Consider the following 87244-nt stretch of genomic DNA (forward strand, 5'->3'; position numbering starts at 1 on the left):
CGGCAAACTCCGCGTCATGGCCGCCTCCGACGAACAGGTGCGTCTGCTGGAGCTCTTCCAGCTCCAAAACGACGAAGGCCCCTGCCTCGAATGCTTCCGCACCGGCGCACCGGTGATCATCCACGACCTGGCCCGGGAGGTCGATCGCTGGCCCCGCTTCGTCACGGTGGCCCAACGCAGCGGATTCGGGGCCGTCCAGGCCCTGCCCATGCGCCTGAGGGAGGAGACCGTTGGCGCCCTGAACCTTTTCCGCGCCGCGCCCGGCCCCTTCGATCCGGCCGCCACACTCATCGCCCGGGCGCTGGCAGACGTCGCCACCATCAGCCTGCTGCAACAACGCACCGCCCACCGCAGCACGGTGCTCAACGAGCAGCTGCAGACGGCGCTGAACAGCCGGGTGCTGATCGAACAGGCCAAGGGGAAGCTCGCCGAACGCCAGGGCATCGACATGGAACGGGCCTTCACCGCGCTGCGCGGATACGCCCGCGCCCACAACCGGCGCCTGGCCGACGTGGCCCGCGCCTTCATCGACGACTCCGAACCCCTCGCCGGTCTGGGGTCCTGGCCCACGCCCTGGCAGGGGTCCGCTACTGGACTGCGCCGTCCTCGATCAGACGGCGGTGCAGCTCCGTGGTCATGACGTGGATCGCCCCGCGTCAGCTCGGTGTTGGTCTTGAGCTCCAACTCCTGCTCGATGAAACCGTGGTCGGCCTTGATCTGCTGGAAGGCCGCCTGCCGGTTCTGGCCGATCATGACGGACTTGAGAGGGAGATCGCCTCCAGCGATGCGATACCACGAGGGTCAATGTGGGCCACGGGCTGGCCTCGGTGAACAGCATCCGGAGCGCGCAGGAGGTGCGTCCGACGGCCGTCCTGGACGAGGCACCGGAGAGCTGAGCTCACAGCTCCCGGTGTCGTCCGCCTGCCGTGTGCGCCGTGCTCCGGTCCGCCAGATCGAGGCGCCTCAGTGCTCGGCGCAGCTCCCGCTGTATCGGTTCCGGGAGCGTCCGGTCCTTCGTCGTCGCGACCAGGGCCGTAGCCACGTCCCGGAGCTTGATGTTGCAGTGCTGCGACACGTCCACCAGCAGGTCCCAGGCCCTCTCGCTGGGACACGGCGCCAGGGCCATCAGCATGCCGCGTGCCTGGTCGATCACCACGCGGCTCGCAAGCGCCCGCCCCAACTGCTCGTTCCTGGCACGTAGTTCCACGACCTCGGCCAGCAAAGCCGCGTCTCCCGCTGAAGGCTCGGTTCTCAACAGCCGCTGTTCTTCGCGGTGCGGGGTCACCTGGTGCATGGTGCGTACCTCACAAGGCAGTCATCCTGTCCGTAGGTGGTCAGCGGCGCGCCAGTTGCCGTTCGCCGGCCGCACCGGGCTTGTAGGCCAGCCCGTAGTGCTTGAAGACCGCTTCCTCCTGCTCGGCGGGCAGCACGTCGTCGGTGCCGATCGAAGGGGCCTGCTTCACCAGCGTTTTGACATAACCGACCCTGAGATACTCCGGCCCGGCGATCGCATCATCGAGGGGGACGAAGACCAGGCGGTGCCGGGTGGGCAGTCCGATCCGTACCGTTGCCATGGCCGGCTCGTCGGTGGTGGTGTCCACATAGACCGCCTCCAGGACACCGATCTTGTGCGACTCGGTGTCGACGACATCGCGGTTGCGCCATTCTCGGACGTCAGCTGCGTGAATCATGACCTCTCCCTACCTGGACGACCCGCCTGAGTGTCGTGAGTCGCACCCCTGGTTTTCCGCGTGGAATCGCCGCAGCGCACGACTCAGCGCCCGCTGCATCTGCCCCGGGAGCGGCTTGCCCTCCCAGGCGGCGACCAGGGCCGCGGCCACCTCTGGAAGTCCGACGTCGCATTGCCGTGAGACATTCACCAGCAGGTCCCATGGCCGCCCCGCGGCGGCAGGGGGTCAGGACCATCACCATGCCGCGTGCCTGGTCGATGACCGCACGACCGGCCAGCGCCCGCCGCAGCTGATCGTTCTCGGCGTGCAGCGCCACGACATCCTGCCCCGCCGACGCGTTCCCCCACATGGCCTCGGCCCGCAGCTCCCACCACTCCTCTTGGATCACGCGGGCGTCCTGCATGGCTTGTACCTCTCAATGATCTCGACGCGTCCAGCCTGGCCGAAGCAGTCCCGGAACCCCCGGCTACCGGGCCACTTCGCGGTTCACCTGCGGTGTTCGCGGTCCTGCCGGTCCTCGCGCCTCCAGCGCGCCCGGTTCTGACGGCTGTAGCGGCGGTCCCAGCGTTCCTGACGATCCCGGCGCTCCCGGTAGTCCTGGTACTCCCCGAAATCGGAACCGCCGCCACGGCCTCCGCCACGATCGCGGCCGTTGCGGGTGGCGGCGAAGACCAACAACGCCGCGGCCACCCACCAGATGGGGTGGAGGAAGCCGAAGCCGAACAGGACCGCGATCAGGACGAGGAGCAGGACAAACACGGTGGGCCTCCCCGGGAGCGGGACACAGCATCGATACCGGGGACTGGGGCCTCACCCCACAGCGTAGTCCTGCCCAGAGGTTGCGGATACAGCGCGACGCAAGCGATGTCGTGTCCGGCACGGATGGCTGCTTGACACCTGTCGGGGAACTGCGGCGAGGGCTAGTGTGCGACATGCCGCCGCCCCTGCCCCCGGCAGCGTCCCACCGCCAGCGCGCTCCCCAGAGGGCGCACCCTGCGCATCGCTGCCGGAATCCGCCACGTCACGCGCGAGGCCGCTTTCGCACGCGCCCATGGTCCCGATCCCGGCGCACCCGATGTGCCCCGGGCGAGCGCCGATCTGCCGCCCGCCGCGTCGCACGCATTCCACACCAGGCGGTACACATGTACGCGCTGATCGTTCCCGCTTCCACCCCCTTCGTCCTGCTCGCCACCGTGCTGGCCCTGTCCTGGTGGGAGGACCACATCCTGCCGACGATGCCGGTCGAGCCGGCCGAAGCCTCCGCCGAGGCTCCGTTCACCCCGGCGGCCCCTGCCCAGCTCCCAGAACTGCTCGGTGTCGACGCTGCGTTGACAAGGGACGGTGCCGGGCGTTGACTGGCAGCACGGTGTAGGGCTGTGCCACTCCGGATTGTTCGGCCGCAGCATTCCACCTTCCCGCTTCGCCCGGACCCCGCGGAACCAGGAAATCCCCGCGATCCGGAGGCCCGGCAACGTTCTGGATTCTTCCCCTTCCCCTTCTGCTGATCCTGGTGGCCTTCGGGTTCGGCTTCACCCTGCAGTTCCTGTGGTGGATCGCGGCCGTCCTGCCGGCCCTCTGGATCGTCGGCTTCGCCATGCGCAGCGGGAAAGGCGCCGGCACAGCCGTGGCCGCAGGTAATCCACTCCATGCCAGATCTCACCCAGCGGGATCGGCGGTCCGTGCGGCGATCACGCGCGGGAGCCCATCCAGCGGACATGCACAGGACAGTCATGAGCGTAGGACAGACGATCAAGCACAAGGCGCAGGAACTCAAAGGCCGGATCACCGAACGCATCGGCCGGACCACCCGCAATCGGCGACTGCGGCGCGCGCATGTAACCACCCGTTGCTTCACCGCTCACCGCTCGCAGCAGCCGGCGCATGCTGTCGCCGCGCAGACCACAGGGCCCCTCATTGGCTGGCCGGCGCGGGCTGCAGCGGCACGAGTGCCGGTTCTCCGCGGGGTGGCGCCCCCGTCTTCCGGCGTCGGTCCGCCGGCTCGTGCGCCGCCACGACTGCCCCGGAGAGCGGTGGAAGCATTCCGGCGGTGCGTGCCCAGCAGCATGGCCAGGACCGGGTATTTGAGCCGTCCGAACAGGACGAACGGGAAAGCGACGTGCAACAGCACGGTCAGGGGGCAGCCGATGGATCTCAGCACCTCGTGCAGGCCCACGGACCCGTGGAGGAAGCAGATGGGCCGCGACGGCGAACACGCCGCGGTTTGTGCAGTACGGCCGCCAAGGCCGGGCGGGAATGGCGGAGCCCGGCCGTTCCCTGACCCACGGGCGGGCACGCCGTTGTGCGCGCGGAGGCCCGGAGACGGGTTCGGCGTGCGTCCAGTCCGGGAGTGTGACGGCCGACGATTCCTGCGAGTGGTTTCGCCGGATCGATGAGTGGACCGCAAAACGCAGAGGAACACGTGACGGGCCGGGTGTTTCTGAAATCGAAATTCTCACCAGGGGCGACGACCCGGCACAGTCGGCCGAACGGAAGGCCGCCGCGAGAAGATCATGCACGCTCCACACGGAAGGCAGCCGCCCCCACGGGTATAGCCCGGGTGGGGTTCACTTCATGATCTTGGGATTCCCGTCGGGGAGCCGGCCACCGCCTGCACTCATCTGAGCTCAAGATTCGGCGCCTGGCAGGCCGAAGGGGCGAGCGCGGTCGCTGCTCCGCTCGGGACATGTCCGAGCGGGTCTATCGGCAGTAACATTGACCGTGGGTTGGTTCACTCTCACGTGCAACCGCCCGGAAGGGCGACTCCGGCGTGTTTGCGCCGGAGTCGTTGTCCGTCGTTGGCGCTACAGCCCAGAGGACGTCGGCGTTCGGCCGTGGAACAGTCCCGCAGATGGGAAAGTCGCTCTGAGGCGAGAAGGGCGTGGGGCCGCCGTATCAAGGCCGGCCGTGGCATTCCGTGGAACGGCGTGCACGGCAGGCGCACCGCTCGAAGGGAGAGACCGTGATTCATGCAGCCGGTATCCGCGAGTGGCGCAACCGCGGCGTCGTCGACCCGAAGGGTCACAAGATCGGCGTCCTCGAAGCGATCTACGTGGACACCACCACCGATGACCGTCCCGGGGCCCGGTCCGCATCGGACTCCCCACCCGCCGCCACCTGGCCTTCGTGCCCCTTGACGAGGAGATCCTCCGGCCTGGTTACGTCAAGGTGCCGTACGTCAGGGCGCTGGTGAAGAAGGCGCCCTCGGCCGGGAGCCGGGCCGCGAGGTTGTCCAGCCACTCCTGCTCGGTCATACCGTGACCCCCTCTCGCCTGGGGTGCATATCCCACCACTCTATTAGGAGCATGAGCCGAACCGCACCCTGCGCGCGCGGTACGCCCTGGCCCGCGCCGCCCAGGCGATCGGCGAGCCGGAGGAGTTCGCGCGCTGCTCGCAGTTCCTGAAGGACTCCTCGGAGACGGCCGCCCAGACGCTGGACTGAGCCGCGCACCGAGCGGAGCAGCACGTGACGGGCCCGCCCGGGCGACCGGGCGGGCCTTGCGATCTGCCCCCCTGATGCGCAGGATGCCGGTGGGGACCGGGGCCCCCGTGCCGGCATCGGCAGGGGCGGACCGCTACCCGGAGTACAGCAGGAGACAGCGATGTCCCAACAGGCTCACCCGACCCCTCAGCCGGCTGAGGCCTCTGAGCCCGAGACCCCGCATCTCGACTTCGAAGGCACGACGCCCTACGAGGACTACGTCAAGGCGGACGTGCTCACCCACCTCCAGCACACCCTCTCCGACGATCCCGGCGAGATGGTCTTCCTGGTCACGACCCAGGTGATGGAGCTGTGGTTCACCGTGATCGTCCACGAGTGGGAGACCGCGGCCCGCGCCCTGCGCTCGGACGACGTACCGGCCGCGGTCGCCGCGCTGAAGCGGTCCGTACGGGAGCTGGAGGCGCTGAACGCCTCCTGGAAGCCGCTCGGCCAGCTCACCCCCGCCCAGTTCAACAGCTACCGCGGCGCCCTCGGCGAGGGCTCCGGCTTCCAGTCCGCGATGTACCGCCGTATGGAGTTCCTGCTCGGCGAGAAGTCCGCCTCGATGCTCGTCCCGCACCGCGGCGCGCCCCGCGTCCACGCCGAACTGGAGAAGGCGCTGCACGAGCCGAGCCTCTACGACGAGGTGCTGCGGCTGCTCGCCCGGCGCGGCCACGCCGTCCCGGACGCCGTGCTGCGCCGTGACGTCTCACTGCGCTACGAACCCTCGGAAGAGGTGGAGGCCGTCTGGACGGCCCTCTACTCCGGTGACCCGGACGACGAACTCGCCCGCCTGGGCGAAGCGTTGACGGACGTGGCCGAGCTGGTGTGGCGCTGGCGCAACGACCATCTGGTCGCCACCCGCCGCGCGATGGGCGCCAAGCCGGGCACGGGCGGCTCCGCCGGGGTGGCCTGGCTTGAGAAGCGGGCGCAGAAGAACGTCTTCCCCGAGCTGTGGACGGCGAGGTCCCATGTCTGAAATGACTCTCCGGGCAGGCAAGTTGGACGCGGCGGACGAGCTGGCCGGGCTCCGCGACCGGTTCGTCCTCGACGACACCGTGTACCTGGACGGCAACTCGCTGGGCGCGCTCCCGGCGAACGTCCCGGACCGGGTCGCGGACGTCGTCCGCCGTCAGTGGGGCCGGCTGCGCATCCGCTCCTGGGAGGAGAGCGGCTGGTGGACCGCGCCCGAGCGGATCGGCGACCGGATCGCCCCGCTGGTCGGGGCGGCGCCGGGCCAGATCGTGGTGGGCGACTCCACGAGCGTCAACGTCTTCAAGGCGTTGGTGGCGGCGGTTCGGATGGCGCGGGAGACGGATCGCGCCGCAGGCGGCACAGCCGATGGCGGGGGCACGGCTGGCGGCGGGGGCACGGCCGGTGGTGGGGGCACGGCCGGTGGTGGGGGCGCCCGGGACGAGATCCTGGTCGACGCGACCACCTTCCCCACGGACGGGTACATCGCCCAGTCGGCGGCCCGGATGACGGGCTGCGCGCTGCGCCCGGTGGTGCCGGCCGAGGTGCCCGCCGCCTTGTCCGCCCGTACCGCCGCGGTCCTGCTGAACCACGTCGACTACCGCACCGGCCGCCTGCACGACCTGCCGTCCCTCACGGCCGCGGTGCACGCGGCGGGCGCGTACGCCGTCTGGGACCTTTGCCACAGCGCGGGCGCCCTGCCGGTGGGGCTGGACGAGCACGGGGTCGGCCTGGCGGTCGGCTGCACGTACAAGTACCTGAACGGCGGCCCTGGTTCACCGGCGTACCTCTATGTGCGCCGCGACCTCCAGGACCGCTTCGACTCCCCGCTGCCCGGCTGGAACTCGCACGCCGAGCCCTTCGGGATGCGTCCCGAGTACGAGTCTGCGGCGGGTGCGCTGCGCGGGCGGGTGGGCACGCCCGACATCCTGTCCATGCTCGCCCTGGACGCCGCGCTGGACGTCTGGGACGGCGTGCCGATCGAGGCCGTACGGGCCAAGTCGCTGGCGCTGGCCGACTTCTTCCTGGAGTGCGTGGCGCAGTACGTGCCACCGGGGCGCGTGGAGTCCCTGACCCCGGTCGCCCACGAGGAGCGCGGCAGCCAGGTGGCGCTGCGGTGCGCGGACGCCGGGAAGGTGATGAAGCGGCTGATCGAGCGGGGCGTGGTCGGCGACTTCCGGCACCCGGACGTGCTGCGCTTCGGCTTCACTCCGCTGTACGTCGGGTTCGCGGACGTGGAACGGGCGGCGCGGGTGCTGGGGGAGGTGACGGGCGAGGTGCTCGCGTAGTTCGCGTGCGGACGGTGCGGGCTCCCGCCGGGAGCGGCGGGGCCCGCACCGGGCTCACCGAGCGTGACATCCGCGTGCCGGCGCATGTCACCGGCCTGATACCGTCCCGGCCAACGGCCGAGCCCACTCCTGGTCCGCCAATTCCGTTTTGCCGCTGAGAGGTTGGAGAATGCCGGACGCCCCCGCACCCTGCGATACGGATGCCGCAGAACCGGGCCGCACCGCCGGCCGTGACGCGGCCGTGCGTGCCGCCGCGGAGGAGAAGTCGGCCTTCTCGCACGCGCCCGTCGACCCCGACGGCACCGCCGCCTACGGCGACCACCCCGACCAGGTGATCGACTTCTACGCCCCGCGCGGCACCGGCTCCCCGGCACCCGCAGGCTCCGTCCCGCTCGTGGTGGTGCTGCACGGCGGTGCCTGGCGGGCCCCCTACGACCGCCGTCACATCACCCCGTTCGCGGACTTCCTCGCCCGCCGCGGCTTCGCCGTGGCCAACGTCGAGTACCGGCGGGGCGGGGGCGGAGGAGAGGGCGGCGGAGACGGCCGAGGAGAGGGCGATGTCGGGAGCGCTCCGGTCGCGGGCCGCTGGCCGGACACGTTCGACGACGTGGCGGCCGCGCTCGACGCCCTGCCCGCGCTCGCCCGGGAGGCCCTCCCGCAGGCAGACGCGCGGCGCACGGTGATCACCGGCCACTCGGCCGGCGGCCACCTGGCCCTGTGGGCGGCCGCCCGGCACGTCCTCCCCGCGGACGCGCCCTGGCGCACCGACCGCCCCGCCCCGCTGCGGGGCGTGGTCGCCCTCGCCCCGATCGCCGACTTCTCGGTCGCCGAGAAACTGGACGTGTGCGGCGGAGCCGCGCGCCAGCTCCTGGGCGGCGGCGAGGGTTTCGCCGAGCGCCGGCCGTACGCCGACCCGGCCCTGCTGCTGCCGACCGGCATCGCCACGACCCTGGTCCAGGGGCGCACGGACGAGGTCGTGCCGCAGGCCGTCGCCGAGTCTTACGCGGACGCGGCGGCGAAGGCCGGCGAGGTGGTGGGCCTCACCCTCCTGGAGGAGGTCGGCCACTTCCCGCTCATCGACCCGGCAGCGGACGCCTGCGCGGTGGCGGTCGAGGAGATCGCCCAGCTGGCCTGGTGAGCGCGGGCCGGCGCGGAGTGCCTGGCTTTCCGGTTTCCCGGTTTCCCGGTTTCCCGGATCCCGGTTTCTGGGTTTCCCGGTTTCCCGTGCCGTGACGTCCGGTCCGGTGTCTCCGATCTGGGACCCGGTCATACCCGTAGTACCTGAGAGCTACGGCCCAGAACAGCTCCTCGGCGGGACGCGAGCGACGGCGCCCGATCCGTAATTTCCCTTCCGGACCAGCCCGATGGCCGGGCGGAGCGGAGGGGGGCGAGCCATGGGGCTCGAACGGACGGCTGTGGGCGCGGACGTGAGCTCAGGCGGCGTGGACGCCGTGCCGGGGGAGCGCGCGCATACGGGCCCAGGGCATACGGGCCCAGGTGTGGACGCGGCGCCGGCGGAGATCGGGACCCGGCTCCGCACACCGCCCCAACGAGGCGCCCACAGATGGCGCCGAGCGCTGCTGGCCGTCCTCGTCGCCGCCGCCGTGGTGGTGCCCCTGTCGGCCGCGGCCCGGCCCCGGATTCCCGCCCCGGCCCCGGCGACGCTCGCCCCTCTCACCCGGAGCACCCTGGACACGGCCTACGCGGCGAACCGGGCCAACGCGGCGCAGGCGGCCCGTATGGCCGCGGGGCACGGCGATGCGCACCGCGCCGCCGTGGACGGTTCGCTCGCGGCGCCCGGACGCCACCTGCTCGCCTTCGACGGCCGCGGCTCCGGTCGCGCCACGGAGGTCATCGGCGATCTGGCGCGCGCCGGCCGCGTAGCGGTCCTGGTCCCGGGCAGCGACACCTCGCTGGACACCTACGGCCGCTTCCGGCAGGGCGCGCTGTCCCTGTCCCGGGAACTCACCCGCGAGGCCCCCGCCGGGACGCCCACCGCGGTCGTCGCCTGGCTCGGCTACGAGACGCCGGGCACGGTCAGCAGCACGGTCCTCACCTCGGGCCGCGCCGAGCAGGCGGCCCCCCGTCTCAGGCAGTTGATACGCGACCTGCGCGACGTGGCGGGCCGGGCACCGCACATCACGCTGGTGTGCCACTCCTACGGCTCGGTGGTGTGCGGGCGTGCCGCCGCCGGCCTGGACGTGAACGACATCGCCCTCATCGGCAGTCCCGGCACGGGGGCGGACTCCGTGGCGGCGCTGCACACACCGGCCCGTGTGTGGGCGGCCCGGGGCGCCGGCGACTGGGTGGCGAACGTGCCGCACGTGCACGCCGACCTCTTCGGCACGACCGTCGGCTTCGGCACCGATCCGATGGACCCCGCGTTCGGCGCCCGCGTCTTCCAGGCCGGAAGAGGCGGTCACAGCGCCTACTTCACCCCCGGCTCCCCGTCCCTCGCCAATCTGACCCGCATCGTCCTCGGCACCACGACGGAAGGTGCGAGGTGACCGACGCTTCCGCCCCCGCCCCCGCCCCCGCCCCCGCACGCAAGCGCATACGCACCGCCGTCCTTCACCTCCACACCGCCACCCCGCCCGACCGGGACCGAGCGGCGGACGCCCTCCGGGCGTTCGCGATCCTCGGCGTGGTCCTGGGCCACTGGCTGGTGACCGCCCTGGTCGCGGACACGCGCACCCACGCCCACCCCACCCTCCACACCGCGAGCCCCCTGCACTACATGCCCTGCCTGGCCCCGGTCTCCTGGGCCTTCCAGACCCTCGCCGTCTTCTTCCTCGTCGGCGGTCACGTGGCAACGCGCAGTCACGACACGGCCCGCGCGCGCGGCACCACGTATCCCCAATGGCTCCGCGCCCGACTGTCCCGCCTGTTCGGGCCGGTGGCCGCCGTACTGACGCTGTGGACGGCCACTTCGGCCGCCCTCCTCCTCACCGGCGCGGACCCCGGCACGGTCCGCGCCCTCGTCAAACTTGCCCTGTCCCCCTTGTGGTTCCTGCTGGTCTTCGCCGCCCTGACGGCCGCGACCCCGCTCCTGACCCGGCTCAACCCGCTCTGGCCACTGGCCGTCGTTCTCCACGTGGACCTTCTGCGCTTCGGTCTCGGCGCCCCTTCTTGGCTCGGCTGGCTGAACCTCCCCGCGGGCTGGCTCGTGCCGTACACCCTCGGCGCGGCCTGGACCCGCGGTGAGCTGGAGCGCCGCCGTGCGGGCTGGATCCTGCTGACCGGCGGCGCGGCGGCGACGGCGGCCCTCGTGGCCTGGGCGGGTTACCCGGCGTCGATGGTCGGCGTCCCCGGCGCCGCGATCTCCAACCTCAACCCGCCGACCCTGGCCGCCGTCACCTTCGGCCTGGCCCAGTGCGGCCTGGCCCTGCTGCTGCGCGCACGGCTGCGCCGGGCGATGCGCCGCCGGCTCGCCTGGGCGGCCGTGGCGATGGTCAACCTCTCCGCCATGACGATCTTCCTCTGGCACCAGACCGCCATGATGGCCACCACCGCCACGGGCCTGTTCGCGGGCCGCCTTCCCGGCCTGCACACCGCCCCCGACGGTCCGGGCTGGGTGGTGGCCCGTCTGGCCTGGCTGCCGGTCTTCGCGCTCGCCCTGGCCGTCTGCTGGGCCGCCTTCCGCACCTGCGAACAGGGGCCCCGGCGTTCGAAGAACCGCCCGTCCCGGGTCATCCGTGTCCACCGGAGCGGACACCGCGGCGGACACCACCGGAGCGGACACCCGGACGGGCACCCGGGCGAACAGCAGGACGGACACCGAGGCGGCAGTCCCACGACACCGGGGACGCCTCACCGTGCCTAGGGTGGGCGGCGTGCTCCGTCGCCTCCGCTCGACACTCGGTGAAACGTCCTCGTCCCTGTCCCCGCCGCTGTCGAGGTACCGCTGGCTGCGTGCCCTGACCTATCTCGCCGTCGGCTGGATCGTCCTGTTCGTGACGGTTTTCGGCGCCGGTGAGTTGATCGACGACTACCACCTGCCTCCGATTCAAGGAGTGATGGCGGGCCTCGCCCAGGGCACCGCCGTCGTCCTGGCGCTGTGGCGTCCCACGCCCGCCTGGACCCTTTCCCTGAGCGCCACGGTGGTCACCGCCCTGACGGCCCGGGGGTCTCTCGTTCCGGACCCGTCACCGTCCCGGATCCCGTTCCCGCCCCCGGGGTCGGGGCCGGGCGCGGGAGCGGGGCCCGGGTGGCCCTGGTCCACACCGGAAATGCTGGCGCACACCGCGGTCCTCGTGCTGCTGGCCCTGCGTCTGCCCGCCCGCAGGGCGATCGCGGCACTGGTGGTCTCGGGACTGGCGACATCCGCCGTGCAGGGAATCATCGGCGCACGGGGCTACACGGCGACCGGCGTGGCCGCGGTGACCGTCTTCGCCGTGGCCGTGCTCGTCGGTGGCGCCCTGCGCGGCCGCCGGGAGGCGCGTACGCAGCTCGTCGAACAGACGACGATCACGGCCGAGGAGCGGGCCCGCCGCACGCTGCTGGAGGAACGCAGCCGCATCGCCCGCGAGCTGCACGACGTGGTGGCCCATCACATGTCGGTGATCTCCATCCAGGCGCAGGTGGCCCCGCACCTGGTGCAGAACCCCTCGGAGGAGCTGAAGGAGAACCTCGCCGGCATCCGGCACAACGCCCTGGAGGCGCTCGCCGAACTGCGCCGGGTGCTCGGCGTGCTGCGCTCGGAGAACCCGGACGACCCCTACGGTCTCGGCGAGCCCGGCACCCGGGCGGCCCCCGACGCCCCGCAGCCCACCCTGGACCGCCTGGACGCGCTCGCGGAGAACACCCGGGCCGCCGGGCTGACGGTCGCCATGCGCGTCGAGGACACGCGGGACGAGCCCCAGCCCTACCCGCCGGGCGTGGAGCTGTCGGCGTACCGCATCGTGCAGGAGGCCCTCAGCAACACCCTGCGGCACGCCCCGGGTTCGACGGTGCGCGTGGAAGTCACCCACCTGCCCAAGGGACTGCACCTGAGCGTGGTCAACTCCCGCCCGGAGCACCCCGTCCCGCCCTCTCCGGGCGCCGGGCACGGTCTGCTCGGCATGCGCGAGCGGGCGACGATGCTCGGCGGCCACGTCACCGCCACGAGAACACTGCACGGCGGCTTCGCGGTCTCGGCCTTCCTCCCCCGCGACGGCACCGCCCCCCTCACCGGCCCCGAACCCGAACCCGGCCCCGAAGCGGAATGGTCCCGCCTGCCCGTCGTCTACAGCGACCCGCCCGACACTCCCGTCGTCCACGTCGCACCACCCGGCGTGCCGGCGGCCGGCGACGGTGGCCCCGCCGCGCCCGTTGCCCGCAAGGACGTGCCCGCCCCCGGCTCCCCACCCCCGACAGGAGAAGAGTCCCCATGACGAGCGGCAGCATCCGCGTACTCATCGCCGACGACCAGCAGATGGTCCGTCAGGGCTTCACCGTGCTGCTCAACACCCAGCCGGACATCGAGGTGGTCGGACAGGCCGTGGACGGCCTGGACGCCGTCGCCAAGGTCGCCGAACTCGTCCCGGACGTCGTTCTCATGGACATCCGCATGCCCGAGCTCGGCGGCATCGAGGCCACCCGCCGCATCACCACCGACACCCCGGACATAAGGGTGCTGGTGCTCACCACCTTCGACCTCGACGAGTACGTGTACGAGGCGCTGCGCGCCGGCGCGTCCGGCTTCCTGCTGAAGGACGCGTCCGCGGACAAGCTGGCCGAGGCGGTCCGGGTGGTGGCGGCCGGTGACGCCCTGCTGGCACCGGGGATCACGCGCCGGCTGATCGCGGAGTTCTCCCGGATGAACGGCAGACCCCGCGCCCCGCTGAAGGCACGCGTCGGCGATCTGACCGAACGTGAGACGGAGGTCCTCACGCTGATCGCCCAGGGGCTGTCCAACGCGGAGATCGCCGAGCACCTCGTCGTCGCCGAGCAGACCGTGAAGACCCACGTCGGCCGCATCCTGGTGAAGCTGGGCCTGCGGGACCGCACCCAGGCGGCGGTGTTCGCCTACGAGTCGGGACTGATCCGGCCCACCGGCTACTGACCGCGCGGACGCCGGTCCGGCACCGGCCGCCCTGATGCCGGGCCGGTCCCGGCCGCCTCGGTACCCGGCGCGGGCGCTGCGGGAGATACCCGTAGTACCTGAGGGGGATGCCGAAGAACCCCTCTCCCTGGGGACGACCGCGACCCCCGCCTCCGCCTACCGTCTTCATCGTGACCGAGACGACCCAGACGCAGACGACGCCGGACGGCGGGTACGGCGCGTCCCAGCCGCGCAGCCCGGAGTACCGGCTGGCCGCGGACGCCATGCGGGGACTGCGGCAGGACCTGTTCCACGACGCCTTCGCCTACCGCCCGTTGCCCCGCAGGGGCGTGGACGGCCCCCTGACCAGGCGGCTGTCCGGCCGCACCCGGGGATACGCGGCCTGGATGCCGCATGCCCTGGTGGCATGGGCCGGAGCGATGGCGCTGTTCGCCGGCTGGGCGGCCGCCGGTGGCGGCCCGGCGGGCCTGGTGACCGGCCTGCTGGCCCTGGTCCCGGTGCTGCTGACGCTGGCCCGCCCGGTCGGAGCCTTCTGGCTGTCCCTGATGGCGACCGCGGCTTCGTCGGTGGTGGCCGGCGCCTTCGGCGACTGGCCGTGGCAGCCGGGCAGCTTCATCTCACACCTGACGGTGCTCACGGTGGTGGCCATACGCACCCGGCCGCGCACGGCGGCATGGATGTGGGTGCTCACCGCTGCCTACGCCTTCCTCGTCGAGGCCGTGCTCGGTGACCACTTCAGCAACAATTCGGCCCCCATGCTGGTCGTTTCCGCCCTCGCGCTGCTGGCCGTCACCGTCTGGCACATACGCCGGAGCGCCCAGCAGGAGGTGACCGCCCAGCAGACGGTGACCGCGCACGAGCGCTCCCGCCGCACCCTGCTGGAGGAGCGCACCACGATCGCCCGTGAGCTGCACGACGTCGTGGCCCACCACATGTCCGTCGTCGCGATCCAGGCCGAGGCCGCCCCCTACCGGGTCGAGAACCCGCCGCCGGAACTGGAGAAGGCCTTCGCCACCATCCGGGAGAACGCGGTTGCGGCCCTCACCGAACTGCGCCGCGTGCTCGGCGTGGTCCGCGCGGAGGACTACGAGGCCCCGGAGGCCCCGCAGCCCACCCTCGCCGACCTCGGCACGCTGCTGGCCAACGTGCGGGATGCGGGCCTGAAGGTGGAGAAGGTGGTGACCGGCGCGGTGCGCGAACTCCCGCAGGGCGTCGAGCTGTCGGCGTACCGAATCGTCCAGGAGGCCCTGAGCAACACCCTGCGGCACGCGCCCGGCGCGAGCGCCCGGGTCGAGATCGGCTACGTCCTCGGCGGGCTCGGTCTGCGCGTGGTCAACGGCCCGCCGCCCGAGCCGTCCCTCATAAAACCCTCTCCGGGAGCGGGACACGGCATCACCGGCATGCGGGAGCGGGTCTCGATGCTGGGCGGCGAGATGACGGCGGGCCCGGCCGATGACGGAGGCCATGAGGTGGCGGTGTTCCTGCCGGTCGCCACGGTGCGGGAGCGCCCGGACGACGACGGGGCCGGTGCATGACGACGGGCACGATCCGCGTACTGATCGCGGACGACCAGATGATGGTGCGTGAGGGCTTCTCGGTCCTGCTGAACGCGATGCCGGACATCGAGGTCGTCGGCGAGGCCGTCAACGGACGTCAGGCGGTGGAGCGGGTACGCGAACTGGCACCGGACGTGGTGCTGATGGACATCCGCATGCCCGAGCTGAACGGCATCGAGGCGACCCGGGAGATCGTCGCCGCGGACGGCACGGCGAAGGTGCTCGTGCTGACCACCTTCGACCTCGACGAGTACGTGTACCAGGCGCTGCGGGCGGGGGCCTCCGGGTTCCTGCTCAAGGACGCCTCGGCGCGGCAGCTCGCCGACGGGGTGCGGGTGGTGGCGGCCGGCGAGGCCCTCCTCGCACCCTCGGTCACCAGGCGGCTGATCACGGAGTTCTCCAAGATGAACGAGGCCCCGCGGCTGGCGGCCACCGCGCAGGCGGCGTACGGGGATCTGACCGACCGGGAGACGGAGGTGCTGGTCCTGATCGCGCAGGGCCTGTCCAACGCGGAGATCGCCGAGCGGCTGGTGGTCGCCGAGTCGACGATCAAGACCCATGTGAGCCGGATCCTGGTGAAGCTGGGCCTGAGGGACCGGACGCAGGCGGCGGTGTTCGCCTACGAGGCGAGACTGGTCACGCCGGGGTGAGACGCCCCCGGCCCCCCCGGTTCGGCCTGCCGGGGGGCCGGGTGACACCCCTGGTCGGAGAGGGGGAAGCCGGGCTAACGTCCGCCCATGGCAGCTCATCCTGACCTCGCGTTCGACCCCTGGGATCCGGCCTTCGTCGCAGACCCCTATCCCGCCTACGCCGAGCTGCGCGCCCGGGGCCGGGTGCTCTACTACGAGCCCAGCGACCAGTGGCTGGTCCCGCACCACGCCGACGTCTCGGCGCTGCTGCGCGACCGGCGGCTGGGCCGGAGCTACCAGCACCGTTTCAGCCACGAGGACTTCGGCCGTACGCCGCCCCCGCCGGAGCACGAGCCGTTCCACGTCCTCAACGACCACGGGATGCTCGATCTGGAGCCGCCGGACCACACCCGGATCCGGCGTCTGGTGTCGAAGGCGTTCACCCCGCGGACCGTGGAGCGGCTCGGGCCCTACGTCCACGGGCTGGCGAACGAGCTGGTGTCCGCCCTGGTGGAGGCGGGCGGTGGTGATCTGCTGGCGGAGGTCGCGGAACCGCTGCCGGTCGCCGTGATCGCCGAGATGCTGGGCATACCCGAGCCGGACCGGGCACAGCTGCGGCCGTGGTCGGCGGACATCTGCGGGATGTACGAGCTGAGCCCGTCCGAGGAGACGGCGGCGAAGGCGGTGCGGGCGTCGGTGGAGTTCTCGGAGTATCTGCGGGAGCTGATCGCGGCCCGTCGCAAGGAACCGGGCGAGGACCTGATCTCGGGTCTGATCGCGGCGCACGACGAGGGCGACCGGCTGACGGAACAGGAGATGATCTCCACGGCCGTGCTGCTCCTCAACGCGGGCCACGAGGCGACGGTGAACGCGACGGTCAACGGCTGGTGGGCGCTGTTCCGCAACCCCGGCCAGCTGGCGGCCCTGCGCGCGGACCACTCCCTGATCCCGTCCGCCGTGGAGGAGCTGATGCGCTACGACACCCCGCTCCAGCTCTTCGAGCGCTGGGTCCTGGACGAGATCGAGATCGACGGCACGACGATTCCGCGGGGCGCGGAGATCGCCATGCTCTTCGGCTCGGCCAACCACGACCCCGAGGTCTTCTCCGCTCCCGAGCGGCTGGATCTCACCCGCCGGGACAATCCCCACATCTCCTTCAGCGCGGGCATCCACTACTGCATCGGTGCCCCGCTGGCCCGGATCGAGCTGGCGGCCTCCATGGCGGCCCTGCTGGAGCGGGCCCCCGCCCTCGCCCTGGCCGGCGAGCCCGAGCGCAAGCCGGGCTTCGTGATCCGGGGCCTGCGGGGGCTGAGCGTGGAGATCCCCTGAGACGGAAGGGCCGGAGCGGGGCGGAACAGGGCGGGACCCGGCGGAACGGGGTGGAACGGGGCGGGGGCAGGGCGGGACGGGGCGCGGGGCAGGGCGCCGAGGAACAGCGCCCTGCCCCGCGCGTGCCGCGCCTGAGGCACCGGCCCCCCTACCGCGCCTGAGGCACCGACCGCCGCCGCCCCCCGGAGGGGTGGGCGGTTCAGGTGGTCAGGTCCCGCCTGCGCAGGCCCGCGAGGCCGCCGGCGACCAGCAGCGCGGCGAGGGTCAAGAGGACGCCCACCGGCTCCCACTCCATCCGCCCGCCCGGCAGTTTCGGCAGATGACCGAAGGGAGAGAGGTCCAGCACGAGCTGGGGGACGTTCAGGGCGGGGCCGATCCAGCCGATCAGCAGGACCGCGCCGGCCACGCCCCAGGCCGCCACGGCGCCCCGCGGCAGGACGCCGTAGAGGAGCACGGCGATGCCGCCGATCACCCACACCGCGGCCACCTGGAGCAGGCAGGCGCCCAGGATCGGGCCAACCTGCTTGCCGTAGCCGACGGCGAAGCCGAGGCCGGCCAGGAGCATGATCAGGACCGAGCCGCCGAAGGAGATCAGCAGATGGCCGCAGGCCCAGCGCAGCCGGCCCACCGCGCCCGCCAGCACCGGCTCGGCGCGGCCCGAGGTCTCCTCGCCGCTCAGCCGCAGCACGGACGAGACGACGTACAGGGCGGCGATCAGGCCGAGCATGCCGACCATCGCGGCGAGGAAGGCGTCCGTCAGGGCCGACTGTCCGCCCATGCGCTGGAAGATCTCCCGGGCCTTGTCGTTGTCGCCGACCAGTTCGGCCGCGCCGTCGGTCAACCGGCCGTAGACGACTCCCGCGAGGAAGAAGCCGGTGCTCCAGCCCAGCACACTGCCGCGTTGCAGCCGCCAGGCAAGGGCGCCCGCCGTGCCGAGTCCGCCCTCGGCCGGTCCCGGCCGGGTGGGCAGGAAGCTCATGCCGACGTCCCGGCGCCCGGCCAGCTCGTAGGCCACCGCGGCCTGGAGGGCCGTGGCGGCGGCGAGCAGGAGCAGCACCCACCACCGTTCGGCGGCGAAGGCCCGCAGGTCCTCCAGCCAGCCCAGGGGGGAGACCCAGGTGAGCACGGACGAACCGTCGGCCGTGGCCGAGTCGCCCGCCGCGCGCAGCACGAAGGCCGCGCCCAGCACCGCCGCAGTCAGGCCCCGGGCCAGCCGGGCGCTCTCCGTCAGCTGGGCGACGATCGCCGCCATCGTGGCGAACACCATGCCCACGCCCGCCACCCCGAGCCCGAAGGCCAGGGCGCCGGACACCCCCTGTCCGGCCAGACCGGCCGTGATCAGCAGGGCCAGGGCCGCGTTCGCGACCGTCGCCGCCAGCAGCGCCGCCGTCAGGGGCGCCCGGCGGCCCACCGTCCCGGAGGACACGAGCTCCTGCCGCCCGCTCTCCTCCTCGTCCCGGGTGTGCCGTACGACGACGAGCAGGCTCATGACGGCCGCGAGTTCCCCTGCGGTCAGCCCCACCCGCCAGGCCGTGAGCGCGCCGAGGGAGTCGTCGAAGACCGGGCCGACCAGGGCGCGCAGGGAGGTGTTGGCGGCCATCTGGCGCATGAGGTCGGCGCGTTCGGCGGGGCCGGCGTACAGGCTCTTCAGCGTGTTCGGCATGGAGAGGACCATCAGCGCGTTCACCGCGACCCAGACCGGGATCAGCACGCGGTCGCGGCGCAGGGCGAACCTCAGCAGAACGCCCGTGCCGGCCAGTCGGCGGGCGGCACCGGACCGGACCGCGAAGGCGGGGGAGGCCGTGGCGGTCATCGGGTCACCGTCCCCTCGGCGGAGTCCTCGCGCACCTCGTCCTGGTAGTGCCGCAGGAACAGTTCCTCCAGCGTCGGCGGTGTCGAGGTGAGGGACCGCACGCCGGACTCGCTCAGCGAGCGCAGCACGTCGTTCAGCTTGTCGGTGTCCACCTGGAGGCGGACGCGACGGCCCCGTATGTCGAGGTCGTGGACGCCGGGCAGGCGGGTCAGCCCGTTGGGTGGGCCGGCGAGTTCGGCGGTGACGCTGGTGCGGGTGAGATGGCGCAGTTCGGCCAGCGAACCGCTCTCCACGGTGCGGCCCTTGCGGATGATGCTCACCCGGTCGCACAGCTCCTCGACCTCGCTGAGCATGTGGGAGGAGAGCAGGATGGTGCGGCCCCGGTCCCGTTCTTCCTCCACGCAGCGCTGGAAGACCTCCTCCATCAGCGGGTCGAGGCCCGACGTCGGCTCGTCCAGGATCAGCAGGTCGACGTCCGAGGCGAAGGCGGCGACCAGGGCGACCTTCTGCCGGTTGCCCTTGGAGTAGGTCCGCCCCTTCTTCGTCGGGTCCAGTTCGAACCGCTCGATCAGCTCCGCCCGGCGCCGCGCGTGGAGTCCTCCGCGCAGCCGGCCGTACAGGTCGATGACCTCGCCCCCGGAGAGGTTGCGCCACAGGGTGACGTCGCCGGGGACGTAGGCGATCCGGCGGTGTGCCTCCACCGCGTCCGTCCACGGGTCGCGGCCCAGTACCTGCGCGGCGCCCGAGTCGGCGCGCAGCAGGCCGAGCAGCACCCGGATGGCGGTGGACTTGCCGGCGCCGTTGGGGCCGAGGAAGCCGTGGACCTCGCCGGTCTCTACGTCCAGGTCGAGGCCGTCGAGCGCGTGGGTGGCGCCGAACGACTTGTGCAGACCCGAGACGGTGATTGCCTTCGTCATGCTCCGCAACGTACGCTTGTTTCAGAAGTTTGTGAAGTTCCGGAAGGGTGCGAATCGCCGGGTAGGGTGAGGTACGGCGGCCGAGCGGGGGAGACCGAGCGGGGGAGATGCAGGGGAGATGAGCAAGCGGTGACGCAGGCGGCGGGACGTGACCCCGAGGCGGTCTCGAACTTCGTGGAGAGCTTCGCGGCGCAGCTGGTCGAGGCCGGGATGCAGCGGATGCCGGCCCGGGTCTTCGCGGCCCTGTTGTCCTCCGACACCGGCTCGCTGACCTCCGCCGAGCTCGGCGCACAGCTCCGGGTCAGCCCGGCCGCCGTCTCGGGCGCGGTGCGGTACCTGGCCCAGCAGCACATGGTCTCGCGCGAGCGTGAACCCGGCTCCCGGCGCGAGCGCTACCGCGTGCACAGCAACCAGTGGTACGAGGCCCTCACCAACCGGGACGCTGTGCTCAAGCGCTGGGAGCACGCCCTGCGCGAGGGTGTGGACAGTCTGGGGGCCGACACCCCGGCGGGCAGCCGGCTCGCCGAGACGCTCGCGTTCTTCGAGTTCGTCGACGGTGAGATCGCCGCGATGATGGACCGCTGGCGCGAACACCGGGAGAAGACCTTCGGCCGGGACTGACGGCACCCGGCCCGTCCGGCGGAGGGCCGTCCACTGGCCGCTCGCCCCGCCCGTCCGGCGGAGGGCCGTCCACTGGCCGCTCGCCCCGCCCGTCCGGCGGAGGGCCGTCCACCGGCCGCCCCCCACCGATCGTTCGCCGACCACTCACCGGCCGCTCACCCGCGCACCGGCAGCGTCAGCCCCCAGGCTCCCTCCCGCACCGTCCACGTCCGGCTCCGCACCGGTCCCGAGACCAGCGCGTCCGCCCGGTAGCGGAAGTCGGTGCCCGAGACGGTCACCGTGCGCCCCTCGGCCAGCAGCGGCGAGGCCTCCGCACCCACCGACAGCGGCCGCACCTCCACCTCGGCGATCCCCGGCTCCCCGGGGGCGACCGACACCGCCTCCACCGGCTGGTCCAGGTCCACCACCGTCACCCCGTCGACCTCCACCCGCAGCCGGGACGGCCCGGGCGGCCCGGCGACGGCCGTGGTCCTGGGCGGACGGGTCACCAGGGTCCGTACGAGCGACTGACAGGTCCGCAGCCAGGGACGGCCCGCCCCGTCGGCGAGCGCGGTGGCACCCGCCGGAGCCGTGCGCGCCGGACTCCCGCCCGGCCCGTCCCGCTCCTCCCGTGGGAACAGCGGTGGGATGCGCAGCGCCCCCAGCACCACCCCGTCGCTTTCGTCGACGAGCAGGTCCAGCCGCCGTTCGGCCCCGTCGAGCACCGCGCGCGCCGCCGCCACCGGCCCGGCCGGCACACCCAGGGAACGGGCCAGGGACATGACACCTCCGACCGGCACCACCGACAGCGCGCATTCGGCCAGCTCCCGCTGCCGGTGCAGCACGGACACCGCACGCAGCAGCGCGCGGTCGTCACCCACCACCACCGGCCGCCGCGAGCCGCGCCGGGCCAGTGCGCGGGCGAACTCCTCCGGCCCCTCCGGCAGACACACCTTCGTGGCCGCACCCGCGCTGAGCACGTCTTTCGCGATCCGAACGGACTCCCCGTCCGTGTGCCGGGCGACCGGGTCGATGACCACCAGCAGCTGATCGGATGTCGCGAAGGTCGCCACCTCGGTCCTGCCTCGCTTCCTCGGGTAGCATCTTTGTGCAAGAGCCCCTTGCGCTATTGCGCCAGGGGCTTCGTCTATTCCGGGGCATCCGGTCCGACGGTTGTGCGGCCAACGACGGTCGCGCGGTGCACGCGGCGGTGAACCCGCGTACGCCCCTGACCTTGGACATGCCCCGCCCGGAAGGGGTGTACGCGCGTGCCCGCACTTGTGCTGCTCGGTGCTCAGTGGGGTGACGAGGGCAAGGGAAAGGCCACCGACCTGCTCGGTGGCTCGGTTGACTATGTGGTGCGTTACCAGGGCGGCAACAATGCCGGCCACACGGTCGTCGTCGGCGACCAGAAGTATGCACTGCACCTCCTCCCTTCCGGAATCCTGTCTCCCGGTTGTACGCCCGTCATCGGCAACGGAGTCGTTGTCGACCCGTCGGTCCTGCTCTCCGAGCTGAGCGGTCTGAACGAGCGCGGCGTCGACACGTCGAAGCTGCTGATCAGCGGCAACGCGCACGTCATCACGCCGTACAACGTCACCGTCGACAAGGTCACCGAGCGCTTCCTCGGCAAGCGCAAGATCGGCACCACCGGCCGTGGCATCGGCCCGACCTACGCGGACAAGATCAACCGTGTGGGCATCCGGGTGCAGGACCTGTACGACGAGTCGATCCTCACCCAGAAGGTGGAGGCGGCCCTCGACGCCAAGAACCAGATCCTGACCAAGCTCTACAACCGGCGCGCGATCGCCGTGAGCCAGGTGGTCGAGGAGCTGCTGGGCTACGCCGAGCAGATCAAGCCGTACGTCGCCGACACGGTGCTGATCCTCAACCAGGCGCTGGACGAGAACAAGGTGGTCCTGTTCGAGGGCGGCCAGGGCACGCTGCTGGACATCGACCACGGCACGTATCCCTTCGTGACCTCCTCCAACCCGACCGCGGGCGGCGCCTGCACGGGCGCCGGCGTCGGCCCGACGAAGATCAGCCGCGTGATCGGCATCCTGAAGGCCTACACGACCCGTGTCGGTTCCGGTCCCTTCCCGACCGAGCTGTTCGACGAGGACGGCGAGGCGCTGCGCCGGATCGGCGGCGAGCGGGGCGTGACCACCGGCCGTGACCGCCGCTGCGGCTGGTTCGACGCGGTGATCGCCCGCTACGCGACCAGGGTCAACGGTCTGACCGACTTCTTCCTCACCAAGCTCGACGTGCTCACCGGCTGGGAGCAGATCCCGGTCTGCGTCGCCTACGAGATCGACGGCGAGCGGGTCGAGGAGCTGCCGTACTCCCAGACCGACTTCCACCACGCGAAGCCGGTCTACGAGTACCTGCCCGGCTGGCAGGAGGACATCACGAAGGCCAAGACCTTCGCCGACCTCCCGAAGAACGCCCAGGCCTACGTCAAGGCCCTGGAGGAGATGTCCGGCGCCCCGATCTCCGCGATCGGCGTGGGCCCGGGCCGCGACGAGACGATCGAGATCAACTCGTTCCTGTAGTCCACCTGATTCGGTAGTCCAGGTGATTCGATGGCCGGTGCGGTGAGCCGCACCGGCCATCGCCTGCAATCCCGGGGGAGGGGCACATGCCCGTCCGAAGGCCGTCAACAGAGCGGCAGCGCCGCCTGGGGGCCGATTTTGCGCAGGATGCGCGAGCAAGTCGGCATGACCGTCAACAGGCCGCCACGCTCCACCGCACCGACCGGACGACGATCAGCAACACGGAGGCCGCCCGTTCGGGCGTGAGCAGTGACCGAGTACCGGTGTGGGCGGCCAACTACAGCGGCGTGCTTCCCTCGGCCCCCGAGAATCGCGGATTCCGTTACACCTGCTCTGCCACGACCCTACGGTTCGACTACGTCGGCGGCGCCTTCGAGGAGTACACGTCAAGCCACTGACCGCATTTCCCAGTGGTGTTTGGTCAGGTTGGTCTTGGGGTGGGCATGCCGCGCGGCATGTGGGGCAGCCGGTCCTGGCCGCGAGCTTGTCTCAGGTCGGCCCCGAACCAGCGCTGCGGCTCACGGTGACCCCGCTGTCCGGAGACGAGTACGCCGTGAACAACAGCGTATTTCTCGGCGCGCTCCACCAGCTCGGTGTTCTGCTCGGCACACCATGCCCTTCCTTGACCCGGACATGACTTGTTCCTGGTTCCGTGCTGAAGTGGCCGAACGCAAGCATCTACGCGGGTAGTTGCCTGTGTTCCTCCGCCTTCCTCACGTCCCTGGAGACCCCGTATGCCCGTCAGTCCCATGAATCGCCGGGAGTTCATGCAGAAGTCGGCCGTCACCACGGCCGCCGTCGCCGCCACGGGAACCGTCGCGGCGGCCCCCGCCCAGGCCGCGGAGCACAAGCCGGAAAAGGCGCCCCGCACCTGGTCGTTCTCCATCCTGGGCACCACCGACCTGCACAGCCACGTCTTCGACTGGGACTACTACAAGGACGCCGCCTACAGCGACAAGGCGGGCAACTCCGTCGGTGTCGCGCGCGTCGCCACGCTCGTCAAGCAGCAGCGGGAGGCGAAGGGCGAGCACCGGGTGCTGCTGGTCGACGCCGGCGACATCATCCAGGGCACGTCACTGGCGTACTACTACGCGCGCGTGGACCCGATCACCGGCAAGGACGCCCCCGAGCACCCGATGGCCGTGGCCATGAACCACATGCGCTACGACGCCGCCGCGCTCGGCAACCACGAGTTCAACTACGGCATCGACGTGCTGCGCAAGTTCGAGAGCCAGTGCCACTTCCCGCTGCTCGGCGCCAACGCCCTGGACGCCAGGACCCTCAGGCCCGCGTTCCTTCCGTACACGGTGAAGCGCGTCTGCGTGCCGGGCGCGCCGGACATCAAGGTCGGCATCCTCGGGCTCACCAACCCCGGCATCGCGCTGTGGGACAAGGACAACGTCAGCGGGAAGATGGCGTTCACCGGGCTGGTCGAGCAGGCGAGGAAGTACGTGCCGAGGCTCCGGGCGCTGGGCTGCGACGTCGTCTTCCTCACCGACCACTCGGGCCTGGACGGCAGTTCGTCGTACGGCAACGAGCTGCCGTACGTGGAGAACGCGTCGAACCTGGTCGCCGAGCAGGTCCCCGGCATCGACGCCATCCTCGTCGGCCACACCCACGTCGAGGTCTCCTCCTACACCGTCACCAACAAGGAGACCGGCAAGGACGTCGTCCTCTCCGAGCCGTACTGCTGGGGCATGCGGCTCACCGTCTTCGACTTCGACCTCGAACTCCACCACGGCCGGTGGAAGGTCACGAGCGTCAAGGCGCAGACGCTCAACCCCAACGGCGTGGCCGAGGACCCCGAGATCACCGAACTCCTCCAGGCGGACCACGAGCTGGTGGTGAAGTACGTCAACACCCCCGTCGGCACCTGCACGCAGGACCTGTCGGCGGCGGAGTCGTGCTGGAAGGACGTCCCCATCATGGACTTCATCCACCAGGTGCAGATGGCGACCGTCGCCACCGGGCTCTCCACCGCCGACGCCGCCCTCCCGCTCATCTCCGTCGCCGCGCCCTTCAGCCGCACGGCCGACATCCCGGCGGGCGCCGTGACCATCCGCGACATCGCCGGGCTCTACATCTACGACAACACCCTCTACGGCAAGAAGCTCACCGGCGCCCAGCTGAAGGACTACCTGGAGTACGCGGCGAAGTACTACCACCAGGTCCCGGCCGGCACGAAGGTGGACACCGCGACCCTGACCAACGCCAACAACTTCTGGGACTACATGTACGACACGGCGGCCGGCGTCGACTACGAGATCGACATCGCGCAGCCGGAGGGCTCGCGGATCAAGAACCTCAGCTACAAGGGCGCGCCCGTCGCCGACGACCAGGTCTTCGTCGTGGCCGTGAACAACTACCGCGCCAACGGCGGCTCCGGCTACCCGCACATCGCGTCCGCCGACATCGCCTACAGCTCCACCAACGAGATCCGCCAGCTGATGATCGACTACGTGACGTCGAAGGGAACGCTCGACCCGACGTCCTTCGCGGCCGTCAACTGGCGCCTGACGCAGGCCGGCACACCGGTGTTCTAGCGATCCGGAACTCCCCGGACCGGACCGCCACGGGCCGCCCGGGACCGGACCGGACCGCCACTGACCGCCCGGGACCGGACCGCGCCGGACCGCCCGGGACCGGACCGCGCCGGACCGCGCCGGACCGCCCCGGAAGGGGCGCGGCCGCCGGCCCCTCCGCCGCCCTCAGCTGAAGACGATCATCGACCCCTGTGCCAGGCTCCGGGTCGCCGCCGCGTGCAGGCCCAGCCACACGTGGCGCTCGCGGGCGAAGGGGCTGGGGTCGTAGGGGCCGGGGGCGGCCGGCTGCTCCAGCTCCGTGGGGCCCAGCGGGGGCTCGGGGGGCGCCGGCGGGTTGGCCGGGTCGATGCCGATGGCCGGGGCGACGTACTCCAGCTCCCGCAGCAGGGCCTGGGAGGAGCCCAACGGGCCGCCGCTCGCCAGCAGTTCGTCGTTGGACAGAGGGTGCGGGAAGTCCAGCGGCACATAGGCGCCCGCGTGGTCGTAGTGCCAGACCAGGTGGGACTGCTGGGCGGTGGTCTCGAACATCTCCAGCAACTGCTCGTAGTCGCCGCCCAGTTCGTCCACCGGGGTCAGCGGCAGGCCACAGACCTGGAGGAGGTAGGCGCGGCGCAGGAAGTGCAGCGCGTCGTAGTCGAAGCCGGCCACCGGCGCGACCTCACCCGACAGACCCGGCATGTACTGGTACACCGGCACCGGTGGGAGCCCGTTCTCGGCGAGCACCTTGTTGTACTGCGCGAGTTCCTCGGCGAACGGGTTGTCGGGGGTGTGGCACAACACGTCGACGAGCGGTACCAGCCACAGGTCACAGGCCAAAGAGGGCTCCTCGCGTAGGTCGGGCGGAGTGCGTTCGGCGGTCGGCGGAGTGTAGAGAGTAGCCGGTGCGTCCTCGGCTCAGCTCCCCTCGTGCAGGTCCCATACCCACACCCCGCCGGTCCACTTCCCCGGACGGCCCACCAGCTTGGTGACCGCCTCGCGCAGGTGACCGTCGTTCTGCTGGGGGGCGAGCACCAGGACGCCCGCGTGCCAGTAGGCGAAGTCCCGCCGGGCCTGGGCCCGCCAGTTCCTGCCGATGACCGGCACGACGCCCGTGTAGCACACGTCCCGCAGCATGTTGGAGGTGAAGCGGGGGGAGGCGCCGTAGATGCCGATGTGGTCCGGGCCGTAGGGGCCGTTGTAGTAGCCGCCGGGGAGCCTGAAGCCGAGGTGGGCCGCCGTCTGCCAGTGCAGGGCCTCCGCCGCGCCGGGGTCGGGCAGCGGCACGGGAACGAGCGACTCGCCGTCGCGGACGTACGACTTCCACATGCCGTCCGAGATGAACGGCGGCACCGGAACCCGGTCCACCGCCTTCAGCGGCGCCGGGACGATGGGCAGCAGCGCGAGAGCGACGGCGAGCAGACCGCAGTAGAGGGTGCCGACACTGCGGGTTTCCGACAGCCTGGCGAGAGCGATCGCGAGCAGCATGCCCAGCGCCGGCGCGCAGATCATCGCCACCCGGCCCTCGATGACCGACTCGAAGAGCGGCCTGTGCGCGAGCAGGGCCCAGGGGCCGGGGTAGACCGTGTCGGTCAGCGGGATGCGGAACTTCGGGCCCAGCGAGAGCAGTGCCGCGCCGGCCGCCGTCACCGTCAGCGCCCTGACCGGGGCACGCTGCCACATCCGTACGGCGATCGCGAAGGAGAGCAGAACCAGCGGCCAGCCGTAGAAGGCGTTCTGCTCGGTGGGGTTCAGGGACAGGGCGTTCGCCCGCTGCGCGTCGCCCGCGAACAGGGAGCGATCCGCGAAGGCGAGCAGGGCGAGCGGGCTGTTGCCCGCGTTGTCGCCGTGCAGGACGCTCCGGTAGCTCTGCGGGCCCGCGAACTGCCAGTACAGGGGGTAGGCGATGATCGGCAGGCAGACCGCCCCGGCGATCAGCAGCCCCTTCAGCAGCGGACGCCAGGCCGCCTTCGCCACGTCCCTGCGCACCAGCGCGTAGGCGGTGGCGAACAGGGTCATGCCAATCGCAGCCAGCAGCAGCGGCTCCTCGCCGAGGAAGATCTGGTACGTCGCCATCAGCCCGAGCACGGTTCCGTCCCGGCGGACCCGAGCGCCCTCGCACAGGCGCAGCGCCCGGTCGACGATCAGCGGGATCATGAAGAGGATGACGAAGTTCGGGTGCGCGTTGGCGTGGCTGACCATCGGCGGGGCGAAGGCGGCCAGCGCGGCGCCGACGCAGGCGGCCCCCCGCTGCCGTGCGACCCGTTTGACGATCAGCCAGTACCAGGCGGCGGCGGTCGCGGCCAGGCCCAGCGTCATGCAGAGGCTGAGCGCGACCGCGGGGCCGAAGGCCAGCGTGACGGGGGCGAAGGGCACGGACAGGCCCAGCATGACCGTGTTGGCCATGAGGTTCACGCCGTCGGGGAAGCCCTGGAGGTCGGTGAACAAGGGATTGTGCAGGTGGGCGACGCTGTCGGCCGTGACGGCGAAGAACCACTCCCACTGGTTCTGGTCCTGGAGGCTGTCCGGGAGGTATCGGTGGCCGGGATCGAAGAAGCGGCCGGAGTAGAGAGCCACCGCCAGGAGGAGGAAGAGGGCGGTGGCGAGGAGGTCGGCCGGGCGGACGGAGCGGGCCTTGAGGCGGCCGAGTTCGACGAGGACCCGGGCGTAGTCGAGCGGGCCGACCTTGGAACCGGACTGGTGGGACCAGCGGACCGGGACCTCGGCGACGGGCCAGTCGGAACGGCGGAAGTGCTGGAGGACCTCCACGTCGATGCCCCAGCCGTTGAGCCGGGAGGCGGCGAAGGCCGCGCGGGCGCGGTCGCCCTCGAAGAGCTTGAAGCCGCACTGGGTGTCGCGGATGCCGGGCACCGCCGTGCGGCGTATGAGCAGGTTCCCTGCGCGGCCCAGCAGTTCGCGCACCCGGTGCTGGTGGCTCTCTATCGTGGCGCCGGGCACCGAACGCGAGCCGATGGCGGCCCTGTTGCCCTCGCTGAGGGCCTTGTCGAGCTGCTCCAGCTCCTCGATCGGGGCGGCGAGGTCGGCGTCGGTGACCAGCACGCGGCGGCCGCAGGTGGCGGCGACGCCCAGGCGCAGTGCGTGGCCCTTGCCGCGGTTGCGCTCGCCGGCGACGAGCCGGACGCGCGGGTCCCGGCGGTCCGTGACGAGGTCGCCGGTGGCGTCGGTGGAGCCGTCGTCGGCGACGACGACCTCCCACTCGCCGAATCGGCTCTCGTTGTCGCTCAGGTACTCGGTGACGGCGTCGAGGGTCGGCCCGAGCCGCTGTTCCTCGTTGTAGGCGGGTATGACCACGGACAGGTCGACGACCCGGGTGACGGTGCCGCTCATGCGGCGGCCAGCCGCTCGACGAGGGCGAGGGAGTGCGCGTTGTACGCGGCGACGATCGCGCGGGCGGCGGCGATGTCGCGCCTGGCCAGGGCGTCGACGAGTTCGGTGTGGCCGGACCAGAGCAGGCCGCGCAGATCGTCGAGCCGACGCAGGTGCTGCACCGCGCACACCCAGGACTGCACCCGCAGCCGGTGCAGGAAGTCGGAGAGGTAGGGGTTGCCGAACAGGGCGCCCAGCTCGCGCCAGAAGCGCAGGTCGTAGCCGATCAGCACGGTCAGGTCACCTGCGGTGGCGGCGCGCTGGGCCTCCTCGCCGCGCCGGCGCACCCCGGCGAGCGTCGCGGTCGTCCGCGGATCCAGCGGTTCGCGCAGCGCCCCGTGCCCGCCCGCGACGAGGACCTGGAACATGCCGTCGGTGACCAGGCTGCGGGCCTCGATCATCTCGCGCAGGTCGGCCGGCGAGTACTCGTGCACCCGGAAGCCGCGGTGCTGGTCGGCCTCCAGCAGGCCCTGCGCGGACAGGTCGACCAGCGCCTCCCGCACGGGGGTGGCGGACACCCCGTACTGCTCGGCGATCTCCTTGACCGTGAACTCCTGCCCCGGCTGCAGCCGCCCGGCCAGCACCTCGTCCCGAAGCGCGTCCGCGATCTGCTGCCGCAGGGTGCTGCGCGTCACGGCGCCGTTGCCACTGATGCCGGGCATGGTCGGGGCGTCTCCCTCACGCGTTCGGTGGCGTACTCGCCGATGTGCGTACTCGTCTATGTCTACGAGCACGCCACCTTACGCGTTCGGGTTCCGCGGGTTGCCCGGCGATCCCGGGGCGGCCGGGCTACTCGGTGTGCTCGTCGGCCACGGACAGTGCGGCGTCCAGGGCCGCCAGGCCCTCCTTCAGCTCGGCCTCGGTGGCGTTGCAGGGCGGGACGACATGGGTGCGGTTCATGTTGATGAAGGGCCACAGGCCGTGGGCCTTGGCTGCGGCGCCGAAGGCGGCCATCGGCGCGTTCGCCTCCCCGGCCGCGTTGTACGGCACCAGCGGCTCGCGGGTCTCGCGGTTCCTGACCAGCTCCAGCGCCCAGAACATGCCGACGCCGCGCACCTCGCCGACGCTCGGGTGCCGCTCGGCCAGCTCGCGCAGCCCCGGCTCCACGACCTCGGAGCCGAGCCGCCGGGCGTTCTCGACGACGCCCTCCTCGGCCATCACCTTGATCGTCGCGACGGCCGCCGCGCACGCCAGCGGGTGCCCGGAGTAGGTCAGACCGCCCGGGTAGGCCCGCTTGCCGAAGGTCTCCGCGATCGGTGCGGAGATCGCGACACCGCCCAGTGGCACGTACCCGGAGTTCACGCCCTTGGCGAAAGTCATCAGGTCCGGTACGACACCGGACAGGTCCGCCGCGAACCACTCACCGGTCCGCCCGAACCCGGCCATGACCTCGTCCAGCACGAAGACGATGCCGTACTTGTCGCACAGCTCGCGCACCCCGGCGAGGTAGCCGGGCGGCGGCACCATGATCCCCGCCGTTCCCGGAATGGTCTCCAGGACGATCGCGGCGATGGTCGCCGGTCCCTCGAAGGCGATGGTCGTCTCCAGGTGCTCGAGCGCCCGCGCGCACTCCTGCTCCTCGGTCTCGGCGTAGAAGCGGGAGCGGTAGAGGAAGGGCGCCCAGAAGTGCACGACACCGGCCGAGCCGTTGTCGGAGGCCCAGCGGCGCGGGTCGCCGGTGAGGTTGACGGCCTGCTGCGTGCCTCCGTGGTAGGAGCGGTACGCCGAGAGCACCTTCGGCCGGCCGGTGTGCAGCCGCGCCATCCTGATCGCGTGCTCCACGGCGTCCGCGCCGCCGTTGGTGAAGAAGATCTTGTCCAGGTTGCCCGGCGTCCGCTCGGCGATCAGGCGGGCCGCCTCCGACCGTGCCTCGACGGCGAACGCGGGCGCGAAGGTGGTCATGCTCGCCGCCTGCTCCTGGATCGCGGCGACGACCTTGGGGTGCTGGTAGCCGATGTTGGTGTAGACGAGCCCGCTGGTGAAGTCCAGGTAGCGCCTGCCGTCGTAGTCCCAGAAGTACGACCCTTCGGCGCCGGCCACGGCCAGTGGGTCGATGAGCTCCTGCGCGGACCAGGAGTGGAACACGTGCGCACGGTCGGCGGCCTTCACGGCCGCACCGGCCTCGGGATTCGGCTGAGGGGTCAGAGGCGTCATGCAAGCGAGCGTAGGTGTCCGGGATACGGACGCGGCATGGGCGTCCTGTCTGCGGTCGGCGGGATTCCGCGACAGGTTGTCGGGCCTGTCCGCGCCGGCGGAGTGGGGCGGGTGCTGTGCGGTCGGGGTGGGAGGTGTGGCGCCCGGCCCACGGGTGCTGTGCGTCGGGGCGGGGCGGGGCGGGGGGGGCGGACGGGGTGGGGTCGGGGTGGGGTGGGCGCCATATGGTCGGGGCCGGGCGGGGTGCCGTGTGGTCAGGTGGGGCGGTGCGGTCGGGTGGGGCGGCCGTACCGGAGGGGGCGGCGCGGGTCTGGCCTCGGCGCAGGCACGGGCTGTTACGGAACCGTAGACACCGGGCCGCTCGCCCGCCCCGGCCCCCGCACTATCCTCGGTCTGTTGCACAGGGGCGTATCGGGGGATATCGGGGGGAGGCGGTTTCGCCATGGAGAAGCTGGGACCCGGCGATCCGCAGCTGATCGGGGCCTACCGGCTGCTGGCGCGGCTCGGGGCCGGAGGCATGGGGCAGGTCTATCTGGCCCGGTCGGACCGGGGGCGGACCGTCGCCGTCAAGCTGGTGCGGCAGGAGCTGGCACGGCAGGAGGAGTTCCGGGCGCGGTTCCGGCAGGAGGTGCAGGCCGCGCGGCGGGTCGGCGGTCACTGGACGGCGCCCGTGCTGGACGCGGACACCGAGGCCGCCGTGCCCTGGGTCGCCACCGGCTATGTCGCCGGGCCCAGCCTGCAGCAGGTCGTCGGGCACGACCACGGCCCGCTGCCCGAGCGCTCGGTGCGCGTCCTCGCGGCCGGGCTGGCGGGTGCGCTCAAGGACATCCACGCCGCCGGTCTCATCCACCGCGACCTCAAGCCCTCCAACGTGCTGGTGACGATCGACGGGCCGCGTGTCATCGACTTCGGCATCGCACGGGCCCTGGAGACCGTCACGGACGGTGGGCTCACCCGGACCGGCGCGCTGGTCGGCTCGCCCGGGTTCATGGCGCCCGAGCAGGTGCGCGGCGACCGGGTCACGCCCGCGTGCGACGTCTTCTGCCTCGGCTCCGTGCTCGCCTACGCCGCCACCGGTGCGCTTCCCTTCGGCGGCGCCGACAGCGGGGTGCACGCGCTGATGTTCCGCATCGCCGAGGAGGAGCCCGACCTGGAGGCGCTGCCCGAGGGCATCGCCGACCTGGTCCGCGCCTGCCTGAAGAAGGACCCGGCGGCGCGGCCCACCCTGGACCGGATCCTCCAGCTCACCGGAGCCGAGGACACGGTGGCCGGCGGCCGCTTCCGCGACCCGTGGCTGCCGAGCGCCCTGGTGGCCCAACTCGGGCGGCACGCGGTGCAGTTGCTGGACGCTGAAAACCCGGAGGAGCCGCAGCCGCCGCAGCAGCAGCCGCAGGGCGAGCAGGCGCCGGGGGAGGCGGCCGCCGCCGGTGCCGTGGAGCTGACCAAGGGGGTGAAGGCGGTTTCCGGGGCGGACGGGGAGCCCCCCGCCGCCGGCGGGCCGGGGGCCCTGCCCGCCGCCGCGGCGCACCCTCCCGCGGCGGTCCCCGCAGCCCCCGCTGCCGCCGCGGCTGCCCGGCCCCAGCCCCAGCCCCAGCCCTCGCCCGAGCACGCCGCGGCCGCCGACGCCTTGGATGCCGGCGCCCCGGGCTCGTCCGGCGCCTCGTCCACCCCGACGCCCCCGGGGCAGCCGGGCGGTGGGGCGCAGAACCCGGTGAACCATCTGCCCACCATGGCGGCGGGGCAGACACCCGCGCCGGGGCCGGCGCCCGCGCACCCCGCCTACGGCTATCCCCAGCAGCACCCCCAGCCAGCCGTCCACGGTTACCCGCAGCAGCCCGCCGGCTGGTCCGGGCCGCCCGGTTCGCCGGCGCAGCACCCGTACGCCGGCCTGGGCACTACTGCGCCCCACGGCCCGCCGCTGTTCGGTTCGACCCCGCCGTACGGCCCGGGCGCCCTGCCCGGGCGGGAGCCGCGCCGAGGCCGCTCCACTGCGGCGCTGGTCGCGGTGGCGGTGGTCGTCGCGCTCGGCGCGGGCGGCTCGGTGTACGCCCTGATGAAGGGCGGCGGCGGTGACGACAAGGGCGGCGGGCCCGGCTCCTCGCCGACCGTGAGCGCCCCCGTCACGCCGACCACCCCCGACTCCGGCGGCTCCGGTCCGTCCCCCGCGACCTCGCAGCCGGACTCGCCCTCCCCGACCGGCGGGGTGGTCCCGGCCGCGTACCTCGGCAGCTGGACGGCGACGATCAACAACGCCTTCGGCCCGAACACCCGCCAACTCACCATCACCCAGGGCGAGGTGGGTGACACCGTGCTCACGCTCGCCGCCGCCGGCCCCACCGACGGCGGCGGCAGCTACCACTGCGTGTTCGAGGCCCGGCTCACCCAGCAGCCGGGCGCGAGCGGGCCGCTGGAGATCGGCCCCTCCACCGTCACCAGCGGGTCGGGTTCGGCCTGCAACCCGGGCGCGGCCACGGAGGTCACCCTGCTGCCGGACGGCACCCTGCAGCGGGTGAACACGGGCAACGGGGAGAAGCTGACCTACACCAGGCAGTGACGCACCAGGCAGGAACGGTGCCCGAAGCTCCGCGCGTGGGACCCCCGGGCCCCCGGGCTCCGGTCCTCGGCCGTTGCCGTGGTTCCGGTCCTCGGCCGTTGCCGTGGTTCCGGCTCTCGGCTGTCGCCGTGGCTCCGGCCCTCGGTGTCACCGGCGGCTCCGGAACTCGGTGTCACCGCGGCTCCGGCGGCCGCTGCCGGGGCATGTTCGGACGGGCGGTGCCCGGTGGCAGGGCCGGCCGGCCGTGGCCGCCGCCCACCTCCGGCCGCCCGCTGCCCGGTACCGCCGACTGGATCCCCATCGGCGCCGAGCCGATCCGGAACTCCACCATCCAGTCCGCCGTCTCGGTGCGCACCAGCTCGGTCACGTCCTCCGAGAACCGCCGCAGCACCGCCAGGCACCGCTCGGTGGCCTCACTGGCCGTCCCCTCCGCCGGTCCCAGGACCTCCCGCACGCACTCGGTCGCCCAGTCGAACTGCAGCGCCTGCAGCCGCCGCTGCACCGCCTGCGCGGTCGCCGTGTCCCTTATCCACCCCGAGGTCACCCCGAAGTACCGGTCGGTCCCGACGCACGCCACGGACAGCAGCAGCGCCAGATACCCCCACGGCGCCACCCCGCCGACCACGCCGGTCAGATCCAGCAGGGGCAGCGCCGCCCCGGCCACCGCCCCGGCCGCGGCCCCGCACCGCAGCACCCGCGCCCCCCGCCGCTTCCACACCCGCTCCGCGAGGTACCAGGCCGCCGTCTGCAGAGCCCCCCGCTCCACCCACCGGTACAGCTCGTCCAGCCGCTGGGCCGGCTCGCCCCAGTCGCCGAGCGGGAAGGGCCGCCCGGTCAGATCGCCCGGCCGCAGCCCGGCCGCCCCGTCGCCCCGCCCGTCCTGAGGCGGACGCTCGGGCTGCATCTCCGGCTGACCCACCCGGCACTCCCTACTGATCACGGTGCGTGACGCTGGCAGGCGCTGGTACGGCCCTGGGGCCCCGTCGCCAGGACCCTGGCCGCCGCGCCGGACCCCTTCCTACCCCCCAATGGGTGGCGAAGAGGCATCAAGCACCTCTTTTCCGCCCGGAAGAGGGCCTTGATCAGGTATAGGACTCACCCGAGACTCACTCGAAAGAGTGGCGGGGCGCTGTCTGCCTGGACCACGTAGGCTCGTGCCAACGGGGAACGATCGGTCGATCCCCGCCCGGACAGCCGTACGAAAGCAGGAGCTGATCGTGATTCCCGGTGGTGGCCAGCCCAACATGCAGCAGCTGCTCCAGCAGGCCCAGAAGATGCAGCAGGACCTGCAGCAGGCCCAGGAGGAACTGGCGCGGACCGAGGTCGAGGGGCAGGCGGGCGGCGGTCTGGTGCGGGCCACCGTCACCGGCGCCGGCGAGCTGCGCGCGCTGAAGATCGACCCGAAGGCGGTCGACCCGGAGGACACCGAGACCCTCGCCGACCTGGTCGTCGCGGCCGTCCAGGCCGCCAACGAGAACGCCCAGAGCCTCCAGCAGCAGAAGCTCGGCCCGCTCGCCCAGGGTCTGGGCGGCGGCAGCGGCATCCCGGGGCTGCCTTTCTAAGGCGGGTGCCGGGCAACTACCGTACGTACCGAAGAAAACCGTCAGGAAGGACGGCAGTCCGTTGTACGAAGGCGTGGTCCAGGACCTCATCGACGAGCTGGGACGGCTGCCCGGCGTCGGTCCCAAGAGCGCCCAGCGGATCGCCTTCCACATCCTCCAGGCGGAACCGGCGGACGTACGGCGGCTCGCCCAGGCCCTGCTCGAGGTGAAGGCGAAGGTCCGCTTCTGCGCGACCTGTGGCAACGTCGCACAGGAGGAGCTGTGCGGCATCTGCCGCGACACCCGCCGCGACCCGGCCGTCATCTGCGTGGTCGAGGAGCCGAAGGACGTCGTCGCCATCGAGCGCACCCGTGAGTTCCGCGGCCGCTACCACGTCCTGGGCGGTGCGATCAGCCCGATCGAGGGCGTGGGCCCCGACGACCTGCGGATCCGGGAGCTGCTCGCCCGCCTCGCGGACGGCACGGTCACCGAGCTGATCCTGGCCACGGACCCGAATCTCGAAGGCGAGGCGACGGCGACGTACCTCGCCCGCATGATCAAGCCCATGGGCCTGAAGGTCACCCGCCTGGCCAGCGGCCTCCCGGTGGGTGGCGACCTGGAATACGCGGACGAGGTCACCCTCGGCCGCGCCTTCGAGGGGAGACGACTCCTAGATGTCTGACGCCACGCTGCACGCGACCAGCCAGAACCCGGACGACTTCGCGGTCCAGATCGCCGATCAGGTCGAGAGCTTCCTCGTCGCGGTCGCCGAGATCGCCAGGGGCGACGAGCCGGAATCGGCCGTGCCCTACCTCCTCCTGGAGGTCTCCCAGCTGCTGCTGGCCGGCGGCCGGCTCGGCGCGCACGAGGACATCGTGCCCGACGAGCGCTACGAGCCCGACTCCGGCCCCGAGCCGGACGTGGACCTGCTCCGCGAGAACCTCGCCCGTCTGCTGGAGCCGATCGACGTCTACTCCGAGGTCTTCGACCCCTACGAGCCGCGCCGGGCCCCCGTCCCGGCCCGGATCTCCGACGACCTCGCGGACGTCGTGGCCGACCTGCGCCACGGCATGGCCCACTACCGCGCGGGCCGCACCACCGAGGCCCTGTGGTGGTGGCAGTTCTCCTACTTCTCCAACTGGGGCTCGACGGCGTCCGCGACGCTGCGGGCGTTGCAGTCGCTGGTCGCCCACGTCCGTCTGAACCAGCCCCTGGAGGAGCTGGACGGCCTGGACACCGACCAGGGCATGGGCGACGAGACCCTGGAGTTCGAGGCCGGCAAGGTGATGGCGCAGGAGATCGCCGCCCCCCTGGGCCTGCGCGGCGCCAAGTGAGGTGCCGCCCGCCGTTCGTGTGACCCCGCGCACTTTCCGAGTGCCGTCCCGTGGCGTGGGCATGAGCCGTCCTGAGAAACGGGCGCCGGACATCTCACGATGCGGCATCGCGGAGGGGAAATTCGGACGCTCGTTAGACTGAGCCGACCGCACTGCAACTGCGTATGTGCGGGAGAAACACGGACTGAGCGAGGAGCGCACGTGGGCCTTGTCGTGCAGAAGTACGGAGGCTCCTCCGTAGCCGATGCCGAGGGCATCAAGCGCGTCGCCAAGCGGATCGTGGAAGCGAAGAAGAACGGCAACGATGTTGTCGTGGTCGTTTCCGCGATGGGCGACACGACGGACGAGCTGATCGATCTCGCCGAGCAGGTTTCGCCGATGCCTGCCGGACGCGAGCTCGACATGCTGCTGACCGCCGGAGAACGGATCTCCATGGCACTGCTGGCCATGGCGATCAAGAACCTGGGTCACAAGGCCCAGTCGTTCACCGGCAGCCAGGCAGGTGTCATCACCGACTCGGTCCACAACAAAGCCCGGATCATCGATGTCACACCGGGCCGCATCCGGACCGCGCTGGACGAGGGCAACATCGCCATCGTCGCCGGCTTCCAGGGCGTCAGCCAGGACAAGAAGGACATCACCACGCTCGGCCGCGGTGGCTCCGACACCACCGCCGTGGCGCTCGCCGCCGCTCTCGACGCCGAGGTCTGCGAGATCTACACCGACGTCGACGGCGTGTTCACCGCCGACCCGCGCGTGGTGAAGAAGGCCCGGAAGATCGACTGGATCTCCTTCGAGGACATGCTGGAGCTGGCCGCGTCCGGCTCCAAGGTGCTGCTCCACCGTTGCGTGGAGTACGCCCGCCGGTACAACATCCCGATCCACGTCCGCTCCTCCTTCAGTGGGCTGCAGGGCACGTGGGTCAGCAGCGAGCCGATCGAGCAAGGGGACAAGCAGGTGGAGCAGGCCATCATCTCCGGTGTCGCGCACGACACCTCCGAGGCCAAGATCACGGTCGTCGGCGTGCCCGACAAGCCGGGCGAGGCCGCGTCCATCTTCCGTACGATCGCCGATGCCGAGATCAACATCGACATGGTCGTGCAGAACGTGTCCGCCGCCTCCACCGGCCTGACGGACATCTCCTTCACGCTGCCGATGACCGAGGGCCGCAAGGCCATCGACGCGCTGGAGAAGAACCGGGCCGGCATCGGCTTCGACTCCCTGCGCTACGACGACCAGATCGGCAAGATCTCGCTGGTCGGCGCGGGCATGAAGACCAACCCGGGCGTCACCGCGGACTTCTTCACCGCGCTGTCCGACGCGGGTGTGAACATCGAGCTGATCTCGACCTCCGAGATCCGTATCTCGGTCGTCACCCGCAAGGACGACGTGCCGGAGGCCGTGCGCGCCGTGCACACCGCCTTCGGACTCGACTCCGACAGCGACGAGGCCGTCGTCTACGGCGGCACCGGACGATGACCGTCCCCCGGCGGCGGGCGACCCCCGCCCCCTTGCACGGAGGCGTACGACGATGACCGTCCGACCGACGCTCGCGGTCGTGGGAGCGACCGGAGCCGTCGGCACGGTCCTGCTCCGGATCCTGTCCCAGCGCGCGGACGTCTGGGGCGAGATCCGCCTGGTCGCCTCACCGCGCTCGGCCGGCCGCAAGCTGGCCGTGCGCGGCGAGGAGGTCGAGGTGGTGGCGCTCGGCGAGGAGGCGTTCGACGGGGTGGACATCGCCCTGTTCGACGTCCCCGACGAGGTCGCCGCGCGATGGGCGCCGGTCGCGGCGGCCAAGGGCGCGGTGGTGGTCGACAACTCCGGCGCGTTCCGCCGGGATGCCGATGTGCCGCTGGTGGTGCCGGAGGTCAATCCGTACGCGGTGCGGCGACGCCCGCGCGGGATCATCTCCAGCCCCAACTGCACCACGCTGTCCATGATCGTGGCGGTGGGCGCGCTGCACGCCGAGTTCGGGCTGCGTGAGCTGGTCGTCTCCTCGTACCAGGCGGTGAGCGGGGCCGGGCGCGCGGGCGTTCAGGCGCTGCGCCGGCAGCTGTCCCTGGTCGCCGGTTCGGAGCTGGGCACCTGCCCCGGTGACGTACGGCGGGCCGTCGGGGAGGACACCGGGCCCTTCCCGGAGCCGGTCGCGCTGAACGTCGTGCCCTGGGCCGGGTCGCTGTGCGACGACGGCTGGTCGTCGGAGGAGATGAAGGTCCGGGCCGAGTCCCGCAAGATCCTCGGCCTGCCCCAGCTGCCGGTCGCCGTCACCTGTGTGCGTGTCCCCGTGATCACCGTGCACTCCCTGACCGTGCACGCCCGCTTCGAGGGCGAGGTCACCGTCGACAAGGCCCGGGAGATCCTCGCCACCGCCCCCGGTGTGGTGCTGTGCGACGACCCGGCCGCGGGAGAGTTCCCCACCCCCGCCGACGTGGTGGGCACGGACCCGACATGGGTCGGCAGGGTGCGCCGGGCGCTGGACGACCCCACGGCGCTCGAACTCTTCGTCTGCGGCGACAACCTGCGCAAGGGCGCCGCGCTGAACACGGCGCAGATCGCCGAGTTGGTGGCCGCCGAGTCACCGTGACTCCTGTCGCAGAACCGGGTTACCGCGGGAAATCCCGCGGCCGCGGCCGGATTCGTTTGTAGGATCCATGTAAGAAAGAGTGGTCGGGTCAATGGTCCGTACCACTTGATCCGTGCTGCCTCGGCGTCGGAAGATTCTCCTCCCCGCCCTTCGCAACCGCGTGAAGGGCGGGGAGCGTCTTTGCGGTCGCCTTTCGGGGGCGTGGGGACGCTGCGGGGCGTGGGGACGTCCTGCTTATTTCAGGACATAGGGGAAGAGCGGGACGCATGTGGGCATATGAGGCACCGTCCGTTGCGCCGCCTGCCGTGAGAACGTTGTCGGTCCCGGCACTCGGCGCAAAAGTGATGCCCGACGCGTACAACCCCGGCGGGGGCAGACGTGTCCAACTGGCGTGGCAGAGGTTCTCGACTTCTCCCCCAGGCTCTTCGAGCGGGGGGTATCCCCAGCGGCGACCCGCGGCACGGCCCTCGGCCGGCCCCGCGCGGCGCTCCGGCCGCGCGTGCCCGGCGGCATGCCGGTGATCGCGCCCATGCCCGCAGCGCGGCCCGCCCGCATCCCGAACCAGCGTGACGGCGCCGAGGAGGCCGCGGCGGCCGGCACCACCGTCGACCACCTCACCGAGACCTACCGCGCCCACTACCGCTCGCTGCTGGGCCTGGCCGCGCTCCTCCTCGACGACACCGCCTCCTGCGAGGACGTGGTCCAGGAGGCGTTCATCCGCGTCCACTCGGCCCGCAGGCGGGTCCGCGACCCGGAGAAGACACTCGCCTATCTGCGTCAGACGGTCGTCAACCTCTCGCGTTCGGCGCTGCGCCGCCGCATCCTCGGCCTGAAGCTGCTGTCCAAGCCGATGCCGGACATGGCGAGCGCCGAGGAGGGCGCCTACGACCAGCTGGAGCGCGACTCGCTGATCAAGGCGATGAAGGGCCTGCAGCGTCGCCAGCGCGAGGTGCTGGTGCTGCGCTACTTCGCGGACATGACCGAGGCCCAGGTCGCCGAAACCCTCGGGATATCGCTCGGCTCGGTCAAGGCCTACGGCTCCCGCGGCATCGCGGCGCTCCGGATCGCGATGGAGGCGCGGGCGTGAGGGAGAACGAAGAGGGCCGCGACTCGCACGAGCGGCACGAGCCCTACGCGTGGCACGAGCCGACGCGGCCACACGAGCAAGAGCACACGCAATCGCACGCTGGGAACGGAACCGTGAACCACAGCCCCGACGAACTGGGCCCCGAGGGGTTCGACTCGGACGAGCTGGCCCTGCGCAGGATGCTGCACCAGGCGGTCCAGGACGTCGAGCCGCGTGACGGCACGCTGGACCACCTGCGGCGCGCGGTCCCGGCCCGGCGGGCCCGCAAGCGGCAGGCCGCGGTCGGCATGGCCGCCGCCGCCCTGTTCATCGGCACCGCCGTCCCGGCCCTCGTGCACGTCTCCGACTCCACCGGCTCCGACGCCAACCCCGCCATCGCCGGCCAGGCCTCCCAGGCCCAGGGCGGCACGGGCCGGATCAAGGGCCCCGACGGCGGGACGAACAGCACCGGCGGCCCGTCCGACAAGGCCCCGGACAAGGGCACGGGCGGCAAGAAGGACGGCCGGAGGGGCGGCCCCGCCACCGGCTCCGGCGGCGGGTCGGCCGGGGGGCCGGACAACCCCTCGGCCACCACCGGTACCGGCACCCCGGTGTGCACGGCCGCCCAGCTCGGCTCCGCCACCGCGACGGTCGACGCCCCCGACTCCACCGGTGTCGTCTACGGCACCTTCCACATCGCGAACATCTCCACCACCAGCTGTACGGTCGGCGGCCCCGGCACGGTGACCCCGCTCGCGCAGGGCGCGGCCGACGCCACCAGGATCAGCGTGGTGCGGCACACCTCCGGCGACGCCGCGGCCGGACTGCCCGACCCCTCCACCGAGGTCTCCGGACTGGTCCTGCCGCCGGCTTCGGCCTACGAGGTGAAGTTCGCCTGGGTGCCCTCCGGGACCTGCCCCACCAGCAGCGGCAGCGGCGGCAGCAGCACCGGAGGCACCGAGACCGGCGGGCCCTCGCCCGGCCCGTCCCCCACCCAGGGCGCGAGCGCGACCGGCGGCGCGACGACGGGCACGGACGCCGGCACCTCCACCCAGCTGATGCGGGCGGACGGCGGCACGGCCGACGGCAGCGTGGTGGTCTCCCACACGGCGGAGGCGGGTTCTCCCACGGTCTCGGCCACGGTGACGAACGCCTGCGCGGGCACGATCTACCGCACAGGGGTGCTGGCTGCGTCGTAGCGGAACGTACGGCCTCGTAGGCGGGGCATACGGCCTCGTAGGCGCCGGCCGGACGCCGGCCGGGCAGCCGGTCGGACGTCGCTCAGACGTCGCTCAGACGCCGGACGGGGCGCCGGTGGCCGGCCTGGTCTCGGCGGTGCCCTCCGGCACCAGCCCCAGCTCCGCGTCCCGTACGGCCTCCACCTCGCGCCGTACCAGCCGGAACCACATGAAGACCACGAAGCCGGCGAAGACGAACCACTCGCCGGTGTAGCCGAGGTTCTGGAAGGCCTTCAGGTCCAGCCCGGTGTTGTCCGGCGCCTTCGGCGGCACCGCCCTCATCCCCGCGTCGGCCCTGTCGAGCGTGATCCACGCGTCGTAGACGTCATAGGGCACGAGGTTCACCAGTGACGCCGCGCTGATCGCCGCGGTCTGCCCGGACGGCAGTCCGCCCGCCGCGCTCACCCCGTTGTCGCCCGGCGTCTCGGACGCCTGCAGCGCCCCGGTGACCGTGATCTCGCCCGTGGGCGGCGCGGGGGCCTTCGCCGAGTCGGCGGAGCCCGGCAGCCAGCCCCGTACGACCGGCAGCGCCTTGCCGGAGCCGGTGCGCAGCAGCGTCAGCACGTAGTACCCGCGCCTGCCGTCCAGCTCGCGGCCCGGGACCAGCAACTGCTTGCCGTACCGGCCGCCGGCGGTGACCTGCATTCCCGAGGTCCGCTTGTCGACGGGCAGCAACCGCTCCAGGGGGCGCGCCGTCTCCTCGCGGTCCGAGGCGGCCTGCGCGGTCGCGGCCCGGTGGTCCTGCACCCGCGCCTCGAACCGGCTCAGCTGCCAGGAGCCCATGAAGACGCAGAAGGGGATGGCCAGCAGCACGAAGACGTTGATGCCCCACCACCGGGGCGTCAGCAGGAACCGGTACACGCCTTCAACGGTACGGTGCCGCCGGGCGCACCCGGTCGCGGGGTCGAAGTTGTCCACAGGCTGGGGAACGTGGCGCCACATTGTCGGCCCGGCCAGGCACTATGGGGCCATGACTGAGAGCAACGGGTCCGCCTCGCGGGACCAGCGGGGGCCGATCGAGCAGATGCCGGACTGGGAGAAGCGCTTCCGGGCGCCCCGGGTGTCCCTGCCCGACTGGGCGGAGGACGCGCCGGACCGCGCCCTGTTCGTGTCGAACGCGACGGGGACGTACGAGCTGTACGCCTGGGACCGGGGGACGGGCCGGCAGCGCCAGGCGACGGACCGGCCCAACGGCACGACGGACGGCGTGCTCTCCCCGGACGGCCGGTGGATCTGGTGGTTCGACGACAAGGACGGCGACGAGTTCGGCGTCTGGCGCCGCCAGCCGTTCGACGGCGGCCCCGACGAGCCGGGCGTGCCGGAGCTGGACCCCTCGTACCCGGCGGGCCTGGCACTCGGCCGGGACGGGCGTACGGCGGTGGTGGGCCGCTCCACCGACGAGGAGGGCACCACGATCCACCTCGCGCGCCTGGGCTCGGGCCGGGCCCCCGTGGAGATCTACCGCCACCGGGAGTCGGCGGGCGTCGGCGACCTCTCGCACGACGGCACGCTGATCGCCGTCGAGCACACCGAGCACGGCGACGCCATGCACTCGGCGCTGCGGGTCCTGCGCCCGGACGGCACGGCGGTCGCGGAACTGGACGACACCAAGGGCGGCACGGTCGAGCTGGGCCTGGAGGTGCTGGGCTTCGCGCCGGTCGTGGGCGACGCGCGGCTGCTTGTCGGCCACCAGCGGCGCGGCCGCTGGGAGCCGCTCGTGTGGGACGTGGCGACGGGGGAGGAGACCGATCTGGCCCTGGACCTGCCCGGCGACGTGAGCGCCGAGTGGTATCCGGACGGGACCGGCCTGCTCGTGGCGCACAGCTTCGAGGCCCGCAGCGAGCTGTTCCGCTACGACCTGGCGAGCCGCGAACTGGCGAAGATCCCGACCCTGCCCGGCACCGTCTCCGGTGCGACGGCCCGCCCGGACGGCAGCGTGGAGTACCTGTGGTCCTCGGCGGCCGAGCCGCCCGTGGTCCGCTCGACGATCGGCGGGGTGGTCCTGGACCCGCCCGGCATGCGCTCACCCGCGTCGGTCCCGATGGAGGACGTATGGGTGGACGGCCCCGGCGGCCGCATCCACGCCCTGATCCAGAAACCCCATGACGCGGTGGGGCCCCTCCCCACGGTCTTCGACCTCCACGGTGGCCCCACCTGGCACGACAGCGACTCCTTCGCCGCCGGCCCGGCCGCCTGGGTCGACCACGGCTACGCGGTGGTCCGCGTCAACTACCGCGGCTCCACGGGCTACGGCCGGGAGTGGACGGACGCGCTCAAGCACCGGGTGGGCCTGATCGAGCTGGAGGACGTCGCGGCGGTCCGCGAGTGGGCGGTCGCCTCCGGCCTCGCCGACCCCGACCGCCTGATCCTCACCGGCGGTTCCTGGGGCGGCTACCTCACCCTGCTCGGCCTCGGCGTCCAGCCGGACGCCTGGACCCTGGGCATCGCGGCGGTCCCTGTCGCCGACTACGTCACGGCGTACCACGACGAGATGGAAGCCCTGAAGGCCATGGACCGCACCCTGCTCGGCGGCACCCCGGAAGAGGTCCCCGAACGCTTCGAGGCATCCTCACCCCTGACCTATGTCGACCAGGTCAAGGCCCCCGTCTACATCTCCGCGGGCGTCAACGACCCCCGCTGCCCCATCCGCCAGATCGAGAACTACGTCAAACGCCTCGAAGCCCGCGGCGCCCTCCACGAGGTCTACCGCTACGACGCCGGCCACGGCTCCCTGGTCGTCGACGAACGCATCAAACAAGTCCGCCTCGAACTCGACTTCGCAAAGCGCCACTTGCCGAACTGAACGGACGGCTGCCCCCGGGTGGAGCGGGGCGGGGGCAAAGCCCCCGCCCGTGGTTCAGGCCGTGCACCTTTGGCCTTTTTGTGTTTCTTGGGCAGCGTCGTCCAGCACTTCCCGCACTTCCGGCACGTCCGAGAAATCTTCCAATCGGTGCAAGACCACTTTGACGCGTTCGGCCGTGCGCTCGCTTGCAATGTCCGCAGAAAGTGCGATGACGCGCTGGGCCGTTGCTGCCGCTTCCTCCGGCTCGTCGGCGTCCGCCAACGCAATGGCAAGCCAAGACAGGTACAATGCCAGTTCCCGCGTGTGCGTGGCGTCATATCGTGCGAGCACTTCCCGCAGCAACGGAACGGCGCGCAGAGGGCGTTTCAGCTCCGTATAGACGCGAGATTCCATCACCTGCAATTCGCCTGCCTCTACCCAATACAGGTATTGGGGCGACTCGCGTTCTACGCTGTTAGCCTCCCACGCTTCGGACGCCTCGCCCAGGGAACGCATTGCCGGTTGTGGCTCACCGGCTTTCGTGTGCGCCCAGGCCACGCGGTCGAGATACAGCGCCCGCGCTTTTGCAGGCGCATCCTCGCCTGTCTGGTCGAGCGCTGCCCGAGCAAGCGTCAACCCTTCCGTCTCTCGTCCCGTGTTGCTGTATTGGTACGCGAGCGATCCGGCGAGGTTGCCGACTAGCGTCCTGTCTTCCGCTTGCCAGGCAGCGCTCATGCCCAGTTTGTAAATGCGCTCCGCTTCCTCGTGGCGCCCAGCGTCAGAGGCGATCCAACCGGCAATCTGGGCCAACTCGCCAATCTGGGAGAGTAATGCACGCCCGACTTCCTCCGTGTGGCTTCCCTCGCGGTATAACTTCACCACGGAACGTAACTCCCTAAGCGCTGGTCCGATTAGGTCGCCACCCGCTAGAAAGTCATCCGCGAGGCGCAATCCATGCACGCGGCCGGCTAGGTCGGAAACGTCACCAGCACCAATTCGGCGCCCCTGTCTGACTTTCGGCGGCGTCAATTGGTCGGCATCCGGAAGGAAGTCGGCAACCGTTACAGGAGCGGCGCCCTCGGTACCACTCGCGACTGCCTGTCCAAGCTCACTGGCAGCCACGTCCAATGCGGTGGCAAGGAATGGCAGCCATTCACGCGGCGTGCGCTTTCCTTTCTCGTACCGGTAAATGTCCTGCCGTGTCAGTGAGTCGTGCGGTAACCCGGCTGCCCGGCATGCCTCTGCCGCTAGCCGTGCCTGACTCCAACCCATGGCCTGTCGCAGGCGCCGGATCACGTGGGCCGCTGTCTCACCGCGCATGCCTCAAGTCTGGCCTACCACGGGCCTACATGGGGCCGCTAGGCAGCGAATCGGCAGTGCGGAAGCGTGGTCAGGCGCAAGGACCCCCGCGACCGCTGGAACGGCCCGGGGGCGTGGCCACCGCTTCCAAGGAGCGATGACGTGACAGAACTTATCCGCACTGCTCTCGAATGGGTCGGAGTGGTCCTGCTCGGGCGACGTACCCCCGGCAGGCGTGCCCGCACCGATGCCGGCCCGCAGGTGTCACAGACGGCCCGTGTGGCGCCCTCCCCGCACGTATGGGGAGCAAGGCTGGTCGTGGCGCGCAGCCTGCGCCCCAGGCCCCCCGCCCAGCCGTCCGGCCCGTGCGGCGTGCATGACCCCGCGGAGCATCGGGGCGCCCTGGTCCGGCCCTACGTCGCCCAACTGGACGTCATGCTGCGAACTGCCCGCACAGGCGCCCACGTCGACCCGTGGGAGGCCGTCCAGTGACCATGACCATTGCCGTGTACCGGATCAACCCGGAAACCGGCGCGCGCACCGTGGTGCGCGAAAAGCGCACGGTAAAACCCCTTGAGGTGCCGGAGGTTAGTTCGGCACTTCCCCCCTGTTCCTGCCCTCACTGCGTCGGTAACGCCATCCGGCTGCATGCCAGGGTAAGGGAAACCAACCGGCGCAGTCGGGGGGAACTGTGACCGGCTCGACCACGGCGGACACGTCGACCATGTCCGCAGAATGCGGAGTCGCGCAGCGTCCCGAGTACAAGGGCATGCACCGGGACTGCCGCCGAACCGCCGACATCCCGCTCCCGGGCGCACCGGGCATCGTGCTTGTGCCTCGCTGCACCTGCCCGTGTCACCTGGGCAACAAGAGGGCGAACGCCTGAACCGAGCACCAAACCGGATGGGCCCCCTCTGCGACGCAGGGCAGAGGGGGCGCACTCATGCCCGCGCCCCGCACCCCGCGCCTACCCCCCGCCCCCGCGCCTACCCCCCCGCCCGCTCCCGCGCCCTCCGCCCCAGCAGCTCCGCCAGCCCCCGCCGCGTCGCCGCGAGCACCACCCGGTCCTCGCCCCGCAGGACATACGTCTCGGGCAGGTTCCACACCAGCTCCGACCCCGTTCGTCCCCCGCGCCCCGTCTCCTCGGAGGCGTCCCCCGCTGCCGGCTCCCGCCGCTCCTGCGAGCCCGCCACCCCCGTGTCCAGCGCCAGCACCCGCCAGTACCCCGCCCGGAACGCCTCCGCCACCGTCCGTCCCTCCAGCTGCGGATGCCCGCCCACGTCCATGGACGCGAACAGCAGCACCCGCCGCTCCACCGGAATCGCCCCCAGGATCTGCCGCCCGAACATCGCCCCGGCGAACGCGGGCGCCGCCAGGTGCGACACACTCCGGCTCCGCGTCAGCGCCTGCGGATGTGCCGCGCGCAGGGTGCGGTACACCGCGGTCGCGAAGTCGTCGTCGTACAGCCGCAGCACCACCCGCAGATCGGGCCGCACGGACCGCGCGTACAGCACGGCCTCCAGGTTCGTCGTGTCCGCGCTGGTCACCGAGAGCAGCGCATGCGCCCGGTGGATCTTCGCGGCCTCCAGCACCCCTTCCTGTGTGACGTCACCGAGCACCACCGGCACCCGCAGCCGCCGCGCCGTCGCGAGCCCGCGCGCCTCGGGGTCCGACTCGACGCACACCACCGGGATGTGCAGCTCCCGCAGCCGAGTCAGCACGCGTGTGCCGATCTTGCCCAGCCCCAGCAGCACCACATGCCCGCCCAGTCCCCGCGGCGGCTTGCGCAGCGCGGACGCCGTCCTGAACGTCCCCAGCGCCTCCAGCACCGCCGCCAGCAGCACCGGGAGCAACAGCAACCCCACCAGCCCGGACAGGAGTTGCAGCACCTGCCGTCCGAGCGACTTCCCGAGCGCGGGATCGTCGATGGCGAACAGGTCCAGCAGCGTCAGATACAGCGCGCCCAGCGGATGCACCCCGGTCACCAGCCACAACGCCACCGCGAGCGCGAACACGCACCCCACAAGGCCCGCCAGCGACCACCGCAGCCGCCGCGAGAACAACGACGCCAGTGGCGGTACGACCCCGACACTGCGCCCAGCCCCGCGCCGGGCCCCGCGCCCGGCCGGCAACGGAGGACCGGCGGCGTACGCCACCTGCTCCAGCACCACCGTGCCACGCCCGGTGGCCGTCCGTACCATCGCCTCGTCCGGCAGCAGCCGGGGCCGCTGTTCCCCGCTGTCCTCGGACCCGTCCGCGCCCGCCGGATCGCTGCTCGTCGCCGAAAGCAGCGCCAGTGTGCACAACCCGGAGTCGGCGACCTGCCCCGGCCCGGGCGGCGGCCGTTCCACCGCGCGTAGCAGCAGCCCGTCGGTCTGGACGACCTTGCTGGTGCCGGCGACGGCGCTGGCGGCCAGGGCGGGCGCGGCCGTGTCGGCGTCGGACAGCACGGTCGTGGAGGCGTCGCCGCCCTGCGCGGTGTCGCCGTCCCCCGTGGCCAACGCGGCCGCCTGGTCGAGCAGTTCCTCGATGTGCTGGCCCAGCCTCCGGTTGTACAGGCGCAGGACGAGCCGCAGCCGCGGGTTGAGCCGGCGGGCGGTGAGGGCGGCGCGGATGTTGGTCTCGTCGTCGTCGTACACCAGGGCCAGAGCCGTGGCCCGTTCCACCCCCGCGTCGGCGAGCACCGCCTCGGTCAGTTCGGGGGCCTCCAGCAGCCGGTCGGCACCGGCGGGTTGCCCACCGTTTCCGCCGGCCCGGCTCACCGCCGCGCTCACCACCCGGTCCACCCGGTCCAGCAGAGCGGACGCCGGCCTGGCGCGGCCGACCACCGGTGGGCGTACCGCGCGCTCGGACGGCGGTACGACCAGCGTGACATGCTCGCCGTACACACCGCGCAGTTCGGCGGCCAACCGGTGCGCGAGCCCGTCGTCGCCGCACACCATCATGTGCGCGCCCGCGTCACCCGGCGCACCACCCTGATACGGAACGCTCCCCACGAGGGAACAGACTGCCTCACCGGGACGGGTGGTTCCAGAAACCGCCCGCTGGTCGCCCGACGGACGCCAAGTCCCACGGCCCCCGCGCGCGGGCCCCACTGAACGGTCCCGCCCGCACTCCCGTACAGGAGGGGAGGGAGTCGAACTCGCCCAGCCCGCCGGAGGTACCGCACCCGTGGCCATCACCGAACCCGCCCCGCCCGGAGCGGATCCCCGCGACGACCGCAGGGAGCCCGGCGACCCCCTCGAAGGAACCACCCGGGACGGCTGGCACCTCACCTCGCCCGTCGCCCTGACCCTGCTGCTGCTCGTCGTGGTCGTGGCCCAGGGTCCTCTCCGCGAGGCGCTGTCCGCGCCGGTGATGCAGAGCTGGATGACGGTGTTCGTCGCCGTGGTGGTCCAGGCCCTGCCCTTCCTGGTGCTCGGCGTACTGCTGTCGGCGGCCATCGCGGTGTTCGTCCCGCCGTCGTTCTTCGCCCGCGCACTGCCCAAGCGCCCCGCTCTCGCCGTCCCGGTCGCCGGGATGGCGGGCGCGATACTCCCCGGCTGCGAGTGCGCGTCGGTGCCGGTGGCCGGCGCCCTGGTGCGACGGGGCGTCACCCCGGCGGCGGCGCTGGCGTTCCTGCTCTCGGCCCCCGCGATCAACCCGATCGTGCTGACGGCCACGGCCGTCGCCTTCCCGCGCGACCCGGAGATGGTGCTCGGCCGTTTCGCCGCCAGTCTGCTGGTGGCCTGTGCGATGGGCTGGCTGTGGCAGCGCCTCGGCCGCACCGACTGGCTGCGCCCGCCCGCCCGCGCCTCCTACGAGGGCCGGGGCCGGGGCGCCGCCTTCTGGGGCTCGGTACGGCACGACGTGATGCACGCCGGCGGCTTCCTGGTCGTGGGCGCGATGGCCGCCGCCACGCTGAAGGCGGTCGCCCCGGCGAGCTGGCTGCGCACGGCGGCCGGCAACCCGGTGGTCGCGGTGCTGGCGCTGGCGGTCCTGGCCGTACTGCTGTCGATCTGCTCGGAGGCGGACGCGTTCGTGGCGGCCTCGCTGACGCAGTTCTCGCTGACGGCCAAGCTGGCGTTCCTGGTCGTCGGCCCGATGATCGACCTGAAGCTGTTCGCCATGCAGGCGGGTACCTTCGGCCGCGGCTTCGCCCTGCGCTTCGCCCCCGCCACCTTCGCCCTGGCCGTGCTGGTGGCCGTACTGACCGGGGCGGTGCTGCTGTGAACCGTCAGGCACAGGCGGCCGTGATGTTCCTGGTCGGCGCGGCCCTGCTGCACGCGGGCCTCACCGGCCTCTACCTCCGCTACGTCAAGGCGGGCCTGCAACCGCTGCTGCTGGCGTCCGGGGCGGTGCTCGTCGTCACGGCGCTGATGACGCTGTGGTACGAGCGCAGGAACAGCCGTGTCCACGGCCACGGGGGCGGTCACGGTGCAGGCGGCGACCACGGCCACGGTCACGGTCACGGTCACGGGGACGGTCACGGTGACGGCGGCGACCACGGCCACGGTCACGGCCACCGCGAACCCCGTATCTCCTGGCTCCTCGTCCTCCCCCTCTTCGCGCTGATCCTCGTGGCCCCGCCCGCGCTCGGCTCCTACAGCGCGGTCCGCACCGGCACGGCCCTCCAGAAGCCGTACGGCTACGAGGCCCTCCCCAAGTCCGACCCGCTCCGGCTGAGCGTGGTCGACTACGCGGGCCGCGCGGTCTACGACCACGGCCGTTCGATCTCCGGCCGCCGTGTGCAGGTCACGGGCTTCGTGGCACTGGACCGCACCGGCGCGCCGTATCTCGTCCGCATGGCCCTCAACTGCTGTGCCGCCGACGCCCAGCCGGTGAAGATCGCCCTGACCGGCCACATCCCCCCGGTACTGCAACCGGACACCTGGCTGCAGGTCACCGGCGCCTACACCGCCCGGCAGACCAGGGACCCGGTCAACAACGGCCCGGTCCCCTTCCTGAACGTGACCGAGGCCCAACCGGTGCCGACACCGCACGACCCGTACGACGAGACCTGGAACCAGTGAGAAAACCAGTGGCCGCGGCCACCCGACCCGGCCTAGCCTGACGGTACTTCGAAGAGGCCTCCCCGGAAGTACGCCGCAGAGCGGGAGCGTCCCACCTCACGACAGGTGCCGGAGGGGCGGCAGTCCTTGTCGACCCCTTCTCCCCTGCGGAGGCTCTTCATGAACGTGGGAATCGGCCTGCCCATAGGCGACCCGGCCACCCTCCTCACCTGGGCCCGGCGCGCCGAAGCCGCCCCCTTCACCACCCTCGGCCTGCTCGACCGGCTCGTGTACGACAATCCCGAACCGCTGGTCGCCCTCGCCGTCCTGGCCGGCGCCACCTCCCGCATCCGCGTCCAGACCGAGGTGCTGCTCGCCCCGCTGCGCGACACCGCGCTGCTCGCCAAGCAGGCGGCCACCCTGGACCGGATGACCGGCGGCCGCCTGGTCCTCGGCATGGGCGTCGGCGGCCGGGAGGACGACCACTGGGCCGCCGGCGTCGACATCCGCACCCGGGGCCGCCGCATGGACGAGCAGATGGCGCTGCTGCGCCGCCTGTGGTCCGGCGACCCGTACGGCGACGGCGTGGGCCCGATCGGCCCGGCCGCCGCCCGTCCCGGCGGCCCCGAGGTCCTCTTCGGCGGCTTCAAGCCCGCCGCCCTGGAGCGGGTGGCCCGCTGGGGCGACGGTTTCCTGGCCGCCGCGCCCCCGTCCTGGGCGGGCGGTCTCTTCGACACGGTCCGCGCCCAGTGGGCGGAGTACGGCCGTACCGGCGCGCCCCGCATCGTCGCCCAGGTGAACGTCGCGCTCGGTCCGGAGCGGGTCGTCGAGGACGCCCGGGCGGCCATGCACGCGTACTACGCCTTCACCGGCATGCCCGACCGCATGGTCTCCGGCATGCTCACCACCCCGGCGGCGATCCGCGCGGCCGTCGCCGCCTACGGCGACCTGGGGGCCGACGAGGTCATGCTCTACTGCTACGGCCTCGACCCCGACCAGGTCGACCGCCTGGCCGAAGTGCTCTGACCGCTCGCCCGCCGGGCGCTTCGGCGGGAGAATCGGAATATGGGATTCCGTATAGGCCGGGCAATCCCGGGAAGCGGGCGAACCGTATATACAGACATGTCGAGGTTCCGGTTCCCCGTGGGCCGTCTCCCGGACGAGGCTCTGCTGTCCGGGCTGGCCACGGGTGACCCGGAGCTCGCCGTCAGTTTCGTCCGGAGGTTCCAGCACCGGGTCTTCGGTGTCGCCATCGCCGTCATCGGGGACCCGCAGCTCGCCGAGGACATCGCCCAGCAGACCTTCGAACGGGCGTGGCGCCATGCGCAGATCTACGACTCGCGCCGCGGGTCGGTCACGACCTGGCTGACCACCATCGCCCACAACCTCGCCATCGACGCGGTCCGTTCGCGGCGGCCGGAGCCGGTGGCGCCAGAGGACCTCGACGCGATCCTCGGCGTCGTCAGCGAGACCCCCGAGCAGCATGCGCTGGCCGACGAGGCGTCGTCCCGGCTGCGGGCCGCCGTGGCCGAACTGCCGCCCGAACAGGGCCGGGCCATGGTGATGGCGGGCATCTACGGCATGACCGCCCAGCAGATCGCCGACTGGGAGCGGATTCCGCTGGGCACCGCCAAGACGCGGATCAGGACGGCGATGGGAAAGCTGCGGACCGAGCTCGTGGCTCCGCCTCTCCAGCGAGACGACCAGGCCCAGCGAGGCGATCATGCCCAGTGACGTGACCTGCGGGAACCTGCGCGAGATCGGCGCCGAACTCGCTCTCGGCGTGCTGCCGGGCCGCGAGCGGGCCGGCGCGATCGGGCATCTCGACCGGTGTGCGGACTGCCGGGAGCACGTCCAGCAGCTGACCCAGATCGGCGACCGGCTTGTCGGGCTGCTGCCGGGCAGTGAGCCGCCGGTCGGCTTCGAGTCCCGGGTGGCGCAGGCGCTGACACAGGGGGCGGCGCACGAGGGACGGCCGCACGCCCGCGGCCCGGGCCTGCCGTATCCCGGTGGCCGCCCGCACCTGGGCCTGCTCGGCTGGGGGCGCACGCGGCTCGCCGCTGCCGGCGCCGCGCTCGTCGTGGCCATCGGGTTCGGCGGCTGGGCGGTCGGCACGGCCGTGCAGGACACCCTGGCCGGACCCACCCAGTCCGTCAGCGGCCAGTCCGGCATGCTGTGGGGAGGACTGACCTCCGCCCAGGCGGCGGTCGGTCGGCCGGCCGGTGAGATCTACGCCCACCCCGGGGCCCCGGGCTGGATCTACATGTCCGTCGACCTCGCCCAGGCCGGTGCGGAGTACAGCGGCAAGGTCTCCTGCCTGCTGGTGCGCAGGGACGGGAGCACGCACCGGGTCGGCAGCTTCACCCTGCACAGGGGCCAGGGCTCCTGGGGCGCCCCCGCCTCGGTCGACCCCGCGACACTGGCCGGCGCCCGGGTGACCGCGCCGGACGGCAAGGTACTGGCGGGCGCCCGCTTCGCCACCGGGGCGGAGGCGTGAGCCGTTCGGCGCCCGGGCCGGGCAGGTCTTGAGCCGCGGCCCCTCCCGGGCCGGGCAGGCGGCCCGGGGCAGCCGTCGATGGCCGTGGCGCCCCGGTCGGCGGCCATCGAGCCGTGGCGCCCGGGTCAGGCAGCCATCGAGCCGCGGCCGGGGAGCAGCATGCCGAGGGCCGCGGCCAGTTCCGGGACCGTGGGCCGGTCCGACGGGTCGTCGCGCAGGCAGCCGTCGATGGCCGCGGCGAGCGCGCGCGGCAGCCGCCGCCGCGCCGCGATCGGCGGGGCGCTCGCCTCAAGCTGCGGGTACCAGTACTCGCCGTGTTCTTCGTGCTCGCCGTGTTCTTCGTGCTCGCCGTGCTCGCCGTGCTCGCCGTCACCGGAGGCGCGGCCGTACACCCGCTCCCGCTCCCGCTCCCCGGTAGGGATGGTCTCGCCCCGGTCGAAGGGCACGTCACCGCTGGCCACCTCGTACAGCGTGATGCCGATGCCCCACACGTCCGCCGCGGTCGTCAGCCGTCCGCCGCGCGCCTGCTCCGGCGCGAGGTAGCTGAACGTGCCGAGCCCGGGCGGGGCGTCCCCGGGCGGCCGGGCCACGCTGAGGTCGAGCACCTTGGCGTGGCCGCAGTCCACCGCGACGTTGGAGGGCTTGAGGTCCAGGTGAAGCAGCCCCCGGCCGTGCAGGTAGTGGACCGCGGAGCACAGTTGCACCCCGAGCAGGGCCACGTCGGCGGCGGCCGGGCGGCGCGGCAACCGGTGGACGAGGTGGGACAGGGTCTCCCCGGTCAGCGTCTCCATGACGACGAGAGGCTCGGGCGAGGTGAAGGTCTCGTACACCCGGACCAGGTGCGGGTGCGTGAAGCCGCGCAGCCACCGGCCCTCGCGCAGCAGCCGTTCCGCGAGCCGATCCTCGCCGCGGCGGTCGGGCCGTACGACTTTGATGACGCACCGGCAGGCTCGCGCCTCGCTCCAGGAGTCGTACAGGTCCAGCCAGCCCGTGCGGGCCAGGTGCCCGAGGATCTCGTAGCCGGGATGCGGCCGGGTGCCCGGCGGCCGGGGCGGGTCCGGGGCGGTCCGGGTGGCGTTCATGACAGCACCGTCCCGGTGCCGGTGCCGGCCGGGGGCGACGTCATCGCGTGCAGCCGCTGGAGCCGGGCGTACGCCCCGTCGCGCACGAACAGGTCGTCGTGGCTGCCGGACTCGACGACCCGGCCGTGGTCGAGCACCACGATCCGGGTGGCGTCGCGGACGGTGAGCAGGTTGTGCGAGATGACGATGGTGGTCCGGCCGGACATGAGGCGGCGCAGCGGCTCCATGATCCGGCGGCCCGACTGGACGTCGAGGCCGGTGGTGGGTTCGTCCAGGAGCAGTACGGGCGCGTCCCGGATCATCGCGCGGGCGATCGCCAGGCGCTGGCGCTGGCCGCCGGACAGCGTCCGGCCGCGCTGGCCGACCACCGTGTCGTAGCCCTCCGGAAGCAGCCGGATGAACTCGTCGGCGTCCGCCGCGCGCGCCGCGGCCACGATCTCGGCGTCGGTCGCCTCGGGCCGGCCGTAGGCGATGTTCTCCCGCACCGTGCCGTGCAGGACGAGCGTCTCCTGGAGCACCACCGCCACGCTCTCGCGCACGTCGGACAGGGCGAGGCACCGCAGATCGGTCCCGTCGAGGCGGACGGCGCCCAGGTCGGGGTCGTAGAACCGCAGCTGCAGCTTGGCGACGGTGGACTTTCCGGCCCCGCTGGCCCCGACCAGGGCCAGGGTCTCGCCGGGGGCCACGTGGAAGGACACGCCGGACAGCGCCCAGCGGGGCGTACCGGGATAGCGGAACGACACACCGTCGAACTCGATCTCGCCCCGGGCCCGGCCGATCCGCTTGGCGTCGGCGGCCTCGACGACCTGGGGCTGCTGGTCGAGCAGTTCGGCGATCCGCTCCGCGGAGGCGGAGGCGGCGTAGAAGGTGGTGCCGAGGCGGGACAGGTCGCGGACCGGGCTGTAGAGCTTGCCGATCAGCGCCAGGAACACCAGCAGGCCGCCCAGCGTGAGCTGACCCTGCGCCAGTTTCCAGGTGCCCAGGCCCATGACGGCGAGGCCGCCGCAGACCTCGATGAGCTCGACGAGCGGCCGGTAGACGGCGCGGATGCGGGCCGACGCCATCGCGGCCTGGAACTTGCCGACGTTCTCGCGCTCGAAGCGGCGCTCCTCCCAGGTCTGCCGGTTGTACGCCTGCACCAGCGCCACGTTGCCCAGCGACTCCTCGGCGACCGCGCTGAGCGAACCGCTGCGGCGCCTGCGCTCCCGCGACGCGTCCTTGATCAACCGGGAGAAGTGCCGGGCGGCGCCCCAGAAGAGCGGCACGATGACGAGCGCGAGGAGGGTGAGGTCCCAGCGCAGGTAGAAGAGCAGACCGAGGAAGACGCCCAGCCGGATCACGTGGTAGAGCGCGTCCGCCACGCCCGACAGCAGGAACGTCTCCACGGCGTCCACGTCACCCGTGACCCGGGACAGCACGTCACCGAGCCGCCGCCGCTCGAAGAACCCCAGCGACAGCCCCTGCACATGCCGGAAGACGTCGGCGCGCAAGGACAGCAGGAACTGCTCGCTGACGTTCGCCGACGTCACGTCGTCGGCGAAGCCGAGAACCCCGGAGGCGACGATGAGTCCCAGATAGGCCGGCGCGATCCACACAAAGGGCGTGAGGTCCCGGGGGACGAGCACCTCGTCCACGACGACCTTGAAGAGCCACAGTTCGGCCGCGTCGACGAGCGGCCCGACCAGGCTGAAGAAGACGAGCGGGATCAGCCAGCGCCGGCGCCCACGCGTGTAGGGCCAAAAACGCCGGAACACCTCGCGCGGGGCCAACGGCGGGGCAGCCGCGACCACGGCGTCGGACTCCCCGCCCACCGACAGCAGACGCCGCAGGACATGCGCCATGGGCATGTGCCCCTCGTTGACGGATGTCCGAGCGGACCGGGTCTTGCGATCACCGGTCCGCTCGGCCTGATGTCACTTGTTGTGACCGTGACCCGTGTTGTGGTCATGGCCCCGGCGACGCCTGTTCATCGAGGTCTCGTCGTGTCCGGAGTCCGACCCGTCCCCGTGGCCATGGTGGTCACGGTGGTCACGGCGCTTGGCAGGAAAGAGATCACTGAAGATCGCCATGGCATTCCTCCCGCTGGAACGTGCCTTGTAGGTGATACGGGGCGGAGCGCCGATTGGATGGCTGTTTCACGAAAAAACATGAGAGTTCGTCTCAAATCCCCCTACCCCCCGTCCCGCTCGCGCCCTCCTCCGCCCCGCCTCCCCCTTCGTCCGTCTTTGCCGTCTCTTTGCAACCCGTACTGCCGCCGCCTCGTCTCTCCGCTCGATTCGTGACTCGGCCCGCCGGGCACCGCACCGCGCCGCACCGCACCGCACCGCGCCGCACCGCGCCGCACCGCACGGCACCGCACCGCACCGGCCGGACCGACCGACCGACGAAAGAGAGCGATCCCATGCGCCGAACCGTCCTCAGCGCCGCGGCACTTGCGTGCACCGCCGTGCTGGCGAGCACCGTCCCCGCCTTCGCCGCCGGTGCCGCCACGACGCCGAGCCCGGTACCGACCCGGGTACCGGCCACCACCATCCCCGCGCCCGCCGCGACCCCGAGCCGGGCGCCGGCCACCGCCCGGCCCGTCCCGAGCACGGCACCGACCCGCGCACCCTCCCGCGGCCAGGTCCCCGTCGTACCGAAGGGCGCGCCCGACACCGGAGTGGCGACGACGTCCCCGGAGTCCGGCACCGGGACGGGACTGATCGCGGGAGGTGCCGCGGCGGCGTTCGCCGCGGGCGGCGCGGCGGTCCTCGTCGTACGCCGCCGGCGGGCGACCGGGGCATGACCTCGCTCTCCGGGCGCGCCTTCGTCACCGCGGCGACGGCGTCGCTGCTGGTGGCCTGCGGCGGCAACGGCCACCCGGCCGCACGCTCCACCAGTACGCCACCACCGCCACCGGCCTCATCGTCACCGGCCGCGCAGTCGACGGGCCCCGTGAAGGATGCGGTGCACGCCCTGGGGCGTTCGGTCCCGGTCAGGATCCAGATCCCGGCCATCGGCGTCGACACCCCGGTGATGCGGCTGGGCCTCGCGCCGGACGGCACCGCGCAGGTGCCCCCGGTCACGGCACACGACCGGGCGGGCTGGTACGGGCACTCGCCGACACCGGGGCAGGTCGGGCCGTCGGTCATCCTCGGCCATGTCACCGTCGGCAAGTACGGGGACGGAGTCTTCCGTCACCTCGCACGGCTGCACCGGGGCGACCGGATCGTGGCGCGCCTGGGGAACGGCACGTCGGCGGTGTTCACCGTCAGGTCGCTGCGCACGGTCGCCAAGAGTCACTTCCCGACGGAGCAGGTGTACGGGGACGTGGACCACCCCGAGTTGCGGCTCATCACCTGCGGCGGCCCCCGCACCGGCGACGGCTACGCGGACAACGTGATCGTCTTCGCCGGCCTGAGCGGTACGACCCCCTGACCCCGGCCGTATGCCGGGCCGCCGGAACGGAACGCGAGCCGCCGGCCCGGCATCCTCACCCACAAGTGCCCTTTCCCGGAGCCTGGAGAGCGTTGAAACGGTCACGCGACAAGGCGGCGTCGGAGCTGTTCGCCGGCCTGTACCCGCGCCTCGCCGGCTGGTGCCGCCGGCTCGTCGACGACGACGAGACGGCCCACGAGATCGCCTCGGAGGCGTTCACCCGGCTCTGGGCCCGCTGGACGTCGGTGGAGGAACCCCGCGGTTTCCTCTACGTCACCGCGGCCAACCTCGTCCGGGACCACTGGCGAAAGCTGGAGCGCGAGCGCCGGGCGATGCGCCGTGCCACCGCGGAGGCCGCCGTCCGCCCGCACACCGAACAGGCGGACCCGTCGGTACGCCTGCTGGTGCAGTCGCTGCCGGATCGACTCCGTGTCCCGATCCTCCTCCACTACTACGCCGACATGCCGATCCGGGAGGTGTCCGTGCTGACCGGACGCAAGGAAGGAACCGTCAAGGCCGACCTGCACGCGGCCCGGGAACTGCTCCGCGCCCACCTGAGGAGAAGCCTTGACCGCACGCGCTGACGGCACCGCGGAGTTCGATCCGGAGCCGCAGGACCCCCTGGCCGTGATCCTGCGCCCCCCGGCCCCCGACCACCTGGCCCCGCCCCCCGGTACCTACGAGACGATCCGCCGCACCGCGGCCCGCCGCCGCCTGCTCCGCACCGCGGCCGGCGCTGCCCTGGCCTGCGCCGCCGCGGCCCTGATCGCGCTTCCTTTCCACCTGGCGGCCCCTGTCGACCCCGCGCCCCCGCTCGCCCCGCCCCCGGTGAGCGGCCAGGCCCCGCGGCCCTCGACGCCGGCCTCCCCGCCTCCGTCCTCGCCGCCGTCCGCCACGCCCCCGGCATCGGCGTACCCCACCCCCGCAACACCCTCCGGCCGAGCCCCGCGATCCCCGCGAACCAACCCCTCCGCGATCCCGGAGGGCCGGGGAGCAGTCTCCCCCCGGGCCCCCGGGGCGACACCGAGTCCGGCCGCGACGACGCCGGCACCAAGCACCCCGTCGCCGGAACGCACCGGGCCCGCCGGGGTGGCCGCCACACCTTGACGATCCCGGATTCGTCCGCGCGCCCGTCAGCGAGTGAGGCGGCCGTGGTCCGGGCCGACGAGGGCCCCGGCTCGGCCTATCGGCGGCCGGCTCCCTGGCGCACCGCCTCGGCCTCCGGACCCTCGATCTCGAGGTTCGGCCCGGCGTTCCGGCGCTCCTGGAGGTGGGCGTGGGCCATCAGACCGAACAGGACGGCGAGCAGGACGGCCGACGAGCCCGCGGTCCCCAGGTCGAGGCCGCCCTTGGCGACCGGCTTGGTGAGGAAGTCGCCGGCGGTTGCGCCGAGCGGGCGGGTCAGGACGAAGGCGATCCAGAACAGCAGCACGTTCGACACCGCGGGCACCTTCATCAGTGCGACGAGTACCCCCAGGAGTCCGGCCACGAGCAGCGCTCCGCCCAGAAAGCCGAGCCCCGAGCTGTCGGAGAGGAAGTCGCCCATGGAGGTGCCGAGCGTGTTGGAGACGAGGATCGCCGACCAGAACAGCGCCTCGCCGCGGAAGCTGACGATGTCGCGGATCTGGAACGTCATCCCGGACATCTTCCACACCGCGAAGATCACGAGCAGCATCGAGATCAGGATCGCCGCGCCGGCGGGGTAGCCGAGGCCGAGGCCCTGGGGGCCCCAGCCGAGCGAGGTGGCGCCGCTCGAGAGGTACTTGGTGCTGGCGTCGCGGTTCATGAAGTCGGACATCGTGGTGCCGGCCATGCTGGTCGACAGGATCACGGTCCAGTAGAAGAAGGGGTTGTAGCGGCTGGACCGGAGCTGGACGATCAACGTCACAACGAAGATCAGGAAGAGGGCGATCGTGGTGACGAAATAGCCGAGTTTGAGGGTCTGGGCGAACAGGTCGCCGGCTGTCTCGCCCAGCGTTGTCGCGGCGATCTTCATGATCCAGAATGCCAGAGTGACCTCGGGCAGCTTCTTCATCGCGGATTTCGTCGACGGCAAAGGGTACTCCTGTGCGTATGGGGGGTTTCAATTCCTGTTCGACCCGGACCAGGTCAACCTGAACGCATCCTGAACGTCCGCAACTTTCGGTACCGCCGCAGCGCACGGCGTCGCGCGTTTATTGTGCGCCGTCACGCAGTCGTCACCTCGCATTGCGGCCACCGGCGCTCCGGCGCGCATGGAAAACCTTCGGTTCTAGGATTTACGGCAGCCGGGCGCATTGTGTTCACGCGGTGCGGTGTGCCCCTGAAGCCGCGACGACAGGGCGACCGTATCTCCCGAGATATCCGCTGAATTCACATCCCGAAGTACGAACCCGGCGGTACAGGAAGCGTCCGGAACAAAGGTGCGAGGCGGGGTGCGATGTCCGAGCGGGCGGTGTGGACTCAGCCCGCATCCGTCCAGACCGTCGTCCGGTCCTGGCGGGCACCGGCGAGCACGGCGGGATGTTCCCTGACCAAGTCGCTTACCAGAGCGAAGAGTTCGTGGCCGAGCGACCGCCCCGCGGCAGCGAACAGATCGGGGTGGAGGCCGGGGAAGGTGATCTCGTCCACGATGATGGGCCGGCCCTCACACAGGATCAGGCCGAAGCCGACCAGCGGCAGGCGCAGAGCCTGCTGGGCGCGCTGGGCGAGCCGGGAGTGCATCGGGGAGACTTCGCAGCCGTCGACATAGCCACCGGCCCCCTCGGGGTCGTACGGCGGCTCGCTCCGGCATTGGGCGGCACTCGCTCGGGCAGCGGCGGCCAGGACATCGCGCGGCGGCCAGGGCATCGCGCGGCGGCCAGGACATCGCGCGGCGGCCAGGGCATCGCGCGGCGGCCAGGGCATCCGGCTACCGCTACGGCTACGGCTCCGCGTGGTGCCGAGTTCGGCGACATGGCCGGCGATCGATCCAGCCGGGCATGAGGTGCATGGCGGCTCAGTAGCGGCCGCCCTCCGGTGCCGGCAGGGCGTCGAGGTCGGCGAGGTCCGCCGCGCTGAGCTTGACGTCCGCCGCACCGGCGGTGTCCGCCAGGTGCGTCGGGGCCCTGGTCCCGGGGACGGGCACCACGTACCGGCCCTGGTCCAGCAACCAGGCCAGTGCCACCTGCGCCGGGGTGGCCCCCCGCCCGGCGATCTCCCGCACCCGGCCGACGATGGCCAGGTTGGCACGCAGCGCGTCGCGCTGGAAGCACGGCAGCCGGCGCCGCAAGTCGCCCTCGGGCAGGTCGTCGAAGGACGAGAACCGCCCGGTGCGGAAGCCCCGCCCGAGCGGCGCGAACGGCACGAACGCGATGCCCTGCTCCAAGGACCAGCCGTAGGCGAGAGCCCCGGCACCATGCCGCGCGCACCGCCGGAAACCCGGTCCGCGGCGCTCTCAGCTCCGCCCGTGGCCGCCGGCTTCGCCGTGCGGGGCGGCCGTCGCCTGCTGGTGGAGGTGATGGGCCCACACCTGCAGGCCGAGCGCGGCCTCCACGTACTCGCGTGCGGCACCCACTCCGTCAGCGGCACGTTCCTTGAACGCCATGGCACGCGTGTGACGATCCTCCACCTGTTCCCGGACCATGCCGCAGAGCAGTCGGGCCAGTTCGTCCGCGGAGCCGGTTTCAACGGCACGCGCGGCCACCGGGATCACCGGCCCGATGTCGAGTCCGGCCGGCTTGAGCCCCGTGAAGGGAGCGCCCTCTCCGGCCCGGTGCACACGGACCACCGTCTCGAAGAACCAGCGGTCGGCCACCTCGCGCCCCGTGGGGCCGAGCGCTCGCGCCGCGACGGCCAGACGGAACGCGTCACGGATTTCCCTCTCCCCCTCCTCCTGCACATAGGGGAGGACAAGATCGATGTCCTGCTTCGCCAGAGCCTCGCGCGCGGCCGTGACGACGGGGCCGTCGAGGGAGTCGCAGTGCGGTGGCATCGCGCATCACCTCCTCCCTCCAGGATGCGGGCGGCGAGATGCCCCCGGCAACGCGAGATCGCTCCCCCGGCACGGCGACCCTCACCCCGGCCCGGGGCGCCACCGCCGACCGACAGCGAGCCGCGCCAAGGGCATCTGCCGTTGAGATCACGGTCTTGCAACCTGATCGCACGACGACCGGCCCGTACGAGGGGTGGCAGGTGATCGGACTGGCGGTGACTCTGCCGGCACCGGTGTACCGGGCGGCATCGCGGCGCTCCATCGCGGGCGCTGTGCTCGGCACCACCGCTGGCCTGACGGTGCCGCCTATTACGACTGGTGGGACGACTCCGGCGGCCTCTTCGTGGTCGGCGTGGGGATGGTCATGATGGGGAGCCTCGCCGTGACCGCCGCCGTCTCCGCCGTGATCGTCTCCGTGAAACGGGACGTACGGCGGACCGGAGCTCGACGGCAGGCTGCACTGCCCCGCCGCGCGCCGGTCCGCCCGGTGTCCGCGCCGGACCTCGGGGATGCCGCCGCCGACGTCAGCCGAGACGTCCGAAGACCGCGGCCAGGAGCACACCGGATGCGAGGAAGACGACGGTCAGCGTCGCCATGGCGGCCTTCTGCTCTCCGGTCACCCCGGTTTGCGGCATGGCCATTCCGGTACCGGCGGAGGTTGCCGCGGCCGTCGGCCCGTGAACCGCCTCGCCGCCCTTTCCAAGTACCCGTACCGTCCCCATCCCGTGCTTCAGGTGGTTGCTCACCAGCCAGACGTTGACGGGATAGGCGAAGGCGAGCCCGGCCAGGACGGCGAGGGAGAACGTGGCCCAGAAGCCGACACCGGCGGTGTCGTCGGTGCCCGGCACGTGGCTCCGGATGATCACGAGCACGGCCACCATGGCGCCCATCACGCAGTTCATCGACAGCCACTCCGCGAACACCGTGGAACGCACGGCTCCGAGGTAGCTTCCGCCGAGCATGTCGCGCATGAACAAGGCCTGGAAGACGAGCAGCCCGAAGCCGAAACCCACGATGTACTCGAGCAGGCTGTCGCCCCAGGGAGGAAGACCGATCACCGAAGCGATCACTGCCGCCATCATGATGCCGGTGGCATCGCCGGCCACGCAGTGGATGGTGGATCCGAAAGCCTGTTTCCACAGCGGTGTCACAAACCGTTCGTGGTCTCCTGGCCGGGGTTCCTTGCACGAGAGCACATAGAGCGCGGCGCCGATGGGGCCGATGTAGAGGGTCACCAGCACCCAACCCCACTTCATCACCGTGAGTTCGGGGTTATTGGTGAACGCGTCGAGCCCAACGTAGACAACGGACAGGGCGACCAGGAAGAACCAGACATACATCAGTGCGTCAGCCGTGGTCCCGCTGACACCACCGGCGGCCACACACATATGCAGCTTCCCCCTCGACCATCCGCTCGGTAACCGAGACGCCGTGTTCCGCGATGGATCATGATGCTCCGCGGGGTACTTCCCGGGGCGGCCCGACGCACCTCGCCACGACTTCTGTGCGGTCGCTCTCACCCCAGTGGACGTGCCGACCGGTGCACCGGCGGAACGCCGGCACGCCCGGCGGCCGGTGCCCCGGACGCCGCTGCCGGCCGGCCTCGTCGCGCGGCGTCATCGCTCCGCCAAACGGCAACGAGGAGCGACCTCCCCACCCTTGATTCCGTCTTCCTTCACGTCCTGCTGCACAGTGATCAGGGCGCCTCCTCTGTTTGTGAAGTCCCGTACCTCCACTTCGTCGAGTATCCGGAGGTCGATCCCCTTGGGCCAGCACGTGCGCGCATTCACCAATGCCCCGGAAGGCTTTTCCCAGACTCGAAGCCTCCAGGTCCGCTCCCACGAAGTTGGCGCCTCGCAGGTCAGCCCCGTCGAACACTGCACCTTTGAGGATGGTGTCCCGAAATTGGGCCCCGCGAAGGTCGACATTGGTGAAGACGGCATCACGCAGAGTATTTCCGCTGAAGTTGATTCCATGGATGTCACGATTCCCCGGCGAGCAGCCCGGGATGCTCTCGGCGGCTTCGACATCCGCTCTCCACGTCGCGTACTTCGCGGAAGCATCGAACGCGATCTGCAAGTTGAGAGTCGCGAGCCCCACCGAGAGACCCGTGATGAGACCTCCACCGATGGCCGAGAGGACCCCGATTCTGGATCCCTTCTCCGTCTGATGGATGGCCATCCTCCAGGCATCGACCGCAAAGAGCATTCCGAGCACGAGGAGCATGGCGATGAGGAGCCATTGCCATGGGCCGGAGGCGGGCACGCGAATCCACCCCTTGCCTGCACATCTGGATTTCGGTGCGTACGCGCACGGACCCTTGTCAAGGCGTCGGCACGCGAGTCGCTCTGTGGCGCAACCTGCATCCTTCGGCTGCCGCACGGCCTTGGACGCGACCGCGTTCACCTCTTCCACCGGGAGAAGCTCGAAGCTTGCCGCAGCACGCAGTGGAAGGCCTGCACAGGGTGTCGTTCCGGAGCCTGGCCGGAATTTGGGATTCCCATTGACGGCGCGTCCCACCTGAGGGGTCGTCTCAGTCCGTGCAGCTACCGCCAATCAGGACATCGTCTCAGCCACGTCCGCCCTTGTACGTCGGCGTTGCCCCGCTCGAACCGGTGCGCTCCGATTTGGCGTTCCGGGGGGCGGAGACGTCAAGCCCCAAAAGTCCCCTCGCACGCTGCCCCGCCGGCGCGCCGTGTCACAGCGCTTTGGCGGCGATTCCAGGACCAGGGCTGGGATCCGCCCGCCGATGACGAGAGGTGGGAGGAACACGGTCTCGTCTTCTCCTCGGCCATGGGCAAACCGCTCCACGCCGCCACGGTCCGTCGCGCCCTCCGTCGCACTTTCCGTCAGGCGCTCAGGGACGTCGAGCGGATCAACGCCGACGAGTGGACCCCGAGGGAGCTGAGGCACGGTTTCGTGTCCCCGCTCTCCGACCGGGCCGTCCGCCGGAGAAGATCGCCCGGCTCGTCGGGCACTCCGGTCACGGCCCTGACCGAGGAGGTCTACCGGAAGCAGACGCGGCCCGTGATCCACACCGGCGCTGCGGTCGTGGACGGCATCTCCGGCGCCGATCCGCGGCGGCCATAGGCACGCAGGAAGCACTCCTGAACCGATGGTCACACCGTTGACACTCAGCAACGCCAGAGGGCCCTCACCAATCCGGTGAGGGCCCTCTGAACTGCTTCTCAGCTGTCGGGGTGGCGGGATTTGAACCCACGACCTCTTCGTCCCGATGCAGGTCGGGGAGTTGGTATGGGCTGGTTCTCGTGGGTGGCGATCCGTACGGCTTTCTTGATCCACTCCCCGCGCTCCCCAGGGCTGATCCGTCAGGACGACGAGGGCTGGAGACGCGTCCTATGGCCCCACAGGGGCGGGGGCGAGGCGGCCTCCGGCCCCGCGGACCACCTCGCGGCGGGCCCCTCACGGACGCCGACCGGACGCCGACCATCTTCATCGAGGAGGAGTCCGTGACCGGTCGGTTCACCGAAGGCGGTGGCGTGTGCGTCCTCCGATTCGAGTCAGCAAGTATGGCGCAGGTAGCAGATCCGCTGCGCCGACACCGGGCCGGGGACGGTGTGCAATTCGAACTTGAACTGCCCCGGCTGGTTCGCGTACGCGCCATGGTTAGTCTGGGGAGCATTTTGCGGGGGGTGCGGATTTGCATAGTGCAGGACCAGGAGCGTGCCAGGGCTCTGGTAGATCTTGTTGTCCCCGGGCCATGTCTTGCTGCATGACGTGCTGCCGGCCGGCCGCCAGCACGCGAATGCGCCGTTATGGACGCCGTCTGGCGACTTGTAGGCGATAAAGGGGCCAGGGCAATACGTCACGCCTGCCCTGGAGGGGCATGGTTGCCCCGCGTACCTGTGGAACGAGTTGAGTACCCAATCCGTCCTCTTCGGTGTTGGGCATGTTGCACTCTGGGGATGGCGGCAGACCCAGAACTCCTGGACGGGGGGATTCTTCGTGTTAGGAGGCCAGACTCCCACGTGAGCGATCTTGAGGCGCATACCCGATCTCTCCTGGAGCAGGAGGGCATTGTGGACCCGGTAATACGGTTGCCCCGGAATCCGGTAAATGACAGCCACGCCCCGCGATGGAGCCTTCAGGGCTGCGGCTGCCACGTTCGCGGCGTCAGCGGGACGGGTTGCCGCAGGGCTCAGTGACAGGGCGGGTGCCGCAGCGGCAGCGGTGAGAACCATGGTCACCAGTGCGGTTCGGACCAGGCGGCCTGCGTGTACGAACATGGGGTCCCTTCTGATTACTCCCATGACCACCGAAAGACCTCTGGTGTTTGCCACGGCCAACCGAGGCATTACCTGAAAACCCGAAGGATCAACCACTTGGGGCAGCAGTTTCACGGCGAACGGGTCCGCCACCCTTTGCGACGAACTCGCCGACGGTGTAGTTGTCGGCCGCTCCGCATGCCTGACGGGATCCGAGTCGGTCGGGGGAAATGACGGACTCGTTCAGGTGCGGATGGCCCCGGTACGAGCGGTACGCGTTCTCCGCGAAAACGGCTACGGCCTCATCGGTCGTCGGGGGCTGCCCGGCACCGCGGTCTCAGCCCAGCACCCTCCCCAGCGCCCACACCACCGGTGCCGCCGCCGACAGCGGAGGGCCACTCCTGCCGTGAAGTGCACGACGTGCTGAACCGGCCGGACAAGGTTGCGGAGCGGACGCGAACCAGGGTGGAGACAGCCATCGCGGAACTCGGTTACGTCCGTGCGGGCCAGTCAGCGGAGACGGCGGCGCACTGGCGGTGGACTGGATTTGCGACCTGGTTGTTCCAGCCAGCCACGACGGGCTGGTACCCGAAGAAGGCCCCGCAGGAGGCACGCCCTGTGCCGGTGATGGCTGACCCCTGGCCGGGAGTGCCGGCGCGCGGCCGGAATGCCTCTGAGGGCGGACGCGTGCTGGCTTCCGATCGCGCGAGGCCTTACTCCGCATGGGCTCAGGCACTCGCACAAGACGGTCATGGAGGAGCTCGGAATCCCGCCCAAGCTCATGGATGAGCGCCTCGGGCACGAGGACGGTTCGGTGCAGGCGCCCTACTCGCACATCACTGCGCGGATGAGGAATCGGCTCATGGATGCACTGACCGAGCAGTGGGAGGAGTCGTTGCAGGCGCGGTTGGCCATGCATCCCCGGTCCCCGGTGCGCGCGCTCAATGCCTTGCCGAGAGCGCGCCAGGGGTGACGCTCGGGGAGTGGATTTCCTTGATCCTCTCCCCGTTCACTCCCCAGAGGTCCCAAGGAACGAGTCAGGGCCAGTCTCCCGTGAAGGAGAACTGGCCCTGACCTGGTGTTTCACTGTCGGGGTGGCGGGATTTGAACCCACGACCTCTTCGTCCCGAACGAAGCGCGCTGCCAAGCTGCGCTACACCCCGATGTCGCTGCTTGTCGCGGCGACGACGCTTACTTTAGCCCACTGGTGCCTGGAGACGAAATCCGGTTTTGGTGCGGCGGCGGACCGGGTTCGGGCGGGCGTGGTCGAGGATCACGAGGAGGATGGCCAGGGTGTAGAAGGAGAGGCCCAGCAGCAGGGCGTTGCCGAGGACGTGTTTGTAGCCGTGCTGGTCCACGTTCAGGAACGGGTACAGGTAGCGGTCGGGGGAGCCCTGGAGGAGCAGTGCGCCTCGGGTGAGGGAGAAGGCCAGGTAGGCCAGCGGGTAGAGCATCCACGGGGCCGCCTGGCGCAGGTGGAGGCCGTCGGGGGCGGTCAGCAGGAGCCAGTCCAGGAGGGCGGCGACGGGCGCCGCGGTGTGGAGTGTCTGGCCGGCTGTCGTCTGCCAGAGGGGGTGGATGCCGGGGACGCCCGTGATCGAGAGCGGCGGGGAGGTCCGGGCCAGGAGCAGGTGGTGGACCAGGGCCGTGATCGCGACGTAGAGCACTGCCGCGCCGGTCACTGCCGACGGCAGGGGACGGCGGGCGGCCCATGCCCTGCGGGCGGAGAGCATGAGGACCAGTGCCAGCAGGATGCCGCTCTGGATCGCGAAGTGACTCAGGACGCGGGCCGGAGGGCCCACGATCAGGTCCGCGGCCACCGCGGCCGCTGTGGCCGCGCCGACCAGGAGACGGTAGACCGCTGCCCAGGGGCGGCGCGCGGGTGCCACCACGGCGGTCGCCGGAACGGCGGAGGGCATCGGCGCGGTGATGCCCGGGATCGCGGGGAGGTCCGGTATGTCCCGAGGGACCGGGGGTATCGGGGCGGTCATGCCCTCACGGTAGGAAGGGTGGGCACAAGGGGCGATTCGGGTGGGCCGTGTGAGTTACGGTCGTCCGTCGTCCGTCGTCCGTCGTCCGTCGTCCGTCGTCCGTCGTCCGGCCACCGCCTCCGCCTGCGGCGGCCGTGCCGTCTTCCACCGGTCCACCCCCCCTGCACCCTCCGGCTACTCCCGCCCCACCAGCGTCAGCAGCGTCGCCTCCGGGGGGCAGGCGAAACGGACCGGGGTGTAGCGGTTGGTGCCGCAGCCGGCTGAGACGTGGAGGTAGGACGTGTGGCCCTCGGAGGCGTGGGTGGACAGGCCCTTCACGCGGTCGGTGTCCAGGTCGCAGTTGGTGACCAGCGCCCCGTAGAAGGGGACGCAGAGCTGGCCGCCGTGGGTGTGGCCGGCCAGGATCAGGGGGTAGGCGTCGGCCGTGAACGCGTCCAGGACCCGCAGGTACGGCGCGTGGACCACGCCCATCGAGAAGTCCGCCGAGCCGGACGGGCCGCCGGCCACCCGCGCATAGCGGTCCCGCTTGATGTGCGGGTCGTCCAGGCCCGTCAGCTCCACCGAGACGCCCTCGGCCTTCAGCACGCCGCGGGTGTTCGTCAGGTTGAGCCAGCCCGCCGCGTCGAAGGCGTCGCGCAGGTCCTCCCACGGGTTGTGGACGACTCCCACGGCGGGCGCGTTGCCGTTCAGGCCGTGGCGGCCGCTGGCCTTCTCCATCAGGTAGCGGGCGGGGTTGCGCAGCTTGGGGCCGTAGTAGTCGTTGGAGCCGAAGACGTACGCCCCCGGGAACTCCATCAGCGGGCCCAGCGCGTCCAGGACCTCCGGTACGCCCTCCGGGTCGGACAGGTTGTCGCCCGTGTTGATCACGAAGTCGGGGCGCAGGCCGGCCAGCGAGCGCAGCCAGCGCTGCTTCTTGCGCTGGCCACCGACCATGTGGATGTCGGAGACCTGCAGTACCCGCAGGGAGCGCATGCCCGAGGGCAGGACGGGGACGGTCACCCGCCGCAGGCGGAAGGAGCGGGCCTCGAAGCCCGCCGAGTAGAGGAGACCGGCGGTCGCGACCGCCGTGATGCCCAGGGGTACTCCGTATCGCGCGCGCATCTGTCCATCGTGTCAGGCCCGTGCGGTACGGCGGAAATCAGCCGGGTCCCACCGCCCTGCCAACACGCGCGCGTGGCCCGTTAATCCGCGCGCGGTCGCGTCGCCGTACCTGCGACAATCGGACCCATGACCACGCTCAAGTCGAAGCTGCAGGAAGACCTCAACGCCGCGATCAAGGAGCGCGACGAGCTCCGCTCCTCGACGCTCCGGCTGACGCTCGCCGCGATCACCAAGGAGGAGGTCGCGGGCAAGGAGAAGCGTGAGCTCTCCGACGACGAGGTGCTCAAGGTGATCACCAAGGAGGCCAAGAAGCGCCGGGAGGCGGCCGACGCCTTCGCACAGGGTGGTCGCGCGGAGTCGGCCGAGCGGGAGAAGGCGGAGGGCGAGGTGCTCGCCGCGTATCTGCCGAAGCAGCTGTCGGACGAGGAGCTGAACGAGATCGTGGCCGCCGCCGTGGCGGAGGCCGGGGCGGCCGGCGCGGAGGGGCCGCGGGCCATGGGCGCGGTCATGAAGATCGTGAACCCGAAGGTCGCGGGTCAGGCCGAGGGCGGCCGCGTCGCCGCCGCGGTCAAGAAGCTGCTGGCCGGCTGATCCGGCTTCCGGCCCGGACCGCTCGCAAAGAGCGGGAGGTCCGGGTACGGCGAAGGGGCGCACGGCAGACCAGCTGCCGGCGCCCCTTCGCCGTGGTGCGGCGGGTTCGCCGTGGTCCGGCGGGCTGGCTCGTCAGCCGCGCCGCCCCCCGTTGCCGTTCCCGTTCGTCCCGGCGTTCTGGCCCTGGATGAAGCCCTGGGGGATGGAGAAGGTCGGCGTCGGGAAGGTGCCGCCGTTGGTGGCCCCGGCGTCGGTGCCGCCGTTGGTCAGGCCGCCGATGAGGCCGCCGATGACGTTCCCGCCGCCTGTGTCACCGGTGCCCCCGTCCGTGGTGCCGTTTCCGGTCCCCGGACCCTGGCCTTTTCCCTTGTCCTTGCCACCGCCGTCCGGGATGTTGACGAGGTTGAAGGCGGGGGCGGGCTTGCCCGCGAGGGCGCCGGTCATCGCGTCCCGCCAGATCGGGCCGGGCACCTGACCGCCGTAGACCAGGGCGTTGAAGACACCGCCGATGGTGATGTTGGTCATCTGGACCTTCTGGGTGGCGCTGCCCACCCACACCGCGCCCGCCATGTTCGGCGTGTACCCGACGAACCACGCGTTCTTGCGCTCGTCCGTCGTACCCGTCTTACCCGCGTTGTCGCAGTCGGAGAGGCCGGCCTGCTGACCCGTACCGGAGTCGACCACGCCCTGCAGCAGTGTGTTGACGGTGTCCGCGGTCTTCTCGGACATGGCGCGCGAGCAGGTCGACCTCGGCACGGCCAGCGACTTCTCCTGGCCGCCGATCTTCTGCCTGATCGACTCGATGGCGACCGGCGTGCAGTACATGCCCCGGGAGGCGAAGGCGGCGTACGCAGTCGCCATCGTCAGCGGGGAGATGCCCTTGGATCCCAGCGCGATCGCGGGCACCTGGGGCAGCTTGTCGCCGTTGCCCTGCACCACGTGCAGCTTGTCGGTCATGCCGACCACCGGGCACAGGCCGACCTCGGAGATCATCTGCACGAAGTAGGTGTTGACCGACTTCGCCATGGCCTCCTTCATGGCGTACGGGCCGTGTTCCGACTTGCTCTCGTTCTCGACCTTGGCGTGCTCCTGGTTGGTCCACGGCTTGCCGCTGCACGTCTGGACCGGGCTCGGGTACTCCATCTGGTACGGCGAGGAGTACTCCTGGGTGGCCGGCTTGCCCTGCTCCAGCGCTGCGGCCGCCACGAAGGGCTTGAAGGTCGAACCGGTCGGGAAGCCGAAGTTCGAGCCGCCCATGTCGCTGCCGACCGAGTAGTTGATCTCGGTCTCGTTCTTGCCGTAGCCGTACGGCTTGGACTGGCCCATCGCGACGACCTTGCCGGTGCCCGGCTCGACCAGCACGGCCGCGGCCGCGACCGGGTCCGACTGGTAGACGTGCTGCTTGAGCGAGGCCTGTACGGAGGCCTGCGCCTGCGGGTCCAGCGTGGTACGGATGGTCAGACCGCCCTGGTTCCAGAGCTTGGCCCGCCGCTCGCGGGTCTTGCCGAAGACCGGGTCGTTGAGGAAGACCTGCTCGACGTACTTGCAGAAGAAGCCGGCGCCCTTGACCGCGGTGATGCAGCCGTTGCGCGGCTGGGTGACCTTCAGGACGATCGGCTGCTTCTTGGCCCTGTCGGCCTCCGCCTGCGAGATGTTGCCCACCTCGGCCATGCGCTGGAGCACGGTGTTGCGCCGCTTGGTGGCCTCCGCCTCGTCGTTGACCGGGTCGTAGCGGCTCGGCGACTGGACGATGCCGGCCAGCAGTGCCGCCTCCGGCAGCGTCAGGTCCTTGGCGTGCTTGGAGAAGTAGCGCTGGGCGGCGGCCTCGACGCCGTAGGCCTGCTCACCGAAGAAGGTGATGTTCAGGTAGTTCTCGAGGATCTTCTTCTTGCCCAGCTGCTGCTCGACCTGGATCGCGTACTTCAGTTCCTTGATCTTGCGGCCGAGGGTCTGCTGGGTGGCCTGCGCGACCTTCGTCGGGTCGTCGCCGGCCTCCTCGACGAAGACGTTCTTCACGTACTGCTGGGTGAGCGTGGAGGCGCCCTGGGCGACCCCGCCGCTCTGTGCGTTCTTGTTGAGCGCCCGCAGCACGCCCTTCAGGTCGATCGCGCCGTGCTGGTAGAAGCGCGAGTCCTCGATGGCGACGATCGCCTTCTGCATGTACGGCGAGATGTCCTTGAGCTCCACCACCGTACGGTCGCGGGAGTAGACCTGGGCGAGCTGGTGGCCCTGTTCGTCCAGGATCGTGGTGCGCTGACTGAGCGGCGGACGTTTGAGGTTGGCCGGGATGTCGTCGAACCCCTGGACCGATCCCTTGGCCGCCAGGCCCAGCACACCGGCCGCGGGCAGCGCGATGCCGGCCAGGACCGCTCCCGCGAGCACACTGACACCGAGGAACTTGGCGGCCTGTTGCGTTGGCGACAGACCACCGCCCGAGCGCTTCTTTGGCATGAGGGCAGCCTACGTTCTCATTCGCGGGACACGCGTATATGCCTTGGCCTAAGCTGCTCTCAACTGTCACAGCCGTGCGGCCACGTATCAATACGTGCGGCGATCTCGAAACGTTCCGGATCCTCTCGAATTTTTTGGCCGGGGTGGTCTCGGGGCGATGTCGGGGCGGGTCGGACGGTGTGACGGCGAGAGCGTCGGAGGCATCGGAAGCATTCGAAGTGTGTGGAATGCGTGCCCGAATTCGCCTTGTGTGCCACCTGGCGTCCCTTGTGGCGCAACTGAACTGTCCCGATATGCCGGGAATGTTGCATATGTCGTCACCTCACTCCCCCGGGTGATCTGCGGCTAACCCATAGTCCGTTCGGGCCATTCAAGATTGGGCCCGCTGGGGGTGTTGCGCTGTGCCCGCCTTCCGTAACGTCCTCAACTGGCGGCGGTGAATATGCCGCTGCCGCCGTGGGGGAGCCTCGATTCGGGAGAGGACGGCGCCGGTATGGGCTGGGTAACCGACTGGAGTGCGCAGGCGGCCTGCCGCACTACCGATCCGGATGAACTGTTCGTTCAGGGAGCAGCGCAGAACAGGGCCAAGGCGGTGTGTACCGGATGCCCGGTACGCACCGAATGTCTCGCCGACGCGCTCGACAACCGTGTCGAGTTCGGCGTGTGGGGAGGTATGACGGAGCGGGAGCGCCGCGCACTGCTGCGCCGGCGGCCGACCGTCACCTCGTGGCGCCGGCTGCTGGAGACGGCGCGCATGGAGTACGAGCGCGGGACGGGCCTGGTGTCTCTCGACGACGACCAGGTGTACGAGAGCTACGCGGCGGTGAGCTGAGGGCGGCCCATTCCGGTTGTGACGATATGCCTGATCTGCCCGGGTTGTCCGATGGCGCTCCGGGCAGGAGGGCCGGGAGGCGCGCGTGCGTCAGGCGCTCGCCTCGGGCAGCTCCCGGCGGTTGTCCGCCAGGCGGTTTCCGATGTCCCGCAGCCCCGCGAGATCGTGTACGTCGCCGGGCAGTGCGGCCACTTCGGCCACCGCCACCTCGGGATGCAGCGCGGTGAAGCGGTCACGCGTGCGCTGCTCGCGGGAGAGCAGCTGCATACGCTCGGCGTGCAGCCTCAGCAGACCCGCGGTGACCTGGTCGACGGACGGCTCCGGATCGGAGTCTCCATCGGTCGCCGGTGCCCCCGCCGTGGAAGAGGAATCCGGAGAATCGGGAGAATCGGGAGAGGCGGACGAACCGGAAGAGGCGGGCGCATCGGGAGAGAACGCGGAAGAAGAAGCGGGAGATTCTGAACTGCCGTACGTTTCGGGAGAGTTACGAAGTCCAGCTTTCCCGTCCCCCTGATCCACAATGCGGGGCTCCTCAAGATTTTCCGCGGCGGCGAGCGCCCGCTCGGCCGACAGCCGGCCGGCGCCGCTGCCGTGGACGCGATTGAGTACCAGACCGGCCAGCGGCATCTTCTCGGCGGCCAGCCGCTCCACGAAGTACGCGGCCTCGCGCAGCGCGTCCCGCTCCGGGGCCGCGACCACCAGGAACGCCGTACCAGGTGCCTGGAGCAGCTTGTACGTGGCGTCCGCGCGCGTACGGAAACCGCCGAAGGTGGTGTCCATCGCGGCCACGAACGTCTGGACGTCCTTGAGCAGCTGACCGCCCAGCAGCTTGCCCAGCGTGCCGGTCATCATCGACATCCCGACGTTCAGGAACTTCATCCCCGCGCGCCCGCCCAGCTTCGCCGGGGCGGTCAGCAGCCGGATCAGCCGGCCGTCGAGGAAGGAGCCGAGCCGCTTGGGCGCGTCCAGGAAGTCCAGGGCCGAGCGCGAGGGCGGGGTGTCGACGATGATGAGGTCCCACTCGTCCTTGGCCCGCAACTGGCCCAGCTTCTCCATCGCCATGTACTCCTGCGTGCCCGCGAAGCCCGCCGAGAGCGACTGGTAGAAGGGGTTCGCCAGGATCGTGGCGGCCCGCTCGGGGTCCGCGTGCGCCTCGACGACCTCGTCGAAGGTGCGCTTCATGTCGAGCATCATGGCGTGCAGTTCGCCGTCGCCCTCGGTGCCCTTCACCCGGCGCGGGACGTTGTCCAGCGAGTCGATGCCCATGGACTGGGCGAGCCGGCGGGCCGGGTCGATGGTCAGGACGACCACCTTGCGGCCGCGCTCGGCGGCCCGCAGCCCGAGGGCCGCCGCCGTCGTCGTCTTGCCGACCCCGCCCGAGCCGCAGCACACCACGATCCGCGTGTCGGGGTCGTCGAGCAGAGGGTCGACGCCGAGCACGCGCGCGGGTGCCAGCCGGCGGCCGGAGTCGTGCGCACGCGACGCCTCGTGGGCGTGGGCCGAGGAACGCGCAGTGTCCTGGGCGTAGGCCGGGTCCGGGCTCATGACATCCCCTGCTTCCGCAGCTCGGTCGCCAGTTCGTACAGGCCCGCCAGGTCCATGCCCTCGGCGAGCATCGGCAGTTCGTGCAGCGGCAGACCCAGCTCGCTCAGCACGGACCGCTGCTCCTGTTCCAGCGTGTACCGCTCGGAGTACTCCTCGGCCTGCGCCAGCAGCGGATCCACCAGCCGCTCGGCGTTCCCGCCGCGCCGCGCGCCGCCGAGTCCGGCCAGGGACAGCGACCGGGCCAGCGCGGTCCGCGGAACGGTCCGTACGAGTTCCAGGTCGGCCGCGTCCAGCACCTGCGGCCGCACCATGTTCACGATGATGCGGCCCACCGGCAGCCGGGCGGTGCGCAGTTCGGCGATGCCGTCCACGGTCTCCTGGACGGGCATCTCCTCCAGCAGTGTGACCAGATGCACGGCCGTCTCGGCCGACTTGAGCACGCGCATCACGGCCTGTGCCTGATTGTGTATCGGGCCGATCTTGGCGAGCCCGGCCACCTCGTCGTTGACGTTGAGGAAGCGGGTGATGCGTCCGGTGGGCGGCGCGTCCATGATCACGTAGTCGTAGACGAAGCGTCCGCCCTTGTCCTTGCGTCGCACCGCCTCGCACGCCTTGCCGGTCAGCAGGACGTCCCTGAGGCCCGGGGCGATGGTGGTGGCGAAGTCGATCGCGCCGAGCTTCTTCAGGGCCCGGCCGGCGCCGCCCAGCTTGTAGAACATCTGGAGGTAGTCCAGAAGCGCCAGTTCGGGGTCTATGGCGAGTGCGTACACCTCCCCGCCCCCGGGAGCGACCGCGATCTTCCGTTCCTCATAGGGCAGCGCCTCCGTTTCGAAGAGCTGTGCGATGCCCTGCCGACCCTCGACCTCGACGAGGAGCGTCCGCTTCCCCTCCGTGGCCAGGGCCAGCGCGAGGGCGGCGGCGACCGTCGTCTTGCCGGTCCCGCCCTTGCCGCTGACGACCTGGAGCCTGCTCACGCCTTCGAGCCTAACCAGTCCGCGCTCCGGTCACGCCGGAGGCTGTGGACAACGGCCGCCGAAGTCGGCGACATCCGTGGTGGACGACAGGGGCTACAGTCGGCCACATGACCAAGTGGGAATACGCAACCGTGCCGCTGCTCGTCCATGCCACGAAGCAGATTCTGGACACCTGGGGCGAGGACGGCTGGGAGCTCGTCCAGGTCGTGCCCGGACCGAACCCCGAGCAGCTCGTGGCCTACCTGAAGCGGGAGAAGCAGGCGTGAGCGCGGTCGAGGCGAGGCTGGCCGAACTGGGCCTGAGGCTGCCGGAGGTCGTGCCGCCGCTGGCCGCATACCAGCCGGCCGTGCAGTCCGGCCCGTACGTCTACACCGCCGGTCAGCTGCCGATGGTCGACGGCAAGCTTCCGGTCACCGGCAAGGTGGGCCTCGAGGTCACCGCGGAGGAGGCCAAGGACCTGGCCCGCACCTGCGCGCTGAACGCCCTCGCGGCCGTCAAGTCCGTCGTGGGCGACCTGGACCGCATCGCACGCGTGGTGAAGGTCGTGGGCTTCGTCGCCTCGGCCGCCGACTTCACCGGCCAGCCGGGCGTCGTCAACGGCGCCAGCGAACTGCTGGGCGAGGTCCTGGGTGAGAAGGGCGTCCACGCCCGCAGCGCGGTCGGCGTGGCGGTCCTGCCCCTGGACGCGCCGGTGGAGGTCGAAATCCAGGTCGAGCTGGCACCGTAGGCAGGGGTCGCGGGTAGGACTGGACCGGGCGAGCGCCGGGCACACGGCCCGCCCGTGCCGGCCGCACCATCGGTCCATGCCGGCCGCACCATCGCCATGCCGGCCGCACCACCGGCCCATGCTGGTCAGTCACCGGCCCATGCTGGTCAGTCACCGGCCCATGCTGGTCAGTCACCGGCCCATGCTGGTCAGCCGCCGGTTCGTGCCGGTCGCGCCGCCGGTTTGCGGCGGCCGCACCATGGCCGGTTCCTGGGGGCGGGCCGGACGGGCCGCCGCCTGCCACCTGCCATCCGCCATCCGCTACAGGCCGAGCACCGGTTTGGGCAGCCCGGCGGGGCTGACCGACGGCCCCCGACTGGGCTCACCGCAGGTCCGGGAGCCCGACGCCGGTCCTACGGCCCTGCGGGGAGTGCAGCAGGCTTCCGTGCGTGCACCGCGGGTGCACCGCGGGTGCACCGCGGGTCTTTGGGGAGGATCGCCCCCCCGGGGCGCCGTCCCCTGCGGTGCGGAGGGCGGCCGGCTCCTGCGGACAGCAGCATCCGCCTGCGTGGGGCTCACGGGCGTCCTGTCGTGCTGTGCCCCTCCGCAGGCCCGCGGTCGCCGTCAGGCTGTGCCGCTCCCTCTCCAGGCCAGGCCCCGCGGCCGCCCTGGCCGGGCGCATCACACACTCCTCCGGGGCCCCGGCCGCCCGGTCGGAGCGGGCCGGTGGCCCCTGACCTCGGTCGGGTACCTCTCGAACATTTGGGCACCACGGGATAGCCTCCGGCCATGGCGAATGGGCAGTGGTTTCCCCCGGACTGGCCGGACCGTATTCGTGCGCTCGCGGACGGCAGCCTGACCCCGGTCACGCCGAAGCGTGCGGCCACGGTGATGCTGCTGAGGGACACCGATGCCGGGCCGGCCGTGCACATGCTGCGCAGACGGGCCTCCATGGCCTTCGCCGCCGGCGCCTACGCGTACCCGGGCGGTGGCGTCGATCCGCGCGACGACGATCAGCACGTCCGCTGGGCGGGCCCCACGCGCGCGTGGTGGGCCGATCGGCTCGGGGTGGACGAGACGGCGGCTCAGGCGATCGTCTGTGCGGCCGTCCGGGAGACGTACGAGGAGGCGGGCGTGCTGCTCGCCGGGCCCACCACCGACACCGTCGTCGGCGACACCACGGGCACGGACTGGGAGGCCGACCGCGCCGCCCTGGTCGCCCGTGAGCTGTCGTTCGCCCAGTTCCTCGACCGCCGGGGTCTGACCCTGCGCTCGGACCTGCTGGGCGCCTGGACCCGGTGGATCACCCCCGAGTTCGAACCCCGCCGCTACGACACCTGGTTCTTCGTGGCCGCCCTCCCCGAGGGCCAGCGCACCCGGAACGCCTCCACGGAGGCCGACCGCACGGTGTGGATCCGCCCCGAGGACGCGGCGGCCTCGTACGACGACGGCGAGCTGCTGATGATGCCGCCCACCATCGCCACCCTGCGCCAGCTGACCCCCTACGGCAGCCCCACCGAGGCGCTCACGGCGGCGCGGGACCGCGATCTGACCCCCGTGCTCGCCCGGGCCCGCCTGGTGGACGGCGCGGTCGTCCTGTCCTGGCCGGGCCACGACGAGTTCACCAAGCACATCCCGACCGGCACGGCTCCCGCATGACGCACGGCTCCCGCATGAAGCACGGTTTGCGCATGAAACACCGCGCCCGCACGAGACGCCGCTCCTGCCCGAGGCGGCGGTCCCGCCCGGCGCCGACCAGCCCCGGCGTGACCTCGCGCGCGCCCCGCACGTCCGACGTCCAGGAAGGTCCCCTCGCATGACGGACGCAGCAGCGCTCCCCGGCCAGCCCCGGGGCGGCGTCCTCACCGGCCCCGCCACCGCGCGGGCCGTCAACGTCCTCGCGCCCAACGCCTCCGCCATGACCCTGGACGGCACCAACACCTGGATCGTCTCCGAACCCGACTCCGAGCTGGCCGTGGTGATCGACCCGGGGCCCCTGGACGAGGGGCACCTGAGCAATGTCGTCGACACCGCGGAGAAGGCCGGCAAGCGGATCGCCCTGACCCTGCTGACGCACGGTCACCCCGATCACGCCGACGGAGCCGCCCGCTTCGCCGAGCTGACCCGTACGCGCGTGCGTGCCCTGGACCCGGCACTGCGGCTCGGCGAGGAAGGGCTGGGCGCCGGGGACGTGGTCAGGGTCGGCGACCTGGAGCTGAGGGTCGTACCGACCCCCGGCCACACCGCGGACTCCCTCTGCTTCCACCTCCCGGCCGACCGGGCGGTCCTCACCGGCGACACGATCCTGGGCCGCGGTACGACGGTCGTGGCGCACCCCGACGGCCGCCTCGGCGACTACCTGGACTCGCTGCGCCGGCTCAGGTCCCTCACGGTCGACGACGGCGTGCACACGGTCCTGCCCGGTCACGGCCCGGTCCTGGACGACGCCCAGGGCGCAGTCGAGTACTACCTCGCCCACCGCGCCCACCGGCTCGCCCAGGTCGAGACGGCGGTCGAGGACGGCTACCGCAGCCCGTCCCAGGTCGTCGCCCACGTGTACGCCGACGTGGACCGCTCCCTGTGGCCTGCGGCGGAGCTGTCGGTACGGGCGCAGATGGACTACCTCGAGGAGCACGGGCTCATCTAGTGCCGCGACCGCCGGGATCACTCGGCGCGGCATGCCTTGACGCCGTGCACGCGCGCGTACTCATCGGCGAGCCAGGGTCCCAGATCGTCGACGTAGCGGCGCAGTACGCAGGGGTCGCCCACCGGCTCGTAGCCGGACGCCGCCGCCGCGCCCATCTGGGCGGCCCGCGCGGGGTAGTACGTGCCGAAGGCGCCGGCCATTTCCCGCAGGTCGCTGGTCCAGCCCCGCCAGCGGGGCATCACGAGGGTGAATCCGGTGCGGACCAGGTGCCGGGACATGAAGCGCACCAGCGGCCTGCGGGCCTCGGCGGTGTCCTCGGCCGTGCCGATCCGCTCGCGCCACCTGGGCAGGTGAAGGGCCAGGTCCCCGTTGGTCTCCCGTGCGAGCAGCGGGTCGTCGGGGCGGTAGCGGGGCAGGTGCGCGGCGAGATCCTCCCCGAGCAGGGGCGTACAGAGGCAGGCGACGAACCACCCCAGGTCGTACCGTTCCAGGTCGCTCAGCAGCCGGTCCCGGCCGAAGAGCAGTGTGCCGGCCCCGTCGATCTGGTCGAACCCGGCGTCGAGCGCCGCACCGAGCGCCCTGGTCCTGCCGGTCGGCGTCCGTCGGCTCGTCCCGCAGCGCGACCAGCAGGTCCAGGTCGCTGCGTCCCGCGCGCGGTGCCGCGGGGGATCGACCCGTAGAGGTAGGCGCTGTGCAGCCGTCTCCCGTAGACGCGTGGCAGGCGGTCACGGGCGGCGGCCACGACGGGACGGAAGATGCCGTGCACGCGCGCGAGGGACCCTTCGCGCGCGATGTGTCCCTCCGGGGTGAGGCCCCTGCGCGGCAGGTGCCGGGAGGTCAGCGCGACCTCTTGGCCAGCCGCTCCACGTCGAGCAGGATCACCGCGCGGGCCTCCAGACGGAGCCAGCCGCGCTGGGCGAAGTCCGCCAGGGCCTTGTTCACGGTCTCGCGGGACGCGCCGACCAGCTGGGCCAGCTCCTCCTGCGTCAGGTCGTGCACGACGTGGATGCCCTCCTCGGACTGCACGCCGAAGCGGCGCGAGAGGTCCAGCAGGGCGCGGGCGACACGGCCCGGCACGTCGGAGAAGACCAGGTCGGACATCTGGTCGTTGGTCTTGCGCAGGCGCCGGGCGACGGCGCGCAGCAGGGCGCCGGCCACCTCGGGCCGGGCGTTCAGCCAGGGCTGGAGGTCGCCGTGGCCCAGGGCCAGCAGCTTGACCTCGGTCAGCGCGGTCGCCGTCGCGGTGCGCGGGCCAGGGTCGAAGAGCGACAGCTCTCCGATCAGCTCGCCCGGGCCGACCACGGCCAGCATGTTCTCGCGGCCGTCGGGGGACGTGCGATGCAGCTTGACCTTGCCCTCGGTGACCACATAAAGACGGTCGCCCGGGTCGCCCTCGTGGAACAGCGAGTCGCCACGTGCGAGCGTCACCTCCGTCATGGAGGCGCGGAGCTCCGCGGCCTGCTCGTCGTCGAGCGCCGCGAAGAGCGGATTGCGCCGCAGAACGTCGTCCACGAGTTCTCTCCTTGTCGACCTGCTCAGGGGATCTTGCTCCCCGGTGTGCCAGGGGACCGTGTTCCCCATTTTGCCGGACGATCCAAACAGTGTGATCTGTCACAAGGATGCCGCACAGGTGTCCCGGGGTAAGCGGCAGGGGTCCAATCGGGCGCCGATCTTCGGGGTCCGGGGCGGATGTCGGTGCCGGGCTTTAGGCTGGCCGGGTGTCCAAATCGCCGGTGAGAGCGCAGGCCGAGGGGGCTGGGCGGGTGGTTGTACGTCAGGATTCCGCTATGGGCGAACAAGAGCCCGACGATGGAAAGAAAGCGGCAAAAGCGGCAAAAAGGGCGCCCGTGAAAAAGGTGGCGACCACGAAGGCGGCGACCAAGGAGACCGCGGTGAAGCGGACCGCCACCAAGAGGGGCGCCGCGGGCGAGAGCGCCACCGGTACCACCGGTAAGAAGACCCCTGCCGGTAAGAAGACCGCCGCCCCGAAGAAGGCCGCTGCCGTGAAGAAGGCCGTCCCGCCCAGGAAGGTGGCCGTCGCGCCGAAGAAGGCCACCGCCGCCGTCGAGAAGGCTCCGCCCGCGCGGACCATCGCCCCCCGGCAGCCGAAGGGTGAGTCGCGCACCGCTCTCGTCCGCCGCGCCCGCCGGATCGACCGCGAGCTCGCCGAGGTGTATCCGTACGCCCACCCGGAGCTGGACTTCGAGAACCCGTTCCAGTTGCTGGTGGCCACCGTCCTGTCCGCCCAGACCACGGATCTCCGGGTCAACCAGACGACGCCCGCGCTGTTCGCCAAGTACCCCACCCCCGAGGACCTCGCCGCCGCCAACCCGGAGGAGGTCGAGGAGATCCTCCGGCCCACCGGCTTCTTCCGGGCCAAAACCAAGTCGGTCATGGGCCTGTCCAAGGCGCTGGTGGAGGAGTTCGGCGGTCAGGTGCCGGGCCGCCTGGAGGACCTCGTCAAGCTGCCCGGAGTGGGCCGCAAGACCGCCTTCGTGGTACTCGGCAACGCCTTCGGCCGCCCCGGCATCACCGTGGACACGCACTTCCAGCGGTTGGTGCGGCGCTGGCAGTGGACCGAGGAGACCGATCCGGACAAGATCGAGGCCGCCGTCGGCGCGCTCTTCCCCAGGAGCGACTGGACGATGCTCTCGCACCATGTGATCTTCCACGGCCGCCGCATCTGCCACGCCCGCAAGCCGGCCTGCGGCGCCTGTCCGATCGCCCCGCTCTGCCCGGCGTACGGCGAGGGCGAGACCGACCCGGAGAAGGCGCAGAAGCTGCTGAAGTACGAGAAGGGCGGCTTCCCCGGCCAGCGCCTGAAGCCCCCGCAGTCCTATCTGGACGCGGGCGGCAGGCCGGCCCCGCCCCTGGGGGCCGGATGACCGCGGAGGGACGATCTCGGTGCGCCGGACGTTGCACACGGCAGTACGCAGTGCGACGGGAACCAGGGCGGCCGGAACAAGGGCGACGGGAACCAGGACGACGGGAACCAGGGCGGCCGGAACAAGGACGGCGTGAACCGGTGCGGCCGGGACCAGGACGCCGGGACCGGGCCGGCCGGGACCAGGGCGGCCGGGACCAGGACGGGCGAGGGGCAGGACGACGAGGTACGGGCGGCGTGAACGGGGGTGTCGATGGCGCGGGTGAGCGAGACGGCGAGTGAGGCGGCGGGCGAGACACAGGGTGGTTCGGTGGTGCTCAGCAAGCAGGGACTGCCGGGGTGGCTGGAGCCGGTCGTGCGTGTCGTCGAGACGGTCCGGCCCGTCCAGCTGAGCCGCTTCCTGCCGCCGGAGGACGGCGCGGGGCGCCAGTCCGCCGTCCTCATCCTCTTCGGCGAGGGTGAGCGCGGGCCCGAGCTGCTGCTCATGGAGCGGGCGGGCTCGCTGCGCTCCCACGCCGGCCAGCCGTCCTTTCCGGGCGGGGCGCTCGACGCCGAGGACGGCGACCCGAAGGGCGAGGGGCCGCTGCGGGCCGCGCTGCGCGAGGCCGAGGAGGAGACCGGGCTCGCCCCGGGCGGCGTCCAGCTGTTCGGCGCGCTGCCCCGGCTTTACATCCCGGTCAGCGGCTTCGTCGTGACACCCGTGCTCGGCTGGTGGCGCGAGCCCAGCCCGGTCGGCGTCGTCGACCCGGCCGAGACCGCCCGGGTGTTCACGGTCCCCGTGGCGGATCTCACGGACCCGGACAACCGCGCGACGACCGTGCACCCCAGCGGCCACAGAGGTCCGGCATTTCTGGTCGAATCGGCACTTGTCTGGGGCTTCACCGCCGGAATCATCGACCGCCTGCTTCACTACGCGGGCTGGGAGCGGCCCTGGGACCGTGACAAGCAGGTCCCGCTCGACTGGCGGTCATGACAGGGTGGGCTCCGTACCGTGCTGCCCGGGGGACGCCTTGTCCCGCTGCCGCCGCGCGGCGGGCCGGGTCCCCGGCCGACCTGTGGTGACCGGTGACCGGAAGACGATGAGGCGAGGCTCGACGCGGTGAACGTGCTGGACATCCTGTTGCTGGTCGCCGCCGTGTGGTTCGCGGTCGTGGGTTATCGCCAGGGATTCGTCGTCGGCGTCCTGTCGGTGATCGGCTTCATGGGCGGCGGCCTCGTCGCCGTGTACACCCTCCCGGTCATCTGGGACGCCCTGACGGACAACACCCCGGTCAGCACCACCGCGGCGGTCGTCGCGGTCATCGTCGTCATCGTCTGCGCCTCGGTCGGCCAGGCCCTGACCACCCACCTCGGCAACAAGCTGCGGGTGTACATCACCTGGACCCCGGCCCGCGCCCTGGACGCGACCGGCGGCGCCCTGGTCAACGTCGTCGCCATGCTGCTCGTGGCCTGGCTGATCGGCTCGGCCCTCGCCGGTACGACCCTGCCGACGCTCGGCCGGGAGGTGCGCAACTCCAAGGTGCTGCTCGGTGTCTCCCGGGCGCTGCCCGCGCAGGCCGACACCTGGTTCGCGGACTTCTCCGCGGTCCTCGCGCAGAACGGCTTCCCGCAGGTCTTCAGCCCGTTCGCCAACGAACCCATCACCGACGTACGGCCTCCGGACCCGGCCCTGCGCAACAGCGTCGTGGCCGCCCGCGCCCAGCGGTCCGTCGTCAAGGTCGTGGGCACCGCCCACAGCTGCGGCAAGGTCCTGGAGGGCAGCGGCTTCGTCTTCGGCGACCGCCGCGTCATGACCAACGCGCACGTCGTCGGCGGCGTCGACGAACCCACCGTCCAGATAGGCGGCAGGGGCAGGAAGTACGACGCGAAGGTCGTCCTGTACGACTGGCACCGCGACATCGCGGTGCTCGACGTCCCCGATCTCAAGGCGCCGGTTCTCAAGTTCACGGCCCAGGACGCGCGCAGCGGCAACAGCGCGATCGTCGCCGGCTTCCCGGAGAACGGGTCGTACGACGTCCGGGCCGCGCGCGTGCGCGGGCGCATCACCGCCAACGGGCCGGACATCTACCACCGGGGCACCGTCCGCCGCGACGTCTACTCGCTCTACGCGACCGTCCGCCAGGGCAACTCCGGCGGCCCGCTGCTCACCACCGACGGCAAGGTGTACGGCGTGGTGTTCGCCAAGTCCCTCGACGACGCGAACACCGGCTATGCGCTCACGGCGGACGAGATCCAGCAGGACATCGCCAAGGGGCGTACCGCGAACGAGCAGGTGGACAGCGACAGCTGCGCGCTTTGAGGACCATGGGCCCGCAGAACTGTGGGTGTCAGCCGCGGGGATGGCGCAGGCGCACCGAGACCCAGCGGGCCCGGCGGCGCAGGATGCGCGGAATGCCCACCCGGGGGTCCGTGCCCGTCAGCTGCGGGGCGCCCCGCTGGTGGGAGCCCGGGCCGCTCGCCGAGCGGCGGGTGCGTGCTGCGTCACTGTAGTCGTGCGTCCAGCCCATACCCCGACGTCTGCCCCCGCCCCAAGGTCGATAACCGCCTGGGGGCGCCCCAATTGGCCTATGCGCCGGGCAATTGGCCGTTCGTAGGACAGCTGTTCACGTTCGGATACCGGGCGTATCGGCCGGGTCACCGATCGGGCTCGGGGTCTTTCAGCCAGTTGACGAGTTCGGTGGAGAAGGCCACCGGGTCCTCCTCGTGCGGGAAGTGTCCCAGGCCGTCGAACAGGCGCCAGCGGTACGGCGCCTCGACGTACTCGCCCGAGCCGGCCGCGCTGCGGGTGCGCTGGACGGGGTCCAGGGAGCCGTGCAGATGCAGCGTCGGCACGCGCACGGGCCGCTTCATGCGGCGGTAGAACTGGACGCCGTCGGGACGGGCCAGGGAGCGCACCAGCCAGCGGTACGGCTCGATCGAGCAGTGCGCGGTGGAAGGGATGCAGATGGCCCGGCGGTACACCTCGACCGCCTCGTCCTCCGGCAGCCGGGGCCCGGACCAGTCCCGTACGAGACGGGCCACCAGCGCGCCGTCGTCGGCGGTGAGCTGACGCTCGGGGATCCAGGGGCGCTGAAAACCCCAGATGTACGAACTCGCCGCCGTCTGCCGGACGTCGGCGAGCATCGCAGAGCGCCAGCGCCGCGGGTGGGGCATGGAGCTGACCGCGAGGCGCCGTACGAGTTTGGGGCGCATCGTGGCCGCCGTCCACGCCAGGTAGCCGCCGAGGTCGTGGCCGACCAGGGCGGCGTCCGGCTCGCCGAGCGAGCGGATCACGCCGGTGATGTCGAGGGCGAGATTGGCCGGGTCGTAGCCGCGTGGTGTCCGGTCGCTGCCGCCCACCCCGCGCAGGTCCATGGCCACGGCCCTGAAGCCCGCGTCGGCGAGCGCGACCAGCTGGTGCCGCCAGGTCCACCAGAACTGCGGGAAGCCGTGCAGCAGCAGCACCAGGGGCCCGTCGCCGAGCTCGGCGATGTGGAAGCGAGCGCCGTTGGCGGCGACGTCCCGGTGCGTGACCTTTCTGCCGCCGGGGACGTCGATCCGTACGATCTGCGTCGACTGTGTCGATTGCGCCGAAGGGGCGGCGGGCTCCGTCATGAGGATGAGCGTGCCACAGCCTCGATGGCCTGGGGGGACCGGTCCGCCAGGGCGGGGGTCTCGGGACGCGGGTGCGGCTTGGCCTTCTGCAGGACGCCCGCCGTCTCCTTCATCGACGCGGCGACCTTCTGCGGGCCCTGGCTCTTCTTGGCCTTCTTCGCGAAGACCACGCCGATCAGCGCCAGTGCGCCGGCGACGAGGACGTTGGCCGCGAAGGACAGCAGGAAGCAGACCGCGAGGTTCCAGCCGCTCCAGGTCCGGATGCCGTACGCCAGCGCGAAGTTGAGCATCGGCAGCGAGAACAGCAGCAGTACGCCGGCCGCGCTGAACGCGCCGCCGCTGGTCGCGCCCCGCTTGACGTCCTGCTTCAGCTGGGCCTTGGCCAGCGCGATCTCGTCGTGCACCAGCGCCGACATTTCGGTCGTCGCCGAGGCGAACAGCTGGCCGATACTGCGTTCGGCGCCGACCGGGCTGCCGTCGGGTGCGCTCATCGCGGGTCTCCCTCTTCTGCCTGAACTTCTCTGCGACTGCTCTGCAACTGCTGTGAACTTCTCTGCCCTGAAGTCCGGTTCCGTCCGGCTTCGACTGCTGCCTTACTTCTGCCCGACTGGGAACGGTCCTGTCTTTTGTACCGTCCCGTCAGATCATGCCGGACTGTCGTTCTCCTCGCCTGCCCCGCCCGGCACTTCGGCAAGCCGCCGTGCCCGTTCGGCCTCCTTGAGTTCGGCGAGCCGGCGGTGCTCGGCGGCCTTCCCTTCGAGGATCGCGGCCATGCGGAGGTGGTAGGCGGGGTCGTCCTGCTCGTAGACGTCCGGGATGCCGTCGAGGTCGTCGTCCCGCTCCTCGGCCTCGCACAGCCCGCGGTACCGGGCGTTGCGCATCTTCAGCAGGACGGTCGCGAGCGTGGCCGCGATCAGGGAGCCGGTCAGGACGGCGGCCTTGACCTCGCCGGTCAGCGCGGCGTCGCCCTCGAAGGCGAGCTCGCCGATGAGCAGGGAGACGGTGAAGCCGATCCCGGCGAGCGAGGCCAGGGCGAAGACGTCGGCCCAGGCGAGCTCGTCGCTGAGGGAGGCCCGGGTGAACCGGGCCGTGAGCCAGGTCCCGCCGAAGATGCCGACCGTCTTGCCGACGACGAGGCCCAGCACGACCCCGAGCGTCTCGGGCCGGGTGAACACCTCCCCGAGCGCCCCGCCCGTGACCGACACGCCCGCGCTGAACAGCGCGAACAGCGGCACGGCCAGGCCCGCCGAAAGGGGCCGTACGAGGTGCTCGATGTGCTCGCCGGGGGACTGGGACTCCATCTCGCGCCCGCCCGGCCCGGCGACCTCGCGGGTGGTGCAGCGCAGCATCAGGCCCATCGCGACGCCCGCGACGGTGGCGTGCACGCCGCTGTTGTACATCAGCCCCCAGATGACCAGCGCGAGCGGCACGTACACGTACCAGCCGCGCACCCCCTTGCGCAGCAGCACCCAGAAGACGGCGAGGCCCGCCACCGCGCCGCCGAGCGCGGCGAAGTTCAGGTGGTCGGTGAAGAAGACGGCGATGATCAGGATCGCGAACAGGTCGTCGACGACGGCGAGTGTCAGCAGGAAGGCCCGCAGGGCGCTGGGCAGCGAGGTGCCGATGACCGCGAGCACGGCGAGGGCGAAGGCGATGTCGGTGGCGGTCGGTACCGCCCAGCCGCCGAGGGAGCCGCCGCCGGTGAGGTTGGTGAGGGCGTAGACGGCCGCGGGCGCCGCCATGCCGCACAGCGCGGCGACCACCGGCAGGACGGCGGCCCTGGGGTCCTTGAGGTCGCCGGCGACAAGCTCCCGCTTGAGCTCGATGCCGGCCACGAAGAAGAAGATCGCGAGCAGCCCGTCGGCGGCCCAGTGCTCGATGGAGAGGTTGAGGCCGAGGGCGTCGGGGCCGAAGTGGAATTGGCCGAGGCTCTCGTAGCTCGCGTGCAGGGCGGGGACGTTCGCCCAGACGATCGCGGCGATCGCGGCGAAGAGCAGCAGGACGCCGCCGACGGTCTCGGTGCGCAGCGCGTCCGCGACGAAGTTCCGCTCGGGCAGCGACAGGCGTGCGAAGACCTTGCGGGCGGGGCGGGTACGGGGCGCGGCCACGGGAACCTCCGGTCGGTGGGCAGGACTGAGCACATGCCGACCAGACTTCCCGGCGCACCTGAGGATCTTGTTGTGGTGTTGTCGCTTTGTTTAGTTTACCTAAGATGCCCCGGGCGGGTCAGGTGATGTCCACAGGGTGTGCACATCTGTTCGTGACAGGCAAAAGGGGCACCCGGCGTCTCTGTCGCCGGGTGCCCCTTCGGGGCCCTGCTCAGTCCTCGCTCGGCGCCGCCGGGAGCTTGGTCTGGATGAGGTCCATGACGGTGGAGTCGGTCAGGGTGGTGACGTCTCCGAGTTGCCGGTTCTCCGCCACGTCGCGCAGCAGTCG

Annotated in this window: 79 protein-coding genes, 1 tRNA gene and 5 pseudogenes (1 of these 85 running past the window's edge); 51 read left to right on the plus strand and 34 right to left on the minus strand. The window is 71.6% G+C overall.

Annotated elements, in window-relative coordinates; translation table 11 throughout:
* Both ACH4UM_RS32945 and ACH4UM_RS32950 read left to right on the plus strand, forming a co-directional pair.
* A protein-coding gene (locus ACH4UM_RS32945; protein ID WP_398187442.1) for a GAF and ANTAR domain-containing protein crosses the window boundary here: on the plus strand, positions 1–640 show its 3' portion. 152 nt of this gene lie to the left of the window's left edge; the window shows 640 of its 792 coding nt (coding positions 153–792); its start codon lies beyond the left edge, outside the window; the stop codon is at positions 638–640.
* Positions 637–831 (plus strand): hypothetical protein, encoded by a 195-nt coding sequence (locus tag ACH4UM_RS32950; protein WP_398187445.1) that lies wholly within the window; start codon positions 637–639, stop codon positions 829–831. Before ACH4UM_RS32945 ends, ACH4UM_RS32950 begins: the two co-directional genes overlap by 4 nt.
* Before the next feature lie 67 nt (positions 832–898).
* Here ACH4UM_RS32950 and ACH4UM_RS32955 read toward each other — a convergent pair whose 3' ends face one another.
* The 3 genes from ACH4UM_RS32955 to ACH4UM_RS32965 all read right to left on the minus strand — a co-directional run bounded on the left by ACH4UM_RS32955 (position 899) and on the right by ACH4UM_RS32965 (position 2450).
* Positions 899–1294, minus strand: a complete 396-nt coding sequence (locus ACH4UM_RS32955) for an ANTAR domain-containing protein (protein ID WP_398187448.1) — start codon at positions 1292–1294, stop codon at positions 899–901.
* Positions 1295–1334: 40 nt separating this feature from the next.
* A complete protein-coding gene (locus ACH4UM_RS32960) occupies positions 1335–1691 on the minus strand; it encodes a PRC-barrel domain-containing protein (RefSeq protein WP_398187451.1) in 357 nt (118 codons plus the stop codon).
* A 486-nt stretch (positions 1692–2177) separates the two neighbouring features.
* A complete protein-coding gene (locus tag ACH4UM_RS32965; RefSeq protein WP_398187454.1) occupies positions 2178–2450 on the minus strand; it encodes a hypothetical protein in 273 nt (90 codons plus the stop codon).
* Positions 2451–2833: 383 nt separating this feature from the next.
* Between ACH4UM_RS32965 and ACH4UM_RS32970 the strand changes: the two genes are divergently transcribed.
* The 13 genes and pseudogenes from ACH4UM_RS32970 to ACH4UM_RS33030 all read left to right on the plus strand — a co-directional run bounded on the left by ACH4UM_RS32970 (position 2834) and on the right by ACH4UM_RS33030 (position 16987).
* Entirely contained in the window at positions 2834–3046 is a 213-nt protein-coding gene (locus ACH4UM_RS32970; protein ID WP_398187457.1) for a hypothetical protein, read from the plus strand.
* A 1604-nt stretch (positions 3047–4650) separates the two neighbouring features.
* Positions 4651–4901, plus strand: a pseudogene (locus tag ACH4UM_RS32975) (PRC-barrel domain containing protein); the annotation flags it as partial.
* Between the two features lie 88 nt (positions 4902–4989).
* A pseudogene (locus ACH4UM_RS32980) lies at positions 4990–5130 on the plus strand (DUF3151 family protein); the annotation flags it as partial.
* 160 nt (positions 5131–5290) lie between these two features.
* Positions 5291–6148 (plus strand): tryptophan 2,3-dioxygenase family protein, encoded by an 858-nt coding sequence (locus tag ACH4UM_RS32985; RefSeq protein ID WP_398187460.1) that lies wholly within the window; start codon positions 5291–5293, stop codon positions 6146–6148.
* The gene (locus ACH4UM_RS32990) at positions 6141–7430 is read left to right on the plus strand and encodes a kynureninase (protein WP_398187463.1); all 1290 of its coding nucleotides are present in this window, start codon (positions 6141–6143) and stop codon (positions 7428–7430) included. Before ACH4UM_RS32985 ends, ACH4UM_RS32990 begins: the two co-directional genes overlap by 8 nt.
* 169 nt (positions 7431–7599) lie before the next feature.
* Positions 7600–8568: an alpha/beta hydrolase family protein gene (locus ACH4UM_RS32995; RefSeq protein ID WP_398187466.1), complete on the plus strand. Its 969-nt coding sequence runs from the start codon at positions 7600–7602 to the stop codon at positions 8566–8568.
* A 361-nt stretch (positions 8569–8929) separates the two neighbouring features.
* Positions 8930–9937 (plus strand): alpha/beta hydrolase, encoded by a 1008-nt coding sequence (locus ACH4UM_RS33000; protein WP_398187469.1) that lies wholly within the window; start codon positions 8930–8932, stop codon positions 9935–9937.
* A gap of 47 nt (positions 9938–9984) precedes the next feature.
* Positions 9985–11253, plus strand: coding sequence for an acyltransferase (locus tag ACH4UM_RS33005; protein ID WP_398187654.1), 1269 nt, complete (start codon positions 9985–9987; stop codon positions 11251–11253).
* 10 nt (positions 11254–11263) lie between these two features.
* A complete protein-coding gene (locus ACH4UM_RS33010; RefSeq protein WP_398187472.1) occupies positions 11264–12802 on the plus strand; it encodes a sensor histidine kinase in 1539 nt (512 codons plus the stop codon).
* Entirely contained in the window at positions 12799–13473 is a 675-nt protein-coding gene (locus ACH4UM_RS33015) for a response regulator (RefSeq protein ID WP_398187475.1), read from the plus strand. The genes ACH4UM_RS33010 and ACH4UM_RS33015 overlap by 4 nt, the downstream gene beginning before the upstream one ends.
* Positions 13474–13643: 170 nt before the next feature.
* Positions 13644–15008 (plus strand): sensor histidine kinase, encoded by a 1365-nt coding sequence (locus ACH4UM_RS33020; RefSeq protein ID WP_398187478.1) that lies wholly within the window; start codon positions 13644–13646, stop codon positions 15006–15008.
* Positions 15005–15679 (plus strand): response regulator, encoded by a 675-nt coding sequence (locus tag ACH4UM_RS33025; RefSeq protein WP_398187481.1) that lies wholly within the window; start codon positions 15005–15007, stop codon positions 15677–15679. Before ACH4UM_RS33020 ends, ACH4UM_RS33025 begins: the two co-directional genes overlap by 4 nt.
* An 87-nt stretch (positions 15680–15766) precedes the next feature.
* On the plus strand, positions 15767–16987 hold the full coding sequence (locus ACH4UM_RS33030) for a cytochrome P450 (RefSeq protein WP_398187483.1): 1221 nt from the start codon (positions 15767–15769) through the stop codon (positions 16985–16987).
* A gap of 199 nt (positions 16988–17186) precedes the next feature.
* Here ACH4UM_RS33030 and ACH4UM_RS33035 read toward each other — a convergent pair whose 3' ends face one another.
* Both ACH4UM_RS33035 and ACH4UM_RS33040 read right to left on the minus strand, forming a co-directional pair.
* A complete protein-coding gene (locus ACH4UM_RS33035; protein WP_398187486.1) occupies positions 17187–18800 on the minus strand; it encodes an ABC transporter permease in 1614 nt (537 codons plus the stop codon).
* Complete coding sequence (locus ACH4UM_RS33040) at positions 18797–19717, minus strand: ATP-binding cassette domain-containing protein (protein WP_398187489.1); 921 nt, start codon at positions 19715–19717, stop codon at positions 18797–18799. Before ACH4UM_RS33040 ends, ACH4UM_RS33035 begins: the two co-directional genes overlap by 4 nt.
* A 129-nt stretch (positions 19718–19846) precedes the next feature.
* On the opposite strand from ACH4UM_RS33040, the gene ACH4UM_RS33045 reads away from it, so the two are divergent.
* A complete protein-coding gene (locus ACH4UM_RS33045) occupies positions 19847–20338 on the plus strand; it encodes a GbsR/MarR family transcriptional regulator (RefSeq protein ID WP_398187491.1) in 492 nt (163 codons plus the stop codon).
* A gap of 155 nt (positions 20339–20493) precedes the next feature.
* On the opposite strand, the gene ACH4UM_RS33050 is transcribed toward ACH4UM_RS33045, so the two are convergent.
* Positions 20494–21390 (minus strand): diacylglycerol kinase family protein, encoded by an 897-nt coding sequence (locus ACH4UM_RS33050; protein ID WP_398187494.1) that lies wholly within the window; start codon positions 21388–21390, stop codon positions 20494–20496.
* Between the two features lie 195 nt (positions 21391–21585).
* Between ACH4UM_RS33050 and ACH4UM_RS33055 the strand changes: the two genes are divergently transcribed.
* From ACH4UM_RS33055 to ACH4UM_RS33065, 3 genes are all read left to right on the plus strand, one after another.
* The gene (locus ACH4UM_RS33055) at positions 21586–22869 is read left to right on the plus strand and encodes an adenylosuccinate synthase (RefSeq protein ID WP_398187497.1); all 1284 of its coding nucleotides are present in this window, start codon (positions 21586–21588) and stop codon (positions 22867–22869) included.
* Positions 22870–23111: 242 nt separating this feature from the next.
* A complete protein-coding gene (locus tag ACH4UM_RS33060; RefSeq protein WP_398187500.1) occupies positions 23112–23267 on the plus strand; it encodes a hypothetical protein in 156 nt (51 codons plus the stop codon).
* Positions 23268–23603: 336 nt separating this feature from the next.
* Positions 23604–25412: a bifunctional metallophosphatase/5'-nucleotidase gene (locus ACH4UM_RS33065; protein WP_398187502.1), complete on the plus strand. Its 1809-nt coding sequence runs from the start codon at positions 23604–23606 to the stop codon at positions 25410–25412.
* 165 nt (positions 25413–25577) lie between these two features.
* On the opposite strand, the gene ACH4UM_RS33070 is transcribed toward ACH4UM_RS33065, so the two are convergent.
* The 4 genes from ACH4UM_RS33070 to ACH4UM_RS33085 all read right to left on the minus strand — a co-directional run bounded on the left by ACH4UM_RS33070 (position 25578) and on the right by ACH4UM_RS33085 (position 30920).
* Positions 25578–26228 carry a hypothetical protein gene (locus tag ACH4UM_RS33070; RefSeq protein ID WP_398187505.1) on the minus strand — a complete coding sequence of 217 codons (651 nt, stop codon included), beginning with the start codon at positions 26226–26228 and terminating at the stop codon, positions 25578–25580.
* Positions 26229–26306: 78 nt separating this feature from the next.
* A complete protein-coding gene (locus tag ACH4UM_RS33075) occupies positions 26307–28736 on the minus strand; it encodes a dolichyl-phosphate beta-glucosyltransferase (RefSeq protein WP_398187508.1) in 2430 nt (809 codons plus the stop codon).
* Positions 28733–29437, minus strand: a complete 705-nt coding sequence (locus tag ACH4UM_RS33080) for a GntR family transcriptional regulator (protein ID WP_398187510.1) — start codon at positions 29435–29437, stop codon at positions 28733–28735. Before ACH4UM_RS33080 ends, ACH4UM_RS33075 begins: the two co-directional genes overlap by 4 nt.
* A 127-nt stretch (positions 29438–29564) precedes the next feature.
* The gene (locus ACH4UM_RS33085; protein ID WP_398187657.1) at positions 29565–30920 is read right to left on the minus strand and encodes an aspartate aminotransferase family protein; all 1356 of its coding nucleotides are present in this window, start codon (positions 30918–30920) and stop codon (positions 29565–29567) included.
* A gap of 451 nt (positions 30921–31371) precedes the next feature.
* Between ACH4UM_RS33085 and ACH4UM_RS33090 the strand changes: the two genes are divergently transcribed.
* Positions 31372–33483 carry a serine/threonine-protein kinase gene (locus tag ACH4UM_RS33090; protein WP_398187513.1) on the plus strand — a complete coding sequence of 704 codons (2112 nt, stop codon included), beginning with the start codon at positions 31372–31374 and terminating at the stop codon, positions 33481–33483.
* Positions 33484–33655: 172 nt separating this feature from the next.
* Here ACH4UM_RS33090 and ACH4UM_RS33095 read toward each other — a convergent pair whose 3' ends face one another.
* Complete coding sequence (locus ACH4UM_RS33095; RefSeq protein ID WP_398187516.1) at positions 33656–34402, minus strand: SLATT domain-containing protein; 747 nt, start codon at positions 34400–34402, stop codon at positions 33656–33658.
* A gap of 298 nt (positions 34403–34700) precedes the next feature.
* Between ACH4UM_RS33095 and ACH4UM_RS33100 the strand changes: the two genes are divergently transcribed.
* The 7 genes from ACH4UM_RS33100 (at position 34701) to ACH4UM_RS33130 (ending at position 41207) form a co-directional block, all read left to right on the plus strand.
* Positions 34701–35045 carry a YbaB/EbfC family nucleoid-associated protein gene (locus ACH4UM_RS33100; protein ID WP_398187519.1) on the plus strand — a complete coding sequence of 115 codons (345 nt, stop codon included), beginning with the start codon at positions 34701–34703 and terminating at the stop codon, positions 35043–35045.
* 61 nt (positions 35046–35106) lie between these two features.
* Complete coding sequence (recR, locus tag ACH4UM_RS33105) at positions 35107–35706, plus strand: recombination mediator RecR (RefSeq protein ID WP_398187522.1); 600 nt, start codon at positions 35107–35109, stop codon at positions 35704–35706.
* Positions 35699–36358, plus strand: a complete 660-nt coding sequence (locus tag ACH4UM_RS33110) for a DUF5063 domain-containing protein (protein ID WP_398187525.1) — start codon at positions 35699–35701, stop codon at positions 36356–36358. The genes recR and ACH4UM_RS33110 overlap by 8 nt, the downstream gene beginning before the upstream one ends.
* A 201-nt stretch (positions 36359–36559) precedes the next feature.
* Positions 36560–37837 (plus strand): aspartate kinase, encoded by a 1278-nt coding sequence (locus tag ACH4UM_RS33115; protein ID WP_398187528.1) that lies wholly within the window; start codon positions 36560–36562, stop codon positions 37835–37837.
* Positions 37838–37889: 52 nt separating this feature from the next.
* Positions 37890–38942, plus strand: coding sequence for an aspartate-semialdehyde dehydrogenase (locus ACH4UM_RS33120; protein WP_398187530.1), 1053 nt, complete (start codon positions 37890–37892; stop codon positions 38940–38942).
* A 511-nt stretch (positions 38943–39453) separates the two neighbouring features.
* Positions 39454–40029, plus strand: coding sequence for a SigE family RNA polymerase sigma factor (locus ACH4UM_RS33125; protein ID WP_398187660.1), 576 nt, complete (start codon positions 39454–39456; stop codon positions 40027–40029).
* Positions 40026–41207 carry a hypothetical protein gene (locus tag ACH4UM_RS33130; protein WP_398187533.1) on the plus strand — a complete coding sequence of 394 codons (1182 nt, stop codon included), beginning with the start codon at positions 40026–40028 and terminating at the stop codon, positions 41205–41207. Before ACH4UM_RS33125 ends, ACH4UM_RS33130 begins: the two co-directional genes overlap by 4 nt.
* A 93-nt stretch (positions 41208–41300) precedes the next feature.
* Here ACH4UM_RS33130 and ACH4UM_RS33135 read toward each other — a convergent pair whose 3' ends face one another.
* Positions 41301–42107 (minus strand): SURF1 family protein, encoded by an 807-nt coding sequence (locus tag ACH4UM_RS33135; RefSeq protein WP_398187536.1) that lies wholly within the window; start codon positions 42105–42107, stop codon positions 41301–41303.
* Positions 42108–42216: 109 nt separating this feature from the next.
* Between ACH4UM_RS33135 and ACH4UM_RS33140 the strand changes: the two genes are divergently transcribed.
* A complete protein-coding gene (locus tag ACH4UM_RS33140; RefSeq protein ID WP_398187539.1) occupies positions 42217–44049 on the plus strand; it encodes a prolyl oligopeptidase family serine peptidase in 1833 nt (610 codons plus the stop codon).
* 54 nt (positions 44050–44103) lie between these two features.
* Here ACH4UM_RS33140 and ACH4UM_RS33145 read toward each other — a convergent pair whose 3' ends face one another.
* The gene (locus tag ACH4UM_RS33145; RefSeq protein WP_398187542.1) at positions 44104–44910 is read right to left on the minus strand and encodes a hypothetical protein; all 807 of its coding nucleotides are present in this window, start codon (positions 44908–44910) and stop codon (positions 44104–44106) included.
* Between the two features lie 579 nt (positions 44911–45489).
* Between ACH4UM_RS33145 and ACH4UM_RS33150 the strand changes: the two genes are divergently transcribed.
* The gene (locus ACH4UM_RS33150; protein ID WP_398187544.1) at positions 45490–45819 is read left to right on the plus strand and encodes a hypothetical protein; all 330 of its coding nucleotides are present in this window, start codon (positions 45490–45492) and stop codon (positions 45817–45819) included.
* Positions 45816–46022 carry a hypothetical protein gene (locus tag ACH4UM_RS33155; RefSeq protein WP_398187547.1) on the plus strand — a complete coding sequence of 69 codons (207 nt, stop codon included), beginning with the start codon at positions 45816–45818 and terminating at the stop codon, positions 46020–46022. Before ACH4UM_RS33150 ends, ACH4UM_RS33155 begins: the two co-directional genes overlap by 4 nt.
* 291 nt (positions 46023–46313) lie before the next feature.
* On the opposite strand, the gene ACH4UM_RS33160 is transcribed toward ACH4UM_RS33155, so the two are convergent.
* The gene (locus ACH4UM_RS33160) at positions 46314–48272 is read right to left on the minus strand and encodes an NAD-binding protein (RefSeq protein WP_398187663.1); all 1959 of its coding nucleotides are present in this window, start codon (positions 48270–48272) and stop codon (positions 46314–46316) included.
* 226 nt (positions 48273–48498) lie between these two features.
* Between ACH4UM_RS33160 and ACH4UM_RS33165 the strand changes: the two genes are divergently transcribed.
* The 5 genes from ACH4UM_RS33165 to ACH4UM_RS33185 all read left to right on the plus strand — a co-directional run bounded on the left by ACH4UM_RS33165 (position 48499) and on the right by ACH4UM_RS33185 (position 52815).
* Complete coding sequence (locus tag ACH4UM_RS33165; RefSeq protein ID WP_398187550.1) at positions 48499–49539, plus strand: permease; 1041 nt, start codon at positions 48499–48501, stop codon at positions 49537–49539.
* Positions 49536–50339, plus strand: a complete 804-nt coding sequence (locus tag ACH4UM_RS33170) for a TIGR03943 family putative permease subunit (RefSeq protein ID WP_398187553.1) — start codon at positions 49536–49538, stop codon at positions 50337–50339. Before ACH4UM_RS33165 ends, ACH4UM_RS33170 begins: the two co-directional genes overlap by 4 nt.
* A 159-nt stretch (positions 50340–50498) precedes the next feature.
* Entirely contained in the window at positions 50499–51344 is an 846-nt protein-coding gene (locus ACH4UM_RS33175) for an LLM class flavin-dependent oxidoreductase (protein ID WP_398187556.1), read from the plus strand.
* 96 nt (positions 51345–51440) lie between these two features.
* Positions 51441–52052 carry an RNA polymerase sigma factor gene (locus tag ACH4UM_RS33180; RefSeq protein ID WP_398187559.1) on the plus strand — a complete coding sequence of 204 codons (612 nt, stop codon included), beginning with the start codon at positions 51441–51443 and terminating at the stop codon, positions 52050–52052.
* Positions 52042–52815, plus strand: a complete 774-nt coding sequence (locus tag ACH4UM_RS33185; RefSeq protein ID WP_398187562.1) for a hypothetical protein — start codon at positions 52042–52044, stop codon at positions 52813–52815. The genes ACH4UM_RS33180 and ACH4UM_RS33185 overlap by 11 nt, the downstream gene beginning before the upstream one ends.
* A 125-nt stretch (positions 52816–52940) precedes the next feature.
* Here the strand turns inward: ACH4UM_RS33185 and ACH4UM_RS33190 are convergent, their stop codons facing one another.
* Complete coding sequence (locus ACH4UM_RS33190; RefSeq protein WP_398187564.1) at positions 52941–53897, minus strand: serine/threonine-protein kinase; 957 nt, start codon at positions 53895–53897, stop codon at positions 52941–52943.
* Positions 53894–55744: an ABC transporter ATP-binding protein gene (locus ACH4UM_RS33195; RefSeq protein ID WP_398187567.1), complete on the minus strand. Its 1851-nt coding sequence runs from the start codon at positions 55742–55744 to the stop codon at positions 53894–53896. Before ACH4UM_RS33195 ends, ACH4UM_RS33190 begins: the two co-directional genes overlap by 4 nt.
* A 554-nt stretch (positions 55745–56298) precedes the next feature.
* Between ACH4UM_RS33195 and ACH4UM_RS33200 the strand changes: the two genes are divergently transcribed.
* The 4 genes from ACH4UM_RS33200 (at position 56299) to ACH4UM_RS33215 (ending at position 58421) form a co-directional block, all read left to right on the plus strand.
* A complete protein-coding gene (locus ACH4UM_RS33200) occupies positions 56299–56682 on the plus strand; it encodes a sortase-dependent protein (protein ID WP_398187570.1) in 384 nt (127 codons plus the stop codon).
* Positions 56679–57314 carry a class F sortase gene (locus ACH4UM_RS33205; RefSeq protein WP_398187573.1) on the plus strand — a complete coding sequence of 212 codons (636 nt, stop codon included), beginning with the start codon at positions 56679–56681 and terminating at the stop codon, positions 57312–57314. The genes ACH4UM_RS33200 and ACH4UM_RS33205 overlap by 4 nt, the downstream gene beginning before the upstream one ends.
* Positions 57315–57406: 92 nt before the next feature.
* Positions 57407–57898, plus strand: a complete 492-nt coding sequence (locus tag ACH4UM_RS33210; protein WP_398187576.1) for an RNA polymerase sigma factor — start codon at positions 57407–57409, stop codon at positions 57896–57898.
* Entirely contained in the window at positions 57882–58421 is a 540-nt protein-coding gene (locus ACH4UM_RS33215; protein WP_398187579.1) for a hypothetical protein, read from the plus strand. Before ACH4UM_RS33210 ends, ACH4UM_RS33215 begins: the two co-directional genes overlap by 17 nt.
* A gap of 76 nt (positions 58422–58497) precedes the next feature.
* Here the strand turns inward: ACH4UM_RS33215 and ACH4UM_RS33220 are convergent, their stop codons facing one another.
* The 4 genes from ACH4UM_RS33220 to ACH4UM_RS33235 all read right to left on the minus strand — a co-directional run bounded on the left by ACH4UM_RS33220 (position 58498) and on the right by ACH4UM_RS33235 (position 61266).
* On the minus strand, positions 58498–59370 hold the full coding sequence (locus tag ACH4UM_RS33220; RefSeq protein ID WP_398187582.1) for a hypothetical protein: 873 nt from the start codon (positions 59368–59370) through the stop codon (positions 58498–58500).
* 386 nt (positions 59371–59756) lie between these two features.
* Positions 59757–60200 (minus strand): hypothetical protein, encoded by a 444-nt coding sequence (locus ACH4UM_RS33225; protein ID WP_398187585.1) that lies wholly within the window; start codon positions 60198–60200, stop codon positions 59757–59759.
* A gap of 91 nt (positions 60201–60291) precedes the next feature.
* Positions 60292–60660: an aldo/keto reductase gene (locus tag ACH4UM_RS33230; RefSeq protein WP_398187587.1), complete on the minus strand. Its 369-nt coding sequence runs from the start codon at positions 60658–60660 to the stop codon at positions 60292–60294.
* 69 nt (positions 60661–60729) lie between these two features.
* Positions 60730–61266 carry a DUF6448 family protein gene (locus tag ACH4UM_RS33235; RefSeq protein ID WP_398187590.1) on the minus strand — a complete coding sequence of 179 codons (537 nt, stop codon included), beginning with the start codon at positions 61264–61266 and terminating at the stop codon, positions 60730–60732.
* A 155-nt stretch (positions 61267–61421) separates the two neighbouring features.
* On the opposite strand from ACH4UM_RS33235, the pseudogene ACH4UM_RS33240 reads away from it, so the two are divergent.
* Positions 61422–61708 (plus strand): annotated as a pseudogene (locus tag ACH4UM_RS33240) (hypothetical protein); the annotation flags it as partial.
* 82 nt (positions 61709–61790) lie between these two features.
* Here ACH4UM_RS33240 and ACH4UM_RS33245 read toward each other — a convergent pair.
* Both ACH4UM_RS33245 and ACH4UM_RS33250 read right to left on the minus strand, forming a co-directional pair.
* On the minus strand, positions 61791–62648 hold the full coding sequence (locus tag ACH4UM_RS33245) for a DUF4396 domain-containing protein (RefSeq protein WP_398187593.1): 858 nt from the start codon (positions 62646–62648) through the stop codon (positions 61791–61793).
* Between the two features lie 64 nt (positions 62649–62712).
* Positions 62713–63492, minus strand: coding sequence for a pentapeptide repeat-containing protein (locus ACH4UM_RS33250; protein WP_398187596.1), 780 nt, complete (start codon positions 63490–63492; stop codon positions 62713–62715).
* A 567-nt stretch (positions 63493–64059) separates the two neighbouring features.
* Here ACH4UM_RS33250 and ACH4UM_RS33255 point away from each other — a divergent pair.
* Positions 64060–64356, plus strand: coding sequence for a hypothetical protein (locus ACH4UM_RS33255; RefSeq protein ID WP_398187599.1), 297 nt, complete (start codon positions 64060–64062; stop codon positions 64354–64356).
* A gap of 1547 nt (positions 64357–65903) precedes the next feature.
* A pseudogene (locus ACH4UM_RS33260) lies at positions 65904–66465 on the plus strand (LacI family transcriptional regulator); the annotation flags it as partial.
* A gap of 116 nt (positions 66466–66581) precedes the next feature.
* On the opposite strand, the gene ACH4UM_RS33265 reads toward ACH4UM_RS33260, so the two are convergent.
* The 3 genes from ACH4UM_RS33265 to ACH4UM_RS33275 all read right to left on the minus strand — a co-directional run bounded on the left by ACH4UM_RS33265 (position 66582) and on the right by ACH4UM_RS33275 (position 68584).
* A tRNA-Pro gene (locus tag ACH4UM_RS33265) sits at positions 66582–66655 on the minus strand.
* A gap of 33 nt (positions 66656–66688) precedes the next feature.
* The gene (locus ACH4UM_RS33270) at positions 66689–67483 is read right to left on the minus strand and encodes a Pr6Pr family membrane protein (protein WP_398187601.1); all 795 of its coding nucleotides are present in this window, start codon (positions 67481–67483) and stop codon (positions 66689–66691) included.
* 174 nt (positions 67484–67657) lie between these two features.
* Positions 67658–68584 carry a metallophosphoesterase gene (locus ACH4UM_RS33275; protein WP_398187604.1) on the minus strand — a complete coding sequence of 309 codons (927 nt, stop codon included), beginning with the start codon at positions 68582–68584 and terminating at the stop codon, positions 67658–67660.
* A 126-nt stretch (positions 68585–68710) separates the two neighbouring features.
* Between ACH4UM_RS33275 and ACH4UM_RS33280 the strand changes: the two genes are divergently transcribed.
* Positions 68711–69175, plus strand: coding sequence for a GatB/YqeY domain-containing protein (locus ACH4UM_RS33280; RefSeq protein WP_398187607.1), 465 nt, complete (start codon positions 68711–68713; stop codon positions 69173–69175).
* A gap of 132 nt (positions 69176–69307) precedes the next feature.
* Here the strand turns inward: ACH4UM_RS33280 and ACH4UM_RS33285 are convergent, their stop codons facing one another.
* Positions 69308–71626: a transglycosylase domain-containing protein gene (locus tag ACH4UM_RS33285; protein WP_398187610.1), complete on the minus strand. Its 2319-nt coding sequence runs from the start codon at positions 71624–71626 to the stop codon at positions 69308–69310.
* Positions 71627–72119: 493 nt separating this feature from the next.
* On the opposite strand from ACH4UM_RS33285, the gene wblA reads away from it, so the two are divergent.
* Complete coding sequence (gene wblA / locus ACH4UM_RS33290) at positions 72120–72458, plus strand: transcriptional regulator WblA (protein ID WP_398187613.1); 339 nt, start codon at positions 72120–72122, stop codon at positions 72456–72458.
* A gap of 90 nt (positions 72459–72548) precedes the next feature.
* On the opposite strand, the gene ACH4UM_RS33295 is transcribed toward wblA, so the two are convergent.
* Together ACH4UM_RS33295 and ACH4UM_RS33300 are read right to left on the minus strand one after the other, a co-directional pair.
* Positions 72549–74003 (minus strand): ArsA family ATPase, encoded by a 1455-nt coding sequence (locus ACH4UM_RS33295; RefSeq protein WP_398187616.1) that lies wholly within the window; start codon positions 74001–74003, stop codon positions 72549–72551.
* Positions 74000–74977: an ArsA family ATPase gene (locus ACH4UM_RS33300; protein WP_398187619.1), complete on the minus strand. Its 978-nt coding sequence runs from the start codon at positions 74975–74977 to the stop codon at positions 74000–74002. Before ACH4UM_RS33300 ends, ACH4UM_RS33295 begins: the two co-directional genes overlap by 4 nt.
* A 107-nt stretch (positions 74978–75084) precedes the next feature.
* Here ACH4UM_RS33300 and ACH4UM_RS33305 point away from each other — a divergent pair, with 107 nt between their 5' ends.
* The 4 genes from ACH4UM_RS33305 (at position 75085) to ACH4UM_RS33320 (ending at position 78330) form a co-directional block, all read left to right on the plus strand.
* Positions 75085–75243, plus strand: coding sequence for a DUF4177 domain-containing protein (locus ACH4UM_RS33305; protein WP_009189813.1), 159 nt, complete (start codon positions 75085–75087; stop codon positions 75241–75243).
* A complete protein-coding gene (locus ACH4UM_RS33310) occupies positions 75240–75704 on the plus strand; it encodes a RidA family protein (RefSeq protein ID WP_398187622.1) in 465 nt (154 codons plus the stop codon). Before ACH4UM_RS33305 ends, ACH4UM_RS33310 begins: the two co-directional genes overlap by 4 nt.
* 768 nt (positions 75705–76472) lie before the next feature.
* Positions 76473–77342: an NUDIX hydrolase gene (locus ACH4UM_RS33315; RefSeq protein ID WP_398187625.1), complete on the plus strand. Its 870-nt coding sequence runs from the start codon at positions 76473–76475 to the stop codon at positions 77340–77342.
* A gap of 157 nt (positions 77343–77499) precedes the next feature.
* On the plus strand, positions 77500–78330 hold the full coding sequence (locus ACH4UM_RS33320; protein WP_398187628.1) for an MBL fold metallo-hydrolase: 831 nt from the start codon (positions 77500–77502) through the stop codon (positions 78328–78330).
* 17 nt (positions 78331–78347) lie between these two features.
* On the opposite strand, the pseudogene ACH4UM_RS33325 reads toward ACH4UM_RS33320, so the two are convergent.
* Together ACH4UM_RS33325 and ACH4UM_RS33330 are read right to left on the minus strand one after the other, a co-directional pair.
* Positions 78348–79096: pseudogene (locus ACH4UM_RS33325) on the minus strand (nucleotidyltransferase domain-containing protein).
* Between the two features lie 71 nt (positions 79097–79167).
* Positions 79168–79842 carry a Crp/Fnr family transcriptional regulator gene (locus ACH4UM_RS33330; protein WP_073947085.1) on the minus strand — a complete coding sequence of 225 codons (675 nt, stop codon included), beginning with the start codon at positions 79840–79842 and terminating at the stop codon, positions 79168–79170.
* Between the two features lie 275 nt (positions 79843–80117).
* Here ACH4UM_RS33330 and nth point away from each other — a divergent pair, with 275 nt between their 5' ends.
* The 3 genes from nth to ACH4UM_RS33345 all read left to right on the plus strand — a co-directional run bounded on the left by nth (position 80118) and on the right by ACH4UM_RS33345 (position 83513).
* Positions 80118–81215: an endonuclease III gene (gene nth, locus ACH4UM_RS33335; RefSeq protein WP_398187630.1), complete on the plus strand. Its 1098-nt coding sequence runs from the start codon at positions 80118–80120 to the stop codon at positions 81213–81215.
* 252 nt (positions 81216–81467) lie between these two features.
* Positions 81468–82187 carry an NUDIX hydrolase gene (locus tag ACH4UM_RS33340; RefSeq protein ID WP_398187633.1) on the plus strand — a complete coding sequence of 240 codons (720 nt, stop codon included), beginning with the start codon at positions 81468–81470 and terminating at the stop codon, positions 82185–82187.
* 126 nt (positions 82188–82313) lie between these two features.
* Positions 82314–83513: a MarP family serine protease gene (locus ACH4UM_RS33345; RefSeq protein WP_398187636.1), complete on the plus strand. Its 1200-nt coding sequence runs from the start codon at positions 82314–82316 to the stop codon at positions 83511–83513.
* 28 nt (positions 83514–83541) lie between these two features.
* Here ACH4UM_RS33345 and ACH4UM_RS33350 read toward each other — a convergent pair whose 3' ends face one another.
* From ACH4UM_RS33350 to nhaA, 4 genes are all read right to left on the minus strand, one after another.
* Complete coding sequence (locus ACH4UM_RS33350) at positions 83542–83721, minus strand: hypothetical protein (protein WP_398187639.1); 180 nt, start codon at positions 83719–83721, stop codon at positions 83542–83544.
* A gap of 127 nt (positions 83722–83848) precedes the next feature.
* The gene (locus ACH4UM_RS33355; RefSeq protein WP_398187642.1) at positions 83849–84808 is read right to left on the minus strand and encodes an alpha/beta fold hydrolase; all 960 of its coding nucleotides are present in this window, start codon (positions 84806–84808) and stop codon (positions 83849–83851) included.
* Positions 84805–85299: a phage holin family protein gene (locus ACH4UM_RS33360; protein ID WP_398187645.1), complete on the minus strand. Its 495-nt coding sequence runs from the start codon at positions 85297–85299 to the stop codon at positions 84805–84807. Before ACH4UM_RS33360 ends, ACH4UM_RS33355 begins: the two co-directional genes overlap by 4 nt.
* A gap of 153 nt (positions 85300–85452) precedes the next feature.
* Entirely contained in the window at positions 85453–86916 is a 1464-nt protein-coding gene (gene nhaA, locus ACH4UM_RS33365; protein ID WP_398187648.1) for a Na+/H+ antiporter NhaA, read from the minus strand.
* Positions 86917–87244: the final 328 nt, after the last annotated feature.

Origin of the sequence: Streptomyces sp. NPDC020801, assembly GCF_044334385.1 — a bacterium.
In the GTDB taxonomy this organism is placed as follows: Bacteria; Actinomycetota; Actinomycetes; order Streptomycetales; family Streptomycetaceae; genus Streptomyces.

Coding starts and splice junctions, on each gene's coding strand:
- ACH4UM_RS33090 (WP_398187513.1), top strand. CDS start 31,372: ATGGAGAAGCTGGGACCCGGCGATCCGCAGCTGATCGGGGCCTACCGG.
- ACH4UM_RS33035 (WP_398187486.1), bottom strand. CDS start 18,800: ATGACCGCCACGGCCTCCCCCGCCTTCGCGGTCCGGTCCGGTGCCGCC.
- ACH4UM_RS33275 (WP_398187604.1), bottom strand. CDS start 68,584: ATGCGCGCGCGATACGGAGTACCCCTGGGCATCACGGCGGTCGCGACC.
- ACH4UM_RS33360 (WP_398187645.1), bottom strand. CDS start 85,299: ATGAGCGCACCCGACGGCAGCCCGGTCGGCGCCGAACGCAGTATCGGC.
- ACH4UM_RS32970 (WP_398187457.1), top strand. CDS start 2,834: ATGTACGCGCTGATCGTTCCCGCTTCCACCCCCTTCGTCCTGCTCGCC.
- ACH4UM_RS33120 (WP_398187530.1), top strand. CDS start 37,890: ATGACCGTCCGACCGACGCTCGCGGTCGTGGGAGCGACCGGAGCCGTC.
- ACH4UM_RS33180 (WP_398187559.1), top strand. CDS start 51,441: ATGTCGAGGTTCCGGTTCCCCGTGGGCCGTCTCCCGGACGAGGCTCTG.
- ACH4UM_RS33195 (WP_398187567.1), bottom strand. CDS start 55,744: ATGCCCATGGCGCATGTCCTGCGGCGTCTGCTGTCGGTGGGCGGGGAG.
- ACH4UM_RS33355 (WP_398187642.1), bottom strand. CDS start 84,808: ATGACGGAGCCCGCCGCCCCTTCGGCGCAATCGACACAGTCGACGCAG.
- ACH4UM_RS33285 (WP_398187610.1), bottom strand. CDS start 71,626: ATGCCAAAGAAGCGCTCGGGCGGTGGTCTGTCGCCAACGCAACAGGCC.
- ACH4UM_RS33140 (WP_398187539.1), top strand. CDS start 42,217: ATGACTGAGAGCAACGGGTCCGCCTCGCGGGACCAGCGGGGGCCGATC.
- ACH4UM_RS33250 (WP_398187596.1), bottom strand. CDS start 63,492: ATGCTCCTCGTGCTCGGAATGCTCTTTGCGGTCGATGCCTGGAGGATG.
- ACH4UM_RS33075 (WP_398187508.1), bottom strand. CDS start 28,736: ATGAGCGGCACCGTCACCCGGGTCGTCGACCTGTCCGTGGTCATACCC.
- ACH4UM_RS33185 (WP_398187562.1), top strand. CDS start 52,042: ATGCCCAGTGACGTGACCTGCGGGAACCTGCGCGAGATCGGCGCCGAA.
- ACH4UM_RS32995 (WP_398187466.1), top strand. CDS start 7,600: ATGCCGGACGCCCCCGCACCCTGCGATACGGATGCCGCAGAACCGGGC.
- ACH4UM_RS32950 (WP_398187445.1), top strand. CDS start 637: ATGACGTGGATCGCCCCGCGTCAGCTCGGTGTTGGTCTTGAGCTCCAA.
- ACH4UM_RS33205 (WP_398187573.1), top strand. CDS start 56,679: ATGACCTCGCTCTCCGGGCGCGCCTTCGTCACCGCGGCGACGGCGTCG.
- ACH4UM_RS33125 (WP_398187660.1), top strand. CDS start 39,454: ATGCCGGTGATCGCGCCCATGCCCGCAGCGCGGCCCGCCCGCATCCCG.
- ACH4UM_RS32960 (WP_398187451.1), bottom strand. CDS start 1,691: ATGATTCACGCAGCTGACGTCCGAGAATGGCGCAACCGCGATGTCGTC.
- ACH4UM_RS33315 (WP_398187625.1), top strand. CDS start 76,473: ATGGCGAATGGGCAGTGGTTTCCCCCGGACTGGCCGGACCGTATTCGT.
- ACH4UM_RS33225 (WP_398187585.1), bottom strand. CDS start 60,200: ATGCCCTGGCCGCCGCGCGATGCCCTGGCCGCCGCGCGATGTCCTGGC.
- ACH4UM_RS32990 (WP_398187463.1), top strand. CDS start 6,141: ATGTCTGAAATGACTCTCCGGGCAGGCAAGTTGGACGCGGCGGACGAG.
- ACH4UM_RS33270 (WP_398187601.1), bottom strand. CDS start 67,483: ATGACCGCCCCGATACCCCCGGTCCCTCGGGACATACCGGACCTCCCC.
- ACH4UM_RS33255 (WP_398187599.1), top strand. CDS start 64,060: ATGGGCAAACCGCTCCACGCCGCCACGGTCCGTCGCGCCCTCCGTCGC.
- ACH4UM_RS33280 (WP_398187607.1), top strand. CDS start 68,711: ATGACCACGCTCAAGTCGAAGCTGCAGGAAGACCTCAACGCCGCGATC.
- ACH4UM_RS33015 (WP_398187475.1), top strand. CDS start 12,799: ATGACGAGCGGCAGCATCCGCGTACTCATCGCCGACGACCAGCAGATG.
- ACH4UM_RS33350 (WP_398187639.1), bottom strand. CDS start 83,721: ATGGGCTGGACGCACGACTACAGTGACGCAGCACGCACCCGCCGCTCG.
- ACH4UM_RS33305 (WP_009189813.1), top strand. CDS start 75,085: ATGACCAAGTGGGAATACGCAACCGTGCCGCTGCTCGTCCATGCCACG.
- ACH4UM_RS33235 (WP_398187590.1), bottom strand. CDS start 61,266: ATGCCACCGCACTGCGACTCCCTCGACGGCCCCGTCGTCACGGCCGCG.
- ACH4UM_RS33080 (WP_398187510.1), bottom strand. CDS start 29,437: ATGCCCGGCATCAGTGGCAACGGCGCCGTGACGCGCAGCACCCTGCGG.
- ACH4UM_RS33340 (WP_398187633.1), top strand. CDS start 81,468: ATGGCGCGGGTGAGCGAGACGGCGAGTGAGGCGGCGGGCGAGACACAG.
- ACH4UM_RS33160 (WP_398187663.1), bottom strand. CDS start 48,272: ATGATGGTGTGCGGCGACGACGGGCTCGCGCACCGGTTGGCCGCCGAA.
- ACH4UM_RS33040 (WP_398187489.1), bottom strand. CDS start 19,717: ATGACGAAGGCAATCACCGTCTCGGGTCTGCACAAGTCGTTCGGCGCC.
- wblA (WP_398187613.1), top strand. CDS start 72,120: ATGGGCTGGGTAACCGACTGGAGTGCGCAGGCGGCCTGCCGCACTACC.
- ACH4UM_RS32955 (WP_398187448.1), bottom strand. CDS start 1,294: ATGCACCAGGTGACCCCGCACCGCGAAGAACAGCGGCTGTTGAGAACC.
- ACH4UM_RS33200 (WP_398187570.1), top strand. CDS start 56,299: ATGCGCCGAACCGTCCTCAGCGCCGCGGCACTTGCGTGCACCGCCGTG.
- ACH4UM_RS33175 (WP_398187556.1), top strand. CDS start 50,499: ATGAACGTGGGAATCGGCCTGCCCATAGGCGACCCGGCCACCCTCCTC.
- ACH4UM_RS33110 (WP_398187525.1), top strand. CDS start 35,699: ATGTCTGACGCCACGCTGCACGCGACCAGCCAGAACCCGGACGACTTC.
- ACH4UM_RS33320 (WP_398187628.1), top strand. CDS start 77,500: ATGACGGACGCAGCAGCGCTCCCCGGCCAGCCCCGGGGCGGCGTCCTC.
- nth (WP_398187630.1), top strand. CDS start 80,118: ATGGGCGAACAAGAGCCCGACGATGGAAAGAAAGCGGCAAAAGCGGCA.
- ACH4UM_RS33030 (WP_398187483.1), top strand. CDS start 15,767: ATGGCAGCTCATCCTGACCTCGCGTTCGACCCCTGGGATCCGGCCTTC.
- ACH4UM_RS33190 (WP_398187564.1), bottom strand. CDS start 53,897: ATGAACGCCACCCGGACCGCCCCGGACCCGCCCCGGCCGCCGGGCACC.
- ACH4UM_RS33295 (WP_398187616.1), bottom strand. CDS start 74,003: ATGAGCCCGGACCCGGCCTACGCCCAGGACACTGCGCGTTCCTCGGCC.
- ACH4UM_RS33025 (WP_398187481.1), top strand. CDS start 15,005: ATGACGACGGGCACGATCCGCGTACTGATCGCGGACGACCAGATGATG.
- ACH4UM_RS33065 (WP_398187502.1), top strand. CDS start 23,604: ATGCCCGTCAGTCCCATGAATCGCCGGGAGTTCATGCAGAAGTCGGCC.
- ACH4UM_RS32985 (WP_398187460.1), top strand. CDS start 5,291: ATGTCCCAACAGGCTCACCCGACCCCTCAGCCGGCTGAGGCCTCTGAG.